Origin of the sequence: Halorussus lipolyticus (assembly GCF_029338375.1) — an archaeon.
GTDB lineage: Archaea > Halobacteriota > Halobacteria > Halobacteriales > Haladaptataceae > Halorussus > Halorussus lipolyticus.
In genome coordinates this window covers 1,722,418-1,830,623 of sequence record NZ_CP119804.1, presented here as the reverse complement: position 1 = coordinate 1,830,623, position 108,206 = coordinate 1,722,418, and the positions used below count along the sequence as shown (strand labels likewise).

Genomic DNA, 108,206 nt, shown 5'->3' with positions numbered 1-108,206 from the left:
GGCCGAGCGTTCGCCGGCAGATTGTCAGTCGTTTTGCTCGGTGGACTACTCCACGTTCCTCGGTGGACTGAAAGGGCGAGCGTGGTTCGCGTTCATCTCGGTCGTCTCAGCCGACCCCTATCCGCCGCGCGCAGGACTGCGCGCGGCGGATATGTCGCTGAGCGACCGCGAACCGCGCGAGGGCTTTCGAAACCGTCGCTCCGGTTTCAGCTACATATCTGAATACACTCCCTGCGTATCCAAACACCTCTTTCCCAGAGCGAACAGATACTTGGGGAAGGACCGTCGAACTGTCGGTAATGCTGGATAGTCTGCGGACGCGCTATCACGCCGCAGTCCGGCGAGTGCGTCGGTTCGAGCGCCGGGAGATTCGGGACTTTCGCCGGTGGATAGAACACACCTCGAACCTGATTCACCTCTCGGTCCTGCTCCTCATCCCCCTCCTCATCGCGCTGGTGACGGCCATCTCGAACTCGGTGGACGTGCTTCCGTTCGTCCTGTTCCCGCCGCTGGCGTCGGGGACGTTCACGCTGTTCGCCGACCCCGAGGGCACCTACGCCTCGCCGACCAAGTTCGTCGGCGGCCTCACGGTCGGCGCACTCTGCGGGACTGCGGCCATCTGGTTCGGTCTCCACACCGCGCTTCGGGACCCCCTCGGTTCGAGCCAACTCCTCGTCTCGCCCGCCGAGGCCGCGCTGGCGATTTTCCTCACCGGAGGAGCGACGTGGGCGCTGGACTTCGAGGAACCGAGTGCGTTCTCGACCGCCCTGCTGGCGCTCATCGCGCCGGCGTTCACCAGTCCCGCCGGCATCAACGAGTTCCTCGTGGACTTCGTGGGGTCGGTGTTCGTCGCCAGCGTTATCGTCGCCAGCGCCTTCCACGTCTGGCGCGAGCAGTTCTACGAGCGCCGGTCGCGCTACCTCTACCAGTCCACGAAGGGCGACGACCACGTGCTGGTCCCGATGCGAGGAGAACGCGCTCGCTCCGCCGCCATGTTCGGCGCGCGACTCGCGGCGGCCCACGACGCTGGCAAGGTCGTCCTGCTGGATGTCATCGACGAGGACGACGTTGAGAAGGCCGAGCAGACGATGCAGGTGCCGACCGACGAGTCCGAAACCGAACTGGTCGGGTCGGGAACGGCCCGAGACGTGGAGTCCGAGGAGGTCCGGGTCGCCGAGGAGGCCGCCAAGCAGTTAGAGGCCGAGGCCGACCGTATCGAGACCAAGGTCGGGGTGCCCTGTCAGGTGGTCGTGGTCGGCGACGGCACCGACCTCCCGCGGACCGTCCTCAAGACCGCCAGAGAGACCAACTGTGACCTCATCGTCACGCCTTACGAGGAGGAGAAGGGAACCCTCTCGTCGTTCGTCCGCGAGTTGCTCCGGAGCAACATCGACACGGTGGCGTTTCGGTCGGCGGACTCGTCCCGAGAGCGCTGGAAGCGCACGCTGGTTCCGGTCCGGCGCGCCGGCGACACGGCCCACGCCATGATAGAGTTCGCTCGCCGGGTCTCGGGGCGGTCTGGCCGGGTCAGTGTCTGCACCTGCATCGACCGCGAGGACGAGCGCCGGGCGACCGAGACTACGCTGGCGAATCTCGTGGAGGCCTTCGAAGGGTCGTTCGAGACCCGCGTCTCCCGGTCGTCCATCGAGTCCTTCCTCGAAGCCAACGACGAGTACTACGACCTGACGGTGATGGGCGCGAGTACCGACCGGTCGGCGGCCTCGCGGTTCGTCTCGCCGCCGACGTTCGAGCGTCTCCACGATTTGGACTGCGACGTGGCAATCGTCCACCGGGGGTAGCACTTGGAGATTCCTGCGTTCGTTCTGGAGAGTGGCAACATTCGTTGGCTCTACGACCCCGGCGAAAGCGACCAGAGCGCGAACGGCGGCGAGTAGCGTCAGCGTCTGACGGTGCGCTATAGGCAACTCTTAGATTGGGGAAAGACAGGTTTAGAATCAAAAAAGGTGGGTAAATGTTTCTCAGATGGGCCTCAGACCGTGCGGACGCCGGGTCTCAGCTTTTCGGCGACTCGCCGGAGAGTCGGTCGGCCACGCTCTCCATCCCGTCGCTCCCGAGCGCCGAGCGAACGAGGAGGTGGCCGCCGATGCTGGCCGGACTGATAACCGAGTCAGCGCCCGCCCGCCGGAGTTTGTCCACGTTCTCGCGGTCGGTGGCGGCGGCGACGATGCGCACGTCGGGGTTGAGTTGGCGGGCGGTCAGGACGGCCAGCGCGTCCTCGGCGTCGTTGTTCGTGGCGGCGACGACCGCCCGCGCTTCTTCGATGCCGACCCGCCTGAGTGGCTCCTCGTCGCTCGGGTCGGCCTTCAGGACTTTGAATCCGCGGTCGTTGAGTTCGCTGGCTCGCTCCGGGTCCGGCGTCACGACCACGAACTCGGATTGGCCGTCGAGTTCGTTCAGAATCGGTTCGGTCAGGTCGCCGTACCCGAGGACGATAACGTGGTCTTCGAGGAGTTCGAGTTGTGCTTCTGTCATTCTTCCGAGTGCTGATGCGAGGCGGGCTTCGATTGCGGGACCCAACAGCGAGGCCAGCGCGACGGCGAAACTCGCAGTGCCGAGGACGACGACGGACAGACTGAACAGTCGTCCGGTCTGGGTCGCTGGCGTGATGTCGCCATATCCAACGGTGCTGGCGGTGACGAGCGTGTAGTAGAAGGCGTCGAGGGGCGTGTCCAAGTTCTGGAAGTGGTCGGCGAGGGCGTAGGCTCCGGTCGTTCCGTACATCTGGACACCGGCGAGGGCGGCCAGCGCGGCGAGTTGCGAGGCCGAGAGGTCTACGTCGCGGTCGAAGCGGGGACGACCCGCGAGGACCACCGGGAGCGAGGCCAGCGACACCGCGACCAGCGGTATCGAGTAGGGACTCGACTGGACCAACCCCTGTACCGCGGTCAGGGGGAGCAGGAGGACCGTCGAGTACCACGCGGACCGCAAGCCGCGGCGCATCCCGAACGCGCTGGCCAGCATCAGGAACCCGGTCAGCGTCCCGGTGAATCCGGCGGTCTCCTGTGCCCACTCGGGAATCTGCCCGCCAAAGAGGTTCTGGGTCGAGGCCGCGGTGAACCCGATGCTGGAGACGCCCGTAGCTATCGAGAGCAGGGCGACTGCGAACGTCAGAGTCACGATGACGCGGACGCCGACCCGGCCCCGCCACGTTCTCGCCTCCATACCCGTTTCTCTCGCCGTCTCGGATAAAAAAGGTCGGTAGTTCTTTAGGGGTCGTGAGTCTGTCGGGAGTATACGCAATGGCTCTCGGTCCCGACCTCCTCGTCGAACTCCTGTTGGGCATCTATATCGGCGTGCTGACTGCTGTCGTCCCTGCACTCGTGGCGTGGTCGCTCGGTTTCACCTTCCGGTACTTCACGGGCGTCACGATTCCGGGATTCGGTGTGCTGGTCTTCGGAGTCGCCATCGCCGGGATTCAGGGCGGCTTGCTCGGCCTGCTCGACCCCCAGTTCGTCACCTCGCCGACCGCGCTGGTGTCGGCGCTGGTCGTGATGATGGCGACCCTCTACGCCCACGCTCAGGGCGACCGAATGGGGGCCGAGTTCCCCCGGCGGTTCACGCTCAGGGGACTCCGCGACCGAGGCCTCTCGGCCGACGCCATCGAGCGAGTGGGCCGGTTCGGTCAGGTCCGGGTCGGCGTCACCGGCGACGTGGGCGACGTGGAGGGCTACCCGTCGCTCCCCGACGACCTCCGGGCGACGATTCGGGCCGGCGAGTGGACGTTTCCCGCCGACCTGCCGCTGTCGGAGTTGGAACTCAGACTGGAGGAGCGCCTCCGGACCGACTACGACCTCGCGGCGGTGTCGGCCACCATCGACGCCAAGGGCCGGGCGACGGTCAGCGCCGCCCCGCCGGCGGGGTCGCTCTCACGGCGAGTTCCGACTGGCCACCGGGCGGTTTCGGTGGACGCGCTGGTGCCGACTGGTCTCGCCCGCCGGGACGAGGTGACGGTTTCGACGCCCGAGACAGAAGTCGAGGGCACCGTCCTGAGCGCCCGGTCGGGGTCCGGGTCGGAGACCGACGCCCGCGCTCCGGTCTCACGGCCGACCTCGCCAGACGCCGATACGCCGGCGACGACCGACGGAACCGACTCCACCGTCAAAATGGCAACTCCGAGTGCGGCGTCGGGGCAGGCGACCGGCGGCGAGGGCCGGGTGACGGTCGCGGTGCCCCGGCGAGAGGCCCGGACTCTGCTCGGCGCGGCGTCGGCCGCAATCCGGGTCCGAGCGCGTGGCACCCGCCGGGAGTTCGAACTCCTCTCGCTTCTGCGCCGGGACGGCAAGCGAATCCGGCGGGTGGAACTGGCCGGCGGCGGGCCGCTCGACGGGACGCTCCTCGGTGACGCCGCGGTCCGGGACGAGTTCGGCATCGCGGTGCTGGCGGTGCGCCGGGGGAGCGAGTGGACCGTCGCACCGGCGGGAACGACCCGCCTCACAGCGGGCGACGAACTCTACGTCGTCGGTCAGCGCGACGCGCTCGACCGGTTCGGCGAAGTCGCGGGAAGCGATGGGGAGGCCGTCTCGGGGACTGACGAGGAGGCGGACCGATGAGCGTGGCCTCGGCGCTCGAACGTCCGGTGACGGCGCTCGTTCGGGTGGTCGGCCTCGCCCTGCTGTCTGGCGGCGTCGCCACCGGTCTCGGCATGCTCTACCGGTCGTACACTCGCGAACCGATGCCCGAGGGGTTGGGCGTGCTAATCGGTCTCGGCGCGGTGGGCGGATGGCTCAACACCACGACGGCGCTCCGGCAGTTCCTCGGCGGGCGAGCGGTCCCGGCGACGGAGGTGGTTCTGGTCAACGTCACGGCGTTCGTCCTCGGGGCGGCCGCCGGGGCGGTCGGAGCGCGCTCGGGTGCCGTCCTCGTCACGGACCTACTGGTCGGGTCCCGCGAGGCGGGCCTCGACCGAAACCTGAATCTCCTCGTCCGGTCGGTCGGCCGGTACGTCGCGGTCGAACTCCCCGACGACATCGAGTCGATAGACGGGTACGAACCGCTCGACGACGAGACGAAGGCGACGCTTTCGGGCAAGACGCTCCGGTTCCCTCGCGGATTGACGGTCGCCGAACTCCGGGACCGCCTCGCCGAGCGCCTCCGCGACGACTACGGCGTCGGCCGGGTGGACGCGGAACTGGCCGACGACGGCACCGTCGAGTACCTCGCGGCCGGCGGCCGGGCGGTCGGCATCGGCCCGACGCTCGCCCCCGGCACCGTGGCGATGGCAGTCTGGGCGGACCCGGCGTTCAGCGCGAGCGCCGGGGACCTCGTGCAGGTCTGGCGGGACGGTCCCGACACCGCGCGCGTCGCTACCGCCGAACTCCGGGCGACGGTCGGCGACGTGGCGACCCTCGCGCTCGACGCCGAGGACGCCGCCGAACTCGACCCCGACGCCGAGTATCGACTGGTGACGCTCCCGACCGAACTCCGGCCAGACCGGGAGTTCTCCGCGCGACTTCGGTCTGCCGACGAGACGGTCGGCGCGGTGACGCTAGCCGGGGACAGTCCGTTGGTCGGCACCCCGGTCGGTGGCCTCGACGCCACGGTGGTCGCGGTCCGAACAACCGAGGGCGTCGAGACGATTCCTCCGGACAACCGGGCCCTCGGGGCCGAGGACACGGTTTACGTGGTCGCCCGACCGGACCGACTCCGGAAAATCGAGGCCGCGGCGTCCGGTCGGGGGTCGGAGGAGGTCGGTGGCGAGCGTTCGGATTCAGGGGCCGACTCCGGAGAACTAAGAAATAGTTAGATGTTTATAGACATTAATTAGATGTCTTTAGGAAATCTTTGTCTTCCCCTATCCTGTGACCGGCCGGGGGCTTCGAGAGACGTTCATCACGTCGGTTCTGGCGTCCACGATTGCGGTCGTACCGTCAGCGCGAGCAGTCGAGACTCCTCGAAACCCGCATCCAAAGGAACGTGGCGCTTATCAACAACCGGGCGTTAGCCATCCAGTATGCAATTCTGCGACGAATGCGGTTCCATGATGAAATCCATGGGGTCGAAGATGATCTGTACGAACGACGACTGTCAGGACACCAGCGACAAGGACGAGGAGAAGGCCGCCGAGTTCGTCTCCACCGAGGAGCAGGGCGATTCGGAGGTCATCGAGACTTCCGAGGACGCCAACTTCGAGGGCAAACCCACCGCCGAGGACGTGACCTGCGACGAGTGCGGCCACGGCAAGGCGTGGTACACCATCAAGCAGACCGGCTCTGCGGACGAACCGCCGACGCGCTTCTTCAAGTGTCAGGAGTGCGGCCACCGCTGGCGGGAGTACAGCTAACTCGATTTTCGGACCTGTGGCTACCGCCCAGCAGTCGCGCTCGAAACGTAGCGAACGCTCGCCGCCTCCGGTCGAACCGATTTCGCTGGCGGACCGCCGACGCTGTTGGATTCGCCAGCGCGGCTAACTGTCGTCTGAATCCGACTTCTTTTGCGCTGGCGGCGTCTTCGAGACGACCACGCCGAGGTCTCCTCGGTGGTCTGCGACCGCCCGATACATCTGCTCGCGGAACTCGTTGTAGTCCCGGAAGTTCCGGAGGAACTTGACCAGTCCTCCCGCGCCGTCGCCGAGGTCCGACCGGACGAACGCCTGTTCCAGCGACTCGCCGCAGGAGTAGACCCGACCGTCCGCGAGGAGATGCGAACACTCCTCGTAGTCGTCGGGCAGACGTTCGCGCTCGTTGTCGGTCAACTCGGTGAAGCCGACGATGCGGAAGTCCGACCGTTCCGCGAAGAAGTCGGCCCACCACGTACAGAACCCGCAGTCGTCGTCGTAGACGAGTGTCACGTCGCTCATGTGCGGAGGTGAGGAGCGTCGGGCACTAATCTGTGTTGGAGTGTCCGAAGCCCGACCCCGAGCAGATAACTAGTTAACTCGAATCCGAGTGGCAATTTTCACACGTTCCCGACGTTTTAGCCTCGTCACCACGAAGTAGTGTGGTATGCGACTCCACGACAGAGACGTGCGACAGGACGTGCGGGAACTCGGCGCGCTCTTGGGGGACGTGCTGGCCGACCAGACCTCGGCCGAGGCCTTCGAGTTAGTCGAGTCGGTCCGGACCGATTCCATCGACTACCGCCGAGGAGACGCCGACAGTCGGGACCTCCTCCGGTCGGAACTCGCCGACCTGCCGCCGGAGCGCGCCGGGGTGGTGGCCCGCGCCTTTGCGACCTACTTCGAACTCATCAATCTCGCCGAGGAGCGCGAGCGAGTCCGGGCGGTCCGGGAGGGAAGCCAAGCGGGGACGCTGGCCGACAGCGTGGCCGAGGCCGCCGAGGTGCTGGCCGACGAGGACGCCGACGAAGCCGAAATCCAGCAGGTCTTAGACGACGTGCTGGTCGAACCCACCTTCACCGCCCACCCGACCGAGGCCCGCCGGAAGACGGTCAAGGCCAAACTCCGGTCGGTGGCGCAAGCCCTCGAAACGCTGGACGAGCGCCGACTCACCGACCGCGAGGAGGCCGCCGTCGAGCGCGACCTCGAAGCCGAGGTCACCAGCCTCTGGCAGACCCCGCAAGTCCGGGACCGGCGGCCCGAGGTCACCGACGAGGCGCTCAACGTCCAGTGGTACCTCGAAAACACGCTGTTCGACGTTGTGGGCGAGGTGTACGACGAACTGGAGCGCGAACTCGGCGACGAGTTCGGCGAGGTTTCGGTCCCCAAACTGTTCGAGTTCCGGTCGTGGGCCGGGAGCGACCGGGACGGCAACCCCTTCGTCACCCCCGAAGTCACGGCCGAGACGCTGGACCGCCAGCGAGAGGTGGTGGTCGCGCGGTACCGCGACGAGTGCAAGCGCCTCTCGGGCGTCCTGAGCCAGAGCGACCGGGCCATCGCGGTCGGCGACGGCCTCCGGGAACGAATCGAGGCCGACCGCGAGCGACTGCCGAAGGTCGCCGACGAGGCCGAAGAACGCTACCCCGACGAACCCTACCGCCAGAAACTCAAGTTGATGCGCGAGCGTCTGGACCGAATCGGCGACGTGCGGCCCGGCGAGTACGAGGACGCCGACGAACTGCTGGCCGACGTGGACGCCATCGCCGAAAGCCTCCGGGAGAACGGCGCGGAAGTCGTCGCCGAGAACGACGTGGACCCCTTCCGGCGACGGGTCGAGACGTTCGGCCTCTCGTTGGCGAGTCTCGACTTGCGCGACCACCAGCAGAACCACACCGAGGCGGTCGGCGAGGCCCTCGCTCGGGAGGGCATCGACTACGCCGAGATGGACGAAGACGAGCGCGTCGAGACCCTGACCGAGGCCATCTTGCAGGACGACGCCATCATCGACGTGGAAGCGGCCGCGGACGCTGACGACCTCGGCGAGACCGCGAGTCGGGTCCTGACGCTGTTTGCCCGGACCGCCGACTGGCAGGACGAGTACGGCACGCAGGCCATCGACACCTACTGCATCAGCATGACCGAGGAGCCGAGTCACGTGTTGGAAGTTCTGTTTCTGGCCGACCAAGCCGGTGTCGTAGACCTGCCGGGCTACTCGGGCCTCGACGTGGTGCCCCTGCTGGAAACCGAGTCGGCGCTCTCCGGCGCGCGCCGAATCATGGGCACGCTGTTCGAGAACGACGCCTACGCCGCTGTGGTCGAGGCCCGCAAGGGAACCCAAGAAATCATGCTCGGCTACTCCGACTCGAACAAGGAGAACGGCTTTCTGGCGGCGAACTGGAGCCTCTACCGCAACCAAAAGCGCCTCGCCGAAATCTGCGACGACCACGACGTGCGCCTCCGACTGTTCCACGGCCGGGGCGGGTCCATCTCTCGGGGCGGCGGCCCGATGAACGACGCCCTGCTGGCGCTCCCCAACGAGACCATCACGGGCGAAGTCAAGTTCACCGAGCAGGGCGAGGCCATCGCCGAGAAGTACGCCAACCCGAAAATCGCCGAGCGAAATCTAGAGCAGATGCTCAACGCACAACTCCGCGCCCGCCACGAGGCCATCCGGGAACCGATTGAGGAGGTCCCGGACGAGTGGGCTGAGGCGATGGAGACGGCGGCCGATTCTGCCCGCGAGGCCTACCGAGGCCTGCTGGAGACCGAGGGGTTCGTCTCGTACTTCGAGCAGGCCACGCCAATCGAGGTCATCGAGGAACTAAATCTGGGGTCGCGGCCCGCCTCGCGGTCCGGCGAGCGCACCGTCGAGGACCTGCGGGCGATTCCGTGGGTGTTCTCGTGGACCCAAGCCAGAGCCATCCTGCCGGGGTGGTACTCGCTCGCTGAGGGGTTGGATGCGTATCTGGACGCCGGAGGCGACGTAGAGACGCTCAGCGCGATGTACGACGAGTGGCCCTTCTTCCGGACGACGCTGGACAACGCCGCGCTGGCGCTGGCCCGGACCGACCTCGAAATCGCCGCAGAGTACGCCCAACTCGCGCCCGAAGACCTGCGCGAGGAGTTCTTCCCGAGAATCGAGGACGAGTACGACCGGGCGGTCGAACTGGTGGGCGAGATTACCGGGCGCGAGGGTCTGCTTCGCCGGGACTGGCTAGAGGAGAGTCTGGAACGGCGCAACCCCTACGTGGACCCCCTGAACCTCCTGCAGGTCAAACTCCTCGCCCAGTCTCACCGCATCCCCGAGGAGGACCGCACCCTGCGACTGACCGTCAAGGGCATCGCGGCCGGAATGAAGAATACCGGATAGCAATCGGGGCTTAGAGGTTCGAGACGGTATCTTCGAGTTCGGCTATCATCATCACCTGCTCCTCGGTCGCCGCGGCGATGCTGTCCACCTCGTCGGACACCCGGTCGGCCTTCTCGGCGGCGTCGTCTATCATGCTGGCGACCTCCTCGGTGCTGGCGGCCTGCTGGTCGGTCGCGTCGGTGATTTCGCCCATCCCGGTCGCCGTCTCGGTCGCGGCGTCCACGATGCGTTCGAGTTTGTCGCTGGTCTGTTCGACCGCCTCCACGGTGTCGGAGATGGAGCGTTCGCTCTCGCCGAGGCTATCGAGGGTACTCTGAGCGCGGTCCTCGATGCGACCCACCATCGACTCGATTTCCGAGGCCCGGTCTTGGGACTCCTCGGCGAGATTCTTGACCTCCTCGGCGACGACCGCGAACCCGTCTCCGGCCTCGCCGGCGCGGGCGGCCTCGATTGAGGCGTTGAGCGCCAGCAGGTTGGTCTGGTCGGCAACGTCGTTAATCATCTCGACCGCATCGCCGATTTCTTCGACCGCATTTTGCAGTGCTTGGGCATCTTCTACGATGCTCTCTCGGGCCTCGTCGGTCTCGAGGGTGGCCTCGATTGCGCGCTCGCCGAGTTCCTTGCCCTGTTCGGCGAGTTCTTGGGCCTCGCGACTCTGCTCGCCGACCTCCTCGGCGCTGGCGGCTATCTCCTCGATGGTGGCCGACTGCTTGGAGACCTCTTTGGCAATCTGGTTCATCTGCTCGGACTGCTCGTCGGTGAGTTGACTGATTTCTTGGGCGCTCTCGTTTACGTCCTCGGACGACTCGTTGAGGTCCGCGACCGTCATCTGGGTCTCCTCGCCGACCGCATCGACACGGTTCAGGCGGCGCTCCAACTGCTCGTTCTCCTCGCGGAGTGCTTCGAGTTCCTCGTCGTCACCGCCGTCCTCGTAGGCGTCGAGTCCGACGCTGGCGTCCAGCGCGAACAACCGGCCGAGCGACGCGACCTGCTCGAACGTCTCGTCCACCCGGTCGTTGACGGCCTCGACTATCGGGCCGGTGTCTACCGATGAATCGGCCGCAACGACCTCCCCACCGTCGGCCGCAACCTCGTCGTCGCTCTCGGCGAGGTGGTCTTCGACGGTCAACTCGACTTCGGTCCGGAGCGCGTCGCGGAGCGCGGGCAGGACCGCCTCGAACAATCGGGCCTGACTACACAGGAACTCGGACGCCGACAGACCGAGGTCCTCGTGGGCCGCGCCGAACTGGCCGCGCTGAGCGAACCCGTCGGCGTCGTAGGCGGTTTGCTCGGTCAGGGACGCGCCGAGGTCCGCGAGCGCCTCGCGTTGGTCGTCGTCTACCTCCTCGTGGTCGGCGTAGGCGTCTCGGATGCTGTCGGCGACGGCCTCGCTTCGCCCGTCGAGGCCGAGGCTCGATAGGGTTTCGGCGTCCGCGTCGTCGAATCCCGCGAGTGCCTTCCGTGCGTCGAGGTCGGCCGGTTCGACCGACAAATCACGTGTCGATTCCGGGAAGATTTCAGTCATTTTAGTCAATCACAAAATACCTATCTGGGGACTTAAATCATCACGATTTCCGAGAGCGGCGATAACCGTTACAGGCGTCGGCGGTCTTATCCGAATGGGATGGGGAGATGACCGAGGAAATAGAGACCGACATCGACAGGCGAAGCTTTCTCAAACAGAGCGCGGTCGGCGCGTTCGGGGTCGGAGGAGTAGCCACGCAGGACGAACCGAATCGGTTCCGGGCCACTCGGCGGATGGCGTTCGACTACCCGGAGCGACTCGGCGACAGCCTCCGGCAGAAAATCGTTCTGCTGACCGACAAGACCGACGACGACCCCGACGTGAGCGAAATCGACACCTGCGAGTTCTCCAACTGGCCGCCCGACGAACTCACTATCTGGGAGGGGATTCTGGTCGAGTGGGACGGGTCGGTTCAGGGGTTCTTCGGGACGAATCCCGACGTACGCGCCGAGCAGTTGGTCGAACGCAAGCAGATATTCGTGGACGAACAGGACACGCCGCCCGAACTCGGCACGCCCTACATCATCTCCGGCCTCGTCGAGTGCCCGGAGGGGTTTGCCGGCGTGACCGCGACCCAGATTCCCGGTATCGACATCAAGACTGGCCCCGGCGTGAGTACCGGCGATAGCGACCGAGACCTGCCCGACCAGTTGGGCTAACCGCCGAGAGAAGGGCTTTTGTCCGCCCGGAAGCGACTCGGAGACGTGTCTGGCGACGACCTGCCGCGCGTGGAGGTCTACCCCGGTTGTGAGGCCGTCGTGGAGTTCGACCCGGCGCTGACCTTCGAGTGCGTCGAGGACTGCACGTGGTGCTGTCGGCACGGCGTCCTCCTCTACGACAAGGACTTTCTGGAACTCGCCGAGCGGGCGGACCTGAGCGAGGCCACGACCAGATTTCGCGGCGAGGACTTCGTGCCCCGCGAGGAGAAAGACCGCGAGTCACACGTCGCCGACGACGGGGCGGCGTGCTACTTCCTCCGCGACGACGGCTTGTGCAGACTCCACGCCGAACACGACTGGAAGCCCGCGCGGTGTTCGGTGTTCCCGCTGGAGGTGGTCCTCGAAGACGGCGAGATTCGCGTCTCGACCCGCGAGAAGGCGTGGGACCACTGCGAGGGGATGAACGTGAGCGAGCGCCGGGTCGTGGACAACTTGGACGCCTTCTTGCCGGAGTACCTCTGGGAGTTGGAGAATCCGGACACGAAGCGCGAACTCTGACTGCTCGGCGGTCGCGGTGCTGTGCAGTCCGCGGTGCGGTTTCGCGTCCGCCACCGACGAGCGACCACTCTCCCAGACTGTCGTCTGGCTCAGCCCTTTCGGGGTAGTCGGACTGGCAGTTACGGTATGCGCGACTCCGCCGCCATCACCGCGGTAACGCCGCCGAATCGACACTGCTGACTGACTCGCCAGCTATCTGCCCGCAACTGCGCGAAGCGTCCGGACCGAGTTGGCCGCGCTCTCGTATTTCAACTTTCGCGTCGGGAGCGTGACGCGGGAAGCAACCGTAGAGACAACTTTCACCGTCTTTCCACAGTAGAATGGTTGCTCTCGGAAACACCGCGTGTTTTCGATAATGGAAACGTCCTGCCCAAGCTTGAGGACACCCCGACACGTGTGCGGTTTCTTCCGGGCAGAACGCACTTCCGGCGGGGCGACGAAGCGTTGGTACTCCAAATGGACCGGCTCAGGGCCACGCGCGTCACGAATTGGTTAGAAGGGACAGTCACCTTCTTCCAGACCGTCATCGCCGCATCGCTCGTCGTTCTCCTCGGACTCGGGGTTCTCAATCTCGGTATCACCATCGTCGCCTCGCTGACCACGTTCGGCGCGGCCGACCCCTCGGGCATCATCTCGCTCATCCGGTCGGCCATCGACATCGTTCTCTACCTGTTCGTGGTGGTCGAACTCTACAAGACCATCGTCGCCTACGTCGAGGCCAAGAGCGTCGTCGTCGCGGTGATTCACGCGGGTCTCATCGCGGTCGTTCGCCAAATTATCATTTTCAAGCCCGACGACTACAGTCCCACAGAGGCCATCACCCTCGCGGGGGTGTACGTCCTGCTTCTGGTCGCGCTCTTGGTCGGATTCTACGTCGTCCACCGCGAAATCGAGGACGACGAGGTGGAGTAATCTCGAAAGCCCTCGCCCGGTTTGGTGCGACCAGCAAGCGGTCGGGCCAGCACGCGCCGGGGTGGACGATAGAAAGTAGCGCCAAGTCGAAGTCTCAGGACGGGAGCGGACAGAGACTCGCGGTCAGCACCGCGAGTTCGTCGGTGTCGTTTCGCGCGCCGTGGACTTCGCCTCGCTCGTGGAGGACGACCCCCGGCGCTTCGACGGTCTCCTCGTCGTCGCCCTGCACCACCGTCACCGTGCCTTCCAGCACGTGGAAGACGTTGGTCGCGTCGGGATGGTCGTGGGCGGAGAGTTCCGCGCCGGGGCCGAGTGCGAACGCTTTCACCAGCACGTCGTCGGTCACGGCCAGTTCCGTGTCGATGACCTCGCCCTCGTCGGGATTGAGGTCGGGATAGCGGTCGAGTCCCATGCCACTTGCGACGTGCGGGCGAGTCTTAAAAGCCGGTCCGAGCGGGCCGAAACCCGTCCGGGAACAGGTCGGCCGACCCGTCCGGAAAGTCCGAAAAGCGGGGTCGCCGGGTGGCGGAGCAGAGCGGCAGTCGATAGGTGCCTCTGTGGCTGTCGGTTCGACGACGAGTAGCGGCGAGGCGGTCGGCTGTCGCGCTGGCGGAAACCGGGCCGGTGGGCGGGTCCGGCCCGGCCGGGTGTGTTCGTCGCCGCTCGTCGTCGCGCCGGGATGCAGTTGCGGTTGCGGTCGACAACGCACTGCCGGGAGCGGAAACGACAGCGCGCCGGTCGCAACGACCGCATCAGTACGTACGGACCTATCCCACTTCAACCGAAGTGACCGTCCACACGGTTCAGCGCCGTTCACTGCCGACTGAACGATTGTAAACGGTTCAACTTTCGCATAGCGTATGCTATCTGTTCGCAATCGCGGACTGAAATCGCGGGCCGGAAAAGAACGAGTCGTTGGCAGACGCCGTGGCGTCGAAATCCGGCTTACGTCCGATGCTCGCCGACGAATCCGGTCGAGAAGGCAATCCACGCCAGCACGCTCACGAACAGAATCGGCGGGAGGATGGCGAAGCCCCACAGCGGGTCGATGCCCCACGCCAGCAAGAGGAGCACGTCGGCCAATCCCAGCGCCAGAAACGGGAGGACGGCCAGCGCCGCCCGCTTGCGGTCTATCGACCCGGAGGACGGGAAACGGTTCTCCATGTCCCTCTCTCGGTTCCCGACCGACAAAAAGCGTCCGTTCGCGGGTGGCCGGTCGGGAGCGCGACGAGTCGCCGGGGGACAGGGCTTTGGGGAATGCTGACGTAGCACACAACATGGCGACTGCGACCCAACTCGAAGCCGAATCCGGCGTCGAATCGGGCGTCTGGTGGCTCGACCTCGGCGGCGTCAACGCCTACCTTGCCGACGACAACGGGGACCTCGTGCTGGTGGACGCCGGGACCCCGCGAAGCGGGCAGGCCATCGCCGAGGGCATCCGCGAGGCGGGCTATCGGGTCTTCGACGTGGACCGCGTGCTGGTCACGCACTACGATTTGGACCACGTTGGCGCGCTCTCGAAACTCGGCCTCGACGCGCCGGTCTACGCTGGCCGGGCCGACGCCGAGGTGCTGGCCGGCCAGCGCAACCCGCCTGCGACGAATCACAAGGGACTCCTCCAGCGCGTGTCCCGGCCCTTCGTCTCGACGCCAGACCTGCCGATTCGGCCGGTGGTGGAGGGCGACCGAATCGGGAGTTTCACCGCCTACCACACGCCGGGCCACTCGCCGGGCCACATGGCCTACGTCGCCGAGTCGCCGAGCGTGGCGTTTCTGGGCGATTTGGTGCGCGAGGAGAACGGCGAGTTGTCAGCCTCGCCGTGGGCCATCAGCTACGACACCGACGAGGTGGCCCAGAGCATCCGCCGGTTGGCCCGCCACGCGCCGGATTTCGAGATGGCCGCGATGGGCCACGGCACGCCCATCATGCGAAACGGCGGGGAGCGACTGCGAGAATTAGCCGACCGTGTTTAGGCAGACAGTTCCTCGGCGACCGCCTCGGCCGACAGCAGTTGCGGGTCCACGATGAGGTCTGCCTGTCCGCGGGCGAAGTCCGGCAGGGTCTCGTCGGTGTAGACGACGACCTGCACGTCGTCGTTGAGGTCCTTGGCGATGGAGATGACGGTCGCGCCCTCGGTCTCGGTCAGGACCAGCGCGTCGGCCTCGGTGATGCCGGCCTCCTCGAGCGCCGGTCGGTTGGCGATGGTGTCGATGTGGCTCACTTCGACGCCCTCGTCGGCGAGCGCGTCGCCCAGTCCGTCCTCGTCGGGGCCCAGCAGGATTGCCTTCATCTTACTCGTACTCGATGGTCGCGGGCGGTTTGTGGGTCACGTCGTAGACGACGCGCGAGACGTTGTCGTTCTGTCCCGTGATGCGACTTTGGATGCGCTGGAGGGTCTCCCAGTCGATTTCCTGCGCTCGGGCGGTCATGCCGTCTCGGCTTTCGACCGAGCGCACGGAGACCACGTGGCCGTGGACTCGGTTGTCGCCCTTGACGCCGGTTGCCTTGCCGAGGACCGCGGCGAACGCCTGCCACGGGTCGTACTCCTCGAGTTCCTCCTCGACGACGTGGGTGGCCTCGCGGGCCACTTCCAGTTTCTCGTCGGTGACCTCGCCGAGGATGCGGACCGCGAGTCCGGGTCCGGGGAAAGGCATGCGCTCGGCGATGATTTCTTCGAGGTCCAACTCGCGGGCGACCTCCCGAACCTCGTCCTTGTAGAGGTCGCGCATGGGTTCCACGATGCCCTCGAAGTCCACGACTTCGGGCAGGCCGCCGACGTTGTGGTGGGACTTGATGGTGCCCTCGCTCTCGATGCGGTCGGGGTAGATGGTCCCCTGCACGAGGTAGTCAGCGCCGGTGTCCTCGGCGACCGTCTCGAACTCCCGGATGAACTGCTCGCCGATGATGTGGCGCTTCTCCTCGGGGTCGGTGACGCCGGAGAGCGCGTCGAGGAACCGGTCTCTGGCGTCCACGATGCGGAGACTGTCCATGTAGGAGAACGTCTCCCGAATCTCGTCGGTCTCGCCCTTCCGCATCAGGCCGGTATCGACGTAGACGGGCGTGAGTTGGTCGCCGACCGCCTCGTAGGCCAGCGCGGCGGCGGTGGACGAGTCCACGCCGCCGGATAAGGCGATGACCGCTTGCGCGTCACCGACTTGTTCGCTAATCTCTGCGATTGCCTCCTCGATGAATTCGTCCGTGTTTACCATTAGGCTTCGACCTCCTCGGGTTCGTCAGTTTCTTGCTCGCCGGTACGGTCGAGTACGGCCTCCAGCAGGCCGACGAAGGGCGGACTCGCTCGGGTGGGTCGGGACCGGAACTCGGGGTGGAACTGCGTGCCGACAAAGTAGGGATGGTTCGTGAGTTCCAGAATCTCCATCCGGTTGCCCGACTTACCCGAGAACACGAGATTTGTGTCCTCGAACTTCTCGAAGTACTCGGGGTTGACCTCGTAGCGGTGGCGGTGGCGCTCGGTGCAGGAAGTCCCGCCGTAGATTGCTTCGGCGAGCGTGCCCTCCTCGATGTCGGTCTCGTGGGCACCCAGTCGCATCGTGCCGCCGAGATCTTCGAGGTCGTACTGCTCGGGCAGGAGGTCGATGACCGGGTGGGGCGTGTCCTCCTCGATTTCGGCGGAGTGTGCGCCCTCCAGTCCGAGGACGTTCCGGGCGAACTCCACGACCGCGAGTTGGAAGCCCAGACAGAGGCCGAGGTAGGGAATGTCGTTCTCGCGGGCGTACTGGATGGCCTTGATTTTCCCGCGGGTTCCGCGAGAGCCGAATCCGCCGGGGACGACGATGCCGTCGGCCTCGTAAAGGCGGTGTTCGTGGTCCTCGGCCATCTTTTCGGAATCGACCCACCGGACGTTCACGTCCACGTTCTTTTCGAGTCCGGCGTGCTTGAGCGCCTCGTTGACCGACATGTAGGCGTCTTCGAGGTCGTACTTGCCGACCAGCGCAATTTCGACCTCGCCGTGGGTGTCTTGGGTGACGAGGTTGCGCCACGTGTTGTCGCGCTCGTCTTCGGGGAGCGCGTCGTCGGTGAGGTCGAATCGGTCCATCACGTACTCGTCGAGACCCTCCTCCTCGACCATCAGGGGAACGTGGTAGATGTCCTCCACGTCGGGGTTGGAGAACACCGCGTCGGTCGGCACGTCGCAGAACAGCGCGATTTTCTCCTTGGTCGAAGGGGCGAGTTCGTCCTCGCACCGACCCACCAGAATGTCGGGTTGGAGACCGATGCTCCGGAGTTCCTTCACGGAGTGTTGCGTGGGCTTGGTCTTCTGCTCGCCGTTCTTCGAGTAGGGGACGAGCGTGACGTGGGTGAGAAGGAAGTCCTCGTCGTCCTCCTCGTGGGCGAACTGCCGCAACGCTTCGAGGAAGGGCATCCCCTCGATGTCGCCCACGGTGCCCCCGACTTCCACGATACACACGTCGTGGCCCTCGGCGGCCTCGCGGATTCGGCGCTTGATGTCGTCGGTGACGTGCGGGATGATTTGGACCGTCTTCCCGAGGTAGTCGCCAGCGCGCTCCTTCTCGATGACGTGCTGGTAGGTCTTGCCCGTGGTGACGTTGTGGTCGAACGTCATGTCCACGTCGAGGAACCGCTCGTAGTTCCCCAAGTCGAGGTCCACCTCGCCGCCGTCCTTCAGGACGTACACTTCCCCGTGCTGGAAGGGGTTCATCGTCCCCGCGTCTACGTTGAGGTACGGGTCGATTTTGACCGCTGTCACGTCGAACCCGGCGTTGGCGAGCAGACGGCCGGTGCTGGCGGCCGTGATGCCCTTGCCGAGTCCCGACATGACGCCCCCGGTCACGAAAATGAACTTGTTCCCGAGGGAGGGGTCGTAATCAGTTTCCGGTTCTGTCGGCATACTGGGTGTCGGCGGGCGCGATTCAAAACCATTTCGGAGCGCACGAGGGGCGTCAGAGAATGGCACAGAGACGCGGTGACTCGGGTGGTTGGCCGAGCGCCGCGTCCGGCGGTCTCGGCCGATTCGACCCGTCGTCTGCCCGTATCCAAATCTTCTTGGGGCGACAGTCGTCAGGGTCGGCCAATGCAGGACACGCCGACGCGCCGAGGACTCCTCGGTGCGCTCGCCGCCGCAACGATGGGAAGCGTCGCGGGTTGCTCGAACGCCTCGCCGCCCCAACGAGACGAGACCGATTCGACGGCCGACGGCGGGACGACCGGACCGGTACGGGAGGCCTCGGCCTCGACCTCCTCGGACGCCGAAAGCGTCTACACTCGGGTCTACCGCCAGACCTCCGACGCGGTCGCGCTGATTCGCGCGCCGAGCGGTTCGCAGGGGTCGGGGTTCTGCTACGACGACTCGCACTTCGTGACCAACTACCACGTCGTCGGCGACGCCGACCGGGTGAGCGTCCAGTTCGACGATACCACCTCCCGTCTCGGTCGGGTCGTCGGGCGGGACCCACGGAGCGACCTCGCTGTCGTCGCCGTGGACGTTCCGGACGGCATCGAACCGCTCTCGGTAGTCGATTCGGAACCCGCCATCGGCACGCGAGTCGCCGTCGTCGGGAGTCCCTACGGCCTCCGAGGGTCGCTCACGTCCGGCATCGTCAGCGGCGTGGACCGGCAGGTGCCGAGTCCGGCGGGCGACTACCAGATTCCCAACGCCATCCAGACCGACGCACCGGTCAACCCCGGCAACTCCGGCGGTCCGCTGGTGAACCTCTCGGGGGAGGTCCTCGGCGTGGTCAACTCCGGCGGGGGCGACAACATCGCGTTCGCCATCTCGGCACCGCTGGTCCAACGGGTGGTTCCGGCGCTCGCCGAGGCCGGCGAGTACGACCACCCGTACCTCGGCGTCCGCACGGCGACCGTCACCGAACTCGTCGCGCGGGCGAACGACTTCCCGAACGCCGAGGGCGTCCTCGTGGTCGATACGCCGGACGATTCGCCGTCGAAGGGTCGGATCAGGCCCTGTACCGGCGTGAAGCGCGTCGAAGGGTTCCGCGTGCCGGTCGGCGGCGACGCCATCCTCGCCGTCGGCGACCAGCGGATTCAGACCTCGAAGGACCTCCACGCCTACCTCGCGCTCAACGCGAGTCCCGGCGAGACGCTCTCGGTGCGACTCCGGCGCGACGGCAAGGTCACGACCGTTCCGGTCGAAGTCGGCGAGCGCCCAGAGCTAGTGGCGTAAAGACATAAGTAATGGGTGTGGGGAAACAATATAATTTCCTAACCACTTATTTTGATTGCTCTACGCGCAGGCCGAGTCCGCTATCGCTCTCGAAGGTGCCCGACCAGAAACCCACCCACCGCGTCGGCGACCTTCTCGTGCTGGCCGACGAAGAAGTGGTCCGCGCCCATCTCGACCGTCTCGTGGCCCAACTCGTCGGCGCGCTCGACCAGCGGCTTCCAGTTCGCAGTGTCGTCGCGCGTGCCGTAGACCACCTGCACCGGTCCTTCGACATCCTCCAGCGCCGCTGTGGCGTCCAAGTCCTCGGTCAAGCGCGAGGCCGGTGCGAGTAGGGCGACAGCTTCCGGCTGTGGGTCGCTCGTCGCCGCCGCCAACGTCGCTATCGCACCGCCGAAACTGAACCCGAAGATGCCCACGCGGTCGTACCGATTTTGCGCCCAGCGCAGGGCGTTGCGGGCGTCCTCGCGCTCGCCGTAGCCCTCGTCCCAGTCGCCGTAGTCGAACCGGAGGCAGGCGATTCCCTCGGCGACGAGGACTTCGCTGACTGCTTCGAGGCGGGCGTCTCCTCGGTGGCCGCGGTGCTGTGGATGAGGTGGGCAAGCGACTACTACTGCTTCGGGGTCGGCCTCCTCGGGGGTGTCGAGGGTCGCGCGCACGTCTCGGCCGCCGGGGATGGGGAGGTCCTCGGAGTTCATGAGTCGGGTTTGGGGCAGGATTCGGATAAGGGTTATACTCGTGAGTTTGGGTTTTACTCGTTTTTCGAATGAGACGGGTGTCTTCCGAGACTAGCGACGAGAACCGGAATGGACTCCTGTTGAAGCGACCGGGACCGGGCGGCCCCTTCATCCTACCCCGTGGTTTGGGGGCGTTCGTTGGCGGTTGGTCGGCCGGGCGCCTCCTCGTGGACTGTTCCACCGAGCGCCCGCCTGTCAGCGAGCCAGTTGAATCGATGATATTTCGGTTCGTCTCAGGAGCGTCTGACGACTGTTGGGGAGGTGAGGATTTTAAGGGTCAGGTCACGAAAGGGGTGGATATGGGAGTACTTTCACGCCTGTCGTACGTCGTCCGGTCGAAGATAAACGCCGCCCTCAATCGGGCCGAGGACCCCTCGGAGACGCTCGATTACTCCTACGAGCAGATGCGCGACGAACTGCAGGAGGTCAAGCAGGGTATCGCCGACCTCACCACGCAGAAAAAGCGCCTCGAGATGCAGAAGCGACGCTTAGAGGAGAACGTCGAGAAGCACAACGAGCAGGCCCGTCAGGCGGTCAATCAGGACCGCGAGGACCTCGCCCGGCGCGCGCTGGAGAAGAAAAAGCAGAAGATGAACCAAATCGAGGACTTGGAGAGCCAAATCGCCAGTCTCCAGAGTACCCAAGACGACCTCGTTGAGAAGAAAGACCAACTCCAGAACCGCATCGAGGAGTTCCGGACCAAGAAGGAGAGCATGAAGGCTCGGTACGAGGCCGCCGAGGCTCAGACCCGCGTCTCCGAAGCCATGACGGGCGCTGGCGACGAGATGGAGGACGTGGGCCGGGCCATCGAGCGCGCCGAGGAGCGCACCGAGGACATGGAGGCCCGTTCGGAGGCGATGGACGAACTCCAAGAGTCGGGCGTCTTCGATGACGCGCTCTCGGACAAGGACAGCCTCGACCGGGAACTCGAAGAAGTCCGGACCTCGGGCGAAGTCGATGCCGAACTCGAAACTCTCAAGACCGAGATGGGCAAGGGGTCGGGGTCGTCGAAATCCGAGTCCAGCGACGAGGACGTGGACCTCGAAGCCGAACTGGAGACCGAGACCGAAACGGAGGCCACGGACGACGACATCGAGACCGAACTAGAGGAACTCAAGGACGACGACGAGAGCTAAGTCGCCCCGGTCGCGTTCTCCGATTGTGAATCGACTGCGGCGGCGAGTTGCCGGGCGGTCTCGGCCCGTTCGGCCGCCGTGATTCGGACCGTCGCGCCGTCGCGCCGAACGACGTAGTGGAGGCCGGGCGCGTGGTCACTCGCCGGGACGAACAGCGTGTCGCCGGTAGAGCGCGCGCCGTTCGTCTCCAACAGCGACCGCCACGCGGTGGCGAACTCGCGGGCCTCGGCCTCGCTCTCCCACTTCGTCAGCCAGTGGGTCGCCGGCCCCTTCGCGCCCGCCGCGGCGTAGTAGTACATCCGGTCGCCGGCCCACCCGTCTGCGACCTTCGCGGCGCGAGCGAACGACAGGTTGTTCATTCTGAGCGAGTGGCGGACCACCAACTCGCCCACCGTATCCGCGTGGTAGCGCGTCAACTGCTCGGCGTCGGGTATCTCGGGCGGAGCCGGAATCTCGGCGCGCTCGACGCGCTCGCCGGGATGGAGGAGTTCGGCGGTGGAGTTGACCGGGGCCTCGATGGCGGCCGACCGCTCGGCGGGCGAACTCCCGGCCCGCTCGTAGAACTCGTAGCCGTAGTAGTAGGGCGTCCCGGCGACGCTGTGGGGCCACGCCGACCGCGCCAGCGACCGGTTGTAGCTACGCACCGAGTAGTTGCTGTCGTCGTACCGCGCGAGGTACTGCTCGGTGACCCACATCGCGTCGCCCTCGACCAGCGCGGTCGTCACCAGCCGTGAGTCGGTAGACCAGTACTCGAACTGCGAGCGTAGCTCCCGGCGCGAGGGACTCAACAGGTCGTGCTGGAACTGGAGCGCGTGGACCAACTCGTGGGCCAGCACGACCTCTTGAGTGAGTCCGTAGTCGGCCAAATCGTCGTCGTCCATCAGGTAGATGTGGACCGCGGCTTGGCGCTCGACGGCGTAGCCCAGCGGTTGCCTGCGCTCGGTCGTCGCGTTCGAGTAGAGTTGGAGCGTCTGTGCCCCGATTGGCAGGATAGCCCCGAACTCGTCGGGCATATCGTAGGGGGCACCGTCCTCGTCGTCGTACTGGTGGAGCGTGATGCCTTGGGTCGCCGAGAGACCGCGAAGCTCCTCGACCCGGTTCAGGACCGTGCCGGGGTCGTAGTCCGGTTCGAACCCTTCGGTCTCGATGACGACCGACTCGTTCTCGGTCTGGGTCTCTTGGGCGACGCCGCGTTCTCCTCGGGTTACCGTCGCTGGTTCAATTCCTACCTCTGTCTTTGAACCATCAAAATGAATGTTTGAGACATCTAATTCGTTTTTATCCCCTATCGTCTCCACCTGTTCGTCCGTTACCGCTCCCTCGACACCCACCATCGTCCGGTCGCCCGCGGCCGGGGCCGCACCCGCCAGCACGAGCGCGACCGCCAGCGCGAGGGCCAACCGGGCTAACCGTGCCATGTGGTCACACATGGGCCGCAGTGACAAAAGGCCCGCGGGTATTTCCGTGGCGGGAGCGTACCCGGACGCACATGTCGGGGAGCGGAGGGTCTGACGATGATTCTCAGCCGAGTGACACGATGCGCGAGCGGGCAGACGAGAGCAGTTGGAAGCTCTGGTTGCTGATGGAGGCCAACCGGTGGGTCGTGGCCGGGACGTTGCTCGTCGGGGTGTTCGTCGCGCTGGTGGTCATCGGGGTGGTGGACCCCTCGTCGCTCCAATCGTCGGTGGCCTCGTCGGACCCGACCGAGACGCTGTTTCAGGCGTTCGTGACCGCCATCATCACCGGCGTGACGCTGGTGGTGACGCTGAATCAGTTGGTCCTCTCGCAGGAACTCGGCCCGGTCGGCGACCAGCGCAATCGGATGGAGGACGCGATGCAGTTCCGCGAGGACGTAGAGGAGGTCCTCGACGCGCCAGTCAGTCCGCCCGAACCCTCGTCTTTCCTCCAATCGCTCATCGACGAGACCTGCTCGCGGGCCAACAGTCTCACCGATGCGCTCGAAGACGCCCGCGACGAGGAGTTGAAAGACGCCATCGACCAGTACGTGGACGCGCTCACCCAGAACGCCAACGAGGTCAGCGACGAACTGGCGGACGCCGAGTTCGGGAGCTACGACCTGCTGTCGGCGGTGCTGGACTTCAACTACTCGTGGAAGATTTTCGTCGCCCGGCGCATCCACAACGAACACGACGACGCGCTCACCGACGAGGCCAGAGACGCCTTCGACGACTTGGAGGAGGTCCTGAAGTTCTTCGGTCCGGCGCGCGAACACTTCAAGACGCTGTACTTCCAGTGGGAGTTGGTCAACCTCTCGCGGGCGATGCTCTACACCGCGGTTCCCGCGCTGGTCGTGGTCTCGTCGATGATTCTCTACTACGACGCCAGAGCGGTGCCGGGTTCGACGCTCGGTCTCAGCAACGACATTTTAGTCACGAGTCTCGCTGTGACGGTCGCAACCGTCCCCTTCATGCTTCTGCTCTCCTACATCCTCCGGATTGCGACCGTGGCCAAGCGAACCCTCTCCATCGGCCCGTTCGTCCTCCGGAACGTGAACCGGAGCGACGAACTCGACTTCGACGGGGAGTGAGTCGAGACGCGAGTCGGGTCGGTCCGACGAGCGCGACTCGGAGTAAAGCCGCTATCGAAGACGGTTTTACCCACCCCTCACAATTTCCACACAATGAGTGCCGACGACACGACGGCCGACGGTAGCACGGCCACACCGGAAGACCGACACGAGAACGCCCGCCAGCACGTCGTCGCGGTAGACGAAGACGACAACGAACAGGAAACCGTCAACCGCCTCGACGCCCACACCGGCGACGGCATCCGCCACCGAGCGTTCACCTCGCTGGTGTTCGACGGCGAGGGCAACGTCCTGCTGGCCCAGCGCGCCCCCGACAAGCGCCTCTGGGGGACGTGGTGGGACGGCACCGTGGCCTCCCATCCCGTGCAGGGCCAGAGCCAAGAGGAGGCCACCCGCGAACGCCTCGAAGAGGAACTGGGAATCACGCCCGACCAGTACGACGACCTGCGGGTCACCGACCGCTTCGAGTACAAGCGCTACTTCGAGAACGCGGGCCTCGAACACGAGGTCTGCGCCGTGCTGAAACTGACGCTGGACGACCTCTCGCTCGACCCCGACGAGGAGGAAGTTGCGGGCCTGATGTGGGTGCCCTACGAGCGACTCCACGAGCATCCCGAGTGGTACCGCCAACTCCGACTCTGCCCGTGGTTCGAGATTGCGATGCGGCGCGACTTCGAGTAACTGAACCGAGGCGTTCGACCGACTACTCGCCTCTCGAGGCCAGTCCCGCGAGGTGGCCGGCCTCCTTCACGATTATCTCCTCGATGCCGAGTCTGGCGGCGTTCTCGCTCCCCGGCAGGCAGAAGACGACTGCCCCGTCTGCGACTCCGGCGGTCGCTCGCGTCCCGACGACTCTGGTGCCTATCTCCTCGAACGACAGCGACCGGAACAGTTCGCCGAATCCGGGGAGTTGCTTGTCGAGTAGTTGCCGGGTCGCCTCGATGGTCACGTCGTCGGGGGTCACGCCGGTTCCGCCGGTCGTGACCACGATGTCCACGTCGTCTCGGCCGACTAAGGCGTCGATGGTGCCCTGCACGCTATCGTAGCCATCGTCGATGAGGTCACGGCTGACCACCTTGTGGCCCGCGTCTTCGAGGCCCGCGACCACCGCGTCTCCCGAGGGGTCGTCCGAGAGGCTTCGAGACGACGATATTGTCACGACCGCCGCGCCGAGGGTGTCCACGTCGTGATGGTGGTGGTCGTGGTCGGCGTGGTCGTCGTCCCCGTCGTGATGGGCGTCGTCGGTCTCGGTTTCGGTCGGTTGCTTCTCGCTCGGGTGGCTCTCTGTCTGGTTCCCGTCGTCCTCCTCGTCGTGTCGCCGGGTGTCGCGCGATTGGAAATCGACCATGTGACAGTATTTGGCAGACAGCACCTTAAAGCAACGCCGCAGTGAGTCGGAACTGTCATCGAAGTATCAGGGCCGGGAGAGTCGGTGGAGTCGTTTGAGGTACAGTTTTACCGCCCGAAGCCTATCAGACGAGTATGCAAGCCGTCCAGTTCAGCGACCACGGGGACCGGAGCGTCATCGAGTACGACGACTTTTCGGACCCCACGCCGGACCGCGACGAGGTACTGGTGGACGTGAAGGCCGGGGCGCTCAACCACCTCGACGTGTGGACTCGCAAGGGACTGCCCGGAGTGGACCTCGACATGCCCCACATTCCGGGGAGTGACGCCGCGGGGGTCGTCCTCGAAGTCGGCGAGGAGGTCACGCGATTCGAACCGGGCGACCGAGTTGCTGTCTCGGCGGGCGTCTACTGCGGCAAGTGCGAGTTCTGCAGAGACGGCGAGTACTCGATGTGCGTGAACTACCACCTCATCGGGGAACACGTCCGCGGCGTCCACAGCGAGCGCGCCGCCGTCCCCGAGCAGAACCTCGTGAAAGTCCCCTCCGGCGTCGAATGGGAGACTGCCGCCGCGGCACCGCTGGTGTTCCAGACCGCGTGGCGGATGCTCCTCAACCGCGGGGATTTGCAGGCCGGCGAGAAGGTGCTGGTGCTGGGGGCCTCGGGCGGCGTGGGCCACGCCGCGGTCCAAATCGCCGACTACGCCGGGGCCGAGGTCTACGCCACGGCCTCCTCTGACGAGAAGTTGGAGTACGCCGAGGAGGTCGGTGCCGACCACACCATCAACTACGAGGACGACGATTTCGCCGACCGAATCCGCGAGTTGACCGACAAGCGCGGCGTCGATATGGTCGTGGACCACGTGGGCGAGGCCACCTACCCCGACTCGCTCAAGAGTCTGGCCAAGGGCGGTCGGGTCGTCACCTGCGGCGCGACCACGGGACCGAACCCCGGCGCGGGCCTGAATCGCATCTTCTGGAACCAGCTATCGGTCATCGGTTCGACCATGGCCAACCCCGGCGAGGTGGACGACGTGCTGGAACTCGTCTGGGACGGCACCTTCGAACCCCGAATCCGGGAGACCCTGCCGATGAGCGAGGCGGCCCGCGCCCACGAGATGTTGGAGGAGCGCGAGGGCTTCGGTAAAGTCGTGGTCGTGCCCGACAGCGAGTACGACGGATGACCGAGGACACGTACACCCACAAACCGGGACAGGTGGACGACGAGCGAGGCGGCCGTCAGAGCGATGACGACGACGAAATCGTCCACCCGAACGCGCCGGTCGAACGCGGCAACGAGGAGTGGAACCTCCGCGACTGGGTGCTGGTCGGCGTCATCTTCACCTGCTTCATCGTGATTCCGGCCGCGATTTACGTGATTCCGCCCGTTCGGCCGTTTCGGTTCGCCTATCTGGTCCTCCCGCTGATTCCCGCGATTCTGCTGGGTCTGGTCGCGGTGTGGTCGGCCCAGCGGTCGTCAGGGGCCTGAAAAGTCGAAAGAAATACACTATCGACGGCCAGATAGTCGGCCATGAGTTCGGTTGCAAATGCGGCGTCGGCGTCGTCTGTCGTGCCTTGGAACGCATTTTTTTCTCACAGTCTCGCGTTCGTCGTCGGTATCCTGTCAGTGTTGGTGACCAAGTTCGTCCCCGGAACTCTCACGCAGTGGCGAAGTGAATGGCAGTCCGACCGGACCGAAGCGATGGAGTGGTACGAAAACGTCGCGGCCGACGCTCAAACTGTCGTGGTTGCTATCCGGGAGTCACCCGACGACGAACGACTGGACCCTGCGATAACCGACCTTGACGAGCGACTCAACACGCTCCCGATGCCAATCGAGACAGAAGTCGAGGAGGTCGCACAGACTCTCGTAAACGTCTACGACGACTTCGAGGGCGAATCGCCAAGGCTCCGACAACAACTGAGTGCGAAAGCGATAGAGTTGCGGCGTCTCGCCACCGACAACGCGACAGAAAAGCGAAAGCGAGCGACTATCGGCAGACGGCTTTTGAAAAGACTACGCTCATAGCTCGTCCGGGACAGCTCGAAACTCCTCGCACCAGTCCTGCATGAGGGTTTGTTTGTGACCGGGGGTCGTCGGTAGACGCCCGAGTGTCTCCCATCCAGCTACGTTGTCGATTTCGCTACGTATCGTCTGGACGAGACCGTTCTCGTCCTCGAACTCCCCCGGAATCCCCCAACGCTCTTCGATGCGGTCCTCAATGGCGTCAGCAACGTCACTTCGGAGGCAGAAGACGATTCGCTCTTCGACCGGGACGCCGATGCTCGCTCCGCGGTCGAACTGTTCGAGTATCGTTTCCACGTCGTCCGTGCAGTCCTCGCTACACGCAGGCGTTCGAACCAAGACGGCGAGGTTCACGACTCGTCCGACATCTACGAGGTCGTCCGTCGAGGTGACGATATTACTGAGTTCCGGGAGCAGAAAGACATTGAACTCGCGGTCCCTTCGAAACGTCTCGCAAATCCGTTCGAGGAGGTCGACAGTTTCGCTCCGCCGAGTCGAGTCGAGACACATGTCTGGACAGAGAAGAAGGACGTGTATCCCCGGAAAATCGACTGGCGTGTAGTCGTCCCCTTCTCGGAGGCACCAGCGCTGAAGCTTCCGTAGACACTGGGAATTACGTTTACTCATATCGCTCCACAACGGGAGTATGTTACTGAGGCATATATAATTAGGGGAAGATTACGCGTTCTTGGTTCAACATCTATTGAATCTACCTCCGATTAAGCCCTCGTTACCCCGATATATTCGGACTATTCAATATAATTTGATTCAACTGATGCTGAACTATACAAAGGTTTTATTAGTATCGGCTCATACATGCCAGTAACGGACGACAGATTCCCCGGAACCGAAACAACTCCGGGTACCCCGCCCGCGACCGGACAGCGAGTGTCATCGCATCTGATGTCGTGGGTGAACAACCTACAACCATGTTCACTGGAGAGAGACGCGCACGAACCGGCGATATTTCTGCGGAGAACGCCGGTCGTTCCATCCGCCGAGAACAGTCACGGAAACAGGCTCTATCGCTCTTAAAGCGACCGAAAAGCATCCAAATCGGGAGGTCGGACAGATGAAGCATCCAAATCGGGAGGTCGAACAGATGACGGATACCGACTCGTTGGACGACCTTAGCCAGTACCTCGATATGCTCCATCAAGCCACCACCGAGACGGGATTCCGAATCCTAAATACGCTCAGCGAACAGGGCGAAGTGAGTCCGACCAGTTTGGCGGAGACACTAGAGATGGAGAAAAATGCAGTCCACTATCACATCAACAAACTATCAGATGTTAGCTTGGTCAAGAACCGAAAACGTAGTCACAAAGGTAGTGACGGTTACTACTCGTACTACATCGTGACCCCACTCGGGGAGTTAGCGGTCGAGTCAATACACGATTTCGTTGAGGGCAAGGAGGACCTCCTTGACCGGCATCCGACTGCGGCCGACCCTGACGACCCGGAGCTAAAACCGTCGGACGATGCGACGGGAACTCGGCCACCGATCAACAACTCGGTCGCCAGCAAGCGGGTCGAACAGACGACCTCGAACGCACTCCAGCGCAAAAGTGGAACGGAAGGCTCGTCGGGCGCACTCCCCGATGCGTGAACCATGCGAGGAACAGACATAGACTCTACCGACATTCCCGACGACGCTGATACAATCGTCAATTTCATCGACCCGTCCGGGACGGTCATCGCACAGCGTGTCGCGCCAGAACTACCGCTTCCCTCTGTCGGAGAGCGAGTGACCTTCGGCCGAATCGTCGCCGGGAGCGACGGCCCGGAGTACGTGATGTCCGACGAGGCGTACACCGTCATCAGCATAGAGTACGACTACCCGTCCCACGCCGACGAGGTAGTGGACGCCGACGTGGCGGCCGTCGTCGCCGTGGAAGTCAGCCCCACCGAAGAGTAATTTTACTGGAGGCTACTCCTCCGAGACCACGGATTCGTCGACGAACTCCGCACCCGTCCAGCGCCACGACCCCACCGAAACCCCATCACCCAGAGCGACAATCACGTAGGACCGTCCGGGCCACGTCGCCTGCGCGGCGTCGGTTTCGCTCGGTCCCGCGGGTCCTCGCGGGTGGGAGTGGTAGAACCCGACGACCTCTCGGCCCGCGTCCTCGACGGCCTCCATCAGTTCCAACTGCTCGCGGGGGTCGATTTCGTACCGCGTCCGAGGAGTTCCGGCGACGTTCTCGGCCGGGTGGTGTTCGAGGACTCGGTGTTCGGCGTCGTCGTCGCGTTCGATGCGAGTGCCTGCGAGAATGCCGCAGGCTTCGGTAGGTGCTTCTTCGCGTGCGTGAGCGAGGAGTTCGTCTCTGATGGAGTCCGGGATGGCGATAGTGGGCACTGGGCGTTAGGTTGGTGTTCTGGTGGGATAAGTTATCGTGGAAGCTGGATTTCGGCTTGTCCTCTCGTTCATCTCGTTGTGACTACAACCACGAACCGTAGAATCGGGGTGATGATGTCTTCTTGAAGCCCCCGCCCGGTCGCGGTCGCTGAGTGACATATCGACGCTCTCCGCATCGCCCGCGTCGATAGGGGTCACTCAGCGACTAAAACTGAACGCGACCGGCCGGCCCCTTCATCCCGCCCCGTGGTTTGTCTGGCCGGGCGTCTGCTGGTGGTTGGTTCTCCGAGCGTCCGCGCTGGTGCGCATAGTTCTGCGCGTGCCAGCGTCCTCCTCGGTCGGTTCGGCGCTCTGACGCGGTATTTTTCCGGGGCGTGCCGACTGATTCCGAATTTCGAAATTCAATTTCGCAAGTCGTAATCTATCGTCGGATTTATTACGATGAGCGAACTTCGGTCTACCAACAGATGACCGAGGAGACCGCAGGCGACGGACGGACCATTCTGCTCATCGGAAGCGGACCGATTCAAATCGGACAGGCCGCGGAGTTCGACTACTCGGGGGCGCAGGCCTGCCGCGCACTACAGGAGGAGGGCGCGCGGGTCGTGCTGGTTAACTCCAACCCGGCGACCATCATGACCGACCCGGAGATGGCAGACGAGGTGTACATCGAGCCAATCACGACCGAGGCCATCGCCGAAATCATCCGGAAGGAGGACCCGGACGGCGTTATCGCCGGTCTCGGGGGCCAGACCGGCCTGAACGTCACCGCGCGACTCTCCGAGGAGGGCGTGCTGGACGAACACGACGTGGAAATCATGGGCACCCCCCTCGACACCATCTACGCCACCGAGGACCGCGACCTGTTCCGCCAGCGGATGCACGAACTCGACCAACCGGTCGCGCGCTCGACCACCATCTCGCTGGACGAGAGCGAGGCCGTCGCGGAACTGACCGAGGACGACCTTCGGGAGCGGGTCGAGTCTGCGGTCGACGAGGTCGGCGGCCTGCCCGTCATCGCCCGGACGACCTACACCCTCGGCGGGTCGGGGTCCGGCGTGGTCGAGGAGATGGACGAACTCCTGACTCGCGTCCGGAAGGGTCTGCGCCTCTCGCGCAACAGCGAGGTCCTGATTACCGAGTCCATCTCTGGGTGGGTGGAACTCGAATACGAGGTGATGCGGGACGCCGGGGACTCCTGTATCATCATCTGCAACATGGAGAACATCGACCCGATGGGCATCCACACCGGCGAGTCCACGGTCGTCACGCCCTCGCAGGTCATCCCCGACGACGGCCATCAGGTGATGCGCGACACGGCCCTCGAAGTAATCCGCGACTTGGGGATTCAGGGCGGATGCAACATCCAGTTCGCGTGGCGCGACGACGGCACCCCCGGCGGGGAGTACCGCGTCGTGGAGGTCAACCCCCGCGTCTCCCGGTCCTCCGCACTCGCTTCCAAAGCGACCGGCTACCCCATCGCCAGAGTCACCGCGAAAGTGGCCCTCGGCAAGCGCCTCCACGAAATCGAGAACGAGATTACGGGCCAGACCACCGCGGCCTTCGAGCCAGCAATCGACTACGTGGTCACGAAGGTCCCGCGCTGGCCCGAAGACAAGTTCCCCGACGTGGACTTCGAGCTGGGGACTGCGATGAAGTCCACCGGGGAGGCGATGGCCATCGGCCGGACCTTCGAGGAGTCCCTCCTCAAAGCCCTGCGCTCGTCGGAGTTCGACCCCGACGTGGACTGGGACGAGGTGGACGACCAGACCCTCGAAACCGACTACCTCGAAGCCCCGACGCCGAGTCGGCCCTACGCGATGTTCGAGGCGTTCGAGCGCGGCTACACCGTCTCCGACGTGGTGGACCTCACCGGCATCGAGGAGTGGTACGTCGAGCGCTACGAGAACGTCGCCGACGCCGCCGTCTCAGCGCAGAACGGCGAGTTCGAGCAGGCGGCGGAAACCGGGTTCACCAACCAGCAGGTCGCCGCGGTCGCTGGCGGCGAGACCGAGCGCACCGCCGACGCCGCACCCCGGAACCCCCGCGGCGGCGCGAGTGTGATAGACGACGTGGAGTCGGCCGCGCCCTCCCGCGACTTCAAGCAGGTGGACACCTGCGCCGGCGAGTTCGCGGCCTCTACGCCATACTACTACTCGTCGCGCAGACCCGGCGCTGGCCTCGGCAGAGACGAGGTGCAAGTGAACCGGGATGTCGAGAGCGTCGTCGTGGTCGGCGGCGGTCCCATCCGCATCGGGCAGGGCGTCGAGTTCGACTACTGCTCGGTCCACGCGGTCCGCGCCTTGCGGGAGGCCGGCATCGAGGCCCACGTCGTGAACAACAACCCCGAGACGGTCTCGACCGACTACGACACCTCCGACGGTCTGTTCTTCGAGCCGATTACCGCCGAGGAGGTCGCCGACGTCATCGAGGCCACCAACGCCGACGGCGTGATGGTCCAGTTCGGCGGCCAGACCTCGGTGGACATCGGCGAACCCCTCGAAGACGAACTCGCGCGCCGGGACCTCGACTGCGAGATTCTGGGCACCTCGGTCGAGGCGATGGACCTCGCCGAGGACCGCGACCGGTTCAACCGCCTGATGGACGACCTCGGGATTAGCCAGCCGGAAGGCGGCTCTGCGACTAGCGAGGACGAAGCCCTCGAACTGGCCCACGACATCGGCTACCCGGTACTGGTCCGGCCCTCCTACGTCCTCGGCGGACGCGCGATGGACGTGGTTCACGACGACGACGAACTGAAGACGTACATGGAGGAGGCCGTCAGAGTCTCGCCCGACAAGCCCATCCTCATCGACGAGTTCCTCGCGGATGCGGTCGAGTTGGACGTTGACGCCGTGGCTGACGGCGAGGACGTACTCATCGGCGGAATCATGGAACACGTCGAGAGTGCCGGGGTCCACTCCGGCGACTCGGCCTGCATGATTCCGACCCGCGCGCTGGACGACGAGACGCTCGGTCGGGTCCGCGAAGTCGTGGCAGACATCGCTGACGCGCTGGATACGGTCGGTCTGATGAACGTCCAGTTGGCCGTGCAAGACGGTGAGGTCTACGTGCTGGAGGCCAACCCGCGCTCGTCGCGGACCGTCCCGTTCGTCTCGAAGGCCACCGGCGTCCCCATCGCCAAACTCGCCGCGAAGGTGATGGCGGGCGACACGCTGGCGGAGTTGGAGGCCGACGAGCAGGTCCCCGAGAAGGTCAGCGTCAAGGAAGTCGTCCTGCCCTTCGACCGCCTGCCGGGGAGCGACCCCCGCCTCGGCCCGGAGATGAAATCGACCGGCGAAGTCATGGGCACCGCCGAAACATTCGGCAAGGCCTACGACAAGGCCCAAGACGCCGCCGGGTCGCCCCTCCCCGACGAGGGCACCGCAGTCGTGGACTTGGAAGTCGATGGCTTCGGCGACTACTACGACCTCGAAACCTTCGAGGACCTCGAAACCGCGATTCAGCGCGGCGAGGTGGACCTGCTGGTGACCCGGAACCGCGACGCACTGGAGGCCGCCGTCGAGGAGGACATCACCTACTTCTCGACCGAGGCCAGCGCCGAGGCCGCCCTCGAAGCGCTCGCGGCCCGCGAGGAACCCCTCGACGTGGAGTCCGTGGGGTCGCGGAAAAAGCAGTCCCGCGAGTGGGGCCGCTAACTCGGGTCCGCCAGACGCTGAAAACGGTCCAAAAATGGGTGGACCGAGGGTGTTTCGAGTTCGGTATTTTTGCGGCGTTAGCACTCCTTATACAAGGAGACCGAAGACTTCAGCCAGTGGGTATCGCCGCAACTCCCATCGGTGAACGTCCCTTTGAGTTCGACCGTACCAACATCGCGTTGTCCCATGGCACAGTCGTAGTCCTCCATGTTACACACGCTCGACGGTTGCATGCCGAGTGTACTCTGCCGAACTTGGCTACCACATTGGTCCGTGACGTTCCACTCCCACTCGCAGTAGTCGTTGTACACCGAGGACTGGTCGACTCGCTCCAAGGAAGGTTCACTGTAGCTCCAAGCGAGGCCTGTGTATGAGTCCATCCAATCGGTTATCACGCTGATGCTGTACGAGGTACTCGTGCTTCCGCCGCTGGGACCTGCGGGCTTCCAGTAGCCGCTGTCGACATCCTGCCACGCCATGTCGTTCTGGTTCCAGTAGTGTCTGTTCCACGCGGCTTCGTTTTGCCAGTTACTACCGTAGACTTGGTATCCCGGTTCGATGGTCATCGGCGAGTGGAATCCGTGCAGAGTCCCTTGGTCGTCGTACTCGGTGTCCTGAACCCAGTGGTACGTGGAACTGATCTTGCCGTAGGGGTCGACGGCGTTATCTAGGGTAGTGTTGTAAATAACTTCCATATCGTTCAGTCCCGAGATGGTCCCCGCACTCTGGGTGGTCAGGTCGTCGTCTGAGGCTTCGAGCGCGGCGGAGATGTCTTGTACTTGGTCCTCGAAGCGGTTGTGGATTAGCCCCTCTGCACGACCCTTCGACTCGGCGGCTCTGGCTTCGCCGGCCATCCCGATGTACCCGTGAGCAACGCCGTCGGCGTCGATTCCGTACGCGTACGCGACGACTTCGCTGTCTTCGGGCGAGTCGCTGTCTCCGTCGGTCGCTCCGGGTCGGGCCGCCGGAATCCCGTCCAAGGTTTCGCCGGTGTTGCGCTCGTACTCGGCGACTGCTCGTTTGCGAAGCTGTTTGCGTCGTTTGTCCGAGACCGGATTATCCACGGTTCCTTTGGCGGCGTGAACGTCGGAGGCTTTGTCCGACCGGTTAGCCGCCGCGAGGGTACTCCCAGTCGCTAGTGTCGCAAGGCCTGCTACACCGGCCTTGAGAACGTCTCGTCGGCCAGTCTGTTGTTCGCTTCCATCGTATTTATCAGCTTCTTCCATACTACAATTAATATAATATGTCTGTGGATAGTATATGCACGGTCCTGCAGACCACTGCGATTCTTTACATCCCTGCAATAATAATCTGTAATCTAATATAATCAATAAACAGCTATGGTCGAGAGGACTCACGGTCGCTCACGAGAGCGACGCGAAAAGGTCGTGTTTCGTCGGGTTGCCGCCCGAAGCGGGGTAGGCGATGGCGACCCGAGGAGGCATGCGACCGGGGTACGACCGCGACCGAGATATACGTTTCTCAGACGACGAGACTGAGTATGGGTCGCAGTCGCAAAAAATCAGTCCCGCGAGTGGGACCTGTAGCGTGGTCAGTTCGACCGCAAAACCGCGGATTCTCGCGGTGTTAACACTCTTTGTGGGCCATGCCCGACGACTTCAGCCAGTAGTTGTCGCCGCAACTACCGTCGGTGAACGTCGATTTGAGTTCGAGCTTACAGATATCGCGTCGTCCCATGGCACAGTCGTAGTCGGTCTGCTCACACATACTCGACGGGTGCATGCTGAGCGTGCTCTGCCGAACCGATTCACCGCATTTGTCGTTGACGTCCCAATACCACCCGCATTTGTCGTTGTACGTCGAGGACAGGTCGGTTCGTTCCATGGCGGGGTCAGTATGACTCCAACCCATGGTTGTCGAGACGCCGATATCCGTCAAACTAAAGCTCGCAGTGATGCTCATCGACGTGGTCGAGGATCCGCCATCGCTGGGACCTGCGGGTTTCCAGTAGCCGTCGTCGACCTCGAACTCCGCCATATCGCTCTGGTTCCAGAGGTGTTTGCTCGTCACGCTTTCGTTCTGCCAGTTGCTGCTGAAGGACCGGACTCCCGGCTCGATGGTCGTCTCCGAGTGGAATCCGTGCATGGTGCTCTCGTCGCTGTTGACGGTGTCCTGAATCCAGTAGTTCGTGGAACTAATCACGCCGTGGGGGTCGACGGCGTGGTCTAGTGGGAACTCGTAAGCAACCTCCAGTTCGTCTAGGTTGTCGATGGTCCCATACTCAGCCTGGGTACTCAGGTCGTCGTCGGAGGCTTCGAGCGCGGCGGAGACCTCTCGCACTCGGTCCTCGAAGCGGTTGTGGATTAGCCCCTTCGCACGACCATTCGTCTCGGCGGCTGGGTCTTCGCCCGCCATGCCGATGTACCCGCGAGCAACGCCGTCGGCGTCGATTCCGTACGCATACGCGACAATGCTACTTTCAGACGAGGGACCGTCTTCGGGCGAGTCCCCCGGTCCGTGGGCCGCTCGGGGTTCGACCGTCGGAATCCCGTCCATCGTTTCGCCGGTGTTGCGCTCGTACTCTCGGACCGCTCGCTTGCGGAGTTGCTTGCGCTGTTTGTCCGAGACCGGGTTGTTCATCGTCCCCTTGACGACGTGAACGTCGGAGGCCTTGTCCGACCGGTTGGCCGCCGCGAGGGTGCTTCCGGTCGCTAGCGTCGCAAGGCCTGCTGCACCGGCCTTGAGTATCGACCGCCGACCCGTTTTTCGCTCGTCTGCATCGAATGTGGAATTTCGTTCTTCCATTCCAACCATAATTTTATTCTACTTAATAATATATTTAATTCTGCTACAATAAGAAATAATATTACTGGGGCACAACGATATTGCATCCTCGCAAGGTGACTTGTGGGGAAATAAATTTCTGGCTCTAAAATAGAGTAAAAATCACTATGGCTAAGAGGGGTAATTCGTTCGAGGACAGTGTGCCGACGGCGGACGACTTGGTAGAAACGATAGCGAAAACCGAGGACCTCATCGGGATGCTCCACGATGGACCGAAGTACAAACCCTACCTCGCAAACGAACTGGGCGTCTCGAAATCGACGGTGTACAACTGGGCGACGGACCTCATCGAGTACGACATCGTCCGACGAACCAACGAGGGGTACGAACTCACCTCGCTGGGTGAGCAACTGTTCGAGTTTTACGGCTACGTGCATCGGGTGACGACGCAGTTCTACAGCATGAAACCCCTACTAGAGGCCCTCCCGGACGACCATTACCCGCCGTTTTCGGCCCTCGTGGACGCCGAAATCGTGGATGGGAGCGCCCACCCCTACGCACCCTTTGAGACGCTCGTAGACTGGATAAAAGACGCCAACCACGTCATCGGTACTCCCGCAATCATCTCCACCGAGAAACTGGAAGCACTCGCCCCGAAATTCCGGTCGAACGAAATGACCGCAGACGTCGTTCTCGAACAGACGGACGTGGAGTTGATGGAGCGCCACGTCCCCGACACGCTGGACGCTATCCTCGAAAACGCTACCGTCTACGAAACCGACCGAACGATTCCGATTCGACTGTACGTCGCCAGAGACCTGTCGCCGTCGGTCGGTATCGTGACATTGAGCAACAATCGACAAGTCTCGATGTTCGTCCAACTCCGGGGCGACCAAGCGGTCGAGTGGGGACTCGAACTCTACGAGCAGTACCGCGAACACGGGACCCGAATCGAGACTCGTCCGTAAGTTCCGGTCGTCTCGGACGACTTCGACCGGAGTCTACGGGATGCGCTCGATTCTGCTCGACGCGAGTGTCAGACCGCGACCAGACCGACCGTTCCGCCGACCAGCAGGGCCGCCAAGGCGTACCACGGTTCGCGCCGGACGGTCCGCTGTGCGGCCGGAATCTTCCCGGTGTATTTGATTCCGAGAGCGACGCCGACGAAGGTGACGGTGAGGCTGACTGCGGCGGTGGTTCGACCGATACCGTGGCCGTACCCGACGAGGACGCCGACCACCGCCCCGAGGATAGCGGCGTGGACCTCGGTGTAAGTCAGGGAGTTGTCGCTCTCGAAGACGGACTTAGCCATGGGAAAGACTAGACGGCACGGAGCTTAAATTTGTTTTCGCCGCGCTAAAATTAGCAGTAGCCGAGGAGACGACGCCGGCCCTGCGACTCGCGCCGTCACCCCGCGGTTCGCGCCGTCAAATTCCCGCGCTGGGCGCTTGGTCCTGATACCGCAGGAGTTGGGCCGCCCTGTCGGCCTTCGCCAGCAGGACCTCCTTGAGCGTCGGCGGGTTCCGGATGCGGGTGTCGTCGAGGAGGTCCTCGGGGAGTGCCAGCGTCCCCTCGGGAACGGACTCGTCGCCGTGGACTGCGACGTGGTGGTTGTCTACTTTCATCACGAGCGGACTGTCGAGGCGTTCGACGCCCTCTCCGGAGGCGTACAGTTGTTCGTTGATTCGCTCGTGTTGCTCGCGGCGCATGGCCGGTTGCTGGCCTCGGTGCGGTTCGACGTAAAGCCGACCGAGGTAGTAGCCGCTCGAAAACTCCTCGAACATGAGACATGGTATCGTATACCACCTACAGAAATAAATCTTTCGTAAAGTTTTATATAGTAGGGCAAGTCCACTTCTAAGAACTTTCGACGTTTCAGGGTTGTGGCGGGGTGAGGGGCAGTAGGCAAATGAGCAACTGAAAGCGGATGGCGGCACTCGCTCGCGGTCACCGTGTCCCATCGGTGGCGCTCAACACGGCAGACGAAGGTTGTGTGGTCGTTAAACTATCTCCTTCTTTCTTTCGCAAATGAAATCCGTTCTCCTCCCGATGCGCACCAGTCTCGCCCAGTTCTGCGAAGACCTTTGTCGCTGGCGCTCCCGTGGCCGTGTATGACGACGTTGGAGCGCTACGCGCGTCGGTACCTCGAAGACGGCCCGAACCTCGCGTGGTTGGTCGCGGTCAACGTGTTGGCGATGCTGGTCGGCGTCCAGTTCTACGTCGAGACCCTGCCCGAGGTTCCGGTCTACCTCTGGCCGCTCTACGCCGACTCGCCCGCCGCGCTGTTTCTGGTGACGCTCTCGCTGGTGACGCTCCTGCCGAACCTCGGCCGGTCGCTCGGCGAGGCCCCCCGAAATCGCGCGCTGGCCTACCTCCACACGTTTGCGTTCGCGTGGCTGGTCAAGTACGGCGTCTGGACGTTCGTCTCGCTGAACCTCGGCTTCGGGGCCTACTTCGGCCCGCCGTGGAACCCCGACGCTTTCTGGTCGTACTGGTTCATCATCGTGACCCATCTCGGGTTCGTCGCCGAGGCCTACCTCCTCCCGCTCTACGGCGCGACCACTCGGGGCGCGCTGGCGACGGCGCTGACAGCACTGTTGGCCAACGACGCCCTCGACTACGTGCTGGGAATTCACCCGCCGCTCCGGTACGAACCCGGCGTTCTCCTCCCCACAGCGACCGTCGCGCTCTCGGTCCTCGCGGTGGCCGCCGCGGCCCGCGGGTTCGACAGACTCCCGCGTTCAGGTAGTTGAACCGAGACGTAATCTGTTCCTATTTTAAACTCTAAGCAGGCTCCTGAATGCTTCATATAGCTCTGTGAACAGAACGAACGAATGTCGGCCTTTTTAAGTCACGGGGCTAAAGGGCCAACTGATGACCCCCTATCGAGCCGTTTTGTTGGCGCTGTTCGTCGTCGGAGGTGCGCTGACCGCCGCCGTTCCGGCGGGCGCGACGACCGTCGGTGCGGACGCGAATGGCGGCGTCGCGGTGTCCGACGACCCCGCTGAGGACGTGCGACCGACGGCCGCCAACGCTACTAACAACTCGACGCTGGGTGCAGACATCTCCTCGTTCATGCAGTCGAGCGCCGCCGAGGTCGACGGTGCGGTCGAAACCGGCATGTGGGCCGCGGCGTTCAACGCCACCGAAAACCAGTCGGTACAGGCTCAGTTGGTCGAGCGCCGGACCGGTGAACTCCGCACGGAACTCGCAGACCTCCGCCAGCGCAAGCAAGCACTCGCCGACGAGCGCGAGGCCGACAACATCTCCGAAGTCGCCTACAAGGCCAAAGTCAGCCAACTCGTCGGCCAAATCAACGCGCTCAAGTCCGCGATAAACACCACGTCCGCCCGCGCGACGCAGGCCAACGCCAACGCCAACGTCGATTCGCTCGACGACCTCCGGGCCGAGACCGACAACCTGACCGGCCCCGAAATCTCGTCAGTCGCGCGCAACGTGACTGGCGTCGCCGTCGGTAACGCCGAGGTCGGTCCGCCCGACGGCGTCGGTAACGGAAACGCGAACGGCGTCGGCAACGGCGCGGCAGGCGAAGGGAAAGACAAGACGGGACCACCTGCCGACGCCGGTAACGGGACGGTCGGGAACGCCACGAATGCGAGCGCCCCCGGCGGACCGCCCGGTAATTCCGGCGAGTCGGGTCCTCCCGGCAACTCGGGCAACTCGGACGCCCCCGGCAAATCTCCGATCACCGGCAATAGCTCGGACAACCGAACCGCGCCCCCGAACGGAACCGCGCCACCGAACGGGACTGCACCCCCGAACGAGACCGGACCGGGCACGCCGCCCGGTAACGGAAGCGGCGCTGGCACCGGCAACGACGCCGGGACCGGCAACGGCGTCGGCAACGGAATCGGCCTCGGAAAGGACTCCTCGCAGGTCGTCTCGTCGGTCGCCGCCGTGACGACGACGCCGGACTTCTTCGACCGCGTTTCCCACGCTCTCGGAGCGGGTACCTACGCCGTCGAGTACGTCGCGGTCCCGTAGGTCGCCGCCTCGGAGGAGACCCGCGTGGGGCCGACGAGAGACACGCTTTTGAGTGCCCGATTCGTAGCTCCCGATAGCGAATGGACTCCGCCGAGCTACTCGACATTCTGGGCAACGAGAACCGCAGGCGCATCCTCCGACTCCTCTCGCGTCGGCCCTGCTACGTCACCGAAATCAGCGAGTACCTCGGCGTCAGCCCCAAGGCCGTCATCGACCATCTCCGGAAACTGGAGGACGCCGGCCTCATCGAGAGTCGGACCGACGACCAGCGCAGAAAGTACTTCAGCATCTCGCGCAATCTCCGACTGGAGGTCAGCGTCTCGCCCTACGAGTTCGGGATGAAAAGCGCCTATCCGGCCAGCGCCAACCTCGACGTGAGCAGGTGGCGCTACCTCTCACTCAACGTCCAACTCGACGCCGAGGAGACCGACGAAACGAACGAAACGGACGCTGACGACGACGAGGAGCGCACGGAAGCTGAGGACGGGGCCGAAGACGACGAGACGGTCGAGCAAGCGACCGGCCTCGCCGAGGAGTTGGACGAACTCCAGCAACTCCAGCGCGAACTCTCGCTGGCCCAGCGGTGGGTCCACGGCAGAATCGCCGACGTGCAGAACCGACTCGGCGACGCGCTCGACGGCGAGGACGAGAGCAGACTCCACGCCGAGGTCCTGTCGGCCGTCGCCGGGGGTGGGTCCTCGGTCGGCGAAATCAGCCGTGCGGTCGAGGCCCCCGAACACGTCGTAGACGCTTGCCTGTCGGAACTGGCCGACGGTGGCTTCGTGGAACGCGACGAGGACGGCGAGTGGTCGTTAGCGGAGAAGTAGTCAGATGTCCGCGGTCAGTCCGTTTCTGAGGTCACCGCCGAAGTACGCGCCGAGCGCGCCGGCCAGCAGGCCGGTCCCCGCGCCGAACATCGCTAGCGGGACGCCGGCGTCGCCGAACGCCGTCAGCGCGAGGTTGCCCAGTAGCGCGGTCAGTCCGGCGGCGACTGCACCCGCGGCGGCCGATTCGAGGAGGGTCGAGCGTTCGACAACCAGACCGAGGAGGAAGGCACCGGCGAAGACGCCGACCAGTCCCGCGAGGTTGTCCAGAATCGGGAGCGGGATGAAGGCGTTCCCCGCGAACATCCCGCCGCCCAGCAGGACGAGGGCGTAGAGGAACACTCGCGGCGAGAAGACACTGGCCGCTCGGTGCTGGGCGCGCTGGACGAACGACGAGGCCTCGGTCGTGTCCTCGTCGGCATCGTCTTGGAGGGTCTCGGTGAGGTCGTCCGCGAACGAGTCGCGGGTGCGCTGGTCGGAGCGCTGGGGCATGGTGGAGTGTGTGGCGCGGGAGGTAATGGGTCTTTCCCGTGGGCGGGTTCGGATTCGGATGGGTCGTTCTCCTCGTTACGCATTCATTTATATTCGTTAAGAAAACACGATTAAGTCCCAAACAAATATAAATAAACCTGAGGTTGTCGGCACTCGAAGACGAGAAGCGAAAGCGACGAAAGACTGGCTTCAGACCCTCGCTGAAACGGCGTTACCGGCCGTGGTGAGCGCCGCCGTGGTGTTCACCGCGAGGACCGTGCCCGCCGTGGTGCTGGCCGGTAGCCTCGTCGTGGTGATGACCGCCAGCGCCGTCGTGGTGCGGGTGGTCAGTCCAGTGGTCGCCGTGCTGGTGGGTTCCCCAGTCGTTGTGCCATCCCAAGTGGTCGCCGACGTGTCCGACGGTCGAGATGGGGTCCTCGGCGAGGTCGGTGGGATGAGCGCCGGCCGTCGCGGTCAGCGCGAGGCCGAGGAGCATCAATCCGGCGAGGCCCACGAGGACCGCTTGCAGTTTCGTGGTCATGAGTTGCACCTCCTAGGTGTGGGTAGGCGACGAGCGGACATAACCCCGCGAGGCGATTCCCACCGGACGGGAAACCGACGCGAGCAGAGTAACTTTCCCACGCGGCGAAAAGATGGTTTCAAGTCCGGCGCGCCGGTACTCCGGAGTATGAATCCCGGCGACCGCGTCCGCGTCCAGCGGGCCGACCAGACCTACGAGGGCGTACTGCTTCCCTCCTCGACGAGCCAGAACCTCGTCGTCAAGCTAGAGGGCGGATACAACGTCGGTATCGACCGCGACGAGGCCGACGTCGACGTACTCGAAAGCGACGTGTACGACGTAGGGAGCGGCGACACCGACGACGAATCGTCGGTCGAGTTCGACTCCGACCTGCCGACCATCTCGCTCATCTCGACCGGCGGGACCATCGCCTCGACGGTGGACTACCGGACCGGTGCCGTCACGGCCCAGTTCGACGCCGAGGACGTGCTTCGGGCCGTCCCGGACCTCGCTGGCCGGGCCAACTACCGGGGCCGGGTCGTCGCCAACATCCTCTCGGAGAACATGACTCCCGACGTGTGGCGGGACCTCGCCGAGGCCGTCCACGAGGAAATCGAGGAGGGCGCGGACGGCGTGGTCGTGATGCACGGCACCGACACGATGCAGTTCACCGCCTCCGCGCTCTCGTTCATGCTCGACACGCCGGTCCCGGTCGTGTTCACCGGAAGCCAGCGGTCGGCCGACCGGCCCTCCTCGGACAACGTGATGAACGCGGTCTGCGCCGTCGAGGCCGCCAAGGCCGACTCTGCGGAGGTCATGGTCTGCATGCACGCCACCGAATCCGACGACGTGTGCGCGCTCCACCGGGGCACTCGCGTCCGGAAGAATCACACCTCGCGGCGCGATGCCTTCGAGACGGTCGGCGCGAAGCCACTCGGCGAGGTCGAGTACGCCGGCGGCGACGCCGAAGTCAGTTTCCGCCGAGCGTACGCCGAGCGCGGCGAGACCGACCTCTCGCTCGCGCCCGAGATGGAGAGCGAGGTCGAACTGCTGAAGTTCACCCCCGGCATGGACGAGTCGGCGCTCGACGTGGCCGAGGGCAAGGAAGGACTGGTCCTCGAAGGTACCGGTCTGGGTCACGTCCACTCGGCGTGGACCGACCGAATCGCCGAGTTGGTCGAGGACGGCACCACGGTCGTCATGACCAGTCAGTGCATCGACGGGCGGGTCTGCGACCGGGTGTACGACACCGGGCGGGACCTGCTCGACGCGGGCGTCGTGGAGGGCGAGGACATGCTCCCCGGCACCGCGAAGGTCAAACTGATGTGGGCGCTGGCCAACAGCGATAATCCCGAGAAGGCGGTCCGGACGCCCGTCGCCGGCGAAATCACCGACCGGTCGGTCCCGTGGGAGTGAGATGACGGGCGCGAGCAGAGAATCGGGCGTCGAGGTCCGCGAGGCCCGGCCTGACGACTACGACCAAATCGCGGCGTTCACCCAGAACACGTGGCCCGACCGCGAGGGCGGCGACTACATCCCCGACATCTACCACGATTGGATAGCGGGCGAGGGCAAGCGCACCGCGGTCGCCGAGGTCGATGGCGAAGTCGCGGGTCTCGCCCAGACCGTCCTGCTGTCCGACTGGGAGGCGTGGAATCAGGGGATTCGCGTCAACCCCGACTTCCGCGGGCGAGGAGTCAGCGTCGCCATCACCGACGACCTGTTCGAGTGGGCGCGAGAGCAGGGCGCGACCGTCGCCCGGAACATGGTCTTCTCGTGGAACGTCGCCGGACTGGGCCAGTCGCGCTCGACGGGGTACGACCCCGCGACCGAGTTCCGATGGGCACACCCGGAACCCGACTCGGCGGCCAGTTCTGCGCTCGACGTGACCGCCGACCCCAACGCGGCGTGGCGGTTCTGGACCGACAGCGAGGCCCGCGACCACCTCCGGGGTCTCGCGCTGGACCCCGACGAGACGTGGGCGCTCTCGAAACTGACTCGAACTGACCTCCGGAACGCGGCCGACGACGGCGGCCTGTTCGTCGTGCAGGACGACGGGACTCGCGGGTTCGCCCACCGAATCCGGGAGTACGAGCGCGAGGCCGAGGAGAGCGAGCAGACCGAGACGTGGGCCGAGTACGGCGTCGGCGCGTGGGACGACCCAGAAAGTGCCGATGCGCTGTTCGGTGCAATCGCACGAGATGCCGCCGGATTGGGGGCAGACCGGACTCGCGTCCTGATTCCCGAGTGCGTCCGGTACGTCAGCGACACCGCGTTCTGTCGGGTGGAAATCGCCGACGAACCCGACTTCGTGCTGGCGGCCGACCTGACGCGCTGAACTTCTGCACTCGGGTGCTAATCGTCGCCCGCAGGACGCTCGTCGGAGGGGTCGTCGGACGGCATCCCGTCGCTCGGCGTCGGAACGCTCTTGTCCGAAACTTCGATGTCGTCGTCCTCCCAGTCGAACTCGTCGAGTTCGTCGCTCTGGCGCAGGACGAACGGGCCGGACGCCAGCGTTTGGAGCGTGACGGTCATCGCCCGGATGACGTAGGACGTGAGGACGACGTAGGGAGCGAGCGCGATAGTGTAGGAGAAGGCGACGAACATCGTCAGGGGTGCCATGCTGAACTTCTCGGAGACCAGCCATATCTCCTCGGTCGGGACGAACTCGGGCGAGTGGAGCGCCAGCATCACGTAGGAGATGTAGACGATGGTCGGGAGCGAGACGTAGAGCAGGCGGGCCGACAGGCGGGAGAACTCGCGCTTGTAGTACAGCGACTTGAAGTACTCCCGGCCGGTGGCGAACACCTTCAGGGTCTCCACGAGGTCGTCGATGGCCGCCTGCTGGTCGTCGCTCAAGCAGTGGCCGTACTTGCGCTTGAACCGGCGAGCGACGTGGAGTTGCCACGAGTAGTCGTAGTCGAGGCCCGCCAGCAGGACCTTGAACGACCCGAAGTTCGACCCGGAGAGGGTTTCGCCCGCTTTCTCGGCCTCCTTCGAGACCTCCTCGGAGAAGATTTTGGCCTCGTCGGCGAACTCGTCGTTGTCGCCCTGTTCGGCGATTGCCGCGATACCCTCGGCCTGCCGGTCCACGACCTTCAGAATCGACCGCAGGAACTCGGCGGGCCGGGCCGGACTCACGTCCGACTCGATGAACTCCTCGATTTGGCCGCGGTAGCGGACCGAGGCGTCGATGCGCTCGCGCTGGGTCTCGATGTCGGTTATCTCTTCGGAGAGGACGATGGAGTTGATGGAGACCACGATGGAGACCAGCAGAATCGACCCGCTCAGGAGCGCGCTGAACAGCGTCTGGACCGTGCTGGTGTTTTGCAGGAGGTCCTGCAGGTTCCACGGTCGGACGAGCGAGGTTCCGAGTAGGACGAGCAACACGCCAGACAACAGCGCCAACGCGACCCACATTCGCTTGCCTCGAAGGAGGACCCACTGGCGGACCCGCTTGTACGGCGAACTCGCCGACTCGCGGTCGCCCGGTATCAGCGAGTCGAGCGAGCGATGTTCGGTCTCCCCGTCTCCCGTCCCCATTCTCAAAACAAGTAGTAGTCCGCGACGTTAAGCACTTCTGGCTACCGCGGAAGGCCGGGCCTACCGGCCGGAAGCGACCGTCTACCGACACGTCAGGCGGTCGATACTCGGGGGTCGGAACGGACCGGCTACCCACCGCTGACCGGCGGGAACAGCGCGAGTTCGTCGCCCGATTCGAGTTCGGTTTCGAGGCCGTCCTCGGCGTGGACGTTGGTCCCGTTTCGCAGGACGTTGATGTGGTCGCGCAGGTCGCCCTCCTCGTCGTGGATGCGGTCTTTCAGGTCGGGATGCTCGGCGACCAGCGCGGCCAGCGCGTCGCCGACTGTCTCGCCGGGGTCGGCCTCGACCTCGATTTCCTTTCCGCCGGTAATCTCGGCGAGGTCCGCGAACAACTTCCAGCGCATGCCGGGGCGTTGGGTGTGGTCGGTCTTTGTTCCATCGCTCTCCCGTGACATGGCGTGTTTGGACCGTAGAACTGGCGGTGATTCTGATTTCGAAGCCGCCCATTGACGGTTGGTCAACCGAGCGTTCGCACGACCGAACCGCGGCTATCAGCCGGAGTGGAAATCAAATAGTGATGTTAAAGAAATAAAATAGTTGCTTTAGAAAACAGGAACGTTTCCGCGGCCCGCTCATCCCCACTCGGCCAACTTCATCCCGGTTGTCACCAGCACCGCCACGCCAGCGCCGATGCCGAGCAGAGCGTGACCTCCCAGCGGACCACCGGGCGAGTCTGCCGGACGACTGGCCGCCGACTGGCGACGACCGGCCGACGCGCTACTCGCCGGCGTCGAGCGCGTCGGCGGCGTCGGGCGAACCACCGGTCTCGGGCGCGTCGTCGGTCTCGACGCCGAGGCCACCGATGTCCTCGTCGTCGTCCGCGACCATCGGGCAGTCGGCGACCCGGAAGTGGTCGGTGTCCGGCATCGCCAGAATCGCGGTCCCCTCGTGGGTGCAGGCCACTTCCGGCGGGTCGCCGAAGTGCGGACAGCCGTGACACGTGTCTTTGGGAATCGTCCGCACGTCCCGGTCGCCGTCCGCGGTTCGGTCGCCGCCGACGCTAGCCGCGGTCGGAGCGGCCGTCGAATCCCCCGATGCGGTCGTCTCGGACTGGGCCTCCTCGGGCGGAACCGTGACCGCCGGACCGTCGCCGTCGTCGGCCAACTGCTCCCAGAGCTTCTCGCCGTCGAGTTCGCCGACCTCGACCGACTCGAAGGCGTCGGCCCCGTCGGCCTCCTCGCGGCGCTTGCGCCGGCGCTCGTCCACCGCCGAGGCCACGTCGGCCAGCGGTCCCTCGCGCTCGGAGGCTTGTGGGTCCTCGGACGAATCCGGTCGCTCTGCCGGCGGTCGGTCGCCGGTTCGCTCCCGAACCTCGTCCGCGAGGTCGGCGAGGGGTTCGTCGCGCTCGTCGCTCATCCGTCGTCCTCCGTCACGATGTTGTCGAGGGCGTCACCGATGTCCCTGCCTTCGGTGTTCATCACGCTCTCAACGTCCCAGTCGGCGCGCTCGCCCTCCAGCGCCGGCGGGTCGCCCACCAGCAGTCGGGCCGACCCGAAAAAGCCCTGCTTGGGTTCGACGTCGTTGAAGGTGCTGGCGCAGTGGGGACACTTGGGTTCGGCCAGCAGGCCGATGTGGACCGTCTCGCCGCAGTGGCCGCAGTCGGCCGACTCGACGCCCCGGCGGTTGGCGAGGTGGGCGAGTTCGTCAGCCGCCGCCCGCGAGGCGTGGCGGGCGGTCAGGTTCTTGGTGTGGTCCCGGATTTCGACGGTCACCTCCGCCAGCGTTTCGAGTTTGGCTTCGAGGTCGTCGGTCGTGTCGGTCAGGTATTCGAGGACGTCCTCGTAGTTCTCGAACCCGGTCTGGACCTGCTCGTCCAACTCGGCGACGGTATCGGCGAGACCGTCGAGTTCGTCGGCGAGGCGGTCGGCCTGCTCGGCGACCGTCTCGGTCTGCTGGGCGAGGTCGGGGTGGGCGTGGTCGGCGGGGGCCTTCCCGTCGGTTTCGCGCTTGACCTGCACCACCCGGTCGCGCAGGTCCTGAATCTTCCCCTCGAAGTCGTCCTCGGTCTCTGCGAGGTTGGCCTCGACCTCGGCCAGTTGGGTCTCGAACTCCTCTTGGGTGGCCGAGAGGCGCTCGCCGAACTCCCGCCGGAGCGCAGAGAAGGCTTCGGCCTCGACCTGCTCGGGCGCATTACCCTTCCGGAGGCGCGCGAGGAGTTCGTCTCGACTCACCCCTAGCTCCTCGGCCTTCGCGTCGAGCCACCCGCCCAGCGAGTCGTCCGGTACGTTCGACTCCTCGCTGACATCTTCGCCAGCCATTCGGTTTCAGTTATCACAGCCTCAACTTAATGGTTAGCCTCACGTCCCGCCAAACTTCTCGCAGATGACAGACGAGCGTCCGACGAGCGTCGTTCGGGCGAACGCGACAACTTTTGTCCGACCGGTCCGAACGCCGACACGATGACCGACCTCGCGGACCCCGACGACTCACTCGCTGTCCAATCAACCGACCCGCTCGCCGACGTAGACGCCGTGCTGTTCGACCTCGACGGGACCCTCGTGGAGTACGAGCGCTCGCCCGGCGAACTCCTCTCGCTCGCGTTCGAGTCGGCCGGGTACGACCCCTTTTTCGACGTAGACGAGTACTTCGCTCGGTTCGAGGACCACCTCGCGCCGGGCGTCTCCATCCGGGAGGGCCGCGCGAACTGCTTCGCCGCCATCGCCGACGACTGCGGCCGGGACCCGAAAGAGGGCCGAGCGGTCGCCGACGCCTTCGCCGCCGAGCGCGACCACTCCCGAGTCGAGCGCCTGCCCGGCGCAAAGAGCGCGCTCGACGCCCTCGCTGGAGACTACCCTCTCGGCGTCGTGACCAACGGCCCGCCCGAGATGCAGACCACGAAACTGGAGTCGGCCGGGTTGGCCGACTACTTCGAGACGGTGGTGTTCGGGGGCCACGACGCCCCCGCAAAGCCCGACCCCGAACCCTTCGATGTCGCGCTGGCGGAGTTGGGGGTCGAGACCGACCGAGCGATGCACGTCGGGAACTCGGTGTCCTCGGACGTGGCAGGGGCGCACGCCGCGGGGCTACGGTCGGTGTGGGTGCCGGCAGAGGACGGGAGTGAGCCAGAGCCGGAGCCGCATCATTCGTTCTCCTCGTTGGCAGATTTCGTAGATCGCTAAACGAGTAACTACTGAAGGTCCAACAGATTTACTCCAATCATCACGACGCCCACGACTGCCAGCAACAGCGAAAACAGGTCCCCATCGACCAGATACTCGTACCCGCCCCAGACCGCCACGCCGGCGAAGAACGCGAGTTGCCAGTTTCGAGTGTCGATGGCGTCCCGGAGGACGCCCGCGAGCAGGAGGCCCGTCAGATACACCGCAAACCCGGCCGAGACGAGGCCCTCGCCGTCTTGGACTGCGACCGCGAGGCCGACGGCGCTCAGGGCGAACAGAACCCCGGCGAGGAGTTTCGCGGCCACGTCGGCCACACGGTCTCGGTCCACGGATTAGTCGTCGGACCGGGCGCTCTCGGCGTCGTCCGCGCCCGGATTCACGTCGGTCACGGTGCCGACGCCCTTGCTCTGGCCCTCGCGGAAGACGAACCGCTGGCCCTCCTCGACGAGGTAGGGTCGGAACTTGAACCGGACCGTAGTGGTGCCCGAGTCGCCCGGCAGGAGTTGGCCCTCGTGGGGGTGGAACTGGGCGGCCTCGCTGACGGTTTCGAGGTGGATGACCGGTTCGTAGCCGTCGCCGATGCGGGTCGGGTGGTTGAGGACGACGACTTCGGCCTCGAACTCCCGAACCGGGTCGGGATTCGCGTCCTTCGGCAGGAGGACCATCCCGCGCTCGATGTCCGACTCCCGAACCCCTTTCAAGGCGATGCCGACGATGCGACCCGCCTTGGCCTTGTCCACGCGGTGGTAGTGCATCTCGATGGACCGGACTTCGACCTCCCGGAAAGCGCCGTCTGCCATCGGTCCCAACAGGAGTTCGTCGCCGGCCTCGACTTCGCCGGACATGATGGTGCCGGAAGCCACCGCGCCGACCCCAGTCACCGAGTAGGTTCGGTCGATGTACATCCGGAAGTCGCCCGAGTCCGCCGTCGTCTTGGGCAGGCGCTCGAACAGTTCGTCCAGCGCGTCCATCCCCTCCATCGTGACCGCGCTGGTGGTCAAGACGGGCACCACGTCGTCGCCGATTTCCTCGATTGCGGCGTCGATGCCGTGGCGCTCGATGCGGAGGGGCGTCTTGCCCACGTCCCGGAGGAGGCGCTCGACTTCGCGCTCGACCTCCGCCACGCGCTCGTCGTCCACGACGTCGGCCTTGGTGATGGCGACGAGCGTCGGGAGTTCGGTGGCCAGCAGGACGCCCAGATGCTCCCGCGTCGTCTTGGTCGGGCCGTCGTCGGCGGCCACCGTCAGCAGGCCGTAGTCCAACTTCTGGCCCACCAGTCCCCGAATCGTCGTCCGAAGCCACGGTTCGTGACCCACGGTGTCCACGAACGAGACCAGTCGGTCGGACTCCTCGACGACCCGCGCCCGGTCGGACTTCCGGTGGGGGTTGTCCATCCGGACCGGTCCCTCGCCGTCGAAACCGTAGACGCCGTAGGAGAGGTCGGCCGAGAGGCCCCGCTCGACCTCGTGGGGTTGCACGTCGAGGTAGCCCCGCGTGCCGCCCTCGCCGTCGTCGGACTGGCCGGTGACGAGCGTGCCGACCAGCGTGGACTTACCGTGGTCCACGTGGCCCGCGGTGCCGACCACGATGTGTTCGCTGTCGGTGTCGAGCATCGCGCCCTCCCGAATCGTGGCGACGCCGACGAGACCATCCGCGTCGTCGTCGGTGTCGCGGTTGGTCACGAACATCTCGTCCTTCTCGGTCGCAGAGCCGTCGTCGGCGATGCCCCACGTCTGTACGTCCTCGATGTGCGCGCCGGCCTCCTCGGCCAGCAGGCTGAGGACATCCATCGACTCGGAGAAGTCCTCGTGGCTGATGCCGGCGATGCCGCCGTCGTCCGTGACGCCGACGACGTAGGTGGCCTCGCCGTCTCCCGACAGTACGCGGTGGCGGAGTTGGGCCGCCAGACTCTCCATCCGGCCCTCGGACAGATGGAGGTCGCGGGTGAGTCGCTCTTTGAACTCCACGCTTCCGCCCTCCTGTTCGCCGCGTTCGAGGGCTTGCTGTAGTGCGGCCCGGTTAGGGCACATACCATCGGATTAGGTCGGAGCAAAGAAAAGCCTTGCCCGGCTTCAAACGCCCACGTTTCCCCACCGTCGCGCCTCGTGCCCCCCGATTCGGGCCGACCGATTGCCCGAATCTGACGCCAGCCAACAATTATAGAGGAGTCTCTGAGACAACTACACATATGTTTAGCAATCAAAAATGTCCTCGATTCGAGCGTCGAACGCGCCGACCTACCGCTGTGTCACGTTGACCGCGATGGCCGGGTCGTGCGTGAACTCGACGGCGACGGGCGGTTCGCTCGCGTTCTGTTCGTAGACGAGCGTCCCGCTCGTTCCCTTCGGGACCGCGAAGACCGTCCACCCGACGTATCGCTGACCCGACGAGATGGGGAAGTCCACGAAGCCGTCGTGGTCGGTCAGCGGTTGGTAGCCGTAGGTCCGGTTCTCGGTCCGGAGTTTGAAGTTCGCCTGTTTGACCGTCACCGTCCCGTTGCCGGTGTTGTTGATGGACATCCTGACGAGGACGAACTGTTCGCCTCGCGGCGCGCCGTAGTATTTGGTGTCGCTCTCGTTCGGGTCGATTTCGTCGGTCACGCGGGCGTTCCAACTCACGCTGAGTGTCGTGGTGCTGTTGGCCGGAGCGGCCGACTCGGCGGCGATAGGTGCGCCGCCACCGCCGCCGCCGAGGAGAGGAATCGAGGGGCCGACCAGCACGCCCGCGCCGAGGACTGCGACCAGCACGACGACGGCGAGGAGGGGTTTGGTCGGGATTTTTCCGGCGGACGGAAGATTGGTGTCGCCGAGCGCGTCCGAGACCTTCGCGGAGACCTGCTGGCCGATTTGCTTCGCTTGGTCTACCGGCGAGTCGCCGCCGCCGCCGCCGCCCGAACCGCCACCGGCGTACTCCTCGGCGAGGTCGGTCCATCCCTTCTGTTTCAGGATTTTGGCGACGCCCTCGCCGTCCAAGAGTTCGACGGGCGACCCCTGCGCGACCTTCTTGGCGTGGTCCGAGAGGACTCCCGCGGTGACGATTGCCGACTCGTCCACCTCGTACTGTTGGCAGAGTTTGGCGAACTGCTGGACTTCCTTCCCGCCGACCTCCTCGTCGCCGGGACGCGCCCAGAGCAGGCCCTCCTCGCCGGACTGGGGACGCTGGACTGCGACGAACGTCCGCCCGTCGTCCTGCTTGACCTGTGTCTGCCAGCCCTGACGCTCCCAGAGGGCCGCAACGAACTGACCGAATTCGGACTGGTCCATTCCCTGTAGCATGGTTTCACCGCGGGGGAACCGTGTTCGGGTTCATATCCTCAGTCCCCGTATAAAAAACATCGGACCCTTCTCGCGGGACGGAGGTCGGACGCCATCGGGACCGGCTACCGCCGTCTGGCGGCCAACAGCACTGCCGCCAGCACCGCGAGGAGACTCGTCACCGGGCCGAATCCCGGCACGCTCGGCACGAGGCCCCCGCCCTTGTCGCCGCCGGTGGCGTTCGCGCTCCCGTTCTTGCTCGCCTGCTGAGTCAGCGGTTTCCGCGTCTCGCCCATCCCGACTTGCGTGAGACCCACAGCGGTCGTTTCGGTGGTCGTCGTCCGCGTCGTCGTGGTCCGGTTCTCCGGTTCGGCGTCCTCGGTCGTCGTCGTGTTCGGCGTCCGGGTCGTCGTCGGTTTGGTCTCGGCCTTCACCTGTCCCGGAATCGCCCGCTTCTGGTCCGGAAGCCGAATCTCGAACTCCCGGCCGGGTTCGATGTCCCGGAAGTCGAACGCGACTGCGAAGGTCCGGTTGGGCGAGACGGTGACGGTCTGTGACATGTGGAAGGGCGGCAGGTCGGCGTCTCGCGCCGAGATGTTGATGGTCGAACCCGGAGTCAGCGTCGTGGTGCCCCGAATCGTGGTCTTGTCCTCCACGACCAGTGGCCCGTTGCGGGGGCCCTCGATGTCAACCCGGCGGGGCGCGATGCGGAGCGTGGTCGAGACGTTCTGTTTCTCGTCGGCGAGGTCGCTCCCCTCCGGAATCGTGAACTCGACTCGATACCGGTCGCCGGCCTCGATTCTGTGCGCGCCGGTGTCCACCGCGAGGTAGAACCCTTCGGTGTTTCCGTCGAGGAACACGCGCTGTATCGACGCCCCGGTGAACTGGTTGCCCCGGCCGTTCATCGGCGGGTTCGTCTGCTCGAAATCGACGCGCATCGTTCCGCCGTCGCCGTCGAGTTTCGCCTTCGAGAGCGCGCCCTTGACGCCGGTGGCGTTGACGTAGACCAGCGCCCAGTCCCCGCGGGCGACCGACCCGTTCCACGGCGGGACAGTCGCCGACCGCATGTCACCGGCCGTCTTGAACTCCGCCACGTCGGTCTTCGCCGGCGCGATGCGAGCGGTCACGTCGTTGGTCGCGCGCTCCTCGACGACCAGCGCGCCCACGTCCTTCTCTTGGTCCTTTACCGTGACGTTCATCTGATACTGGGCCGGTTCCAGCGGCGCGTCTATCGAGGGGGTTCGGAGTTGGCGACCCTTGACAGAGCCACTGGCGGCCCACACCATCTCCTCGAGCCCGTAGCGATTCGATTGGCCCGCCTTGAACGTGTTGAGTCGGAGCGTCGTCTTCCCGCCGCTGACCTGCACTTGAAGCCAGAAGTTGGTGTTCGGCGACCCGAGGTTCACCGTCGCTGGCTTGTTCGTATTGACGGTGATGTTCGCCACGTCGCCGGTCTGCTCGTAGACGGTACTCTTGGCGAACGAACCGCTGGCCGCGGCAGTCGTCGCCGTGCCGACGGCGACCCACGGGACGACCGTCGCTGTGAGGAGGGCGACTGCGACCGCGACGACGCCGAACTGGGGAGGTCTCGGTGACATGGCGGGGTGAAAGTTAGCGAGGTGTTATAACCCATCCGTATTGAATGTTACCACACGCACGGTGGCGCGGGGACTCCTGCTCTCACGAGGGCAGGCTTCCTGTTTCGACGACGTGACTTGCAGACACACGCTGGAAATCAGCGGTGTCCGTAGCGGTCACAGTCTCCACAGGCGTTGATTCGGGCCATCCCAGCCCTAATTCAGAAAAACCGCGTTGCAGGACGTTCATCGCTGCGTTCGCGTCCCTCTCTGTCTCAAACTCACATGCCGGACAGGAGTGTTCCCGAACCCAAATGGGCTTTGCCGTCTCCACACCACACTTCGCGCACTCCTTCGTCGTTCCACGGGCTTCGACTTGTACGACGTGGGTCCCGTACAGGTCGCCTTTGTATTCGAGGAGGGTGATGAATTGACGCCACGCCGCATCCTGCTTGTTCCGCGCATTCCTATCTCCTTGAAGCATTCCAACAACGTTGAGGTCTTCCACGAAGACGGCGTCGTACTTCTTGGCGAGCCACGTCGTCAGCTTGTGCTGGTAATCCAGCACCTTCCGACGAATCTTCCGCTTGACTTTGGCGACCGTCTCGCGTTGCTTCTCATAGTTCCGACTCCCATGGTCTTTCCGCGATAGCTTGCGTTGCTCGCGGCGCAGACGCTCGTATTCGTCTTCAAGGTTGAGCCTATCCACCGTCTTGCCGTCAGACGTGTGGATGTAGTTGAGGATTCCGAGGTCGATACCGACGCTGTTGCTTGCATCAAGCGAGACCACGTCGGGTTTTGCGGGAGTGTGTTCCTCGTCGGTTTCGAGACTGAGCGTGACGAACCATTCACCGGTTCGCTCTTTCTTGAACGTTGCTTCCTTGATAGTGGCGTGGTCGGGAATCGGTCGGGAGTACCGGATTTTGACCCAGCCGACCTTACTGAAGCGCACGTACGCATACTTGTCGTGGCCCCTCTTTTCATCGAGGTCGAAACCGGACTGATTGTACGTGACGCTTCGGTAGTCGCTAGGTGCTTGCCGTTTGAGCCAACCGACGTTGTGCCCATTGGTCTTGAGTTTTTTCAGGGAACTCAGATTCCGGTGGAATCGTGCAACGGTGGCTTGTGCGGCCTTCGAGTGGAGTTCACTAAATACCGGCCACTGTTGCTTCCACTCGGGAAGTTTGTTGTTCTGGTCGTACTCAGACGGTTTGTCGTCCTCTGGGCTGTTCTCGTAGTCCCAGCGGACGTGGTTGTAGAGTTGGCGATGAGCGTCTAGTTGGTGTTTCAGTCGCTCCGCTACCTCGCCGCTTGGGTACGCGTAGTAGCGGTGACTGTATTCCATCGCTGTCCCTTGATTAGTGATGTGTTCACTTAATTATTCATCATCGAGTGTCGGCTTTATCCCCGAACTGTCGTGGTCGGTATATTTAAAAATATGTTCAAATAAGATTGGTGATGGTCTGCCCCGGCGCGCGATTGCACCGCCTCAGTTGCGCTCGTCCAGCACTTCGTAGGCCTCCTTCACGCGCTTGAACTCGTCTTCGTCGCCGGACTCCCGGTCGGGGTGGACCGACTTGACCTTCTGGCGATAGGCCCGGCGGACCTCCTCGGCGTCGGCGTCGGTGTCGAGGCCGAGGACGCGGTAGGCCTCGGCGGGGGTCGGGCCGGAGTTTTGCACCGTGCGAGCGCCGCCTGCTCGGGCACCGCTGGCCCGTGCGCCGTCGGTCCTCGCCCCGCCCGCTCTGGCGCGGCGCTGTCGGGCCTCTCGGCCGAATCTGCTCTCGGAGAACGAGTCGCGCGCGCTGGCACCGAAGCCGCCGGCCTCGCCGTCTGGCCGGCGATAGCTCCCTGCGCGCCCGGATTCGACGCGCTCGCGGAGTCGCCCGCTGGCCTGATACCAGATGAGATAGGCGGCCGCGCCGAACGGAACCGCGATGGCCAGCAGGGCGGGGCTGTAGACGAACGCCAGCACGAATTCGAGGGTGGCGATGCCCGCGAGGACCGCCGCGAGTCCGAACAGGAGCCGGTCTTGCTGCACGCTCGGGTCTTAGGCGCGCGTGATTGTAAGCGTCCCGCTGAAGGCAGTGGTTCGCGTTTTTGGGTTCACAGTTATAATTTAATGTACGGCGCGTGCGTGTAACCGATAACCGGGAGAATCGGCGTGATTGCGGTTTCGAAGACCCTCGGACTCGGAACCGCAGGAGCAGACGGGGCCGCAGTCGGGAAACAGTCGTTCCCTCGCGCGTTTCGACATAGCAAGACCCATCCCGACCCGCCACCAACCCCGGCACATGAACGACAGCGCCGAGGAGACCAAAGTCGAGTGGCGCGAGTGGGGCGACGAGGCCTTCGCCGAGGCCCGAGACGCCGACAAACCGGTCCTTCTCTCGCTCTCCGCGGAGTGGTGTTCGTGGTGTCACGAGATGGACCGCGAGGCCTACAGCAACCCGATGGTGGCCGCGAACGTCAACGACTCGTTCGTCCCGGTCCGGGTGGACATCGACCGCCAGCCCCGAGTTCGGGAGCGGTACAACATGGGCGGGTTCCCGTCGAACGTCTTCTGCACGCCCGACGGCGACCTGCTGACGGGTTCGACCTACCTCGGCATCGACGGGATGCGCCAAGTCGTCCAGCGCGTCCGGGACCTCTGGACCCACAAGGGCGAGGACGCCGCCCGAATCCCCCGAAGCCTGCGCGAGGACCCACCAGCAGGGGAGCTATCGCCCGAAATCGAGCGCCTCGTCGCGGGCCAGTTGGGCGACAAGTTCGACGAGAGCTACGGCGGGTGGGGCGACAGCGAGAAGTTCCCTCTGCCCCGGACCGTCGAGTTCGCGCTGAAGCGAGAGCGCGAGCAGGGACTGGCCACCCTCTCGGCGGTGAGCCAGCACCTCTACGACGACTACGACGGCGGGTTCTTCCGGTTCGCCGAGGGCAGAGACTGGTCCGACGCCCACCACGAGAAACTCCTCTCGACCAACGCCGCGCTGGTTCGGGCGTTCGCCAACGCCTACCTCTACACCGGCGACGAGACCTATCGTAATCCGGCCGAGCGCACCATCGAGTACCTGACCACGACGCTCTGGAACGGTGAGGCCTTCGCCGGAAGCCAAGCGCCGGGCGACTCGCCGGACCTGCCCGACGGCGGCGACGGGGCCACCATCGGCGAGGACATCAGCCTCGGCGAGGAGGTCGGCGACGACGACGCCGCGGACGAATCTGCCGAGAGCGACGGCGAACCGCCCTACTATGCCCTCGAACCGGCCGACCGCGAGGCCGCCGACGCGCCCGCGGTGGACCCGACCGCGTTCGCCGACTGGAACGCGATGGCCGCCGACGCCCTGCTCACCTTCTCGGCCTACACCGACGACGACCGCGCCCGCCAGTACGCCGAGCGCGCGCTGGACTACGTGCTGTCGGAGTTAGTCGAGGAGGGCGAGATTACGCACTTCGACGCCGAGGAGTTCGGCGACGAGGACGAGACCAGCGAGTCCGGTCTGCTGGCCGACCACGCCCACCTGTTGGGTGCGCTCACGACCGCCCGGCAGGTCACGGGCGACGAGAAATATCTGGACGCCGCCCGCGAAGTCGCCGACTACGCGCTGGCGAATCTGCGCGACGACGGCGCGGACGAATCGGGGGCCTTTGTTGACGGTCCTCGGGAGGGACCGGGCCTCCTCGACCGACCGCTCCGACCGCTGGACCACAACGCCGAAATCGCCGACGCGCTCGTGGACCTCGCCGTCATGACCGGCGACGACGAGTACCGCGAGGCCGCCGCGGACGCTATCGCGGCGTTCGCCGACGCCGCCGACCGCCTCGGCGTGCAGGTCGCGGCCTACGCCACCGCCGCGGCGCGACTCTGCCGGGACCCCCTTGTCATCGAAGTCGCCGACGAGGCGGGGTCGGACCTCCACCGCGCGGGGATGCGGGTCGCCGACCACGAGAAGGTCGTCCTGCCGGGCGTCTCGGGCGCTGAGTACGACGAGGGTGCGGCCTACGTCGTGGTCGATGGGGAACGGAGTGGGCCGGTCTCCTCGCCCGAGGAGTTGAGCGAGCGCGTGGCCGAGTTGACCGAGTAGCGAACTCGAAGACGACGAACAGTCATTTTTCGTTCGTTTCAGAACACGGACCGCGACTACACAGACAACTAAGCAATTCTTTAGAAAATAATAATCTTTACGTTATATGTGTATTTATCGTCTTATCTCTCGAACGCGCCCGTCCATCGCCCCGCCCTCACCGACTTTCCACTCTTTCAACAACAAACCAGCCGAGAGTTTATGAGGTGGGAGCGTCTGGCCCCAATATGGCGAGTTTACGAGACCTCGGCCTCTCTGAGTACGAGGCGAGAGCGTACCGGTCCCTGTTGGACGCCGGGCCGACAACGGCCAAAGAGTTGTCGCGGGCGAGCGACGTGCCGATGGGTCGCATTTACGACGTACTGAGCAGTCTGGAGACACACAACCTCGCGCGTTCCCAGAGCGCGAGTCGGCCCAAGAAGTACGTCGCGGTCGAACCCGAGACGGCGCTGAATCGTCTGCTGGACGACAAACTCGAAGAACTGGAGGAGCAAGCCGACCAGTACGAGGCCATCGTGGAGGACCTCACCGACGAACTCGACGCGGGCGACCCGGTAGAGGAGGGCTTCTGGACCGCCGCGGTCGGTCCCGAGGACTCGACGGACCTGCTGGTCGAGCGCCTCGACGCGGCCGACGACCAAATCGTGATGGTCGCGGGCGGGTCGTCGGCCCAGTTCGACATCGGCGACGTGGGCGACTTGGTGGCTCAGCACCTCGAAGCCGCCTTAGACCGGGGTGTCGAGGTCTCCCTGCTCCTCTCGCCGGACGTGGTGGAGACGCTCCCGCCGAGCGTGGGCGAACGCTACGCTGAGACGTTCGCCGACCACCCCAGATTCGCGGTGCGGACCGCCGAGGGTCTGCGAGGGACGTTCAACCTCATCGACGACGTGGAGGTCTGTATCGAGGTGGCCAACCCCCTCAATCCGGACGAGGCCTTCGCCATGATAGACATGAAAGACCCCGAGTTCGCGGCGGGCGTTCGGGAAACGTTCGCGCCGCGGTGGGAGCGCGCCGAACCGCTGTCGTTCGAGGAGTAGGGACTCGATTTCCGAGGGGTTTGCACGGCAGGTGGTTGGCCGGGCGACGCACGTGGCGAGTAGGCGTCGCCGGACACTGCGAGAATCGAGAGCCAAACTCCTTATTACCGAGCCAAATAAGATGTGATTGATGGGTTTCGACCTTCTAGAAACATCGAGTGGACTCTTGCACTCGAATTTCGGGGAGTACATCGGCTACAAATCGAGTCTCGCGCTCGTCGGAACGACGCTCAAGTATTTGTCGATAACGTTACTTCTCCCGGTCGTCGTCGCGCTCTACTACGGCGAGAACGTGGTACCGTTTCTGGTCACGTCGGGGGTGATGGTCGGACTCGGGGTGGCCCTCGAACGGCTCCAACACGAACCGGACTTGGGCCACCGCGAGGCCTTCCTGTTCGTCAGCCTCACGTGGTTGGTCGTCCCGCTCGTCGGAATGCTCCCGTATCTCATCGCGGGCGAGGGAACGGTCGCCCACCCGGTCAACGCGCTGTTCGAGAGCATGAGCGGGTTCACGACCACCGGTTCGACCGTCCTCGGGGAAATCTCGTTCGACCGCCACTCCCGGTCGATACTCATGTGGCGGCAGTTGACCCAGTGGCTCGGCGGCATGGGGATACTCGTCCTGATGGTCGCCATCCTCCCCGAACTCTCAGTCGGCGGTGCCCAAGTCATCAGAGAGGAGTCTCCCGGCCTCTCCATCGACAAGCTTACGCCCCGGATTCAGGACACGGCCCGCGCGCTGTGGGGAATCTACGCCGTCTTCACGCTCGCCGCCGTGTTGGTGTACTACGGGCTTCACCTGTGGGGCGTCGCGCCGAACATGGACTTCTACAACGCGGTGGCCCACGCGCTGACCACCCTCCCGACCGGCGGATTCTCGCCCGAGGGTCGAAGCGTCGAGGCGTTCTCCCCGGCGATTCAGTGGGCGGTCATCCTCTTCATGGTCGTCGCGGGGACGAACTTCGCGCTGTTCTGGTACGTCTCGAAGGGCGAACTCCGACGCCTGACCGACAACGTGGAGTTCCGGACGTATCTCCTCGTGATGGCCGTCGTGAGCGGCCTCTTTTCGATACTGCTGTTCTCGGGCGTCGGTCTCGCGGAAGTACCGACGAATATCGCTCCGCTCGCTGGCGCGCTCGAAAACTCGGTCCGGCAGGCGGTGTTCCAGACCGTCGCCATCGTCACGACCACCGGGTACGCGAGCATGGACTTCAACACGTGGGACCAATCGGCCCAACTCGCGCTCCTGTTCGCAATGTTCCTCGGCGGGTCGGCCGGTTCGGCCGCCGGGTCCATCAAGATAATTCGCTGGTATCTCGTCCGCAAGGCGATGTCCCGCGAGGTGTTCACGTCGATTCACCCCGAGGCGGTTCGCCCAATCCGGGTGGCCGACGACGTGGCCGACGACGATTTGGTGAGTAGCGTCTTGGTGTTCGTGATGATTTTCATCTCCATCTTCGCCCTCTCGTCGGTACTCATCTACCTCGACAGCCTCCGCATCGGTCTCGACATCTCGGCCATCGAATCGGTGAGCGCGTCGATTGCGACCCTCGGCAACGTCGGGCCGGGCGTCGGCATCGTCGGTCCCATGAACAACTTCAACCGATTTTCGGGGCCGGCGAAACTCTACATGGTATTTCTGATGTGGATCGGTCGATTAGAGATTCTCTCGGTCCTCGTCGTCCTCTCGCCCTCCTACTGGCGGCGGTGAATCGCCGGAGGACGGTCGCTACACCTGCGAAAGGATGTTCGGGCCGGTCCCGGCGCGGTCGGGCGTCGGGGGCTTCCATCCGGCGTTGATTTCGGAAACGCGACGTTTCTCGATTGAATCTGGGTTAATCCAGTGACAAGACGGCCAAATCTGGGTTGACGAGCGTCCGGGTTCAAACGGTCGGCGGGCGTCAGGGTCAACCGGGGTGGGAAACCAATGAACGACTCACAGCGAGACGGAGAACAGACGAGCGAAGAATCCACCGAGGGACGCATCGACCGACGCTCGGTGCTGAAAGGGACCGCTGTCGCGGGCCTCGCCGGAGCGGGACTCGCCGGGACTGCGAGCGCCGCGGGCGAGAACGAAATCACGTTCTGCGCAGTCGGGAGCGAGACGTTCAGTTACGAGGTCAGCGTGACCGGCGAGGTGATGCGGGGCGGCACCTACGAGAGCGACAGTTACGACGAAATCCTCAGCGAAAGCTCCGCCAGAGGAGCGGTCTCTGAGGGGCGGTGCGACAGTTGGCTGTTCACCGGCGACCCGGAGAGTCTGGAACTCGACGGGCCGGGCAAGGTGTTCGTCAACGGCGAATTGTTCCGGGACACGACGAGCGGCGGCGACACCGGCGGCGGCCAACTCCCGAACAGAATCCGCATCGAGGCCAAAGGCGAGCGCGTCGCCTACAAGTTCCGGGTCTCCGGACGGGTCGAGAAGGGTGCCCAAGCCGGGACGCTCGGCGTGGACGTAATCGACGGCAACGTCGTGCGGGGCAAGGTCGGCGGGTCGATAGGCGGCAACCCGGACCCGGTGGACGACTACCGGTACTCGGGGTCGCTGGCGTTCGACAGCGCCGACGGGCCGCTGAAGGTGACCCTCGACATCGACGGCTAGTCGTGGGCCTCCTCGCAGTGGGCGATTCGGGCCGTAAGCATAAGCGGGCGGAGGTCGTGTCAGATACCATGAATCGGGAGCGACGGGCGGTCTTGAAAGGCATCGGCGCGCTGGTCGCGGGGGCGGCCGGGGGTGGAACGGCGGCCGGGAACAGCGGTGCGGTCGGTGATGGTCGCAGGAAGGGCGGTGCGGTCGGGAGCAACGCCGAGGAGACTCCTCGCGGGGCGACGAACCAGCAGGTGGACACGTCGCTCTCGCCGGGAGTCACCCTGTTCGACCTCAACGACGACGGCGAGTACGCCGCGCGAGTCGAGTCCGCGCCCGACGAGGTGCGCGACGACGCGCATCCCGACCCGATTCACGTCACCTCCGACGGGAACTCGACGGTCGATTACGCGGCGTCGATAGCCGCGCCAGACGCCGAGACGACGCTGGGCGGGTTGACCGACCTCACCTACGACTACTACGCGGGACCGGACGACACGGGCATCGCGCCCGACCAGACGTTCGTGGTGGTCGAGAACGATGACGGTCGCCACGGGATGTATCTGACAGTCGGCGCGGGCGGGAGCGCCGAACGGTGGACCACCTTCGACGTGCTGTCCCGGATGACCGGCAGTGGGTCGGGCCAGTGGTTCGAGTACACCGCCATCGAGGAGGACTACGACGGCGAGACCTTCGGAAACGTGGTCGAGCGGTTCGGCGACGACGCGCTCCTCGTGCGGGTCGGCGTCGGTCACGGCGACGCGGTGAACCCCGTCGTCCTCGACCTGTTCTACGACAACCTCGTCGTGAACGGGAGCGCCAACCGGTTCCCGACTTCGGTGGCCAAGCGCGTCTCGAACGCGCAGGCGTCGTCGCTCGTCTCCTCGAACGCGCCCCCGTTCTGAATCGCCGCTCCTCGGCGGTCGTGTGACGCCCGCGGCCGCCGTCGTTAGCTATATAATTATTTCTTTCTGAATTGTAATTATATTCTTGGCAATCATTTTTGTTTCTCTGTGTCGCCGAGGACCGACTCTCCACGCCGAGGACCGACCGACTGTCCTCACGAGCCAACCGCGACCAGCGGTGGTGCGGCGTCCGCTCGCCACCGGACCGGTCGAATCGCCGTCGCGGGCACGAAAGGAAATAGTCATACCGCGGGCCTCGCAAAAGTCGCCAAGAATGAGGGAGGATTACTGATGCGCGTTATCATTATCGGCGCAGGTGAGGTCGGCTCCTCCATCGCCTCCAGCCTCGCGGACAGTCACGAGGTCGTGGTCGTGGACGTGGACGGCGAACGAGTGGACGCCCTGACCTACTCCGAGGACGTGCTGGCCATCCAAGGCGACGGAACTTCGATTGCGACGCTTCGGGAGGCCGGCATCGACGACGCCGACATGATAATCGCCAGCACCGACGAAGACGAGACGAATCTGGTGGCCTGCGGCACCGCCAAGACCGTGGACGACCCGTTCACCATCGCGCGGGTCAAAAACGTCGATTACCTCGAAACGTGGCAACACGCCGAGGACCAGCGGGCCTTCGGCGTGGACTTCATGGTCTGTTCGAATCTGCTGACCGCCCAAGACATCGTTCGGGTCATCGGCCTGCCCGCCGCGCGGGACGTAGACCCCTTCGCGGGCGGCGCGGTCCAGATGGCCGAGTTCGAGGTCGGCGACGAGAGTCCGGTCGCCGACCAGACCGTGAGCGAGGCCGACCGCTTCGACTCGCTGACGTTCGCGGCGCTCCTGCGTAACGGTGACGTGGAGATTCCTCGCGGAAACACCCGCATCCGGGCCGGCGACAGGGTGGTCGTCATCGGGAGTCCCGGAAGCGTCCAAGAGTTCGCCCGCGAACTCGCGCCGAACCAGACGCCCTCCAACAACGAGGACTTGGTTATCATCGGCGGGAGCGAAATCGGCTACCACACCGCCCGTCTGCTGGAGGAGCGCGGTCTCCACCCCCGACTCATCGAGCAGGACCACGACCGGGCCCGAGAGTTGGCCGAGGAGTTGCCCAACACCGTGGTCATGGAGAACGATGCGACCGACGCCGAGTTCCTCGCCAGAGAACACGTGGACGAGGCCGACGCCGTGGTCGCCGCGCTCGAAAGCGACGAGAAGAACCTGCTGGTCTCGGTGCTGGCCAAGCAACTCGGCGCGCACCGGACTGTCGCAATCGTCGAGACCACCGAGTACGTCAGCCTGTTCGAGACGGTCGGCGTGGACGTGGGCGTCAACCCCCGCGAGGTCACCGCCGAGGAGATTACGCGGTTCACCCGCGAACTCCACACCGAGAACGTCGCGCTCATCGAGAACGACAAGGCCGAGGTCCTCGAAGTCGAGGTAGACGGCGACTCGGCGCTCGTGGGCCGACCCATCCGGGAGGCAGTCGCCGACATGCCCGAGGGGTTCGTAGTCGGCGCGATTACCAGAAACGAGGAGTTCGTGGTGCCGCGGGGTGACACGGTTATCCAAACCGGGGACCACGTGGTCGTCTTCGTGGAGGGAGACGTGCTGGAAGAAGTGACTTCGCAGTTATGATGGGTTTATAATAGGATGGCTCAGTCGATGCTGAACTTGCGGGTGGACTGGCGAGCGAGTTGCAGTCTGGTCGGTACGGTCGTCAAGTGGCTAGCGGTGGCGATGGTCTTCCCGCTCGTCCTCGCCATCTTCTACGGCGACGGCGTAACCACCTTCCTCGCGTCGATGGCGCTCGCCGTCGCGGTCGGGTGGAGCCTCGAACAGTTGGACGACGACCCGGACCTCGGGGCGCGCGAGGGGTTCCTGATGGTCGCGCTGACGTGGCTCGGCGTCTCGATAATCGGGGCCGCGCCCTACGTCATCGCGGGCGAGGGAACGGTCGCCCACCCGGTCAACGCGCTGTTCGAGACGATGAGCGGGTTCACGACGACCGGAGCGACCGTGATGGCAAACATCGGCTTCGAGGACCACTCTCGGGCGCTGATGATGTGGCGTCAGCAGACCCAGTGGCTCGGTGGGATGGGCATCGTCGTCCTCGCAGTCGCCATCCTGCCCGAACTCTCGGTGGGTGGTGCGCAACTGATGGACGCCGAGGCCCCCGGTCCCGGCATCCAGAAGCTCACGCCCCGCATCGCCGAGACGGCCCGCGCGCTCTGGAAGGCGTATCTGGGCATCACCGCGCTCGAAATGGGCCTGCTGTTCTCGCTCCACCTCGTCGGCCTCGCGCCGAACATGACCCTCTACCAGTCGGTGGCCCACGGGTTCACCACGATGGCGACCGGCGGGTTCTCCCCGGCGGCGAGGAGCATCGAGGCGTTCTCGGCCGCAGTCCAGTGGCTGATAATCCCGTTCATGGTGGCGGCGGGGACCAACTTCGCGCTGTTCTGGCACGCGCTGAACGGCGAACTCGAAGTCTTCGGCGAGGACCACGAGTTCCGCTTCTACGTCGGCGTGCTGGCGGTGTTCTCGGGCCTCCTCGCGCTCCTGCTGTTCGTCGGCGGAACGGCCGAGTCCGCTGTCGTCGGTCCCGTCGCCGGGAATCTGGAGAAGGCGGCGCGCCACGCGGTGTTTCAGGTGGCCTCGCTCGTGACGACCACGGGGTACGCCAGCATGGACTTCAACACGTGGGGCACTCCGGCCCAGTACGTGCTGTTCATGGCGCTGTTCATCGGCGGGTCGGCGGGTTCGACCGGCGGTGCCGTCAAAATCGTGCGGTGGCTGGTCATCCTCAAGTCCCTCAAGCGCGAGTTGTTCACCACGGTCCACCCCGAGGCGGTCCGCCCGGTTCGACTCGGCGGCCGGTCGCTGGACGAGCGCGCGGTCCGGGGCATCTACGCCTTCACCCTGCTGTACTTCGTCATCTTCTTCGTGGCAGGCCTGCTGGTGTACCTCGACGCGGCCCGCACCGGGACGAGCATCGTCGCGCTCGACGCGATGAGCGCGGTGGCCGCGACCCTCGGCAACGTGGGTCCGGGCTTCGGCATGGTCGGGCCGATGAACAACTACCTGCCTTTCCCGTGGACCTCGAAACTGTTCATGGTATTCCTGATGTGGATCGGCCGGTTGGAGATTCTGCCGGTGTTGGTCCTGCTGACCCCGGCCTACTGGCAGTCCTGAACAGTCGAAAAAACCCCGCAGTCTCACTTTTCACTCGTCGCTGGTCTTGCCGAGGTAGTCGCCGACCAGCAGTTCGTGGCCCCGGCGCAGGCGCTCGGAGACGGCCTGCCGGGAGATGTCGAGTCGCTCGCCGACCGTCCGGAGGTCCACGTCTCGCGGGACGCTGTAGTAGCCGAGTTCGAAGGCGGTCGAGAGCGCCTTGCGTTGCTTGTCGGTCACGCCGGTCTGGGCAGACGGGGCGTCGTTCGACCCGTAGAGTCGGGTGACGGTCGCCTCGTACCGCTTGGAGAACTCGTCGTCGAAGACGTCGGCGATGTTCCCCCGGTCGGCGAACCGGAGTTGGAAGTTCCAGACGCCATCGCCAGCGGTGGCGCGCAGAATCACGCCGCCGCGCTCGGCGATGGCGTCGGTGAACTCGCAGATGGCGCTCTCGAATCTGACCTCGAAAAGTTCGCCGTCGTCGTTCTCGCCGAGTTTCCGGGACTCGACCACCGACGGGTCGGTCCCGAGGAGTTTCTCGGCGCGGTCGTCCTCGACCCCGGAGACCCACACGTACTCTCGGGGCTGGCCGTTCCCGCCGACGGTGCGCTCCATTCGGACCGTGGTCTCGGGTTCGCGCTCGAAGGTCTCCGCCAGCGCCAGCGTCGATGCCGGGACCGCGACTTCGAAGGTAGTCGCTACGCCCATGATTGCTCGAAAACCGTTGCGCGACGACTCGTCGTCACCGCAGTCGCGTCTCGTCTCTCGGATTCCATCCTACCTCTACTTGATAAAATGTCGGTATAAGGCCACGGCCTCAATATTAATGCCATCACTCGGCGCGTCGCTGACCGTTGACGAGCAAGGTGTTGCGAACGAGTGCGTCGTGGGCGCGCCGGAGTCGCTGGGAAACCGAGTTGGCCGAGATGTCGAGGCGGTCGGCGATGTCCTCGACGGTGGCCTTTCGAGGCACCTCGAAGTAGCCCAGTTCGGAGGCCAGCACGAGGGTCTCGCGCTGTTCGGGCGTCAGGCCGAACTCGCCGTGCTTGGGTTCGGTGGTCCGGTACTTCCGCCGGAGTTCGAAGTCCGACCCGAAGTGGTCTCGGAAGTCCGAGAGTTGGTCCTCCTCGACGAAGCGCAACTTGAGGAACCACTGGCGGTCGGCGACGGCCTCTTGGATGATAGCGTGCTGGTTTATCATCGCGTCCACGCGGCGCTCGACGTTCTCCGCCCACTCGACTTTGTACAACGCCGTGCCGTCGAGTCGGTCGAGGACGCTCACGTCTCCGACCGTCGGGTCGCCGTCCAGCGCCGAGGCGAACTCCTCGACGTCGCCGCCGGAGGCCCAGAGGAACGGCATCACCCACTCCCTGCTGTGGGTGGCGAGTCGCTCCATCTCGACCTGCATCTCCGGAATTGCCGCGAGCGCGCTCTGTAGCGCGAAGTCCTCGGTCGGGACTTCGAACTCCGCGACGAGACTCATGTCTCGGTGATTGCACCTCCGGACGGAAACCTCGTGTGGCGGCGCGCACGAAAGGCCCCGGACGCCGGAGTAGCAACCACGGCAGTAACGCTTTCCGCTCGCTCGTCGTACCCGTGGTATGGTTCGCGCCTACACGACGGTAATCACGGGAACGGGAGCGAGCGAGGACGCGCTGGCCGCCATCCGGGAGTTAGACGGTGTGACGGAGGCCCACGTCGTCGCGGGCGATTTCGACATCGTGGCCGAAATCGAGGCCGAGACCGTCCGGGGTCTCCAGAAAATCGTGACCGCCGGGATTCACGAAATCGAGGACGTGGGGACGACCCGGACGTATATCCAGATGGACTGATTTTATATTTCTTTTAGCCTTGTAATACATTCCTAAAAACCGCTAGATATTGTTGTACTGGCGATAGCTGTTTCTCGGCCCGTTCGGAGACCGTCGCTCGTCGGCGTTCCAGCACGCGGGAACAGGCTCACCAACCAACAGCGAACGCTCGGCCGACTAACCGACGGGCGGGGCTTCAAGAAGCGTTCACGGTCTCGGCTACTGTTGAATCCGTACCGACACGGCGCGACCGAACCGGGCGCTCAGAAGACAGCATGGCACTAACTCTGGGATTTACTACAGAAACAGCGTCACACGGCCGTAACCCAGACCCGGTACTCGTCGGGTTGGTCGTAGACTTCCCGGAAGACGCGCTCGATGCACTGCGAGACGCGATTCGCGTCGGCCAGCGCCGACACCCGGACGTTGATGCCCTCGGCCTCGTCGGGCCGGATGATGTCGTCTATTTTGAACGCCGGGAACTCGCCGAGGACCGACTTCAACTCGTCTAACTCGGCGTCCGTGCAGTCGAGGTTGAGCGTCCCGTCGCCGAACTGGACCCACGGCGGAGCCTCGTCCGGGTCGTCCTCGTCGCCTTCGGAGGAGTCGGTATCGAGCGCAGAGGCGTCGGCGTCGGCCTCGAAGGTGACGAAGGCGCTGGCGCGCTCTCGGTGGGCAGAGATGCCCTCGGCGAACAGTTTCTGGCGCTCCTCGGGGGTTTCGGCGTCGAATCGAGTCATACGCCGGGCTACGCGGTCGGTGCTGAAAAAGGGCGTCGGATAGAGACGTGGAGTCCTGCAACTGAAACGGCGAAAGAAACATCATCGGAGCGTACACAATGTATACACATGAGTACGATTCGAGTGACCGACGAAGTGAAAGAGCGACTTCGGGACTTGAAGCGAGACGACGAGAGTTTCAACGACCTCCTCGACCGGTTGAGTCGGAGCGAAAAGGACGTAGAGGAGATGGCCGGGTTCCTGAGCGAGTTCGATGATGGGGGCCTTCGAGAAAACGTCAGGGACACCCACGAGGAGCTAAACGAATCGCTCTCGGGACGCCGCGACGAATGATAGTCCTCGATAACGACATTTTGGTTCGGTTGGGGCAAGCGGACCCGGACCCGGTTGTGGTCGAGCATCTACAGCAGTACAGCACCGACGAGTGGACGATTCCGGCCATCGTCGCGTTCGAGTTCTACAAGTCGTGCGAGAACCGTACCGAGATGGAACAGGCGCGTAATCACTTGTCGTCGCATCTCGACCGAATCGTGGATTTCACTTCGCGGACGGCACTCGAAGCGGCCTACCTCGACGAGCGACTACGGGAAGACGGCGTCTCGCTCGACCCGGCGGACCTCCTGAACGTGGCGACGGCCCACGCGGAAGGTGGCACCTTCGTCACCCACAACAAACACGACTTCGACAAACCGCCGCTGAGGGAACTCGTAGACGTAGATGTCGTCTTGTCTCGCTGATTCTTCTCGTCCGAAATCAGCTAACTGCTACTTTCCACCCGACCTCTCCACCCACCGACACCCGCGAGGCTTCAATAAGACATTTGCCCCGGCGTGGCGAACGGAAGGGTATGAAAGGTGTCGTCGGTGGGGGAATCGCGGGTCTGTCAGCCGCCTACCGCCTCCAACAGCATGGACACGACGTGCAGGTATTCGAAGCCAGCGACCAAATCGGCGGTCTCGCGGCGGTCTACGAGACGGCAGGCGACCCAGTGGAGAAGTTCTATCACCACCTCTCGGCCTCCGAGGAGACCATCATCGACCTCATCGGCGAGTTGGGTCTGGAGCAGAATCTGGAGTGGCCCATCGGCAAGAACGCCTACTACTGGGACGGGACGGTCTACCCCATGGACAAGCCGTGGGAGATTCTGGCATACCCCCACATGAGCGTCTACGACAAGTTCCGCCTCACGATGCTCACCCAAGAAATCGACGTGCGCGGCGGGGTGCCGAAGTTCGACACCTACGAGAATCTGGAGGACTTCGAGGACGTGGCCATCGAGGACTTCCTGCGCGAACACACCACCAACGGCGTCTACGAGGGCTTTTTCGAACCCCTGCTGGACGCCAAGTTCGGCGACCGGAAAGACGACGTGAGCGCGGCGTGGTTGCTCGGGCGCATCAAGTTCCGCGGGGAGCGCGACCTCCTCCGGGGCGAACCGCTGGGCTACCTCGAAGGCGGGTTCGGGCAGTTGCTCGACGCCTTGGTCGAGGAGGTCGGCCGGGAGAACATCACCACGAACGCCCGCGTCACCGACTTGGACCTCGAAGACGACGCGGTTAGCGAGATGACGGTGGAGGTCGCCGGCGACGAATCGCCCGCCGAGCAAGCGCAGGCCGAGGCCGCCGACGGCGGCACCACCACCGAGACCCACCAAGTCGACGACGTGGTGGTCGCGGCGATGCCCAACGTCCTCGAAGACCTCACGGGCCACCCCTGCGAAATCGACTTCCAAGGCGCGGTCTGCGCGCTGGTCACGATGGACGAGGCCCTGACCGACACCTACTGGCTCAACGTGGCCCACGACGCGCCCTTCGGCGCGCTCATCGAACACACCAACTACATCCCGCCGGAGAACTACGGCGGCGACCACCTGCTGTACGTCGCTAGCTACATCCAAGACTACGACGAAGACCTCTGGCAGATGGACCAAGACGAAATCGAGGACTTGTGGCTCGGCCACGTCGAAGACATGTTCCCCGACTGGGACCGGTCGCACGTGACGGACTTCCGCCTCGCCAAGAACCCCCGCGCCGCCCCGATTTACGAGCGCGGGTACCTCGACATGGTGATTCCCTACGACCTCGGCGAGGAGGTCGCAGACGGCCTCTACTACGCCGGAATGGCGAGTCGCGCGCAGTACCCCGAGCGCAGTCTAAACGGCGGCATCGTGGCGGGCTACGAGTGTGCCGACCGCATCGCGGGCCGGAAACAGGTCGTGAGTCCGGAGTAACAGAAACTCGTTTTCAGGCCTCGGCGTCTTCGTCCACGCCGGGCGCGTCCGTCACGTCCACTTCCGCAGGCTCGTCTTGTCCGCCGACCTGAATCTCGCCGTCAGGTCCCTGCACGTACACGTCGTCGGCAAATCCGCCCTCGGCGTAGGGATGTTCTGGCTCCTCCAACTTTTCTGGAGTAGAGGGCGCGTCTGGAATCCCACCGGCGGGCATGAACTCGCCGAGGGGGTCCTCGATGGCGATGCCGTGGCGGTCGAAGAACTCGGCGTAGCGGTCGTAGTGCTGGTCGAGTTCGTCGCTCGGGAACTCCATCATCTCGGTCCAGCCGTGGTTGTAGAAGTCGAAGTTGGCCTGAATGTGGGTGATTTCGCGGGCCTCGGCCTCGGGCGCGCCCTCCTGTAGCGCAGTGAGGTAGGTGTCCATCGTCGCGTCGAAGAAGGCGTCGAGGCGCTCTCTGCGCTCCTCGCGCTGGTCCTCGTCGGCCTTTTCGAGGAAGATGCGGGTGTGGAGGTCCACGAGTTTGTCCTTCACGAGGTCCGAGACCACCGGCAGTTCCAGCGCCTTTCGGGAGGCGAAGTGGCGGACGTTCTGGTTTATCTTCATCGGTCGGGGGTTGGGACGCGACGCCCAAAAGTTCGTCTGTTCGTGAATCTCTGGCATGATTCGGAGATAGCAACCGACTTTAACCCCGAAGATGAAGATTCGGTTATGAGCGAGTCGTACGTGATTATCGGTGACGGGATTGCGGGAAGCTCCGCCGCGGAGACCATCCGCGAGGAGGACCCGGACGCCGACGTATCGGTCATCACCGACGAAGGTGAGGCCCTGTACAACCGGATTCTCATCAAGGAATTCGCAAAAGGAAAGCTCCCCGAAGCGCCCATCTCCATCCACGAACCGGAGTGGTACGACGAGCGGGACATCGACCTCGAACTCAACACGTTCGTCACCGAGGTTGACCCCGACGCCCACGAGGTCCACACCCACGACAGCGGGACCTTCGAGTACGATAAACTCCTCGTGGCGACCGGCGGCACCCCCACTCAGCTTCCGGTGGACAACAGCGACGCCGAGGGCATCCACCACTTCTGGACCTTCCAAGACGCGCGGAAGATTCAGGAGAACGCCGACCAAGCCGACCAAGGCGTCGTCGTCGGCGCGGGCCTGTTGGGCATCGACCTCGCGGCGGTCTGCGCCGCCCAAGAGGTTGACGCCAAGTACATCATGCGTGGCAACCGCTGGTGGCGCTACGGCCTGAGCCTCGACGGTGCCGAAATCATCCACGACGCTCTCGAGGAGAAGGGCGTCGAGCCGGTCCTCGAAAGCGGCGTCGAGAAGTTCGAGACCGACGACGACGGTCGGGTCGTCTCCACCATCGACGCCAACGGCGAGGAGTACGACAGCGACTTCGTGGGCGTCGCCATCGGCCTGAACTTCAACACCGAGTACCTGCAGGGTACCGGCGTCGAGGAGGACAGCGGCATCGTCGTGGACGAGTACATGCAGACCAGCGTCGAGGACATCTACGCGGCCGGTGACATCACCCGGTACTACGACACCATCCTCGACGAGTACGCCCAGAACGGTTCGTGGGGCAGTGCGAAAGAGCAGGGCCAAATCGCGGCGAAGAACATGGTCGCCGACGACGAGGACGAATCCTTCCGCTGGGTCTCGTCGTACTCCATCACCCACTTCGATTTCCCCTTCCTCAGCTTCGGCTTCCCGACGCTGGGTGACGACGAGTGCGAGCGCAAGTACAGCGACACCGAGTGGCGGCGTCTCGCGTTCAAGGACGGCAAACTCATCGGCGGCGTCCTCATCGGCGACATCGCCCCGCAGGGCAAGTACAAGGACCTCATCCGCCAAGAGGCCGAAGTCGCGGACCAGAAAGAGACCCTGCTGGAGAAGGACTTCGACCCCGAAGAACTGGCGATTCCGCAGGAACAGTAGTCCGCGAAGCCCGATTCAGCGCTCGGCCCGACTCACCGCGCGAACCACGAATCGGCCGGAATTTCGTACCCTTCTTCGTCGCAGATGTCTCTGCCGAGCGACCGCACCGACTGTGCTTGGGGTAGCGTTTCGGTCTGTCGAATCGACCGCTCGATGTCGTCGGCGAGGCGGTCCACGGCCGATTCGCCTCCGAGCTTTCGTATCGATTCGAGCGCCTCGCGGTACTCGTGGTCCTCGACTGCCGACCCCGAGCGTTCGCTGAGTGCTTCGTCGGCAGTCTCGGCGATTGCGTCGAGATGGTGGCGGACGCTTGCCATGGACGACTCGACGGGCCGAACGCTCAAAGTCCTGCTTGCCGCTGGCGGGGTGGTTTCGCGCTGTCGCGTCTCCCGTCGGAGCAAAACCGCGGCCCAACCCAACGTTGTTGTAGTTGGAACCGTTAGCGCAGTCTATGCCCCAACTCGAAATCTCGCTGTCCGACGACGTGGACATGCAGATCGACCAATTGGTCACCCAAGAGGAGTTCGTGGACCGCCAAGAGGCCCTCGAAGAAATCCTCTCGCTCGGCATCAAGGAGTACCAGACCACGATGGAGTCCGACACCCGCGACGAGATGGAATTCGCCGACGAGATGATGGAGACCACCGAGCGCTCGCTGGGCGACGAGGACGAAGGCTACCGCTTCTGAGGCGTCTCGACGCTCGACTCGCCGTCTGCTTTTCCAATTTCTCCCCGAGAGGAATATCTATCCGCCCGACCTGTTGGTTACTGGCGGCAGAAGCTTTAAGATACTCCACGGCATTTGGTACCGTGTAGCATAATGTCCTCGAACACGACCCCACGAACCGAGAGGGACGGGCGAACCCTTCGCGTCCGTCGGACGACGACAGTGCCGGCCGGCACCCCGGTCCGGCACTTCGACGAGTTACCGGACCGCGCCCAGCAACTGCTGGCCGAGTACGACGAGCGAGCGACGATTGCAGTCACGCCGGAAATCGCATCGGTATTCGCCGACGAACCAGTGGTCGTGTTCTCCGAGTATCTCCGCGTCGAACTCGCCTGAGTTCCCCGCCGACTCCGCCGACCGTCGTCTCACGCGCGCCAGCACGCTGGCCGCCGAGCGACGGGAGTCGGGACCGAAGGCGTTTTTGCCGAAAGGGGCCGAGAAGGAGATATGAACGGAAGCGGCGAGATGACTCTCGCCTTCGAACTCTCGGCGCTGGAGGAGACCGCGACACCCGAGGCAGTCTTCGACGACGCCCGCCGGTGGAGCCAGTACGTCGGCGTGGTCTCGGACAAGCCCACCTACGTCGTGACGAACTTCACCCGGAAGAACCGCATCCGACAGGACTTCTTCTCCGGCCCCAAGGGGAAAGGCGAGAGCCTCGAAAGCGTCCGCGAGCAGTTCGACACCGACCGCCACGTCTTCGTCGGCACGACCGACGAGGACCGCGAACTCGCCGAAGCCAACGAGTGGGAGTACCTCGACGTCGAGGAGGCCGCCGAGGCCGCAGACTGGCAACTCGCCGACGACGCTGACGACGAGGCCGGGGCGGGCGAGGAGGACCAGCGCGACGACTGGCCCTAGTCGGTTACTCTGAGGAGGGTCTCCGTGAAGGTCTCTCCGTCCCGGCGGAGCGTTTTCAATCGTTCGTAGGCTTCGCGGGAGATACAGATTTGCTTCGCCATCTTCGGTGACGCTACTTGGCCGCCCGCCGATACGTGAACCTTTGCATCGGAATCGGTCGGAGACGGTCTCGATTCATCGGTTACTCCCGAGTCAGCACGACGAACGTGAGGAACGACGAGGAGCTAGCTTCAGACTCGAACGGAGGCGTCTGCCCCACCGACAAAGACACGCTCTGGCGAACCCTGACGAGCGAAGCGAGTCACGACACCGCTACCGCGGGCCTCACACCTCCCCAACCTCCTCGCTCACTTCCTCACTTCGTTCGGTCGTTCGCTCGTCCCTCGCGCGAGGGTGCGCGCAGTTCTGCGCGCACCCACACGCGCCGGAGGAGGGCGATTACACGCCCCGGAGGAGGACGATTCGTAAGGACAGTTCGTGACTATCCCGATAACAAATATGGATAAATGTTAGAGAAACTCATGTAGTGTTCTAAGACAACTAATTATTTCTATAATGAGGCCTACTCGACAACGACCACCTAACGACTCACCACTCTCGGATTCGCGGCCTTTAAACGCTCGAAAGCCCAATCCTGTGGCATGGCAGAACCGCGCGTTCCGGGCGGTCGCGGGGCGAAACTCGAACTCCCCTGCGGCGAGTCAGTACACGTCCACGACCTCGACATGGGGATGCGTGAGTACGACTGCGACTGCGGCGACAACCACGCGGTCGTGACCGACGTCCATCCGCCCTCCCGCTTCGTCCCCGAGTTCCTCGTGAACGTCCTCAGAGAGACCGTCGAGACCGACGACGACCTCGGCGAGTTCGGTACGGCCCACATCATGGGCGTCGTACTGGAGGAGTTCCCCGGCGAGGTCGTCAGCGAGAACGTCGAGGACGACCAAGACGTCGGCTACGCGCTGGTGTGGCTGACCGACTTCGACTCCCGGCGTCTCCACGAAATCGTGGTCGAACTCATCGTGGAACTGATGGAACACGCCGTCAGTCACGCCGAGAACGACGACGCGATGACCGAGTTCGAGGAGGAGATGCTCGACTTCGACGTCTCGGAGTTTGTCGAGCAGTACCGGAGCGAGCGCGATTTCTCCGGCCCGCACGACCGCGCGGTCTGAGAGTCCAACCCCGCACTCCTGTCGCCAAAATTACGTTTGTCTGACTGAAGGTTAAGTAGCACTCGTCCCCACAAACGAGTAGACGCATGGCTCAACGCGCGAGGGAGTACGAGCGAATTCGGACCGTCCTCGCCGAGGCCGACCCCGACGAGGCGTTGACCGCCCGCGAAATCCTCCAGTTGCTTGACGCCCGCGGCGAGCGAATCGAGAGCGCCCACCGCGTCGCCACCGTCCTCGGGCGGCGCGCCCGCCACGGCGACGTGACAATCATCGAGTCGTCGCCCTACCGGTATCGACTCGAAACGTAGCTTTTACTCCGGATTGGGTTCGTAGTCGTCGCCGACACAGACCTCCAGCACCTGCTGGCGGGTCCCCATCGCCAGCGCGTCGTACTCGCCGGTCTCGCCGTCGAAACTGAACCCGACCGGTTCGTCCCGGCGCACGTCGATGTGGAGTTCCGACGCCAGCAGTCGGGTGACGTGTTCGGTCTCGTCGCCGAACAGTCGATGGAGCGCGGCCTCCTCCAACAGGTTCGTCGAGGGCATTCGCTCGATGATGGTCGCCTCCAGCAGGCCGTCCTCGCAGTTGGCCTGCGAGCGCCCCTCCGCCGGGAACCGCCGGGCGTTGCCGACCAGCACCATCACCGCCTCGCCCGACCACGATTTCTCGTCCGCGTCGGTGGGACACTCCGCCTCGACCGAAAGCGGGAGCGCGTCGAACTCCCGAACCGCCCGGAGGCCCGAGACGACGTAGGCCAGCATGCCGAGTCTGTCCTTCATCTCGGGCGACGTCGAGGCGCTGGCCTCGGCGGTCAGTCCCGCGATGCAGGAGTTGACGAACAACTCGTCGTCGCCCGCGGTCGCCACGTCGATGCGCCGGCGCTCGCCGCGCATCAGGACCTCGAAAGCGTGTCTGATGTCCTCGGTTCCCAGATTCCCGGCGAAGTTGTTGCCCGTCCCGGTCGGGACGACGCCGAAGGTCACGTCCTCGAAGGCGTCGGCCGCATCGAGACCCCGAACGACCTCGTTGATGGTACCGTCGCCGCCCGCGGCCGCCACCACGTCCGCCCCGGCCTCACCCGCGAGTCGCCCGAAGGTGACGGCCTCACCTGCCGAGTGGGTCTCCAAGACGGTGAAACCGGCCTCGTCGGCCAACTTCCGGACGCGCTCGCGGTGGTCGCCGTCGCCGCTGACGGGATTCAGAACGAGAACCCGGTCGTCCGGGACGCCGCCGTCGGCCACCACCTCGTCGGCCACCACCTCGTCGCCCGTCCCCACCTCGTCCCCTGCCAAGCCCTCCCAAATCTCGGGCATGTGACCACTTAGTTGGGGGCAGAAAGTCAAAGGTCTACCGGCTATTATACGTTCTCGTGTACGCCGTCGATTTACACTCTCACACCCGATTCTTCCACGGGCACGACCGGGCCGCCGAGTACTACGACCCGCTGGGGGTTCGACTACTGACCGAGGCCGCGCGACTCCGTGGGTTGGACGGGGTTGCGCTGACGAACCACGACTACTACCGGTCGTTCGACGTGGCCGGGACGATTCCGGGCATCGAGATTACGACCACCCACGGCCACGTCCTCGTGGTCGGCCCGGACCCGCCGACTCGGACCGAACCCGGCGTCCTCTCGCCCGAGGAGGCCGTCGAACTCGCCCACGACAGGGGGTGTGCGGCCATCATCGCCCATCCGTATCGCAACAGCACGGTCCGGGAGGTGGACGCCGAGTTCGACGCCATCGAGGTCAACGGCAAACACCCCCGGACCGAGCAGTGGGTTCGGAAGTTGGCCGACACTCACGACCTGCCGCTAGTGGGCGGGAGCGACGCTCACTACCCCGTCGAGGTCGGGCGGGCCTATACCAGAATCGACGCCGACGAGTTCTCGCCCGAAGCAATCGTCTCGGCCATCCGAGAGGACCGGGTTGAACCGGAGGTCCACTACGGCCGGTTCAACCGGGCACTCAGGTTGTTCTACCGCCGGATTCACGAGGGAAAGGGGTACCTCCAGCAACCCGACGGGGCAGAGACCGAGACCCCCGGCGTGGGCAAACCGCCGCAGTGACCGCTTGGTTCGGTCGGCAGTCTATCTGGTCGTCGCGGTTCTGTCGCCGGGATTCGGTCGCATTCGCAGTTCTATTTTCGGCTGGTTCCGATTGAGTAACACGCTTTCTGCCTTAAAATTTCACGTTCGTTCGCCGTCTGCTGTGGCGCGTAGGAGCTAATTAACTAACAGGAAATCGGGCAAGTATCAAGACGGATACGACGATGAGACAAGACGAAAAGCGCCAGCACGGCGAGGATTCGGCCAGTACCGACGACCGACTCTCGATGGACCGACGCCAACTGCTTCAGGCGACCGGTGTCGGCATCGGCGGCCTCTCGCTCCTGAACTTCGGCGGCGAGGTAGCGACCGCACAGAACGACTGCGCGTCGGGTCCGTTCGAGCGGACGTACACGGGCGACACCATCAACTTCGGTCAGATTCGCGCCGAGCAGGCCCGCGGCGAAACCGGGTCGCTCGGGGCGGCGACGCCGAACAGCGAGGCGGCGGCCGACCTGCGAGAGTCGGCCCGGAGCGCAGGGGGCGAACAGCCTCCTCGGCAGGAGTCCCGAGAGACCAACGCCGACGAGTCTGGTCTCCTCGACGTACTGACCGAGTACGACGGCGTGAACGCCTCCGGCACGCGGGGCGGCGTCCCCTCGGACTCGCAGGTCGCGGCGGGCAACGGGAAACTCGTCCACGCGCTCAACCGGCAGGTGGCTATCTTCAACAAGCAGGCCGGGAAAATCGAGCATCAGGTCCCGCTCGAACGCCTCTGGAAGCCGGTGATTCCGGAACCGGAAGGCGGGTTCTTCTACGGCGAACCGTTCGTCTTCGACCCCCGAGCGCGCTACGACCGCGACGCCGACCGGTTCGTCGTCTCGGCGACCCAGTACGAACCGGGCATCACGACCGACGGCGAGGTCATCGACCGCGAGACCTTGGAGGAGGGCGAGTACGCCGACCAGCAGGTCAGTCGCCCGCCGCAGGGGTGGTGGGTCATCGCCGTCTCGGCGACCAGCAACCCCAACGGCAAGTGGTACGTCTACCGGATTCCGCCGCTGAACAACGAGGGCTTGGTGGACTACCCGCCGCTCGGGGTCGGCGACGACGCCCTCTACCTGACCCAGAACTTCTTCGGGGCCGAGTTCGAGATTACGATGGTCACCCTCGACAAGTCTGCGATGTACGCCGGGCAGGAGGTCACGGCGTACCACTTCACCGAGATGAACGACCCGGACTCCGACGGGTTGACGTTCACGGTCCAACCCGCGCTCCAACCGTTCACGGGCGGGGAGTCCGAGACCTACTATCTGGTGAACAGCGACTTCCCCTTCCCGGACCCCAGCCCTGAGACGCTGACGCTCTGGGAGTTGACCGACCCGCTCGAGGACCCGAGTCTGGAGTGCTACACGCTCGACGTGGCTCCCTACAGTTTCCCGCCGCCAGCGCGCCAGAAGGGCGGCGACGCGACCGACCTCGTGGACACCCTCGGCACGCGCCTGATGAACGCCGACTTGGACGGCGGGTCGCTCTGGACCGCCCACACCATCCAGTACGACTGGGACGGCGACGGCACCGCGGTGGCCGCGATTCGGTGGTACGAAATCGACGTGGCCTCGCGCTCGGTGGTCCAGAGCGGGGTCTACGGCGAGGCCGGGACCTCCTACTACATCCCGACGGTCGGGGCCGACGACGGCACGATGGTGATGGCCCACAACGTCAGCGGACCCGACACCTACATCCAGTCGGTCGTGGCGGGCCGGACCGACGACTTCGCGCAGGGCCAACTGGAGGACTCGGTGGTCGTCCAAGACGGCGAATCGAACTACGACTTCGGCGAGGGCTTCGGCACGCCGGGCAACCCCCTGCGCTGGGGCGACTACAACGGCGTCTCGGTGGACCCCTCGGCCGGGACGTTCTGGACCGTGAGCCAGTACTCGCCCGACATCGAGATTCCGCCGGAGGCCGAGGAGCGGGACCCCTACAACACCCGCATCGCCGAGGTCACTTTCGACGACGGACCGGGCCGGGGTAACTGAGGCAAACGCTCCTCGGTCTCCAACGCCCCAGAATAGCTCAGGATTCGGTTTCGAGTTCTCCGTTTTTTCGGCCAAGAGTAATCACGACAGGTGGTCGAGATACCGACGGTTCGGCGCGCTCCTGATTTTCGACCCGGCGCGTGCTGGCGCGGTCGTCACGAGCGAAGCGAGTGACTGCTCGGCGGACGCGGATTGTCCGCCGGTGTCTCTTGTGACTGCGCCGAACCGCGCGAGGGATGAGGACCGCAGGCCGAAGGCCGAGGACCGCAATCGGTTGGGGAGGGTGTGGCCCGCGGTTGCGGTGCTGTGCGGTCGCGGAGCAGGGCGGTAGACGGCTTTGTTCAAGCCTGAAGCTAGCTTCTCGGCACTTCCGTTGTCTCACTCACATCTCTTGTGTCTCTCTCGTCACCGTCGTTTCGAGTTCCGAAATCGTCTCGGCGCTCGTCGTCCGGGCAGATTCCGCTCGGAACGACGCCGCGCGATTTAGAGAATCAACTACAATTGTCTCGGCCCAATATACAATCTTTTAAGAAACAAAGACACGTCTCTAGCTCGAATCGAACCGTCTTTCGAGATTCGAACCGACCCCACTAACGACCGGCAATCACCCCAGTTTCTCGTCCAGAATCAGGCGCGTCTTGGTGTTGACGACTTCCTCCAACTCGCGGGCCTTCGAAATCAGTTGGTTCACGCTCTGGGTGTCGGCGGCGTCCACGACCAACACGATGTCCTCCTCGCCCGATACCTGCCAAACGAAGTCCACCTGCTCCCAGTCGGCGACGTCCTCGCCGAGGTCAGAGGTGTTCACGTCCACCGCCACGTCGAGTTCTATCATCGCTTTGACGTTACCGGTCCGGGTGGCGACCGTGAAGCGTTCGATGACCCCCTCGTCGGTCATTCGTTCGACCCGATTGCGAACGGTCCCTTCGGAAGTGCCGACCTCCTCGGCGATTTCGGTGTAGGGCTTTCGGGCGTCTCGGCGCAGGATGGAGAGGATTTCGCGGTCCAGTTCGTCCATGGAGATGTGTGGATAGACGGGGGTACCACTTGATGATTACGAAATTCGTAATCTCGCTACGAAAGCAAGGTTTATACACCGGGATTCCGTATGAATCTCGTAATGTCGGCCGCATACGTAGCGTTGGAGGGTGGCAGTGTCGTGGAGGCACGCTGTCGCGCTCCGGGTACGTCCCACGGGGAACTGGTATTCACGACCGCATACACCGGGTACGAGGAGAGTCTGACCGACCCCTCTTACGAGGAGCAGGTCCTGACGTTCGCTTACCCACTCATCGGGAACTACGGCGTCCGAGACGAACGCTTCGAGGACGAGCGAGTCCACCCGAGCGCGGTCGTCGCGCGGGAACTCACCGACGACGTGGCCCAGTGGCTCGAATCCGAGGACGTTCCCGCGGTGGACCACCTCGACACCCGCGACCTCGTGGGCCAGATTCGAGAGGGCGGTGCGATGAAGTGCGGCATCTCGGCCGGACCCGACGCCTCGCCCGAGGAGGCCAAGGCGGCCCTCGCCGACTGTCCCGGAATGAGCGACCACGAGGACATCGGCGCGCAGGTCAGCGTCGCGGAGCGCGAGACCTACACCCCCGAGAGTGGGGCCGAGGACCTCGATGTGGCGCTGGTGGACTGTGGCGCGAAGGGAAGTATCAGAGAGTCGCTCCTCGAACGCGACGCGACGGTTCACGTCCTGCCCTACGACGTCGAACCCGCCGAAGTCGCCGACCTCGACCCCGACGTGCTGTTCCTCTCGAACGGTCCCGGCGACCCCGCGAACTTCGAGTCCGCGCAGTCGCTCGTCTCCGAATTCGTCGGCGAGGTTCCGCTCGCGGGCATCTGTCTCGGCCAGCAAATCATCGCCCGCGCGCTGGGCGGCACCACCGAGAAGATGGACTTCGGTCACCGCGGCGTCAACCAACCGGTTCGTGACCTCCGGACCGACAAGGTGGTCATGACGACCCAGAACCACGGCTACACCGTCGCCGAACCCGGTGACCTCGAAGTCACGCAGGTCAACGTCAACGACGACACCCCCGAAGGACTGGAAAGCGACGAACTCGACATCATCACGCGCCAGTACCACCCCGAGGCCAACCCCGGCCCGCACGACACCCTCGGCTTCTTCGACGACGTGCTGGAACTGGCCGACGCGGAGCGTCGAACACCCATCGCGGCCGACTGACGCTCGGTCTCCTCCTGCGGCCACCGCTTTTCTGGCGATTGCACTCGACCAGCAACTGCTCGACAGCAACCGCCACCGACCAGCAACCCCACCGCCCCACCAAATAAATTCGAAGTAAAAAGCTAGAAAATTATTTCAGTTCGGAGTTATTATGTTTGGGCGCATGGCTCCGTCACGACGACGCTTCCTGCAGGTCGCCGGTTCGACCGCGGCCGCAGGAGCCCTGATTGGTGCATCGAACTCCGCAAGTGCATACTCCCCGCAACCCAGCATGCGGTGGGAACCCGCCGATTCGAGCAACTACACCCAAGCCACTCGCAGTCCCTCCGAGATGCGGTGGATAATCATCCACGTCACCGAGGGCAGTTACGAGGGGACGATTAGCTGGTTCAAGAATCCCGACGCGAACGTCAGCACGCACTACGTCATCGAGAACGACAGCAACGCCGAAATCACGAAGATGCTCAACCGCGGCGACATCGGGTGGCACGCGGGCAACGGCGGCTACAACGACACCTCGCTGGGCTTTGAACACGAGGGGTACACCGACGAGACCACCTTCACCGACGAACTCTACCGGTCGTCGGCGAAAGTCGTCCGGTACCTCGCCGACAAGTGCAACATCCCGCTGACCCGGCCCTCGGGCGTCGCACCCTGCGACCCCTACGACGGCATCGGCGGTATCATCGGCCACCATCAGGTTCCCGACCCTTACGACTGCGGCTACAACTCCCACACCGACCCCGGTTCGACGTGGGACTGGGGCACCTACATGAACTACGTGCAGGGCACCACGCTCGGCGTCCGCTTCGACATCGGCGAGGGCGTCGTCACGACCGCCGAGGTCAACGTCCGGAGCGACCCCGACATCGCGGACAACGTAATCCACACCAACCCGGTCGGCGAAGTCGGCTACGTCCAAGACGGCTACGTCACCGAAGACGGCTACACGTGGTGGAAAATCGAGTACGACAACGGCGTCACCGGGTGGTCGGTGGACCGATTCCACGCCTCGAACGCCATCTGAGGCGGCCTATTCTGCGTCTTCGTCGTCCTCACTCTCTTCGACTTCTATCTTGACCGGGCCGCGGTCGTCGGGGTACTGCCAGTCGAGTTCGACCAGTCCCCGAGGAGTCCCGTGGAGTCCGGACCGCGAGACCACCTCGAAGGTCCGATTGCTCGCCTCCGGCGTGAACAGCGCGGCGACCATCAACCGGGCCACGTCCGCCCGCGGAATCGTCCCCGAAACGGTCGCGCCGCCCTCGCCGACGACCACGTTGCCGGTTGCTGGCGCGTCGGTCAGACCGCCGGGCCGCAGAATCGTGTATCGGAGTCCCGACGACCGGAGCGCGGCCTCCGAGTCGTTTTTCGCTCTCAGAATCGGGCCGAGGACCATGCGGAACCCGGCGGGCATCCCGCTCTCGGAGTCGCCGACGCCGATGGAACTCTCGAAGACGACGGCCTCGCAGTCGGCGGCCACCGCCGCGGTGACGAGGTTCCGGACGCCCTCGCCGTCAACTAGCGGTTCGCCAAAGAGCGGCGCGAGCGTCGGGCCGCTTCCGACCGCGCACAGCACGGCGTCACAGCCACGGACCGCGCGGGCGGCGTCCCGCGGTTCGAGGAGGTCGCCGACCACCACCTCGTCGGCCCCGCGAGCGAGGAGTTCTCCTCGGTCGTCCAGCGACCGCGCGAGGCCGACGACCTCGAAGTCGGTCGATTCGAGCGTCCGCAGAATCTCTCGGCCGGTGCGTCCGGTCGCCCCCGCCACCAGCACCCGGTCGATGGAGTCGGCGGGCGAAGCAGTCTCCTCCATACGAAAAGGGACGGGCCGTGCGCTCAAAGGCGCTCCGGCGATTTACTCGGCCGGTGGATGCGCCAAATTTACATCCGCGGTGGAGGAGTCTTCGGTACGATGGTTTTCGAGTTGATACTCGGATTTCTGGTCCTCGTGACGGCCTCCTACATCGGGACGACGATGGCGCTCCGGGGTTTCTTCGGCCGGGAGCGGTATCGCCCGCCCGCCGAAACCGAACCGGGCGGTCCGCCGGGAAACGACGACCGAGACGACGAGGACTGAAAACGCCTACCGCTCGTCGGCCAGCGGGAGGTCCGCGAGTTGGCGCTCGACCATCTCGGCGATGTCGGCGCTTCGGTCGGAGTGAGTTCGCGCGAGGTCGTGGGCTTCAGTGACGCCTGCGGGGTCGGCGACCGGGACCATCCGGAGGGTCGTGCCCTCGGGACCGACCTCGGCGAGGACGTAGGCCTGCGGGAACGACGAGAGCGCCGGGCAGACCAGTCCTCGAACGTCGCCCGAGATGGCGGCGGGCAGGTGGACGTGGCCCGAGAGGTGGAGCGCGTCGTGGCCCGCGAGGGCGTCCACGAACGCCGAGGAGTCCCCGACCGGCGGGTGAGGCGCGTAGTGGTTCTCGGCGAGGTGGGATTCGAGGCCCGGCGGGTTGTGGTGGCTGACGACCAGCGCAGTGTCGGTCTCGGGAAGGGTGGATTCCAACCACGCGAGTTGATTTTCGGAAATCGCGCCGTCGTGGGTGGCGTCGAGTTCCCCGTCGGGCGAGGACGCCGAGTTCAGGCCCAGCACGTCCACGCCGCCGAGGCGCTGGCGGTAGGGGAACTCGTCGGGCGCGAACCGGTCGGCGAACTCGGAGACCGGTGGGGTGTCGTGGTCGTCGAAGGACTTGGGCACGTCGTGGTTGCCCGGCACCGCGACGAACGGCGCGTTCAGGTCGGCCAGCGCGTCGGCCACGCCGTCGAAGTCCTCGGGGCGGCCGTCCTCGGTCAGGTCGCCCGCCAGAATCACGCCGTCTACGTCACGGTCGTTGGCGTCGGCGACCGCGGCGCGAAGGCGCTGTTCGGTCCGGTGGTAGGCCTTCCACGTGCCCTCCTTGTCGGTCGAGAGGTGCGGGTCGGCGAACACCGCGAGCGTGGTCCGGTCGTCGGTCCGCGGGCGGTCGAACCGCGCCAGCGTGGCGGGTTCGGCGCGGGAACTCAGTTCGGCCCACTCGGCGGTTCCGGCGTCTGTTCGGGCGTCGTCCTCGGGTATCGGTGCGTCGCGTCGGAGCGTCTGAACCCCACTTCCCTCGGTCATTGGTTGGTCGCAACTACCAGCCTGAACCTCATAAACGTAGCGCAGAAAGTATATATTTGACACCCTAAACTATATAGATTGGTTGGGGGCGTGTCGGCGAGCGTTCGCCGGAAATCGTCCGACCCCGACTCCTCCGAGACGCGACAGGGAATTCTGTTCGGTATCGGAATCTTCTGTAGATGTTTAAAATCTATTTCTCTTGCTAAGAGAATTAATTTTATTTCTCTATCCGTAGTCGTGCCGGTCCAAGCAGAAACTACAAGACGCCTCCGCCCACTTGTCACGCCGAATGCTCGACGAGTTGCTCGGTCGCGCGGCGTTGAAAGACCGCATCGCCGACCTCGAAGAGGACAAGCGTCACCTCGAACGCCAACTGGAGGCCGAGGAGGAACGCCGCGCCGAGGCCACCACCGCCAGACAGGAGGCCGAACAGCGCGTCAATCGACTGGAGGACCGCATCACCGAGTTGGAAGACCGCGTGGAGCGGGCCGACGCCGACGAGGCCGACCTCGAATTTCGGGGCGTCGAGACCGTCCGCGGCGACCGCCTCGCTGAAATCCTCGCGCGCCTCCAGTCGGTCGCAACCGACGCCGAGGGCGCGCTGACCGCGATGGTCGCCGACGAGGGCGGCCTGCCCGAGGCGGTCGAATCCGCGTTCGGCGACCACGCCACACTGGTCGGTCGTGCCCGGCCGTGTCTGGCCGTCGCCGACGACGCGGGCCTCGTCAGCGCCGCGCTCGCGCCGCCGGTCGAACCCGACCCCTTCGCCGAGTGGGGCGAGGAGTTCGTCCTCGACCGCGAGTGGTTCCTGCCGACCGGCGAGTTCGCGCTGGCGCTGGTTCGGTCGGACGTGTTCGCCATCGGCGTCTACGACGACAGCGAGCGCGTCTCCTTCGAGGGATTCGACAGCGACGTGAAATCCGACCACTCGAAGGGCGGGTTCTCGCAGGGCCGGTTCGAGCGCAGACGCGACGCCCAGATAGACGAGCATCTCGAAAAGTGCGAGGAGACCATCGCAGAGGTCGCAGGCGAAGTCGAACGCCTGTACGTGGTCGGACAGCGCACGCTCCTCGGCGAGTTCGAGGACCGGGCCGACGCCACCAGCGCGGTGGACGCGACCGGGAAACCGAAGGCGGCGCTGGACGACGCCTTCCGAGAGTTCTGGACGACGCGACTCTACCGCATCTGAGCGACTGTTTGTATCGCATCAGAGTCCGGTCGGCGGGAACCCCCGCGCCTCCCGGAAAGCACCCTGCACGACCTCTGAGAGCGCCGGGTGGACGTGAATCGTCTCCGCAACGTCGTCGGCGTCGGCCCCCGCAGAGACCGCGGTCGCGACCTCGTGAACCAGCATCGATGCGTGGGGACCCACGACGTGGAATCCCAGAATCTCGGCGTCCGGGGCAGTCAGGACCTTGGCGAAGCCCTCGTCGGTCAGTGCGGACCCGAGGGCGGTCCGGTCGTACTCGAAGGTCCCCACGTCGTAGTCGTCGCCGTCGAGGTCACCTTCGGTCTCGCCCAGACTCCCGACTTGGGGCGACCCGAAGACGGCGTGGGCCATGCCGGGGTACTCGACGCTGGCCTCCTCGCCGTGAATCGCGTTCCGGACCGCGTACTCGGCCTCCTTGTCCCCCGAGTGCTTGAACATGTAGTTGCCCGCAATATCACCGATTGCCCAGACGCCTTCCGCCGAGGTCCGGAGGCACTCGTCGGTCTCCACGAAACCTTTTTCGTCGGTCTCGATGCCTCCGGCCTCGACGTTCCACGTGTCGGCGTTCGGCTTGCGACCGGTCGCTAGCAGGATTTCGTCGCCCCGGACTTCGATTTCCTCGCCCGACTCGCTCTCGGCCCGGACGAGTTTCTCTGCGTTCTCCTCGGCGAGTTCGGTCACTTCGTACCCAGTGTGGACCTCGTACCTGTCGGCGTAGGCCCCGGTCAGGAATTCGGCCACCTCGCGGTCCTCGCGCCCGACCAGCACGTCTCCTCGGCCGACGATGGCGACTTCGGCCCCCATCGCACCGAAGAAGTGGCTCATCTCGACGGCGATGTACCCTCCGCCGACCACGACGAGGCGGTCCGGGCGCTCGCGGAGACCGAGCGCGTCGGCGCTCGTCAGAAACTCCACCTCGCCGGTCCCGTCGATGGCGTCGGGAATCATCGGTCGAGACCCGCCCGCGAGGACGACCTTCTGAGCGGTTAGCTCGTCGGTTCCGGCGTCGAGGTCGACCTCGATGGTTCGCTCGCCGACGAACCGGCCTTCGGTCTGATAGAACGTGATATTCTCGCTCTCGCGGGCGATTTCGGCCTTCGACTCGGCCTCGGCAGTGATTTTCTCCGTCACGTCGTCTACGATGTCGGCAAATCGAACGTCCTCGATTTCGGCCTCGACGCCGAGCGCGTCGGCGTTTCGGACTGTTCGGGCAACGTCGGCGCGATGAATCAGCTTCTTCGAGGGGTTACAGCCCCGATTGAGGCAGGTCCCACCGAGACCATCGCGCTCGACGATTGCCACGTCGAGGTCCTCGTCGTCTGCGGCCGACGCCACGACGTTGCCGGTTCCTCCTCCGAGGACGATGATGTCGAACTCGGGCATGGAAACGAGACGGCCGCGAGGACAAAGAAACTCCTTGCTGATGAGGGTGTTACGTCGGTGGAGCGAATCTGGACAGCGAGAAACGAGTGAGTGGTTCGGACTTCGAGGTTATCCGAACATGTCGCGCATCATCGGGTGCATCTCCATCAGTTGCTCCTCGGCGATCTCCTCGTAGAGCTTGTAGGTGATGGAGACGGTCAGTAGCAAGCCTGTGCCGGAGACGCCGCCGATGGTGCCGAGCATGTTGGCCATCACGGCCAGCAGGCCGACCAGCGCGCCGCCGATGACGGTGACTTGCGGGATGTAGCGCTCCATCACCTTCTCGATGACGCCGGTGTTCTGGCGGAAGCCGGGAATCTGCATCCCGGAGTTCTGAATCTGCTTGGCGGTGGCCTCCGGACCCATGTCGGTCGTCTCGACCCAGAAGATGGCGAAGATGGCTCCGCCGATGACCATGAACGTGAGGTCGATGAGGACCCGCAGGATGACCTGCCACGGCTCTTGGGCGACGGTCCCGGTCCACCACATCCAGTCGCCGGGTCGCTGAATCGGCGCGACGTAGTAGAACAGTCCGCCGGTCGGGTTCCCGGCCGTGCCGTAGGTTCCCAGCCAGCCGGGCATGCCCTCACCCAGTTGGCTGTAGAGGATGCGCCCGAGGAACTGGAGGTTGGCCTGAAGCGCGCGGACGAGAATCATCGGCAGGACGCTCGCGTAGATGAGCTTGACGGGGAAGCGACCGCGGGCACCCTTGACGCGAGCGTGGCTCAGCGGAATCTCGACCCGGACGCTCTCGGCGTAGACGACGATGGCGAAGATGAGTACCGTCGTGACGAGCGCGATGATGTTGCCGTCACCGAGCAGGAGGTACTGGATGCCGTCGCCGGTCAACAGCGAGGGCGCGTTTTCGGCGCTCCCGGTGACGAGACCGAACCACGTCGGGAGGAGACCGGTCTGTCCGGGGAGGCTGGGCCACGCGAACAGGCCGCCCAGAAGCTTCTGGCTCACGCCGGCGATAATGAACAGCCCGATACCGGAGCCGACGCCCCACTTGCTGATGATTTCGTCCATGAACAGGACGAGGATGCCGCCGACCGCGATTTGGGCGAAGATGAGCCATTTGGCACCCATGATGCCGCCGGGGAGGCTCGCGGCGACCTGCTGGTCAACCTGGAGGAACCCGCCCGCGAACACCATCGGGAGGCCGGTCAGGAATATCATCACGACCACCAACAGCTTCTGGAGGCCCTGATAGAGGACTTGATCGCGGGGGTCGTCGGTGTCGAGTCCCAGCAGGTCCGCGCCGCCGAGCAGTTGGAGGACGATGGACGCGGTAACGATGGGACCGATGCCCAGTTGGAGGACTGTACCTTGACCGCCCGCCAGTATGGAGCGGAACTGACCGAAGGCGTCTGCGCCTCCGATGTTCACGCCGTACAAGTAGACGTTCGTGAGGAAGAAATACAGAACCAGCACGCCCGCGGTCCATCCAAGCTTTCGCTTGAACGGGACGTGGCCCTCCGGCCGACGCACGGAGGGCATCCGCGTAAGTACTGGTTCCGCCGCTTCTTTCCAACTCATATATCGCAATACATCGGACGGGGGCTTGTATGTGCTTCGCTTTTGGCCACGAGTTGACGGGCGCGAAATTCCCCACTAGACGAGTTATGGAAGCCCTGAGACTGCGAAACCGCCGCTCACCGAACGCTTCGGTCCGGGCGTTCGACTCGCCGACGGCACAGCGAGAACCGGTCGGTCCGGGCGCTCCGCACTCGACCCGGAACCGAACAGCCATCAGTGCTAACAATTAACACGATTCGAGCCGTGTTTGCTATCATGCCGACGATTCGGTTCAGCGGAGACGAAATCGAGTGCGACCGAGGAGCCGTGCTTCGAGACGCCCTCCTCGACGCCGGGGAGTCCCCGCACAACGGGGCATCGGAGTACCTCAACTGCCGAGGCCACGCCACCTGCGGGACCTGTGCCGTCGAGGTCAGCGGCGACGTGAGCGAGATGACCGACGCCGAGCGCAGTCGGCTTTCGTTCCCGCCTCACGACGAGGACTCGGGGCTTCGACTGGCGTGCCAGACCCACGTGCAAGGCGACGTGGACGTGGTGAAACATCCGGGGTTCTGGGGCCAGAAGGTCCAGCGCGACGAGGAGACCGGACGAGACGACCGGCGGTCCTCGGAGTCGGTCGAGGCCGGTCCCGACGAGTGAGTTCGGCCTGACAATTCGAGCGTTGTCTCTCGAATAGAAATGCAATTACTATCAGATTGTATCGTTGTCTCTAAGCACAAATTTCTTGGTCGGTTCCTGTCGTCGCCTCGATGTCAGTCGGAGTCGGGGTCGGCGGTCCTCGAAGCCTCGCCCGTCTCGTGACCGCATCGGCCGAGATTCAGAGTCCAACTGCTGTTTCCGCGATACATCGACACCCCACCGGCACCCGCACAACCCCTCCCGCCACCCGAATTTATTCGTCGGCCGTCCGAATCTCCGCGTATGACCGTCTGGGTTCTGGGCGACCAGTTGCACCCCACAGCCGGACCGCTCGGCGACAGCGACCCGAGCGAGGAGCGCGTCCTCCTCGTAGAGGCCCACGGGTTCGCCCGCCGGATGCCCTACCATCCCCAGAAACTCACGCTCGTCTTCGCCGCGATGCGTCACTTCCGCGACGAGTTGCGCGCAGGGGGCTACGAAGTCGAGTACCGGCGTGCCGAGACTTTCGGTGAGGCCCTGTCCGCCCACTTCGACGCCCACCCCGACGACCGACTCCGGGTGATGGAACCCGCCAGCCACGGCGCGGCCGACCGACTCCGCGAACTCGTCGCCGACGCCGCGGGCGAGGACGGCCGCCTCGAAGTCACCGAAAACGACCTGTTCGTCTGCTCGCCCGACGAGTTCGACGCGCGATTCCCCGACGCTCTGCCCCGCCACGAGACCTTTTATCGGTGGATGCGCAGGGAGACGGGGTATCTGATGGAGTCGCCAGAAACCGATACGGCAGGCGAGGAGGTCCAATCGGACCCCGAACCCGCGGGCGGCGACTGGAACTACGACGACGAGAACCGCGAGTTCCCGCCCACGGAGTACCAGTTTCCCGACCCGCCCGCTTTCGAGGCCACCGAGACCACCCGCGAAGTCGCCGACTGGGTTCGCGACGAGTTCGAGACGTGGGGCGACGACGCCACTCACTTCCGCTGGCCCGTCACCCGCGAACAGGCCCTGACCGCCCTCGACCGATTCGTCGCCGAGCGCCTGCCCGAGTTCGGCCCGTATCAGGACGCCATGGTCGCTCGGTCGTGGTCGGGCAACCACGCCCTGCTCTCGTCGGCGTTGAACCTCGGTCTCCTCCGGCCAGAGGAGGTCGTCGAACGCGCTATCTCGGCATACGAGGCAGGCAACGCCCCAATCGGGAGCGTCGAGGGGTTCGTCCGGCAGGTGGTGGGGTGGCGCGAGTTCGTCCGCCACGCCTACCGCCGGCGGATGCCCGAGATGGCGCGAGCGAACCACCTCGGCGCGACTCGGGACCTCCCGGCGCTGTACTACGACGGCGAGACCGAGATGAACTGCCTCGAAACCGTCGTCGGGCGCGTCCGGAACCGGGGATACAGCCACCACATCGAGCGCCTGATGGTGCTGTCGAACTTTGCGCTCCTGTACGGCGCGAATCCCAACGAACTCAATCGCTGGTTCCACTTCGGCTACGTGGACGCCTACCACTGGGTCACGACCCCCAACGTGGTCGGCATGGGCACCTTCGGGACCGACGCGCTCTCGACCAAGCCCTACGCCGCCAGCGCCAACTACATCGACAAGATGAGCGACTTCTGCGGGGACTGTCGGTACAATCCCGACGCGACCACCGGCGACGAGGCCTGCCCGTTCAACGCCCTCTACTGGGACTTCCTCGCGGAGAACGACGACACGCTCCGGAGCAATCACCGGATGGGCCTGACCTACCACAACCTCGACCGGAAGGACGACGCGGACCTCGCCGCCATCCGCGAACGCGCCGCCGAGGTCCGGAGGTTGGCCGACGAGGGCGACCTATAGGAGCGTTTCGACCTCGGCCACCGAATCGAGGACGGCGTCTGGAACCATCTTATAATTCTCTGTGTCCGCGCGCGAGGCTACTCCCGTGAGGACCAGCGCGGTCCGAAGACCCGCCCGCTCGCCGAGGCGCATGTCGGTATCTAGCCTGTCGCCGACGACCAGTACCTCGTCTCCTCGCCCCGCGACCCGCGATTCGACTGCTTTCGCGGCGGTTTCGCCGGGCTTGCCAAGCATCGCGTCGGGATTCCGCCCGGCGGCCTCCGCGACGGCGGCGACGATGGCTCCCGACCCCGGAACCGGGCGGTCCGCAGAGGGAATCGTCGGGTCCGGGTCGGTCGCCAGAAAGGCGGCGTCGTCCAGCGCCCAGAGGGTCTCGCGGAGTCGGTCGTAGGTGAACTGGCGGTCGATAGAGGCCACGACGACATCGGCTTGGTCGGGGTCGGCGACGAGGAGGACGCCCCGGTCGGCCAGCATCTCGCGCAGACCCTCCTCGCCCAGCAGGTAGGTCGGGGCCTCGGGGTACTCCTCAGCCACGTAGTCGGCGGTCAGCGACCCCGAGGTCACCACGTCGTCGGGTCCGACCGCGAACCCGAGGCCTGCCAGCCAGTCGGCGTAGTCGGCGGGGGTTCGGGTCGGGTTGTTCGACAACATCAGCAGGTCGAGGCCGCGCTCGCGGAGTCGGTCAACCGTCTCGATGGCTCCCGGAATGGGGCGGTCTCCTCGGACCAGCGTGCCGTCAACGTCGAGGACGACGCTTCGGACCGTCACGAGTCGCTCGCCTCCACGGGGTTGGGTTCGGAGTCGGCGTCGAGGACCCACCGGACCAGTTTGGCCTCCACTCTGTCGCGGTCGGTGAACTGGCCGTCACCGGCGAAGACGGCCTCGCTCCGTTCCAGCATCTCGTTCTCGGTGCCGGACTGGTCGGGCACGTCCCGAATGTCGTTCAGCAAGGCCTCGAAGTCCTCGCGGATGTACATCGACTGAGGGTTGGGACTCGGAGACCTTGGCTCTGTTTGCACCCTCGGGTCGGCGGCGTTCTTCGGCGGCGCTACGCGGCGAGCGGTTCGCTCAACCGGGAGATGGCGTCCAGCACTTCTTCGAGGTCCGGTTTCTCGTAGGCGTCGTCGGCAGACCACGCGTAGCGCACGGTCTGGGTCTCGTCCACGACGAAGAACGCTCGCTTGCCCAGACCCGCTTGGCCCTCCCACGAGTCGTACCGAACGTCGAACCGCTCGGTCACGTCGCCGTCGGTGTCCGAGAGGAGCGGGAAGGTGATGTCGTGCTGGCCCGCGAACTCTCGGTGGGCGTAGAGGCTGTCCTGCGAGATGCCCAAGACCTGAACGTTCTCGAACTCGAACCACTCGACGTTCCGAATCGCGCATAGCTCTCGGGTGCAGACCGGACTGAAATCGCAGGGGTAGAACGCCAGCAGGACCGCGCCGTCGTCGGTGTACTCGGAGAGGCGATACTCGTCTCGGTCCTCGGACTGGATTCCGGGAAGTTCGAAATCGGGAACGTCTGTTCCGACTGAAAGCATTTTCTCACTAGAAGAATTAAAATAACTAAAAGGTAACGAGAGGAAGATTAGTTGGCGCGTTCCCTCGTACCAGACCGTCAACCGACGGAACTACCCTTCGAGGACACGTCCTCGTGGGTGACGCAAGAAATACTAATATTTGTTTGAGAATCGTTTCTGTTTCTAAGAGCAGTATGTAGGTTTCTCGAATCGCGCGGAGCGACTGGCGACCCGGCGGGACGCCGACCCCAGCCACACCACAAAGCACTTGATGACCTCCTGTGAGCCACGGAACATGAACCGCGAGACGATGCTGGCGGGCGCAGTCGTCCTCGTCGTCGCGGTGTCCGTCCTCGCCGTCGCCGTGGTCCCCGGCGCGATTGCCGACACCGAGTCCGACCCGGTTCGGACCGGCCACCTCTCGATTCAGGAGGTCGCAATCGCACCCGGCCCGGTGTCGGGCGGCACCGCGACCCTACAGGTCGATACCCGCCTCGAACACACGCAGGGGCGCTCGGAGAACGTGACCGTGCTAGTCCGGGCGGTCCACCTCGAATCCGGACTGGTCGAGACGACGAGCGAGCGGGCCGTTTCCCCCATCTCGGGCGAGCGAGAGGTCTCGGTCCGCCAGAACCTCTCGGTCGAACGCTCGGGTGGCTACCGCATCGAGACGGTGGTCTACCGCGACGGCGAGCGCATCGCCGAGGGACGAAAGGAGGTCCGCGGCGTCGGCACGCTGACGCCGGAGTACGCCCGGACCAGCGTCAACTTCCACTGGCAGGGCCAGAAGGGTCTCCCGCCGGTCGAGTACACGATTCAGGATGCTGAAGACAACCGGACGACCCTGAACGTCTCGACCTTCCTGACCAACGAGGGCGACGTGGCCTCCGACCAACTGCGCGTGGTCTTCACCGTCCGACAGGCCGACTCGAACATCGTCGCCGACCGCTCCTCGGCGCAGGTCGGCCAGATAGCGCCGGGCCGGACCGCCACTCCGAGCGTCGAACTCTCGGTCCCCGACGGCTACAACTACTACCTCGACGCGGTGCTGTGGAAAGATGGCGTCATCGTCGGCACCGCTCGGAGCGTGGCCAACCTGAACCCGACTGAGACCGTCGCGGCCAACGAGACGGTCCGCGAGGTCGGCATCGAGGTCGGCGACTTCGACGGCGACCGACGGGGCGACAAGGACCGGGACTACGAGACGACCATCGAGAGCGGCGCGTCCGGCGGCGTGCCCGGATTCGGAACCGGCGTGGCCGTCGTTGCACTCGGCGGCGCGCTCCTGCTGGCGCGACGGAAATCGTGAGAACCCACCTATGAGCGAAGCCAACACCGACACCGAGATTCCCGACGAATCGACCGCCAACTTCGACGTGCAGACCAACCTCTACCGGGCCGCGCTGGGCCTGTTCGCCCTGCTGGCCGTGGTCGCGGTGATTCAACTCTACGCGAGCGCGAACGCCACCATCAACACCTTCATCTCCCACGAGTACCGGCCGCTGTTCCGCGCGGCGTTCAATCTGGTCGTGTTGCTTGTTTCAGGGATTGGGATTTCGTGGAGCGTCCGGAAATTGAGCAACAACTGACCCTTTCCGAGACGACCACATCCCGAAACGTAACACCTCGATACTTCGTTGCTCTGTCTCGTCCGAAGGCCTCGGACTGTTCGTCTTCGAATCGGTAGACTCCGGAGATGTCTAACCGTAGAGAGCAACGTCGCTTGTCTCGCCTCAACGCGTCGTTTTCCGGATCCAGAGACGGGCATCTGATTCGACGGCGGCCGAGAGCAGAGGCACGAGTCGGATGCCGGCGAGCAAGGGCCTCGAATCCCACCGGAAGAACGTGGCGTAGTGAGGTCGCCAGCGCGTCTCCGGAGATGGATTCTGGCCCTGTCGGTACGTGGTAAATATCTACTCACATGGACTGGACCGACCAGAACGAGACAGTTCGGAAATCGAATTCCTGTAGAGCGTTAGCTCAGACTTCTGTCGGATTGTAACGAACTGGAAAGGAAGTGGGCCAACGCGGATACTCATTTTGAATTAACTCCTGCATCCGTGTCAAGATTGAATCCCGGAACATGAATCTCAGATTCCGAGGTGGTCTCGCCGCTGGTTCATCTTCTCGCGCTCCGACCGCCGGTCGTAGTGCTTGTCCAGCACGTCTTGGGTTACGTCCATCCGGTCGCTCACGATCTCGACCGGAACGTCCTCCAGAAGGTGGGCGGTAATCGCACCGCTCCGAACGTCGTGGGGCGACCGCGACGACGGGCACTTGCTCATGTACGCCCGTTCAGTCGCCTCGCACTCCCCGATGTCTCGGTCGTGCGGACACCCGTCGCCGTACCAGCACGGTCGCGTCATGAGGTAGACCGAATTCCGGACCGTCGAGCGCGACGCACGGCCTTGGGAGGTGGTCAACACCGGACGCCTCCCGTAATCGTCGGTCACATCCTCCCGCGGACCGTCCCGGTAGTCCTTCACCACGCGAGCGACGTGTTCGGACAGCGCGACCCACCGCTGGCTGTTCTCCGCGTTCTTCAGCGGCGTGTCCTCCTCGGGACGATGCACCAGCTCGACGGCGGGTTCGTCCCAGTCGAAGTCGTCGAGGTCGAGACTCCGGAGCGCGCCCGAACGCATTCCGGTCCGCCAGAGCAACAGCAGGATGACGTGGTTGCGACTCGCGTAGTGATAGCGTTCGAGATAGTCGAGCGCGGCCTCCGCCCGGTCCGGTTCGAGATTCGTCTTGCTGGCCTGCTCGCTGTCCGAGACCGTCGGCAACATCACCTTGTTGCGCAGTCCCTCCGGCACGGCGTCGATGGACGCGCAGAACCCGAGGAACACGCGCAGGGTCGAAAGTTGGCCCTGTAGCGAGACCAATTCGAGGTCGGCGTCCTCCCGACGATGCACGCGGAAGGCGTGGAGGTCCCGCCCGGACACGTCGTTCATGTTCGTGATGCCCTCCTCCTCGCACCACAGCACGAACTGCTTCAGTCGGTAGCGGTGCGATTGCAGGGTCTCATCGCTCACTTCGTCCCGGCGGTGGTCGATGTAGAGGTCCACCGCGGCTTCAGGTGCGATGGGTTCGAGATCGTCACTCATCGAGCATCGCCTCCCGTGCGTCCTTCAGGCGACGGAACTCGGCTTGGCTCCCGCCGTGGTCGGGGTGAGCGCGCTGGACTTCTCGGCGGAACGCCTCGCGGACATCCTCCGGGTCGGCGTCGCGCGGGACGCCGAGGAGTTCGTGGGGCGGTTCGCTGGCGGCGACCGAGACGGGGTCGGCGGACTCCTCGCCCGGCGGGAGTCGCGCGTTGGCGAACTCGGACTCGCCGGTCTCGACCGGGCGCTGTTCCATCTTGCGCTTCTCGCGGACGTAGAGGTAGAGCGTCCGAACGTTGTCGCGCAGACGCGAGTAGGCGTCGCAGGCGACCGCGTACTGCTCGCCGTCCATCGTCCACCGGACGACCGCGCTCGGGTCCTCGGGGTTCGCGTCGGCGTAGGGGTAGTTCGGGTTGCGCTTCTGGTGGCTGGCGTCCGTCGAGAGTCGCCAGTCGTCAACGCCGAGGAGTTCGAGTTCGGCGTCGAGGTCGTCGATGGAGTCCCGGAGCGACGCCTCGTAGCGGTTGTTCCGCTCGCGGTTCGTCGGGTCGGTTCGGTCGAAGCCGGTCGGCCAGTTGAGCGCGCTCATGCCTCTCCCTCCGTGTCGCCGGAGACTCGTCGCCACTTGTCGTGTACTTCTTCGCGGACCTCTTCGTCGGGAATCTGGTCGCAACCCTCACAGTGGAGCGGTTCGCCGGGTTCTTGTCCCCACGACCAACTCCCGCAGTTCTCGCACTCGGGGTACTCGATGCCGAGCCGGTTCTCGATTACCGAGAAAATCCGCTGGGACCGGGCTCGCAGACGGTCGAGCGTGTCGAACGTCACTTGCTCGTTGGTGATGAGGTCCCACACGGCGGACAGTTCGTCTTGGAGCGCGTCGGTCTCCCGGCGCTTTGGGTGTGGTCGGTCGAGGAGTTCCTGAGCGCGCTGTTCGTCGCTTCGCTGGTCGTCCTGTTCGGTCGGCTCGTCGTCAGAAGTTCGCGTTTCAGGCATCGGTCAGTCGCACCTCCTCGGTCGCGCCGCAGACGGAACACTCGGTGACTCGGTACGGTTCGCGCGAGAACGACGAGTCCGGGTTCTCGGTCCGGAGTTCGACCGCGACAGCGTGGGGCGTCTCGCGCTCGCAGTCCGGGCACTCCTCGGTCAGCTCCGAGAACGCGCCCGCGGCGTCGGTGTCCGGAGTCTTAGCGACACCGCCGTCCGTAACGAGTTGGTCGTCTTTGTCGTTCCTTCCCCGGACGGTCACTACGTCCTCGGGTCGGAACGAACGGTTCGTCTCGCAGGGCGTGCCCCCGCCGTGAGCGTAGACGCCCGCGGCGACGAAGCGAATCTCGTCGGTGTGATGTTGGCAAACGGCGTGTCCGTCGGCATCGATAGCGAACGCATCGCCGCGTCCGATAACACCGTTCTCCTCGGGTCCTGCGAGTTGGTCGCCGCAGACGCCGCACTCGATGGGGTAACAGAAGTACCGCCCTTCCAGCCACTCAGCGGTGACTTTCGGTTCGTCCTCTTCGTTCGGAGCGCCGCCGTCGGTAGCGAGACCGCGGCCGCGGTCGAGGAGCGCCATGTCGTGAGCGGTGAGCGTAGCGATTCGACACCCGCAGGGGTCGAAGGCGTGAGCGTCGGGAGCGTAGGTTTTGACGCCCTCGATAGTCGCGCCACAGTCGGGGCACTGCATCAGGCGTCACCTCCGTCGGTCGAGAGTCCGACCTGCTGTGCGCGGCGCTCGGTGCGCGCTTCCAGAAGGTCGCGCCCTTCGTCGGTCGTGGCGTACTCGTTCGTCCGGTCGTCCTTCTTGCCCTTCTGGAGGAGACCGCGGTCGGTGAGACCGTCGAGGTTCTGGTAGAGCCGCGAGTGGTTGATCTCCTCGTCATACTCGGTTTCGAGGAGGTCCTTCACGGCGAGGCCCTTCGGCGCGTCGCCGTCGCGCTCCAGCGCGCGCACCGCGTACAGCAGGTCGCGCTCGAACGCGTGGAGGTCCGCGAAGCGAACTCCGGCGTTCATGCCGACCCCTCCCGGTGGTCGCTCCGGAGGTCCTGATACGGACCGGCGGGCGTCAGCAGCCGGAGGTCGTCGCGCTCGAACGTTTCGCCGGTCGATTTGTTCTGTAGTTGGCGGAACGTGCCGTCGGCGTCGGTGTGGCGAGCGCAGGAGACGCACCAGAAATGGTTGTTCGTCGGCTCCCACGACCGATGCCCGTTCGGGCACACCCACTTCCACCGATCTGACTCGTCTTCGAGACGTATTTCCTCAGACATCTGTCGCCGACTGACGAACGTGCTTGTAAAAGTTCGAATCCTTAAGCGAAGTGAAAGTGAAACTGTAGCCGAAGCGGTCGGCGTGGCTTCGATTTTTCGTTGTGGCGATGCGCGTCGTCGTGCGGGAGTTTCAAGTCCCGTCGTCGTGTTTGCGTACATGGCTTCCGTACTCCAGTTACGGAGGCTCACGCGGACCCGATGCCCCTAACATCGGGGTCCGCTTTCTGAATGGACCCGCCGGGGAGCGACGGGTCCGCGATTTTGTCTCCGTACTGCCCAGTGAAAATGGCAGGGTAATAAAATTTGCCCAATTATTTGGTCATAGTGACCCAATATTTGTCCACAATCTGATTTATTCGGTGGCATTAATATTCTGCTCTTGTGAGTCCCAGTCAATGCGACGCCGTCGCGCATCGTGGATGACGGGAAGCGACGACAAAATCCTTGAACTGCTGGAGGAAAGTGGCGTCGCTCTCAATAAGAAGGGTTTAGAGGTTAACTTTGAGTTAGAGGACGAAGGAATTTCGTATTCGACCATCAAGCGTCGTCTGCCGATGCTGGAGGAATCTGGACTAGTTGAGCAAGTTCGTGAGAAAGGTTCCTACTATCGAATTACACAGAAAGGACAGCAGTATCTCGCTGGCGACCTCGACGCGAGCGAGTTAGAAAGGTAGAACGGAAATAGGCCGATACATCCGTTATAGGGCCTATCTCAAGCAATAGCGGGAAATTACGACAAAGCTAATTACTGGACTATCACAAAATGTTAATACGGTACAGCCAAACTTGCAAATAGAGAGGGACATGACTTCCAAAGAATTCCTTCCACTGGCGATCTTGAACTCGGCTGAAGAGGGCCGTGTGGAAGGACGGACACGGTTTCAGAAGTTGATTTTTCTTATACAGAACGACTTTAATGTCCCTGAAAAATTCGATTATATACCGTACGATTACGGCCCATTCTCGAAAGAACTCTGCGAGGAAATTGAGCGACTTGAACGACAAGGATTCGTTAAGAGAAGACAAGAACAGATTCCCAACGGGAAAAAATACCTCTATAATCTCACGGACGAGGGGCGCGCCCACTTTCAGCAGTTAGAAGATTCGGAGCCCGAAGAAGCGAAGGAAGCAGCCGAAACTGTAGAACAGACTTTCAACGATGTTCCTATATCACGTCTGTTGGAATATGTGTATAACAATTATCCGGACTATGCAGAAGAGAGTGTTCTTTAGTTCTCTTCCTTAGCTTCTTCCGTCTCTGGTGCTTCTTCAGAGTGATCCTCATCACCCTGTTCCCCTGAATCATCTAAGTCCTGAAACTCCGGAACTTCATCTGGCTCTATGTCACCTTTTGGTAATGATGCGTATTCTCCCTCTTTCTCCTGATCATGGAAGTGAATTTGGGATACGTCCTTGTGGGAGAGATAAGCCGCGTTGTTCTCTTTCTCAATAGCTCGCTCTTTTCGAGAGTCTTTTGCCAACGGGGAGATGACGATGTCACCTTGCTCATCAAGTGAATTGTATCGGGCAACTATACCCTCAATATTGTCTCCTGTTGAGGTGACTATCGTGACGTATTCTTGGCGTAGTTCTGATTTCGTATATTCCCACGGTTGTTGTTTGTCGCTAAACGTCCACTCGGTATCACCGTGGAATTTGTTTTTAACCTTCCCCGCGGAATACCCCATGATACAACTCAATCCTGTTTGTATTAAAATTCCAGTGAGCAATCCTAAGGATGTGATATTTTGAGTATCACCGAGCCTAATCGGCTCGTTACCGCCTAGGTGTCTAAAAAGAATCAGCAATATCATCGCTGACAAAACCCCTGCACTTAGAGCATATCCAAGTTTATCCACCCGTGGCAAATCGTCAACTGCCTTATTACCGTGTATAAATGCTTTCACGAAAGCAAATCCGGGTAAGACGAGTGGGAGAAGAATCAGTGAGCCCAGACTTAGCGGTGCAGGTGCCACGTAGCGTGTCAATATAAGTTAACTCGTGATAAATTTGCCGAAACTATCAACAGGAATTTGAACAGATAAATTGGAGTTTTATTGTCATCTTTCATATTGCAGGTGATTAATAAGTGATCGAGAAGAGCAAAACAGGACGAGACTCTTAGAGAAAAACGAAATCTACAGTTGGACGTACGGATTCTCCGAGTCCCGTAGGTACTCCCTCGCGGGATTCGTCACACCGTCTGCTCGGTCCTCTCTAAACTGCTGGGCCTCGGCGACGTGCGCGAGTCGGCGCGGCTTACCGAACGTTTTCCGGAACTCCGGCGAGGTGCCGAACTTCTCTTTGACGTTCGAGCCAGACTCGTCGTACGTCGGGGGCACTGACGGCAGTCCCTTCACGTTGGGGAGGCTCCCGTTAGCGTCGAGGTAGCCTTCGAGGTCGTCCTCGTCTTGCGCTCGAAGCTTCAGTGCTCGGGCCTCGTTGGGAATCATCGTACTGCCGTACTTGTCGGCTCCCGTCGGCCCTCCTCCCGAGGAGTATCGAGAGTACTGCCACGCACCGTTCAGGAGCGAACTGAACCCTTGCACACCGAGGTCGGTGATGAAGGAACCGAACCACTCGGACCGCGGACTGATGATTGGTAGCCCAACCTCGCTCCCGATGTCCGAGAGGTCCTCGACGAACGTCTGCATCCGTGCCGCGCGGTTCGTCTGCCAGATCTTGTTCGGTTGGTGGACTGTCAGCGCGATTCCCGCGTAGTCGCCTTCTTCGAGGGCTTGCTCCAGCACTTGAAGACACTCCGACGCGGTGTCGTCACTCGCGTTCGGGTCGAGCGACTGGTAGTCCATGTAGAGGTGGAAGTACGAGTCGCTGTCTTTTCCAGCGACTGCCTCAGCCATCTTCTCGTTGGACCGACGCCATGCCTCGACCAGTTCGTCGCTGAAGTTGCGCGACATCTGGGGAACTGGAGGGATGACGACCGAACTCGGCCGCTCGTCCGCTTGCGCCGCGAGAACTTGGAAGTACGTCTCGAAGTGCTCCGGTTCGAGAGAAATCCACGCTTCTTGGGTCGTGTCGATTTTCTTGTCAGTGGGTGAGACCTGAGCCGCTCCATCGACTTCTTCTAAGAGTCGATTGATGTTAGCGTGGAGGAAGGGGTGGATGAACTCCGGGAGTTCCCGAAACGCGTCTGAGTGCTTTCCTTGGGTGAGAAGCGACTCGAAGTACTCTTTGTCCCACGTGCTGTGTTTGAACAGGTAGTTGGTCAGCGTCTTTGTCAGTTTGTAGTTGTACAGCTCGGGAGGGTCGTAGAAGACGAGCGGATGATTCTCTTCGAGTTCTTGGATCTCCTCGTCGCCCACGTAGGTCCCCCGGTCGTTTGTCCGCGTTTTGATACCGGGTTTGTCTCGAAGCCACGACCACTTCGCGGCAGGCACCATGATCGGATTAGTTTGGTCGAGCGCATCTACATGGTCAAGAAGGGCGTGTAGCCCTTCTGCCCCTTTCAATTCGGGTATGTAGACCGGGGACGGAATGTCGTCGTGATTCCCCATTCGAAACGTTTCCTCGCCGTCGCTGGATTCGGTCAAATATCGATGTTCTTCAGTCATATTCATTCCTCCGAACTAACTTGTTCGGGCGGCTAGGTGTAAGTACATGTATCCTATTAAATGTATGCAGACCAAAGTGAAAGTGGAAAGAGTGCCTTGGAAATAGGACACAGAGACAAAAAGAACAGAACGAACCGTATTTAAAACTCTTCCGCGGTGACGTTGCTAGTATTGTTTGTTTCTTTATCGAGAGGCTCCATAACATCTTCATCAAGAGATCGGAAAAATTTGAGCGTTCGATTACGCTCGTCATGATATCGGATATCACCGAGAATCATGTCCTCTGAGACAAAATCACCGATTTCTACTGAGTGCTTTCCCTTCGAGAAAGTCGGAATATTCTCAGCGTGAAGATGGATATGGACGTGGTGTACTCTCGACGTGCCGCGAACACCTTCTTGAGTGTAATAGGTGTTTTCAGTGACTTGTTCGTCCACATCACGATAAGGAACCTCTTGATCGTCAATACGGACCGATAGCTGATTTTCCACTGAGGTCCGCCGACTCTCGAAGTAGTTGGCTTTCGATTCTGGCAGAATACCAGTATCTATCGTCTCTTCACGCTCACACTCTTCACAGTAGAAGGTGGTTCGGATGTCTTCGGAAATGGTTGTATTTGGATTTGTTTCTCGTGATTCGGTATCTTCTTTGAGGACGAACACACCGTCTTCCTCGGTCGCACCGCACTCTGAACAGCAAACGATGAACATTATATAGGGTCACTATTTCGAACAAGTTCAATATTCTGGCGATTTGAGAACCGGGTATGCCGATCTATTTCTTCTAGGGGGTGAAAACTCGTACAACAAATTTAAAATAAGGATTCTGCAAGGTACTGAACAAGACCAGATGATAGACCTAACGGACTTACAGGAGGACATTCTGACGCTCGCGGTCGAGCATCCCGACAAGACCAACGAGGAGATCGCCGCGATACTCGACTGCTCGCCCGACTGGGTAGGTGACGTTCGCCGAGACTACGAACACAAGGTAAACGAGAATCAAGTCACCGACGAGCTGAACACCGTCTCCGGAACAGCAAGCAATCCACCCGCTCCGAGTACGAACGAGGAAAGCGAGGGGACAGACCGTACGATGGAAATTGTCTTAGCAACCGGACTCTGGTGGATGCCAATTATCATCATGCTCCAAGGTGGGCAACCGCCCGTGGGCGCATGGGCATTTTTCGGCATTGGGTGGATCGGCGTACCTGCCGCGGTCTTCCTCGACGCGAAGGGCCGAGGCAGTATCGGCGGTGGGCTGATTTACACGATAGCGAGCGTGTGCCTACCGATGGTTGCCGGATTAGTGTACCTCTCTCGGCGTGAATAGATTCCGCAGTCTCAGTATCAACGGTTCTTCTCACTAGATGGAACCACAGATGAACTAGTATTTTCACTCAATTTCACTCTCTAATTCTAGCTCTTCTACAGTTTCTTCATTGATTCCGTTTAGAGTCCGGTAAACACACTCTAACACCTCTTGCGTTCGGCGTCTAATTAAGACTGCATCACTCGATTCTATATCAATGAATATGCCATCAGCCGTCACTCGGGTGTCTGTTACTTTCGGCAATGTAGGAATGCTCTCTTCAACCGCGGATAAAAATACGTTTGTATCGAACGGTTCTCCATGATTCATATCGTCGTGAATCTTTGCTATTCGATGCCTTTCAAATCGAAATGCCTCGTCTAATTGGTTCGCACTTGCTGGATTTCGACCGTTACGGTAGTATTTGAGTTCTACGATGCATGCGCTTCTAATAATAGAGTGGTCGTATGAGTGCAACATTGGTCGAAGCTTTCCCTTTCGGAACTCTACATCATCCAGTTGTTCTAAGGATTCTCGAATGCTGGTACGAGTTTGGAAAACATATGATGAGTAGCTGAGATAACCAGTAAATAGTAGAAGTAACGTGTTAAACACAGTCAACGGATTTGATGAAAGGTATTCTACTATCTTTCCGGATATCATAAGTAGACGAAAGGAAGAAGCTGATTAGAGTTTTACTGAAACTGATTATTGTATTCTGCTTGCCAAGCTTGAAGTGTTTCTAAAAATCTCATGTAGCCGAATAACTGTTCTCCGATCCACAATCCGTCCACCCCGCAGATTTAACACACACCCGGTTTCTCTCGGTCCTACATGACCACCCTCCGAACTCCGTTCCCCTACGTCGGCGGCAAGTCCCAACTCGCCGACTGGATTCGCGCGCACTTTCCCGACCACCGACGCTACGTCGAGGTGTTCGGCGGCGCGGCGTCGGTCCTGTTCCACAAGACGCCCGCGCCCGAGGAGGTCTACAACGACCTGAACACCGACTGCACGCACTTCTTCGAGACCGTCCGCGACCAGCCGGACGCGCTCGCCGACTGGCTGGCCGACGTGGACTACACCGAGGAGCGGTTCGACCGCTGGGCCGACGCCTACTACGCTGGCGAGCGGGCCGACGCCGCGGTCGAGCGCGCCGGGCGCTTCTACTTCCTCCGGTACGCCCAGTACAACGCCGCGATAGCCCACCGGTCGGGCTTTCGCGCTGGCGAGAAGCGAGCGCGCCGCTGGCAGACCGCGCGGTCGCGCGACCGACTCCGGACGCTGGCCGACCGCTTCGCCGCGGTCGAGATTCGCGCGCTCGACTGGCGGGACGTGCTGGCCGAGTACGACGACCCGGACGCCGTGTTCTACCTCGACCCGCCCTACCTCGGGCGCGAACACTACTACCGCGCGACCGAGTTCGCCCACGACGACCTCGCCGACGCGCTGGCCGACCTCGACGCCGACTGGTTGGTGTCCTACGACGATCTCCCCGCGGCGCTCGCGGACCGCGAGGACCTGTTCGTCGTCTCGACCGACCACTACCACCACATGGGCGCGTACTCGAAAGACGACTGTGGCGCGACCGAGCGATTGGTCTGTAACTTCGACCCCGACGCCCTCGACCGCGACCGCGGCCAAACCGACCTCGCGGCCTTCGGCGACTAATCGCGCCCGCGCAGTACTACGCGCGATTGGGACTCGTCGATCGTCGGTAGACGAACTATCTATTTCGCGCTGCGCTCCCGGACCCGGTCGGTAGACGAATTATCTACCCCGCGGATCTCGACAGGGTAGACGAATCGTCTACTCACGCTCGCGGCGTCCGGTAGACGAAACGTATATTTGGGACCCGGTTCGTCCGAATCTCATGTCAGCCGAACTGACGAAAACCGACACCTACGGAGAGACCTTCCGCGTCGAGTACGAGAACGTCGCCTCGCCGCTGGGCGGCACGACCCGCTTCTACGTCTCGGAGGTCGGAGGGCGCGAGCGCGTTGAGGTCGGCGACGGCCCGGACGGACGCCGCAACGCCCGGACGTTGGCGGCGACCCTCGCCGCGGCTGGCGTCGAATCGCTCGCCGTACTCCCGCCCGAGTTCGGACCGAGCGCCCACGACGGCGACGAGTGGGAAGCGTGGGCCGACGACTCGTTCGCGGTGCCAACGAGGGTCGCCACGGCCTCGCGCGCCGCTATCGCAGGCTGGCTGAAGGTCGTCCACAGACAGCGCGAGGAGTGGATAGCCAGCGAGGTCGGCGTCTCGGAGGACACCGTGGTTCAGTACCTGAGCGACCTGCGGGAAGGGCGGCGATAATATTACTGCACATATATCGGATAACCAATAGAAATATGTGGCTCTAATTTCAATATAAAACTATGACACAACCGTTGGATGAAATTGATTCGCTAATTCTTGAGGCAATGGACCGGAGAAAGACTCTTGAACTGGAATATAATGGAGAAGATGAGCGAAGATACCACGAACGGGAATTCGAACCTTGGTGTTACGGAGTTCACGTCTCAACGGGTCATCGAGTACTTCGGACGTACCAAGTTGCAGGACATAGTGAATCTGGTATGCCAGATGAACTACCTTTCTGGCGACTCGCTCGGCTTGACCGGATGCGAAATGTGTCCATCTCTGAGAATGATATTCGTGACAGTTCTCCCCCGCACTACAACCCAGAAGATAAACACATGCGGAATATTTTCGACGCACTACCAGAGTAGTACAACTGCTCCTACTCAGTTTCGCCAACTGACCAGTTTGTCTCGGCCTCGACCGGCAACTCCTCGGTGCCCAGCACATCGGCGATCTCCTCGGGCGTCACCGAACCCTGCTCGACGGCGAGTTCCATCAGTTCCTCTATCGCACCGACCGGCACGGCCGTGGTGTCCCCGGCCATCTTGAGGTAGTAGTCGGCCGCGGCGTCGAGCGCGGTCGATTTGTGGCCCTTCCCGGTCGCTTCTTTCAGATTCGCCCACTTCCGTTTCCGCGTTTCAGTGGCTTCGATTCGCATACTCGTTGCACAACCTCCCCGTGGACCTAGTATTCTGCGGTCACTCAAACCCGGCTGGTATATAAACGGGCCTTCGGAAGGGGGTGGTCACGTCAGAAGTCGGGCGGAGTTTCGACGCGGAGGGTCGCTCGTTGCACAACCGATTTCGTTCGACTTGTGCAACGAGCGGGATTCGTTTCTCTCGACGGGCAACCCCCAGTCTAAACAAAAATTGTGGCCTTCAGCTAATCGGGAGGGTCAAAAGTGTTTGCCTCGATATCGGCAAAACGGCAATGGGTTAAAGAACCTCCCGAGTGAAGGCTTCAATATGAGCGAATATCCGGGTGTAGGGGAAGCTATAGCCCGGTACTCTACCGTATTTCTTGCGTTTGCTCTCATCGAGTGGGTATTAGAGCTTCTGGGTGCCTTGGTGGCCTTGGTGATTTTGCTGATTTGGTACCCTTCGGGGGTCGGTTACTTTTTCGTCGGTCTAACAGCACTCATGCTCAACAATGTGGGCCGGATGCTGGATAATGGAGAAACAGAGGACGGAGAAACAGTTCGGGAGAGCTTTGAGGAACTCGAAAACCCGACTCATCTTGAAATAATGAGTCAAGTTTTCGGTCTCTATCTCGTGGTAGGCGGGATGATTTCGGGTATCCTCCTGATAGCAACAGCAGCTGCGACTTTTGTTGGGGTCTACCTCGGACAGTCTCTCCTCGCGTTGTTCACGGCCGCACTGGTGCCTGTAGTCGATACCTATCTCGGGGAAAAATTCGGCAAATCTCTTTCGGGAGTGATTGGTACTCTGGTCGGGAAGACGGTTCTCGGGGTTCTACGCCTCTACGGGATTCGGAACGTCTCAGTCGAGGAGTTCACGGACCGACGACAGTTCATCCAGTAGCCACTGACTCTTTTTTCGTGAGTAGACACCACGCTCGATTGAAGATAATCGTACTGAAGGCGATCCAGAGTCCGAAGACGCTGTTTACCTGTGCGGGAATCGAGAACTGAGTGTTGGTGATGAGGTAGTAAATCGGAATCGTAGCGAACAACGCGAGGAAACTGGAGACAGCTATCTCAAAAGCGAATTTCAGCGAAAACGCGGCTACTCGCCGCGGGATGCTGTTTGCGTAGAGGTTATCATTAATCCACGTCTGAAGATTCACGTAATAGAGTCAACCTACGACTCAGGAAAATAATTTACTAATCTGTCTTCGGAGATTCGATTCTGTGTTCTTACAACCCCGTGAAGTCGCGTAGAGAAAGGATCCCGAATAGAATTGGTTTTCATCCATACAGTTAAGCCAAAAGGTAATGAGTAACGGTTTCATGGGTTGTGTGTTCTGCTCAAGACCCGAGACAGACTGGGAGGTATTCGATGATAATACTGGGCAGAAAGTTGGAGCAGTTTGCCAGCGACATCGAAAAGAGTTCAAAACACCCACAAATGAGTGTAGCGTGCCCGGATGCCAAGAAAAATCAGACTACACAATGCAGTACGTAAACGATAGTGGCGAGACCATCCGTTATGCTACCGTCTGCGAAGGTCACTTCCCTTAATCATATATCTCAATTTAGAGAGTGAATCTCCGCGCTATCTGAACCCTCCTCGCCGGTCCAAAGCACTTCGTCGCCGCCCTCGATGCCCAACTCCTCGGCTACGTCCTTCGGAATCGTCACCTGAATCACGTTGTCTCCTTCCTGAGCGGTCCGAGTATCGGCGAATCGCTGTTTGATTCCCATGATTACTCCGCACTTCCTGCGAACCGTCTCTCTAATAAATGTATAGGGTAGCGAAAGTAACTGAGTAGCGCCGTTGGGGTAGCTCCTAATTTTTCTACAATCTATAGCCAGCGTCGTTCAACGCGGGTGTGACGACCGGTCGCTCCGGTCGTGATACTCCCATGACACGGGAAGACGGGCAAGAACGCCCACACTCCTCCTTTTCGGAGGACGACGGACCGCGTTGGATAGATTGGAAACACTACGACGAGGAGAACAGCGACGAGGAGGCATCGCCGTGACCGACCGCGGCGACGGCGACGGGTGCCAGCACGTCGATTTCTCCGACGACGACCCGGAGCGGTGCGGCCGGGACGCCGAACCCGTCGAGGTCGGGAACGTGACGACGTGGCTGTGCCCGACTCACGCGGCGAAGTTGCGCGGTCAACCGGCCGACGGGCGGGAGGCGACCGCATGACGACCAGCGAGGACTCCGGCGAACAGGCACGCAACCGACTCTTCTCGAGCGAATCCATGACTGACAACCACTCGACGGCGACGGCAGAGGCACAGAACTGCGAGACGTGCGCGGGCGTAACGCGCCGCGCGTTCATGGCTGGTGCGGCTGGCGCGGCGGCGACCGCGGCCGGAGCGGGGAACGCAGTCGCTACTGGAGAAGACGGCACTGCCGAGGCGCTGAGCGGGAGCAACACGCTCGCACAGGACACCACGACGACCGACACGCCGGACTGGTCGAGCGGCCGGTCCGGACTGAACTGGGACTCGGCGTACGCGCCGAACCCGTACTTCGAGGCGACGCTGGAGAAGGCCCGCCACCGCACGGAGTGGGGCACGGACGACGCTGCGCTCCTCGACTACGAGAACGACAACGGAGAGACCTCGACCCTCGGCGGCACCGTGGACCGCGAGGAGTCCGAGAACGTCGTGTCGTTCCGTGCGGACAAGATCGAGTTCGCCGACGGGTCGGCGTTCCCGCGCTCG

General features: G+C 63.6%; 117 protein-coding genes (1 of these 117 running past the window's edge). 61 read left to right on the top strand and 56 right to left on the bottom strand.

Annotated elements, in window-relative coordinates; genetic code table 11:
• Window positions 1-299: 299 nt before the first annotated feature.
• Complete coding sequence (locus tag P2T57_RS09320; RefSeq protein WP_276298921.1) at window positions 300-1,799, top strand: HPP family protein; 1,500 nt, start codon at window positions 300-302, stop codon at window positions 1,797-1,799.
• Between the two features lie 214 nt (window positions 1,800-2,013).
• Here the strand turns inward: P2T57_RS09320 and P2T57_RS09315 are convergent, their stop codons facing one another.
• The gene (locus tag P2T57_RS09315; RefSeq protein ID WP_276298920.1) at window positions 2,014-3,183 is read right to left on the bottom strand and encodes an NAD-binding protein; all 1,170 of its coding nucleotides are present in this window, start codon (window positions 3,181-3,183) and stop codon (window positions 2,014-2,016) included.
• Window positions 3,184-3,260: 77 nt separating this feature from the next.
• On the opposite strand from P2T57_RS09315, the gene P2T57_RS09310 reads away from it, so the two are divergent.
• The 3 genes from P2T57_RS09310 to P2T57_RS09300 all read left to right on the top strand — a co-directional run bounded on the left by P2T57_RS09310 (window position 3,261) and on the right by P2T57_RS09300 (window position 6,301).
• Window positions 3,261-4,571: a potassium channel family protein gene (locus tag P2T57_RS09310; protein WP_276298919.1), complete on the top strand. Its 1,311-nt coding sequence runs from the start codon at window positions 3,261-3,263 to the stop codon at window positions 4,569-4,571.
• Window positions 4,568-5,764 (top strand): DUF8167 domain-containing protein, encoded by a 1,197-nt coding sequence (locus P2T57_RS09305; RefSeq protein ID WP_276298918.1) that lies wholly within the window; start codon window positions 4,568-4,570, stop codon window positions 5,762-5,764. The genes P2T57_RS09310 and P2T57_RS09305 overlap by 4 nt, the downstream gene beginning before the upstream one ends.
• A gap of 207 nt (window positions 5,765-5,971) precedes the next feature.
• Entirely contained in the window at window positions 5,972-6,301 is a 330-nt protein-coding gene (locus tag P2T57_RS09300; RefSeq protein WP_276298917.1) for a transcription factor S, read from the top strand.
• 123 nt (window positions 6,302-6,424) lie between these two features.
• Here P2T57_RS09300 and P2T57_RS09295 read toward each other — a convergent pair whose 3' ends face one another.
• Window positions 6,425-6,817, bottom strand: a complete 393-nt coding sequence (locus P2T57_RS09295) for a DCC1-like thiol-disulfide oxidoreductase family protein (protein WP_276298916.1) — start codon at window positions 6,815-6,817, stop codon at window positions 6,425-6,427.
• A gap of 145 nt (window positions 6,818-6,962) precedes the next feature.
• Between P2T57_RS09295 and ppc the strand changes: the two genes are divergently transcribed.
• Complete coding sequence (ppc, locus tag P2T57_RS09290; protein WP_276298915.1) at window positions 6,963-9,665, top strand: phosphoenolpyruvate carboxylase; 2,703 nt, start codon at window positions 6,963-6,965, stop codon at window positions 9,663-9,665.
• A 10-nt stretch (window positions 9,666-9,675) separates the two neighbouring features.
• Here the strand turns inward: ppc and P2T57_RS09285 are convergent, their stop codons facing one another.
• Complete coding sequence (locus P2T57_RS09285; protein WP_276298914.1) at window positions 9,676-11,190, bottom strand: methyl-accepting chemotaxis protein; 1,515 nt, start codon at window positions 11,188-11,190, stop codon at window positions 9,676-9,678.
• Between the two features lie 107 nt (window positions 11,191-11,297).
• On the opposite strand from P2T57_RS09285, the gene P2T57_RS09280 reads away from it, so the two are divergent.
• The 3 genes from P2T57_RS09280 (at window position 11,298) to P2T57_RS09270 (ending at window position 13,319) form a co-directional block, all read left to right on the top strand.
• Window positions 11,298-11,849, top strand: a complete 552-nt coding sequence (locus P2T57_RS09280) for a hypothetical protein (RefSeq protein WP_276298913.1) — start codon at window positions 11,298-11,300, stop codon at window positions 11,847-11,849.
• 45 nt (window positions 11,850-11,894) lie between these two features.
• Window positions 11,895-12,407: a hypothetical protein gene (locus tag P2T57_RS09275; RefSeq protein WP_276298912.1), complete on the top strand. Its 513-nt coding sequence runs from the start codon at window positions 11,895-11,897 to the stop codon at window positions 12,405-12,407.
• A 456-nt stretch (window positions 12,408-12,863) separates the two neighbouring features.
• Window positions 12,864-13,319, top strand: a complete 456-nt coding sequence (locus P2T57_RS09270; protein ID WP_276298911.1) for a phosphate-starvation-inducible PsiE family protein — start codon at window positions 12,864-12,866, stop codon at window positions 13,317-13,319.
• Window positions 13,320-13,413: 94 nt separating this feature from the next.
• On the opposite strand, the gene P2T57_RS09265 is transcribed toward P2T57_RS09270, so the two are convergent.
• Window positions 13,414-13,731 carry a cupin domain-containing protein gene (locus P2T57_RS09265; protein ID WP_276298910.1) on the bottom strand — a complete coding sequence of 106 codons (318 nt, stop codon included), beginning with the start codon at window positions 13,729-13,731 and terminating at the stop codon, window positions 13,414-13,416.
• 533 nt (window positions 13,732-14,264) lie between these two features.
• Window positions 14,265-14,483 carry a DUF8142 family protein gene (locus tag P2T57_RS09260; RefSeq protein ID WP_276298909.1) on the bottom strand — a complete coding sequence of 73 codons (219 nt, stop codon included), beginning with the start codon at window positions 14,481-14,483 and terminating at the stop codon, window positions 14,265-14,267.
• A gap of 113 nt (window positions 14,484-14,596) precedes the next feature.
• Here P2T57_RS09260 and P2T57_RS09255 point away from each other — a divergent pair, with 113 nt between their 5' ends.
• The gene (locus tag P2T57_RS09255; RefSeq protein ID WP_276298908.1) at window positions 14,597-15,292 is read left to right on the top strand and encodes an MBL fold metallo-hydrolase; all 696 of its coding nucleotides are present in this window, start codon (window positions 14,597-14,599) and stop codon (window positions 15,290-15,292) included.
• On the opposite strand, the gene P2T57_RS09250 is transcribed toward P2T57_RS09255, so the two are convergent.
• Genes P2T57_RS09250 through P2T57_RS09240 form a run of 3 tightly spaced genes read right to left on the bottom strand, consistent with a single transcriptional unit; the run spans window position 15,289 to window position 18,189 of the window.
• Window positions 15,289-15,609 (bottom strand): DUF7126 family protein, encoded by a 321-nt coding sequence (locus P2T57_RS09250; protein ID WP_276298907.1) that lies wholly within the window; start codon window positions 15,607-15,609, stop codon window positions 15,289-15,291. The genes P2T57_RS09255 and P2T57_RS09250 overlap by 4 nt on opposite strands.
• A 1-nt stretch (window position 15,610) precedes the next feature.
• Window positions 15,611-16,528 (bottom strand): glutamine-hydrolyzing GMP synthase, encoded by a 918-nt coding sequence (gene guaA / locus P2T57_RS09245; RefSeq protein WP_276298906.1) that lies wholly within the window; start codon window positions 16,526-16,528, stop codon window positions 15,611-15,613.
• Window positions 16,528-18,189, bottom strand: a complete 1,662-nt coding sequence (locus P2T57_RS09240; protein ID WP_276298905.1) for a CTP synthase — start codon at window positions 18,187-18,189, stop codon at window positions 16,528-16,530. The genes guaA and P2T57_RS09240 overlap by 1 nt, the downstream gene beginning before the upstream one ends.
• A 183-nt stretch (window positions 18,190-18,372) precedes the next feature.
• Between P2T57_RS09240 and P2T57_RS09235 the strand changes: the two genes are divergently transcribed.
• The gene (locus P2T57_RS09235; protein WP_276298904.1) at window positions 18,373-19,482 is read left to right on the top strand and encodes a S1C family serine protease; all 1,110 of its coding nucleotides are present in this window, start codon (window positions 18,373-18,375) and stop codon (window positions 19,480-19,482) included.
• An 80-nt stretch (window positions 19,483-19,562) separates the two neighbouring features.
• On the opposite strand, the gene P2T57_RS09230 is transcribed toward P2T57_RS09235, so the two are convergent.
• Window positions 19,563-20,177, bottom strand: coding sequence for an alpha/beta hydrolase (locus P2T57_RS09230; protein WP_276298903.1), 615 nt, complete (start codon window positions 20,175-20,177; stop codon window positions 19,563-19,565).
• A 338-nt stretch (window positions 20,178-20,515) separates the two neighbouring features.
• Here P2T57_RS09230 and P2T57_RS09225 point away from each other — a divergent pair, with 338 nt between their 5' ends.
• Window positions 20,516-21,352, top strand: a complete 837-nt coding sequence (locus tag P2T57_RS09225; protein ID WP_276298902.1) for a PspA/IM30 family protein — start codon at window positions 20,516-20,518, stop codon at window positions 21,350-21,352.
• Here P2T57_RS09225 and P2T57_RS09220 read toward each other — a convergent pair.
• Window positions 21,349-22,770: a hypothetical protein gene (locus P2T57_RS09220; protein WP_276298901.1), complete on the bottom strand. Its 1,422-nt coding sequence runs from the start codon at window positions 22,768-22,770 to the stop codon at window positions 21,349-21,351. The genes P2T57_RS09225 and P2T57_RS09220 overlap by 4 nt on opposite strands.
• Before the next feature lie 71 nt (window positions 22,771-22,841).
• Between P2T57_RS09220 and P2T57_RS09215 the strand changes: the two genes are divergently transcribed.
• Together P2T57_RS09215 and P2T57_RS09210 are read left to right on the top strand one after the other, a co-directional pair.
• On the top strand, window positions 22,842-23,900 hold the full coding sequence (locus P2T57_RS09215) for a DUF7972 family membrane protein (protein ID WP_474198307.1): 1,059 nt from the start codon (window positions 22,842-22,844) through the stop codon (window positions 23,898-23,900).
• 93 nt (window positions 23,901-23,993) lie between these two features.
• Window positions 23,994-24,581 (top strand): NUDIX hydrolase, encoded by a 588-nt coding sequence (locus P2T57_RS09210; protein WP_276298899.1) that lies wholly within the window; start codon window positions 23,994-23,996, stop codon window positions 24,579-24,581.
• 22 nt (window positions 24,582-24,603) lie between these two features.
• Here the strand turns inward: P2T57_RS09210 and P2T57_RS09205 are convergent, their stop codons facing one another.
• Window positions 24,604-25,248: a MogA/MoaB family molybdenum cofactor biosynthesis protein gene (locus tag P2T57_RS09205; RefSeq protein WP_276298898.1), complete on the bottom strand. Its 645-nt coding sequence runs from the start codon at window positions 25,246-25,248 to the stop codon at window positions 24,604-24,606.
• A gap of 134 nt (window positions 25,249-25,382) precedes the next feature.
• On the opposite strand from P2T57_RS09205, the gene P2T57_RS09200 reads away from it, so the two are divergent.
• From P2T57_RS09200 to P2T57_RS09190, 3 genes are all read left to right on the top strand, one after another.
• The gene (locus P2T57_RS09200) at window positions 25,383-26,429 is read left to right on the top strand and encodes a zinc-binding dehydrogenase (protein WP_276298897.1); all 1,047 of its coding nucleotides are present in this window, start codon (window positions 25,383-25,385) and stop codon (window positions 26,427-26,429) included.
• Complete coding sequence (locus tag P2T57_RS09195) at window positions 26,426-26,734, top strand: DUF7977 family protein (RefSeq protein WP_276298896.1); 309 nt, start codon at window positions 26,426-26,428, stop codon at window positions 26,732-26,734. Before P2T57_RS09200 ends, P2T57_RS09195 begins: the two co-directional genes overlap by 4 nt.
• A 144-nt stretch (window positions 26,735-26,878) precedes the next feature.
• Entirely contained in the window at window positions 26,879-27,274 is a 396-nt protein-coding gene (locus P2T57_RS09190; protein WP_276298895.1) for a hypothetical protein, read from the top strand.
• On the opposite strand, the gene P2T57_RS09185 is transcribed toward P2T57_RS09190, so the two are convergent.
• Window positions 27,269-27,625 carry a hypothetical protein gene (locus P2T57_RS09185; RefSeq protein WP_276298894.1) on the bottom strand — a complete coding sequence of 119 codons (357 nt, stop codon included), beginning with the start codon at window positions 27,623-27,625 and terminating at the stop codon, window positions 27,269-27,271. The two genes, P2T57_RS09190 and P2T57_RS09185, sit on opposite strands and share 6 nt — an antisense overlap.
• Window positions 27,626-28,373: 748 nt before the next feature.
• Between P2T57_RS09185 and P2T57_RS09180 the strand changes: the two genes are divergently transcribed.
• Together P2T57_RS09180 and P2T57_RS09175 are read left to right on the top strand one after the other, a co-directional pair.
• Window positions 28,374-28,880, top strand: a complete 507-nt coding sequence (locus P2T57_RS09180; RefSeq protein WP_276298893.1) for an ArsR/SmtB family transcription factor — start codon at window positions 28,374-28,376, stop codon at window positions 28,878-28,880.
• A gap of 3 nt (window positions 28,881-28,883) precedes the next feature.
• On the top strand, window positions 28,884-29,189 hold the full coding sequence (locus P2T57_RS09175; RefSeq protein WP_276298892.1) for a hypothetical protein: 306 nt from the start codon (window positions 28,884-28,886) through the stop codon (window positions 29,187-29,189).
• A 12-nt stretch (window positions 29,190-29,201) separates the two neighbouring features.
• Here the strand turns inward: P2T57_RS09175 and P2T57_RS09170 are convergent, their stop codons facing one another.
• Window positions 29,202-29,630 carry a desampylase gene (locus P2T57_RS09170; protein ID WP_276298891.1) on the bottom strand — a complete coding sequence of 143 codons (429 nt, stop codon included), beginning with the start codon at window positions 29,628-29,630 and terminating at the stop codon, window positions 29,202-29,204.
• Window positions 29,631-30,097: 467 nt separating this feature from the next.
• Between P2T57_RS09170 and carB the strand changes: the two genes are divergently transcribed.
• Complete coding sequence (gene carB / locus P2T57_RS09165) at window positions 30,098-33,289, top strand: carbamoyl-phosphate synthase large subunit (protein ID WP_276298890.1); 3,192 nt, start codon at window positions 30,098-30,100, stop codon at window positions 33,287-33,289.
• 77 nt (window positions 33,290-33,366) lie between these two features.
• On the opposite strand, the gene P2T57_RS09160 is transcribed toward carB, so the two are convergent.
• Complete coding sequence (locus P2T57_RS09160; protein ID WP_276298889.1) at window positions 33,367-34,515, bottom strand: hypothetical protein; 1,149 nt, start codon at window positions 34,513-34,515, stop codon at window positions 33,367-33,369.
• Window positions 34,516-34,876: 361 nt separating this feature from the next.
• Entirely contained in the window at window positions 34,877-36,055 is a 1,179-nt protein-coding gene (locus tag P2T57_RS09155) for a hypothetical protein (RefSeq protein WP_276298888.1), read from the bottom strand.
• A 179-nt stretch (window positions 36,056-36,234) separates the two neighbouring features.
• Here P2T57_RS09155 and P2T57_RS09150 point away from each other — a divergent pair, with 179 nt between their 5' ends.
• Window positions 36,235-37,002, top strand: a complete 768-nt coding sequence (locus P2T57_RS09150; protein WP_276298887.1) for a transcriptional regulator FilR1 domain-containing protein — start codon at window positions 36,235-36,237, stop codon at window positions 37,000-37,002.
• 68 nt (window positions 37,003-37,070) lie between these two features.
• On the opposite strand, the gene P2T57_RS09145 is transcribed toward P2T57_RS09150, so the two are convergent.
• Window positions 37,071-37,346: a hypothetical protein gene (locus P2T57_RS09145; RefSeq protein ID WP_276298886.1), complete on the bottom strand. Its 276-nt coding sequence runs from the start codon at window positions 37,344-37,346 to the stop codon at window positions 37,071-37,073.
• Window positions 37,347-37,461: 115 nt separating this feature from the next.
• Complete coding sequence (locus P2T57_RS09140; protein ID WP_276298885.1) at window positions 37,462-37,818, bottom strand: DUF5802 family protein; 357 nt, start codon at window positions 37,816-37,818, stop codon at window positions 37,462-37,464.
• 327 nt (window positions 37,819-38,145) lie between these two features.
• Between P2T57_RS09140 and P2T57_RS09135 the strand changes: the two genes are divergently transcribed.
• The 3 genes from P2T57_RS09135 to P2T57_RS09125 all read left to right on the top strand — a co-directional run bounded on the left by P2T57_RS09135 (window position 38,146) and on the right by P2T57_RS09125 (window position 40,866).
• Window positions 38,146-38,787 carry a DUF1405 domain-containing protein gene (locus P2T57_RS09135; RefSeq protein ID WP_276298884.1) on the top strand — a complete coding sequence of 214 codons (642 nt, stop codon included), beginning with the start codon at window positions 38,146-38,148 and terminating at the stop codon, window positions 38,785-38,787.
• 121 nt (window positions 38,788-38,908) lie between these two features.
• On the top strand, window positions 38,909-40,039 hold the full coding sequence (locus P2T57_RS09130; protein ID WP_276298883.1) for a hypothetical protein: 1,131 nt from the start codon (window positions 38,909-38,911) through the stop codon (window positions 40,037-40,039).
• 80 nt (window positions 40,040-40,119) lie between these two features.
• On the top strand, window positions 40,120-40,866 hold the full coding sequence (locus P2T57_RS09125) for an ArsR/SmtB family transcription factor (RefSeq protein ID WP_276298882.1): 747 nt from the start codon (window positions 40,120-40,122) through the stop codon (window positions 40,864-40,866).
• Here the strand turns inward: P2T57_RS09125 and P2T57_RS09120 are convergent, their stop codons facing one another.
• Both P2T57_RS09120 and P2T57_RS09115 read right to left on the bottom strand, forming a co-directional pair.
• A complete protein-coding gene (locus tag P2T57_RS09120; RefSeq protein ID WP_276298881.1) occupies window positions 40,867-41,355 on the bottom strand; it encodes a hypothetical protein in 489 nt (162 codons plus the stop codon).
• A gap of 211 nt (window positions 41,356-41,566) precedes the next feature.
• Window positions 41,567-41,875: a hypothetical protein gene (locus P2T57_RS09115; protein ID WP_276298880.1), complete on the bottom strand. Its 309-nt coding sequence runs from the start codon at window positions 41,873-41,875 to the stop codon at window positions 41,567-41,569.
• A gap of 147 nt (window positions 41,876-42,022) precedes the next feature.
• On the opposite strand from P2T57_RS09115, the gene gatD reads away from it, so the two are divergent.
• The gene (gatD, locus tag P2T57_RS09110) at window positions 42,023-43,270 is read left to right on the top strand and encodes a Glu-tRNA(Gln) amidotransferase subunit GatD (RefSeq protein WP_276298879.1); all 1,248 of its coding nucleotides are present in this window, start codon (window positions 42,023-42,025) and stop codon (window positions 43,268-43,270) included.
• Window position 43,271: 1 nt separating this feature from the next.
• Entirely contained in the window at window positions 43,272-44,192 is a 921-nt protein-coding gene (locus tag P2T57_RS09105; protein ID WP_276298878.1) for a GNAT family N-acetyltransferase, read from the top strand.
• Window positions 44,193-44,209: 17 nt separating this feature from the next.
• Here P2T57_RS09105 and P2T57_RS09100 read toward each other — a convergent pair whose 3' ends face one another.
• The 5 genes from P2T57_RS09100 to P2T57_RS09080 all read right to left on the bottom strand — a co-directional run bounded on the left by P2T57_RS09100 (window position 44,210) and on the right by P2T57_RS09080 (window position 47,715).
• On the bottom strand, window positions 44,210-45,397 hold the full coding sequence (locus tag P2T57_RS09100) for a DUF7972 family membrane protein (RefSeq protein ID WP_276298877.1): 1,188 nt from the start codon (window positions 45,395-45,397) through the stop codon (window positions 44,210-44,212).
• Between the two features lie 128 nt (window positions 45,398-45,525).
• On the bottom strand, window positions 45,526-45,801 hold the full coding sequence (locus P2T57_RS09095; RefSeq protein WP_276302098.1) for a ubiquitin-like small modifier protein 1: 276 nt from the start codon (window positions 45,799-45,801) through the stop codon (window positions 45,526-45,528).
• A 228-nt stretch (window positions 45,802-46,029) separates the two neighbouring features.
• A complete protein-coding gene (locus P2T57_RS09090; protein ID WP_276298876.1) occupies window positions 46,030-46,218 on the bottom strand; it encodes a hypothetical protein in 189 nt (62 codons plus the stop codon).
• Window positions 46,175-46,813, bottom strand: a complete 639-nt coding sequence (locus P2T57_RS09085; RefSeq protein WP_276298875.1) for a DUF8135 domain-containing protein — start codon at window positions 46,811-46,813, stop codon at window positions 46,175-46,177. Before P2T57_RS09085 ends, P2T57_RS09090 begins: the two co-directional genes overlap by 44 nt.
• Window positions 46,810-47,715: a hypothetical protein gene (locus tag P2T57_RS09080; RefSeq protein ID WP_276298874.1), complete on the bottom strand. Its 906-nt coding sequence runs from the start codon at window positions 47,713-47,715 to the stop codon at window positions 46,810-46,812. Before P2T57_RS09080 ends, P2T57_RS09085 begins: the two co-directional genes overlap by 4 nt.
• A gap of 141 nt (window positions 47,716-47,856) precedes the next feature.
• Here P2T57_RS09080 and P2T57_RS09075 point away from each other — a divergent pair, with 141 nt between their 5' ends.
• Complete coding sequence (locus P2T57_RS09075; RefSeq protein ID WP_276298873.1) at window positions 47,857-48,576, top strand: HAD family hydrolase; 720 nt, start codon at window positions 47,857-47,859, stop codon at window positions 48,574-48,576.
• An 8-nt stretch (window positions 48,577-48,584) separates the two neighbouring features.
• Here the strand turns inward: P2T57_RS09075 and P2T57_RS09070 are convergent, their stop codons facing one another.
• The 6 genes from P2T57_RS09070 to P2T57_RS09045 form a co-directional block, all read right to left on the bottom strand.
• Entirely contained in the window at window positions 48,585-48,905 is a 321-nt protein-coding gene (locus P2T57_RS09070) for a hypothetical protein (RefSeq protein WP_276298872.1), read from the bottom strand.
• A gap of 3 nt (window positions 48,906-48,908) precedes the next feature.
• Window positions 48,909-50,606 (bottom strand): GTPBP1 family GTP-binding protein, encoded by a 1,698-nt coding sequence (locus P2T57_RS09065; protein WP_276298871.1) that lies wholly within the window; start codon window positions 50,604-50,606, stop codon window positions 48,909-48,911.
• A gap of 207 nt (window positions 50,607-50,813) precedes the next feature.
• A complete protein-coding gene (locus P2T57_RS09060; protein WP_276298870.1) occupies window positions 50,814-51,851 on the bottom strand; it encodes a restriction endonuclease in 1,038 nt (345 codons plus the stop codon).
• Between the two features lie 104 nt (window positions 51,852-51,955).
• Entirely contained in the window at window positions 51,956-53,428 is a 1,473-nt protein-coding gene (locus P2T57_RS09055) for a BGTF surface domain-containing protein (protein WP_276298869.1), read from the bottom strand.
• Window positions 53,429-53,510: 82 nt separating this feature from the next.
• Complete coding sequence (locus tag P2T57_RS09050; RefSeq protein ID WP_276298868.1) at window positions 53,511-54,752, bottom strand: RNA-guided endonuclease InsQ/TnpB family protein; 1,242 nt, start codon at window positions 54,750-54,752, stop codon at window positions 53,511-53,513.
• 144 nt (window positions 54,753-54,896) lie between these two features.
• Complete coding sequence (locus P2T57_RS09045; protein WP_276298867.1) at window positions 54,897-55,448, bottom strand: J domain-containing protein; 552 nt, start codon at window positions 55,446-55,448, stop codon at window positions 54,897-54,899.
• A 253-nt stretch (window positions 55,449-55,701) separates the two neighbouring features.
• On the opposite strand from P2T57_RS09045, the gene P2T57_RS09040 reads away from it, so the two are divergent.
• From P2T57_RS09040 to P2T57_RS09010, 7 genes are all read left to right on the top strand, one after another.
• The gene (locus P2T57_RS09040) at window positions 55,702-57,489 is read left to right on the top strand and encodes a DUF255 domain-containing protein (RefSeq protein ID WP_276298866.1); all 1,788 of its coding nucleotides are present in this window, start codon (window positions 55,702-55,704) and stop codon (window positions 57,487-57,489) included.
• Window positions 57,490-57,716: 227 nt separating this feature from the next.
• On the top strand, window positions 57,717-58,526 hold the full coding sequence (locus P2T57_RS09035; protein ID WP_276298865.1) for a TrmB family transcriptional regulator: 810 nt from the start codon (window positions 57,717-57,719) through the stop codon (window positions 58,524-58,526).
• Between the two features lie 166 nt (window positions 58,527-58,692).
• Window positions 58,693-60,237 carry a TrkH family potassium uptake protein gene (locus P2T57_RS09030; RefSeq protein ID WP_420028487.1) on the top strand — a complete coding sequence of 515 codons (1,545 nt, stop codon included), beginning with the start codon at window positions 58,693-58,695 and terminating at the stop codon, window positions 60,235-60,237.
• Between the two features lie 216 nt (window positions 60,238-60,453).
• Window positions 60,454-61,128 (top strand): hypothetical protein, encoded by a 675-nt coding sequence (locus P2T57_RS09025; protein WP_276298863.1) that lies wholly within the window; start codon window positions 60,454-60,456, stop codon window positions 61,126-61,128.
• Between the two features lie 68 nt (window positions 61,129-61,196).
• Window positions 61,197-62,018, top strand: coding sequence for a hypothetical protein (locus P2T57_RS09020; RefSeq protein ID WP_276298862.1), 822 nt, complete (start codon window positions 61,197-61,199; stop codon window positions 62,016-62,018).
• A 291-nt stretch (window positions 62,019-62,309) separates the two neighbouring features.
• Complete coding sequence (trkA, locus tag P2T57_RS09015; protein WP_276298861.1) at window positions 62,310-63,653, top strand: Trk system potassium transporter TrkA; 1,344 nt, start codon at window positions 62,310-62,312, stop codon at window positions 63,651-63,653.
• Window positions 63,654-63,668: 15 nt separating this feature from the next.
• Window positions 63,669-65,210, top strand: a complete 1,542-nt coding sequence (locus P2T57_RS09010; RefSeq protein WP_276298860.1) for a TrkH family potassium uptake protein — start codon at window positions 63,669-63,671, stop codon at window positions 65,208-65,210.
• Window positions 65,211-65,240: 30 nt separating this feature from the next.
• Here the strand turns inward: P2T57_RS09010 and P2T57_RS09005 are convergent, their stop codons facing one another.
• Together P2T57_RS09005 and P2T57_RS09000 are read right to left on the bottom strand one after the other, a co-directional pair.
• Window positions 65,241-65,897, bottom strand: a complete 657-nt coding sequence (locus tag P2T57_RS09005) for a helix-turn-helix domain-containing protein (RefSeq protein WP_276298859.1) — start codon at window positions 65,895-65,897, stop codon at window positions 65,241-65,243.
• A gap of 124 nt (window positions 65,898-66,021) precedes the next feature.
• Window positions 66,022-66,672, bottom strand: coding sequence for a helix-turn-helix domain-containing protein (locus P2T57_RS09000; RefSeq protein WP_276298858.1), 651 nt, complete (start codon window positions 66,670-66,672; stop codon window positions 66,022-66,024).
• Between the two features lie 118 nt (window positions 66,673-66,790).
• Here P2T57_RS09000 and P2T57_RS08995 point away from each other — a divergent pair, with 118 nt between their 5' ends.
• Window positions 66,791-67,021, top strand: coding sequence for an Lrp/AsnC ligand binding domain-containing protein (locus P2T57_RS08995; RefSeq protein ID WP_276298857.1), 231 nt, complete (start codon window positions 66,791-66,793; stop codon window positions 67,019-67,021).
• A gap of 290 nt (window positions 67,022-67,311) precedes the next feature.
• On the opposite strand, the gene P2T57_RS08990 is transcribed toward P2T57_RS08995, so the two are convergent.
• Window positions 67,312-67,740, bottom strand: a complete 429-nt coding sequence (locus P2T57_RS08990) for a DUF7975 family protein (RefSeq protein WP_276298856.1) — start codon at window positions 67,738-67,740, stop codon at window positions 67,312-67,314.
• Window positions 67,741-67,848: 108 nt separating this feature from the next.
• Between P2T57_RS08990 and P2T57_RS08985 the strand changes: the two genes are divergently transcribed.
• The 3 genes from P2T57_RS08985 to P2T57_RS08975 all read left to right on the top strand — a co-directional run bounded on the left by P2T57_RS08985 (window position 67,849) and on the right by P2T57_RS08975 (window position 69,970).
• A complete protein-coding gene (locus P2T57_RS08985) occupies window positions 67,849-68,073 on the top strand; it encodes a DUF7557 family protein (protein ID WP_276298855.1) in 225 nt (74 codons plus the stop codon).
• Window positions 68,070-68,477 (top strand): type II toxin-antitoxin system VapC family toxin, encoded by a 408-nt coding sequence (locus P2T57_RS08980; protein ID WP_276298854.1) that lies wholly within the window; start codon window positions 68,070-68,072, stop codon window positions 68,475-68,477. Before P2T57_RS08985 ends, P2T57_RS08980 begins: the two co-directional genes overlap by 4 nt.
• Window positions 68,478-68,587: 110 nt before the next feature.
• Window positions 68,588-69,970 (top strand): NAD(P)/FAD-dependent oxidoreductase, encoded by a 1,383-nt coding sequence (locus P2T57_RS08975; RefSeq protein ID WP_276298853.1) that lies wholly within the window; start codon window positions 68,588-68,590, stop codon window positions 69,968-69,970.
• Window positions 69,971-69,983: 13 nt separating this feature from the next.
• On the opposite strand, the gene P2T57_RS08970 is transcribed toward P2T57_RS08975, so the two are convergent.
• Complete coding sequence (locus P2T57_RS08970) at window positions 69,984-70,574, bottom strand: DUF6149 family protein (protein WP_276298852.1); 591 nt, start codon at window positions 70,572-70,574, stop codon at window positions 69,984-69,986.
• A 105-nt stretch (window positions 70,575-70,679) separates the two neighbouring features.
• Between P2T57_RS08970 and P2T57_RS08965 the strand changes: the two genes are divergently transcribed.
• Window positions 70,680-71,921, top strand: coding sequence for an NAD(P)/FAD-dependent oxidoreductase (locus tag P2T57_RS08965; RefSeq protein WP_276298851.1), 1,242 nt, complete (start codon window positions 70,680-70,682; stop codon window positions 71,919-71,921).
• Between the two features lie 32 nt (window positions 71,922-71,953).
• On the opposite strand, the gene P2T57_RS08960 is transcribed toward P2T57_RS08965, so the two are convergent.
• Window positions 71,954-72,238: a hypothetical protein gene (locus tag P2T57_RS08960; protein ID WP_276298850.1), complete on the bottom strand. Its 285-nt coding sequence runs from the start codon at window positions 72,236-72,238 to the stop codon at window positions 71,954-71,956.
• Between the two features lie 134 nt (window positions 72,239-72,372).
• Here P2T57_RS08960 and P2T57_RS08955 point away from each other — a divergent pair, with 134 nt between their 5' ends.
• The 5 genes from P2T57_RS08955 (at window position 72,373) to P2T57_RS08935 (ending at window position 74,992) form a co-directional block, all read left to right on the top strand.
• Complete coding sequence (locus P2T57_RS08955; protein ID WP_248651081.1) at window positions 72,373-72,609, top strand: DUF7120 family protein; 237 nt, start codon at window positions 72,373-72,375, stop codon at window positions 72,607-72,609.
• 132 nt (window positions 72,610-72,741) lie between these two features.
• The gene (locus tag P2T57_RS08950) at window positions 72,742-72,984 is read left to right on the top strand and encodes a DUF7979 domain-containing protein (protein ID WP_474198306.1); all 243 of its coding nucleotides are present in this window, start codon (window positions 72,742-72,744) and stop codon (window positions 72,982-72,984) included.
• Window positions 72,985-73,095: 111 nt separating this feature from the next.
• The gene (locus P2T57_RS08945) at window positions 73,096-73,509 is read left to right on the top strand and encodes a DUF7124 domain-containing protein (protein WP_276298848.1); all 414 of its coding nucleotides are present in this window, start codon (window positions 73,096-73,098) and stop codon (window positions 73,507-73,509) included.
• A gap of 641 nt (window positions 73,510-74,150) precedes the next feature.
• Window positions 74,151-74,684 carry a DUF5815 family protein gene (locus P2T57_RS08940; protein WP_276298847.1) on the top strand — a complete coding sequence of 178 codons (534 nt, stop codon included), beginning with the start codon at window positions 74,151-74,153 and terminating at the stop codon, window positions 74,682-74,684.
• 86 nt (window positions 74,685-74,770) lie between these two features.
• Entirely contained in the window at window positions 74,771-74,992 is a 222-nt protein-coding gene (locus P2T57_RS08935; protein WP_276298846.1) for a hypothetical protein, read from the top strand.
• A 3-nt stretch (window positions 74,993-74,995) separates the two neighbouring features.
• On the opposite strand, the gene P2T57_RS08930 is transcribed toward P2T57_RS08935, so the two are convergent.
• On the bottom strand, window positions 74,996-75,997 hold the full coding sequence (locus P2T57_RS08930; protein ID WP_276298845.1) for a diacylglycerol/lipid kinase family protein: 1,002 nt from the start codon (window positions 75,995-75,997) through the stop codon (window positions 74,996-74,998).
• A 56-nt stretch (window positions 75,998-76,053) separates the two neighbouring features.
• Here P2T57_RS08930 and P2T57_RS08925 point away from each other — a divergent pair, with 56 nt between their 5' ends.
• Window positions 76,054-76,752, top strand: coding sequence for a PHP-associated domain-containing protein (locus P2T57_RS08925; RefSeq protein WP_276298844.1), 699 nt, complete (start codon window positions 76,054-76,056; stop codon window positions 76,750-76,752).
• Between the two features lie 203 nt (window positions 76,753-76,955).
• Complete coding sequence (locus P2T57_RS08920; RefSeq protein ID WP_276298843.1) at window positions 76,956-78,773, top strand: hypothetical protein; 1,818 nt, start codon at window positions 76,956-76,958, stop codon at window positions 78,771-78,773.
• 604 nt (window positions 78,774-79,377) lie between these two features.
• Here P2T57_RS08920 and P2T57_RS08915 read toward each other — a convergent pair.
• Window positions 79,378-79,791, bottom strand: a complete 414-nt coding sequence (locus P2T57_RS08915) for an Lrp/AsnC family transcriptional regulator (RefSeq protein ID WP_276298842.1) — start codon at window positions 79,789-79,791, stop codon at window positions 79,378-79,380.
• Between the two features lie 102 nt (window positions 79,792-79,893).
• Here P2T57_RS08915 and carA point away from each other — a divergent pair, with 102 nt between their 5' ends.
• Together carA and P2T57_RS08905 are read left to right on the top strand one after the other, a co-directional pair.
• A complete protein-coding gene (gene carA, locus P2T57_RS08910) occupies window positions 79,894-80,970 on the top strand; it encodes a glutamine-hydrolyzing carbamoyl-phosphate synthase small subunit (RefSeq protein WP_276298841.1) in 1,077 nt (358 codons plus the stop codon).
• Window positions 80,971-81,133: 163 nt separating this feature from the next.
• Window positions 81,134-81,997 carry an N-acetylmuramoyl-L-alanine amidase gene (locus tag P2T57_RS08905; protein ID WP_276298840.1) on the top strand — a complete coding sequence of 288 codons (864 nt, stop codon included), beginning with the start codon at window positions 81,134-81,136 and terminating at the stop codon, window positions 81,995-81,997.
• Between the two features lie 6 nt (window positions 81,998-82,003).
• On the opposite strand, the gene P2T57_RS08900 is transcribed toward P2T57_RS08905, so the two are convergent.
• Window positions 82,004-82,783 (bottom strand): SDR family oxidoreductase, encoded by a 780-nt coding sequence (locus tag P2T57_RS08900; protein ID WP_276298839.1) that lies wholly within the window; start codon window positions 82,781-82,783, stop codon window positions 82,004-82,006.
• Between the two features lie 99 nt (window positions 82,784-82,882).
• On the opposite strand from P2T57_RS08900, the gene P2T57_RS08895 reads away from it, so the two are divergent.
• Window positions 82,883-83,047, top strand: coding sequence for a hypothetical protein (locus P2T57_RS08895; protein ID WP_276298838.1), 165 nt, complete (start codon window positions 82,883-82,885; stop codon window positions 83,045-83,047).
• A gap of 6 nt (window positions 83,048-83,053) precedes the next feature.
• Here P2T57_RS08895 and P2T57_RS08890 read toward each other — a convergent pair whose 3' ends face one another.
• A complete protein-coding gene (locus P2T57_RS08890; protein ID WP_276298837.1) occupies window positions 83,054-84,073 on the bottom strand; it encodes a metallophosphoesterase family protein in 1,020 nt (339 codons plus the stop codon).
• A gap of 289 nt (window positions 84,074-84,362) precedes the next feature.
• Between P2T57_RS08890 and P2T57_RS08885 the strand changes: the two genes are divergently transcribed.
• The gene (locus tag P2T57_RS08885; protein WP_276298836.1) at window positions 84,363-85,262 is read left to right on the top strand and encodes a Vms1/Ankzf1 family peptidyl-tRNA hydrolase; all 900 of its coding nucleotides are present in this window, start codon (window positions 84,363-84,365) and stop codon (window positions 85,260-85,262) included.
• Between the two features lie 18 nt (window positions 85,263-85,280).
• On the opposite strand, the gene P2T57_RS08880 is transcribed toward P2T57_RS08885, so the two are convergent.
• Together P2T57_RS08880 and secY are read right to left on the bottom strand one after the other, a co-directional pair.
• Entirely contained in the window at window positions 85,281-86,666 is a 1,386-nt protein-coding gene (locus P2T57_RS08880) for a dihydrolipoyl dehydrogenase family protein (protein ID WP_276298835.1), read from the bottom strand.
• Window positions 86,667-86,774: 108 nt separating this feature from the next.
• Window positions 86,775-88,244, bottom strand: coding sequence for a preprotein translocase subunit SecY (gene secY, locus P2T57_RS08875; protein WP_276298834.1), 1,470 nt, complete (start codon window positions 88,242-88,244; stop codon window positions 86,775-86,777).
• Between the two features lie 255 nt (window positions 88,245-88,499).
• Here secY and P2T57_RS08870 point away from each other — a divergent pair, with 255 nt between their 5' ends.
• Together P2T57_RS08870 and P2T57_RS08865 are read left to right on the top strand one after the other, a co-directional pair.
• Window positions 88,500-88,883, top strand: coding sequence for a 2Fe-2S iron-sulfur cluster-binding protein (locus P2T57_RS08870; RefSeq protein ID WP_276298833.1), 384 nt, complete (start codon window positions 88,500-88,502; stop codon window positions 88,881-88,883).
• A 282-nt stretch (window positions 88,884-89,165) separates the two neighbouring features.
• On the top strand, window positions 89,166-90,719 hold the full coding sequence (locus P2T57_RS08865) for a cryptochrome/photolyase family protein (protein WP_276298832.1): 1,554 nt from the start codon (window positions 89,166-89,168) through the stop codon (window positions 90,717-90,719).
• On the opposite strand, the gene P2T57_RS08860 is transcribed toward P2T57_RS08865, so the two are convergent.
• The 3 genes from P2T57_RS08860 to P2T57_RS08850 all read right to left on the bottom strand — a co-directional run bounded on the left by P2T57_RS08860 (window position 90,714) and on the right by P2T57_RS08850 (window position 92,256).
• Window positions 90,714-91,487, bottom strand: coding sequence for an HAD-IIA family hydrolase (locus P2T57_RS08860; RefSeq protein ID WP_276298831.1), 774 nt, complete (start codon window positions 91,485-91,487; stop codon window positions 90,714-90,716). The two genes, P2T57_RS08865 and P2T57_RS08860, sit on opposite strands and share 6 nt — an antisense overlap.
• Window positions 91,484-91,696, bottom strand: a complete 213-nt coding sequence (locus P2T57_RS08855; RefSeq protein WP_276298830.1) for a DUF7960 family protein — start codon at window positions 91,694-91,696, stop codon at window positions 91,484-91,486. The genes P2T57_RS08860 and P2T57_RS08855 overlap by 4 nt, the downstream gene beginning before the upstream one ends.
• 71 nt (window positions 91,697-91,767) lie before the next feature.
• Window positions 91,768-92,256, bottom strand: a complete 489-nt coding sequence (locus P2T57_RS08850; RefSeq protein ID WP_276298829.1) for a redoxin domain-containing protein — start codon at window positions 92,254-92,256, stop codon at window positions 91,768-91,770.
• Window positions 92,257-92,530: 274 nt separating this feature from the next.
• Between P2T57_RS08850 and P2T57_RS08845 the strand changes: the two genes are divergently transcribed.
• The gene (locus P2T57_RS08845) at window positions 92,531-93,544 is read left to right on the top strand and encodes a DUF7490 domain-containing protein (RefSeq protein WP_276298828.1); all 1,014 of its coding nucleotides are present in this window, start codon (window positions 92,531-92,533) and stop codon (window positions 93,542-93,544) included.
• 10 nt (window positions 93,545-93,554) lie between these two features.
• Window positions 93,555-93,824: a DUF8060 family membrane protein gene (locus P2T57_RS08840; protein WP_276298827.1), complete on the top strand. Its 270-nt coding sequence runs from the start codon at window positions 93,555-93,557 to the stop codon at window positions 93,822-93,824.
• A gap of 501 nt (window positions 93,825-94,325) precedes the next feature.
• Here P2T57_RS08840 and P2T57_RS08835 read toward each other — a convergent pair.
• From P2T57_RS08835 to P2T57_RS08810, 6 genes are read right to left on the bottom strand one after another with little or no spacing between them, the layout of a single operon-like run.
• A complete protein-coding gene (locus P2T57_RS08835) occupies window positions 94,326-95,339 on the bottom strand; it encodes a tyrosine-type recombinase/integrase (protein WP_276298826.1) in 1,014 nt (337 codons plus the stop codon).
• Complete coding sequence (locus P2T57_RS08830; protein WP_276298825.1) at window positions 95,332-95,925, bottom strand: J domain-containing protein; 594 nt, start codon at window positions 95,923-95,925, stop codon at window positions 95,332-95,334. The genes P2T57_RS08835 and P2T57_RS08830 overlap by 8 nt, the downstream gene beginning before the upstream one ends.
• Window positions 95,922-96,329, bottom strand: coding sequence for a hypothetical protein (locus P2T57_RS08825; protein ID WP_276298824.1), 408 nt, complete (start codon window positions 96,327-96,329; stop codon window positions 95,922-95,924). Before P2T57_RS08825 ends, P2T57_RS08830 begins: the two co-directional genes overlap by 4 nt.
• On the bottom strand, window positions 96,322-97,014 hold the full coding sequence (locus tag P2T57_RS08820; RefSeq protein ID WP_276298823.1) for a DUF7835 family putative zinc beta-ribbon protein: 693 nt from the start codon (window positions 97,012-97,014) through the stop codon (window positions 96,322-96,324). The genes P2T57_RS08825 and P2T57_RS08820 overlap by 8 nt, the downstream gene beginning before the upstream one ends.
• Window positions 97,014-97,340 (bottom strand): helix-turn-helix transcriptional regulator, encoded by a 327-nt coding sequence (locus P2T57_RS08815; RefSeq protein WP_276298822.1) that lies wholly within the window; start codon window positions 97,338-97,340, stop codon window positions 97,014-97,016. Before P2T57_RS08815 ends, P2T57_RS08820 begins: the two co-directional genes overlap by 1 nt.
• Complete coding sequence (locus tag P2T57_RS08810; RefSeq protein WP_276298821.1) at window positions 97,337-97,594, bottom strand: hypothetical protein; 258 nt, start codon at window positions 97,592-97,594, stop codon at window positions 97,337-97,339. The genes P2T57_RS08815 and P2T57_RS08810 overlap by 4 nt, the downstream gene beginning before the upstream one ends.
• Window positions 97,595-98,013: 419 nt before the next feature.
• On the opposite strand from P2T57_RS08810, the gene P2T57_RS08805 reads away from it, so the two are divergent.
• Entirely contained in the window at window positions 98,014-98,268 is a 255-nt protein-coding gene (locus P2T57_RS08805; RefSeq protein ID WP_276298820.1) for a winged-helix domain-containing protein, read from the top strand.
• A 130-nt stretch (window positions 98,269-98,398) separates the two neighbouring features.
• Window positions 98,399-98,827, top strand: coding sequence for a hypothetical protein (locus P2T57_RS08800; protein ID WP_276298819.1), 429 nt, complete (start codon window positions 98,399-98,401; stop codon window positions 98,825-98,827).
• On the opposite strand, the gene P2T57_RS08795 is transcribed toward P2T57_RS08800, so the two are convergent.
• The 3 genes from P2T57_RS08795 to P2T57_RS08785 form a co-directional block, all read right to left on the bottom strand.
• Window positions 98,824-99,570 (bottom strand): DUF6338 family protein, encoded by a 747-nt coding sequence (locus P2T57_RS08795; protein ID WP_276298818.1) that lies wholly within the window; start codon window positions 99,568-99,570, stop codon window positions 98,824-98,826. The two genes, P2T57_RS08800 and P2T57_RS08795, sit on opposite strands and share 4 nt — an antisense overlap.
• Window positions 99,571-99,732: 162 nt before the next feature.
• A complete protein-coding gene (locus P2T57_RS08790) occupies window positions 99,733-100,995 on the bottom strand; it encodes a hypothetical protein (RefSeq protein WP_276298817.1) in 1,263 nt (420 codons plus the stop codon).
• A gap of 311 nt (window positions 100,996-101,306) precedes the next feature.
• The gene (locus P2T57_RS08785; protein WP_276298816.1) at window positions 101,307-101,828 is read right to left on the bottom strand and encodes a hypothetical protein; all 522 of its coding nucleotides are present in this window, start codon (window positions 101,826-101,828) and stop codon (window positions 101,307-101,309) included.
• A gap of 187 nt (window positions 101,829-102,015) precedes the next feature.
• Here P2T57_RS08785 and P2T57_RS08780 point away from each other — a divergent pair, with 187 nt between their 5' ends.
• The 3 genes from P2T57_RS08780 to P2T57_RS08770 all read left to right on the top strand — a co-directional run bounded on the left by P2T57_RS08780 (window position 102,016) and on the right by P2T57_RS08770 (window position 104,794).
• Entirely contained in the window at window positions 102,016-102,498 is a 483-nt protein-coding gene (locus P2T57_RS08780; protein ID WP_276298815.1) for a hypothetical protein, read from the top strand.
• 813 nt (window positions 102,499-103,311) lie between these two features.
• Complete coding sequence (locus tag P2T57_RS08775) at window positions 103,312-104,148, top strand: DNA adenine methylase (RefSeq protein ID WP_276298814.1); 837 nt, start codon at window positions 103,312-103,314, stop codon at window positions 104,146-104,148.
• A 202-nt stretch (window positions 104,149-104,350) separates the two neighbouring features.
• Window positions 104,351-104,794, top strand: a complete 444-nt coding sequence (locus P2T57_RS08770) for a hypothetical protein (RefSeq protein WP_276298813.1) — start codon at window positions 104,351-104,353, stop codon at window positions 104,792-104,794.
• Between the two features lie 427 nt (window positions 104,795-105,221).
• On the opposite strand, the gene P2T57_RS08765 is transcribed toward P2T57_RS08770, so the two are convergent.
• A complete protein-coding gene (locus P2T57_RS08765) occupies window positions 105,222-105,500 on the bottom strand; it encodes a hypothetical protein (protein ID WP_276298812.1) in 279 nt (92 codons plus the stop codon).
• Between the two features lie 307 nt (window positions 105,501-105,807).
• On the opposite strand from P2T57_RS08765, the gene P2T57_RS08760 reads away from it, so the two are divergent.
• On the top strand, window positions 105,808-106,383 hold the full coding sequence (locus P2T57_RS08760) for a hypothetical protein (RefSeq protein ID WP_276298811.1): 576 nt from the start codon (window positions 105,808-105,810) through the stop codon (window positions 106,381-106,383).
• On the opposite strand, the gene P2T57_RS08755 is transcribed toward P2T57_RS08760, so the two are convergent.
• On the bottom strand, window positions 106,373-106,648 hold the full coding sequence (locus tag P2T57_RS08755; protein WP_276298810.1) for a hypothetical protein: 276 nt from the start codon (window positions 106,646-106,648) through the stop codon (window positions 106,373-106,375). The two genes, P2T57_RS08760 and P2T57_RS08755, sit on opposite strands and share 11 nt — an antisense overlap.
• A 403-nt stretch (window positions 106,649-107,051) precedes the next feature.
• Window positions 107,052-107,225: an AbrB/MazE/SpoVT family DNA-binding domain-containing protein gene (locus P2T57_RS08750; protein WP_276298809.1), complete on the bottom strand. Its 174-nt coding sequence runs from the start codon at window positions 107,223-107,225 to the stop codon at window positions 107,052-107,054.
• A gap of 277 nt (window positions 107,226-107,502) precedes the next feature.
• On the opposite strand from P2T57_RS08750, the gene P2T57_RS08745 reads away from it, so the two are divergent.
• On the top strand, window positions 107,503-107,682 hold the full coding sequence (locus P2T57_RS08745; RefSeq protein WP_276298808.1) for a hypothetical protein: 180 nt from the start codon (window positions 107,503-107,505) through the stop codon (window positions 107,680-107,682).
• Window positions 107,679-108,206, top strand: the beginning of a protein-coding gene (locus tag P2T57_RS08740) for a hypothetical protein (protein ID WP_276298807.1). Its footprint extends 1,200 nt past the window's final position; only the first 528 of its 1,728 coding nucleotides appear in the window; it begins with the start codon at window positions 107,679-107,681; its stop codon lies off the right edge, out of view. The genes P2T57_RS08745 and P2T57_RS08740 overlap by 4 nt, the downstream gene beginning before the upstream one ends.

What these genes read in the sequence shown, in the direction of transcription:
- P2T57_RS09285 (WP_276298914.1), bottom strand. Translation starts at nt 11,190, where the DNA reads ATGACTGAAATCTTCCCGGAATCGACACGTGATTTGTCGGTCGAACCG.
- P2T57_RS08980 (WP_276298854.1), top strand. Translation starts at nt 68,070, where the DNA reads ATGATAGTCCTCGATAACGACATTTTGGTTCGGTTGGGGCAAGCGGAC.
- P2T57_RS08935 (WP_276298846.1), top strand. Translation starts at nt 74,771, where the DNA reads ATGGCTCAACGCGCGAGGGAGTACGAGCGAATTCGGACCGTCCTCGCC.
- P2T57_RS08865 (WP_276298832.1), top strand. Translation starts at nt 89,166, where the DNA reads ATGACCGTCTGGGTTCTGGGCGACCAGTTGCACCCCACAGCCGGACCG.
- P2T57_RS09020 (WP_276298862.1), top strand. Translation starts at nt 61,197, where the DNA reads ATGAATCGGGAGCGACGGGCGGTCTTGAAAGGCATCGGCGCGCTGGTC.
- P2T57_RS08845 (WP_276298828.1), top strand. Translation starts at nt 92,531, where the DNA reads ATGAACCGCGAGACGATGCTGGCGGGCGCAGTCGTCCTCGTCGTCGCG.
- P2T57_RS09205 (WP_276298898.1), bottom strand. Translation starts at nt 25,248, where the DNA reads ATGGTCGATTTCCAATCGCGCGACACCCGGCGACACGACGAGGAGGAC.
- guaA (WP_276298906.1), bottom strand. Translation starts at nt 16,528, where the DNA reads ATGGTAAACACGGACGAATTCATCGAGGAGGCAATCGCAGAGATTAGC.
- P2T57_RS08880 (WP_276298835.1), bottom strand. Translation starts at nt 86,666, where the DNA reads ATGCCCGAGTTCGACATCATCGTCCTCGGAGGAGGAACCGGCAACGTC.
- P2T57_RS09100 (WP_276298877.1), bottom strand. Translation starts at nt 45,397, where the DNA reads ATGGGGACGGGAGACGGGGAGACCGAACATCGCTCGCTCGACTCGCTG.
- P2T57_RS08750 (WP_276298809.1), bottom strand. Translation starts at nt 107,225, where the DNA reads ATGGGAATCAAACAGCGATTCGCCGATACTCGGACCGCTCAGGAAGGA.
- P2T57_RS08900 (WP_276298839.1), bottom strand. Translation starts at nt 82,783, where the DNA reads ATGGAGGAGACTGCTTCGCCCGCCGACTCCATCGACCGGGTGCTGGTG.
- P2T57_RS09005 (WP_276298859.1), bottom strand. Translation starts at nt 65,897, where the DNA reads ATGGGCGTAGCGACTACCTTCGAAGTCGCGGTCCCGGCATCGACGCTG.
- P2T57_RS09055 (WP_276298869.1), bottom strand. Translation starts at nt 53,428, where the DNA reads ATGTCACCGAGACCTCCCCAGTTCGGCGTCGTCGCGGTCGCAGTCGCC.
- P2T57_RS09270 (WP_276298911.1), top strand. Translation starts at nt 12,864, where the DNA reads ATGGACCGGCTCAGGGCCACGCGCGTCACGAATTGGTTAGAAGGGACA.
- P2T57_RS09195 (WP_276298896.1), top strand. Translation starts at nt 26,426, where the DNA reads ATGACCGAGGACACGTACACCCACAAACCGGGACAGGTGGACGACGAG.
- P2T57_RS09215 (WP_474198307.1), top strand. Translation starts at nt 22,842, where the DNA reads ATGTCGGGGAGCGGAGGGTCTGACGATGATTCTCAGCCGAGTGACACG.
- P2T57_RS08995 (WP_276298857.1), top strand. Translation starts at nt 66,791, where the DNA reads ATGGTTCGCGCCTACACGACGGTAATCACGGGAACGGGAGCGAGCGAG.
- P2T57_RS09155 (WP_276298888.1), bottom strand. Translation starts at nt 36,055, where the DNA reads ATGGAAGAACGAAATTCCACATTCGATGCAGACGAGCGAAAAACGGGT.
- P2T57_RS08770 (WP_276298813.1), top strand. Translation starts at nt 104,351, where the DNA reads ATGTCAGCCGAACTGACGAAAACCGACACCTACGGAGAGACCTTCCGC.
- secY (WP_276298834.1), bottom strand. Translation starts at nt 88,244, where the DNA reads ATGAGTTGGAAAGAAGCGGCGGAACCAGTACTTACGCGGATGCCCTCC.
- P2T57_RS09200 (WP_276298897.1), top strand. Translation starts at nt 25,383, where the DNA reads ATGCAAGCCGTCCAGTTCAGCGACCACGGGGACCGGAGCGTCATCGAG.
- P2T57_RS09035 (WP_276298865.1), top strand. Translation starts at nt 57,717, where the DNA reads ATGGCGAGTTTACGAGACCTCGGCCTCTCTGAGTACGAGGCGAGAGCG.
- P2T57_RS08835 (WP_276298826.1), bottom strand. Translation starts at nt 95,339, where the DNA reads ATGAGTGACGATCTCGAACCCATCGCACCTGAAGCCGCGGTGGACCTC.
- P2T57_RS09210 (WP_276298899.1), top strand. Translation starts at nt 23,994, where the DNA reads ATGAGTGCCGACGACACGACGGCCGACGGTAGCACGGCCACACCGGAA.
- P2T57_RS09095 (WP_276302098.1), bottom strand. Translation starts at nt 45,801, where the DNA reads ATGCGCTGGAAGTTGTTCGCGGACCTCGCCGAGATTACCGGCGGAAAG.
- P2T57_RS09065 (WP_276298871.1), bottom strand. Translation starts at nt 50,606, where the DNA reads ATGTGCCCTAACCGGGCCGCACTACAGCAAGCCCTCGAACGCGGCGAA.
- P2T57_RS09225 (WP_276298902.1), top strand. Translation starts at nt 20,516, where the DNA reads ATGGGAGTACTTTCACGCCTGTCGTACGTCGTCCGGTCGAAGATAAAC.
- P2T57_RS08895 (WP_276298838.1), top strand. Translation starts at nt 82,883, where the DNA reads ATGGTTTTCGAGTTGATACTCGGATTTCTGGTCCTCGTGACGGCCTCC.
- P2T57_RS09180 (WP_276298893.1), top strand. Translation starts at nt 28,374, where the DNA reads ATGACGGATACCGACTCGTTGGACGACCTTAGCCAGTACCTCGATATG.
- P2T57_RS08765 (WP_276298812.1), bottom strand. Translation starts at nt 105,500, where the DNA reads ATGCGAATCGAAGCCACTGAAACGCGGAAACGGAAGTGGGCGAATCTG.
- P2T57_RS09130 (WP_276298883.1), top strand. Translation starts at nt 38,909, where the DNA reads ATGACCCCCTATCGAGCCGTTTTGTTGGCGCTGTTCGTCGTCGGAGGT.
- P2T57_RS08915 (WP_276298842.1), bottom strand. Translation starts at nt 79,791, where the DNA reads ATGGACGAACTGGACCGCGAAATCCTCTCCATCCTGCGCCGAGACGCC.
- P2T57_RS09230 (WP_276298903.1), bottom strand. Translation starts at nt 20,177, where the DNA reads ATGAACTCCGAGGACCTCCCCATCCCCGGCGGCCGAGACGTGCGCGCG.
- P2T57_RS08955 (WP_248651081.1), top strand. Translation starts at nt 72,373, where the DNA reads ATGCCCCAACTCGAAATCTCGCTGTCCGACGACGTGGACATGCAGATC.
- P2T57_RS08855 (WP_276298830.1), bottom strand. Translation starts at nt 91,696, where the DNA reads ATGTACATCCGCGAGGACTTCGAGGCCTTGCTGAACGACATTCGGGAC.
- P2T57_RS09160 (WP_276298889.1), bottom strand. Translation starts at nt 34,515, where the DNA reads ATGGAAGAAGCTGATAAATACGATGGAAGCGAACAACAGACTGGCCGA.
- P2T57_RS08985 (WP_276298855.1), top strand. Translation starts at nt 67,849, where the DNA reads ATGAGTACGATTCGAGTGACCGACGAAGTGAAAGAGCGACTTCGGGAC.
- P2T57_RS08945 (WP_276298848.1), top strand. Translation starts at nt 73,096, where the DNA reads ATGAACGGAAGCGGCGAGATGACTCTCGCCTTCGAACTCTCGGCGCTG.
- P2T57_RS09105 (WP_276298878.1), top strand. Translation starts at nt 43,272, where the DNA reads ATGACGGGCGCGAGCAGAGAATCGGGCGTCGAGGTCCGCGAGGCCCGG.
- P2T57_RS08830 (WP_276298825.1), bottom strand. Translation starts at nt 95,925, where the DNA reads ATGAGCGCGCTCAACTGGCCGACCGGCTTCGACCGAACCGACCCGACG.
- P2T57_RS09295 (WP_276298916.1), bottom strand. Translation starts at nt 6,817, where the DNA reads ATGAGCGACGTGACACTCGTCTACGACGACGACTGCGGGTTCTGTACG.
- P2T57_RS08930 (WP_276298845.1), bottom strand. Translation starts at nt 75,997, where the DNA reads ATGCCCGAGATTTGGGAGGGCTTGGCAGGGGACGAGGTGGGGACGGGC.
- P2T57_RS09145 (WP_276298886.1), bottom strand. Translation starts at nt 37,346, where the DNA reads ATGGCTAAGTCCGTCTTCGAGAGCGACAACTCCCTGACTTACACCGAG.
- P2T57_RS08905 (WP_276298840.1), top strand. Translation starts at nt 81,134, where the DNA reads ATGGCTCCGTCACGACGACGCTTCCTGCAGGTCGCCGGTTCGACCGCG.
- P2T57_RS08975 (WP_276298853.1), top strand. Translation starts at nt 68,588, where the DNA reads ATGAAAGGTGTCGTCGGTGGGGGAATCGCGGGTCTGTCAGCCGCCTAC.
- P2T57_RS08920 (WP_276298843.1), top strand. Translation starts at nt 76,956, where the DNA reads ATGAGACAAGACGAAAAGCGCCAGCACGGCGAGGATTCGGCCAGTACC.
- P2T57_RS09120 (WP_276298881.1), bottom strand. Translation starts at nt 41,355, where the DNA reads ATGCCCCAGCGCTCCGACCAGCGCACCCGCGACTCGTTCGCGGACGAC.
- P2T57_RS09235 (WP_276298904.1), top strand. Translation starts at nt 18,373, where the DNA reads ATGCAGGACACGCCGACGCGCCGAGGACTCCTCGGTGCGCTCGCCGCC.
- P2T57_RS08965 (WP_276298851.1), top strand. Translation starts at nt 70,680, where the DNA reads ATGAGCGAGTCGTACGTGATTATCGGTGACGGGATTGCGGGAAGCTCC.
- P2T57_RS09085 (WP_276298875.1), bottom strand. Translation starts at nt 46,813, where the DNA reads ATGAGCGACGAGCGCGACGAACCCCTCGCCGACCTCGCGGACGAGGTT.
- P2T57_RS08760 (WP_276298811.1), top strand. Translation starts at nt 105,808, where the DNA reads ATGAGCGAATATCCGGGTGTAGGGGAAGCTATAGCCCGGTACTCTACC.
- P2T57_RS08970 (WP_276298852.1), bottom strand. Translation starts at nt 70,574, where the DNA reads ATGAAGATAAACCAGAACGTCCGCCACTTCGCCTCCCGAAAGGCGCTG.
- P2T57_RS08840 (WP_276298827.1), top strand. Translation starts at nt 93,555, where the DNA reads ATGAGCGAAGCCAACACCGACACCGAGATTCCCGACGAATCGACCGCC.
- P2T57_RS08990 (WP_276298856.1), bottom strand. Translation starts at nt 67,740, where the DNA reads ATGACTCGATTCGACGCCGAAACCCCCGAGGAGCGCCAGAAACTGTTC.
- P2T57_RS09060 (WP_276298870.1), bottom strand. Translation starts at nt 51,851, where the DNA reads ATGCTACAGGGAATGGACCAGTCCGAATTCGGTCAGTTCGTTGCGGCC.
- P2T57_RS08885 (WP_276298836.1), top strand. Translation starts at nt 84,363, where the DNA reads ATGCTCGACGAGTTGCTCGGTCGCGCGGCGTTGAAAGACCGCATCGCC.
- P2T57_RS09280 (WP_276298913.1), top strand. Translation starts at nt 11,298, where the DNA reads ATGACCGAGGAAATAGAGACCGACATCGACAGGCGAAGCTTTCTCAAA.
- P2T57_RS09320 (WP_276298921.1), top strand. Translation starts at nt 300, where the DNA reads ATGCTGGATAGTCTGCGGACGCGCTATCACGCCGCAGTCCGGCGAGTG.
- P2T57_RS09040 (WP_276298866.1), top strand. Translation starts at nt 55,702, where the DNA reads ATGAACGACAGCGCCGAGGAGACCAAAGTCGAGTGGCGCGAGTGGGGC.
- P2T57_RS08805 (WP_276298820.1), top strand. Translation starts at nt 98,014, where the DNA reads ATGACGGGAAGCGACGACAAAATCCTTGAACTGCTGGAGGAAAGTGGC.
- P2T57_RS08800 (WP_276298819.1), top strand. Translation starts at nt 98,399, where the DNA reads ATGACTTCCAAAGAATTCCTTCCACTGGCGATCTTGAACTCGGCTGAA.
- P2T57_RS09080 (WP_276298874.1), bottom strand. Translation starts at nt 47,715, where the DNA reads ATGGCTGGCGAAGATGTCAGCGAGGAGTCGAACGTACCGGACGACTCG.
- P2T57_RS09220 (WP_276298901.1), bottom strand. Translation starts at nt 22,770, where the DNA reads ATGGCACGGTTAGCCCGGTTGGCCCTCGCGCTGGCGGTCGCGCTCGTG.
- P2T57_RS09075 (WP_276298873.1), top strand. Translation starts at nt 47,857, where the DNA reads ATGACCGACCTCGCGGACCCCGACGACTCACTCGCTGTCCAATCAACC.
- P2T57_RS08950 (WP_474198306.1), top strand. Translation starts at nt 72,742, where the DNA reads ATGTCCTCGAACACGACCCCACGAACCGAGAGGGACGGGCGAACCCTT.
- P2T57_RS09300 (WP_276298917.1), top strand. Translation starts at nt 5,972, where the DNA reads ATGCAATTCTGCGACGAATGCGGTTCCATGATGAAATCCATGGGGTCG.
- P2T57_RS08780 (WP_276298815.1), top strand. Translation starts at nt 102,016, where the DNA reads ATGATAGACCTAACGGACTTACAGGAGGACATTCTGACGCTCGCGGTC.
- P2T57_RS08940 (WP_276298847.1), top strand. Translation starts at nt 74,151, where the DNA reads ATGGCAGAACCGCGCGTTCCGGGCGGTCGCGGGGCGAAACTCGAACTC.
- P2T57_RS08820 (WP_276298823.1), bottom strand. Translation starts at nt 97,014, where the DNA reads ATGCAGTGCCCCGACTGTGGCGCGACTATCGAGGGCGTCAAAACCTAC.
- P2T57_RS08960 (WP_276298850.1), bottom strand. Translation starts at nt 72,238, where the DNA reads ATGGCAAGCGTCCGCCACCATCTCGACGCAATCGCCGAGACTGCCGAC.
- P2T57_RS09050 (WP_276298868.1), bottom strand. Translation starts at nt 54,752, where the DNA reads ATGGAATACAGTCACCGCTACTACGCGTACCCAAGCGGCGAGGTAGCG.
- P2T57_RS08810 (WP_276298821.1), bottom strand. Translation starts at nt 97,594, where the DNA reads ATGTCTGAGGAAATACGTCTCGAAGACGAGTCAGATCGGTGGAAGTGG.
- P2T57_RS09125 (WP_276298882.1), top strand. Translation starts at nt 40,120, where the DNA reads ATGGACTCCGCCGAGCTACTCGACATTCTGGGCAACGAGAACCGCAGG.
- P2T57_RS09305 (WP_276298918.1), top strand. Translation starts at nt 4,568, where the DNA reads ATGAGCGTGGCCTCGGCGCTCGAACGTCCGGTGACGGCGCTCGTTCGG.
- P2T57_RS09240 (WP_276298905.1), bottom strand. Translation starts at nt 18,189, where the DNA reads ATGCCGACAGAACCGGAAACTGATTACGACCCCTCCCTCGGGAACAAG.
- P2T57_RS09025 (WP_276298863.1), top strand. Translation starts at nt 60,454, where the DNA reads ATGAACGACTCACAGCGAGACGGAGAACAGACGAGCGAAGAATCCACC.
- P2T57_RS09135 (WP_276298884.1), top strand. Translation starts at nt 38,146, where the DNA reads ATGACGACGTTGGAGCGCTACGCGCGTCGGTACCTCGAAGACGGCCCG.
- P2T57_RS09175 (WP_276298892.1), top strand. Translation starts at nt 28,884, where the DNA reads ATGCGAGGAACAGACATAGACTCTACCGACATTCCCGACGACGCTGAT.
- carA (WP_276298841.1), top strand. Translation starts at nt 79,894, where the DNA reads ATGTCGGCCGCATACGTAGCGTTGGAGGGTGGCAGTGTCGTGGAGGCA.
- P2T57_RS09010 (WP_276298860.1), top strand. Translation starts at nt 63,669, where the DNA reads ATGGCTCAGTCGATGCTGAACTTGCGGGTGGACTGGCGAGCGAGTTGC.
- P2T57_RS09115 (WP_276298880.1), bottom strand. Translation starts at nt 41,875, where the DNA reads ATGACCACGAAACTGCAAGCGGTCCTCGTGGGCCTCGCCGGATTGATG.
- P2T57_RS08790 (WP_276298817.1), bottom strand. Translation starts at nt 100,995, where the DNA reads ATGGTGCCTGCCGCGAAGTGGTCGTGGCTTCGAGACAAACCCGGTATC.
- P2T57_RS09255 (WP_276298908.1), top strand. Translation starts at nt 14,597, where the DNA reads ATGGCGACTGCGACCCAACTCGAAGCCGAATCCGGCGTCGAATCGGGC.
- P2T57_RS08825 (WP_276298824.1), bottom strand. Translation starts at nt 96,329, where the DNA reads ATGCCTGAAACGCGAACTTCTGACGACGAGCCGACCGAACAGGACGAC.
- P2T57_RS09000 (WP_276298858.1), bottom strand. Translation starts at nt 66,672, where the DNA reads ATGAGTCTCGTCGCGGAGTTCGAAGTCCCGACCGAGGACTTCGCGCTA.
- P2T57_RS09265 (WP_276298910.1), bottom strand. Translation starts at nt 13,731, where the DNA reads ATGGGACTCGACCGCTATCCCGACCTCAATCCCGACGAGGGCGAGGTC.
- trkA (WP_276298861.1), top strand. Translation starts at nt 62,310, where the DNA reads ATGCGCGTTATCATTATCGGCGCAGGTGAGGTCGGCTCCTCCATCGCC.
- P2T57_RS08815 (WP_276298822.1), bottom strand. Translation starts at nt 97,340, where the DNA reads ATGAACGCCGGAGTTCGCTTCGCGGACCTCCACGCGTTCGAGCGCGAC.
- P2T57_RS09250 (WP_276298907.1), bottom strand. Translation starts at nt 15,609, where the DNA reads ATGAAGGCAATCCTGCTGGGCCCCGACGAGGACGGACTGGGCGACGCG.
- P2T57_RS09310 (WP_276298919.1), top strand. Translation starts at nt 3,261, where the DNA reads ATGGCTCTCGGTCCCGACCTCCTCGTCGAACTCCTGTTGGGCATCTAT.
- ppc (WP_276298915.1), top strand. Translation starts at nt 6,963, where the DNA reads ATGCGACTCCACGACAGAGACGTGCGACAGGACGTGCGGGAACTCGGC.
- P2T57_RS08850 (WP_276298829.1), bottom strand. Translation starts at nt 92,256, where the DNA reads ATGCTTTCAGTCGGAACAGACGTTCCCGATTTCGAACTTCCCGGAATC.
- carB (WP_276298890.1), top strand. Translation starts at nt 30,098, where the DNA reads ATGACCGAGGAGACCGCAGGCGACGGACGGACCATTCTGCTCATCGGA.
- P2T57_RS08890 (WP_276298837.1), bottom strand. Translation starts at nt 84,073, where the DNA reads ATGACCGAGGGAAGTGGGGTTCAGACGCTCCGACGCGACGCACCGATA.
- P2T57_RS08870 (WP_276298833.1), top strand. Translation starts at nt 88,500, where the DNA reads ATGCCGACGATTCGGTTCAGCGGAGACGAAATCGAGTGCGACCGAGGA.
- P2T57_RS08775 (WP_276298814.1), top strand. Translation starts at nt 103,312, where the DNA reads ATGACCACCCTCCGAACTCCGTTCCCCTACGTCGGCGGCAAGTCCCAA.
- P2T57_RS09260 (WP_276298909.1), bottom strand. Translation starts at nt 14,483, where the DNA reads ATGGAGAACCGTTTCCCGTCCTCCGGGTCGATAGACCGCAAGCGGGCG.
- gatD (WP_276298879.1), top strand. Translation starts at nt 42,023, where the DNA reads ATGAATCCCGGCGACCGCGTCCGCGTCCAGCGGGCCGACCAGACCTAC.
- P2T57_RS09140 (WP_276298885.1), bottom strand. Translation starts at nt 37,818, where the DNA reads ATGTTCGAGGAGTTTTCGAGCGGCTACTACCTCGGTCGGCTTTACGTC.
- P2T57_RS09315 (WP_276298920.1), bottom strand. Translation starts at nt 3,183, where the DNA reads ATGGAGGCGAGAACGTGGCGGGGCCGGGTCGGCGTCCGCGTCATCGTG.